Source organism: Paraflavisolibacter caeni (genome assembly GCF_025628885.1).
Classification (GTDB): Bacteria; Bacteroidota; Bacteroidia; order Chitinophagales; family Chitinophagaceae; genus Flavisolibacter; species Flavisolibacter caeni.
Genome location: NZ_JAOTIF010000028.1, coordinates 1 through 82,104 on the forward strand (window position 1 = coordinate 1; position 82,104 = coordinate 82,104).

Annotated in this window: 43 protein-coding genes and 1 pseudogene; all 44 read right to left on the minus strand. The window is 41.9% G+C overall.

Translation table 11 applies throughout. The features are described from left to right. Window positions 1–148 precede the first annotated feature (148 nt). The gene (locus OCK74_RS23395; RefSeq protein ID WP_279299526.1) at window positions 149–2,230 is read right to left on the minus strand and encodes a discoidin domain-containing protein; all 2,082 of its coding nucleotides are present in this window, start codon (window positions 2,228–2,230) and stop codon (window positions 149–151) included. Window positions 2,231–2,295: 65 nt separating this feature from the next. Continuing rightward, window positions 2,296–4,938, minus strand: a complete 2,643-nt coding sequence (locus OCK74_RS23400; RefSeq protein ID WP_279299527.1) for a DUF5916 domain-containing protein — start codon at window positions 4,936–4,938, stop codon at window positions 2,296–2,298. Window positions 4,939–5,090: 152 nt separating this feature from the next. Continuing rightward, the gene (locus OCK74_RS23405; RefSeq protein ID WP_279299567.1) at window positions 5,091–6,662 is read right to left on the minus strand and encodes a glycoside hydrolase family 2 TIM barrel-domain containing protein; all 1,572 of its coding nucleotides are present in this window, start codon (window positions 6,660–6,662) and stop codon (window positions 5,091–5,093) included. 18 nt (window positions 6,663–6,680) lie between these two features. After that, window positions 6,681–7,556, minus strand: a complete 876-nt coding sequence (locus OCK74_RS23410) for a sugar-binding domain-containing protein (RefSeq protein WP_279299528.1) — start codon at window positions 7,554–7,556, stop codon at window positions 6,681–6,683. Window positions 7,557–7,636: 80 nt separating this feature from the next. Beyond that, a complete protein-coding gene (locus tag OCK74_RS23415; protein ID WP_279299529.1) occupies window positions 7,637–9,667 on the minus strand; it encodes a beta-galactosidase in 2,031 nt (676 codons plus the stop codon). A gap of 321 nt (window positions 9,668–9,988) precedes the next feature. Beyond that, the gene (locus tag OCK74_RS23420) at window positions 9,989–12,406 is read right to left on the minus strand and encodes an alpha-L-arabinofuranosidase C-terminal domain-containing protein (protein WP_279299530.1); all 2,418 of its coding nucleotides are present in this window, start codon (window positions 12,404–12,406) and stop codon (window positions 9,989–9,991) included. 36 nt (window positions 12,407–12,442) lie between these two features. Further along, the gene (locus OCK74_RS23425) at window positions 12,443–12,889 is read right to left on the minus strand and encodes a hypothetical protein (RefSeq protein ID WP_279299531.1); all 447 of its coding nucleotides are present in this window, start codon (window positions 12,887–12,889) and stop codon (window positions 12,443–12,445) included. Between the two features lie 579 nt (window positions 12,890–13,468). After that, window positions 13,469–14,278: a hypothetical protein gene (locus tag OCK74_RS23430; RefSeq protein WP_279299532.1), complete on the minus strand. Its 810-nt coding sequence runs from the start codon at window positions 14,276–14,278 to the stop codon at window positions 13,469–13,471. Window positions 14,279–14,307: 29 nt separating this feature from the next. Next, the gene (locus OCK74_RS23435) at window positions 14,308–15,897 is read right to left on the minus strand and encodes a RagB/SusD family nutrient uptake outer membrane protein (protein WP_279299533.1); all 1,590 of its coding nucleotides are present in this window, start codon (window positions 15,895–15,897) and stop codon (window positions 14,308–14,310) included. A gap of 126 nt (window positions 15,898–16,023) precedes the next feature. After that, window positions 16,024–19,158 carry a SusC/RagA family TonB-linked outer membrane protein gene (locus OCK74_RS23440; RefSeq protein WP_279299534.1) on the minus strand — a complete coding sequence of 1,045 codons (3,135 nt, stop codon included), beginning with the start codon at window positions 19,156–19,158 and terminating at the stop codon, window positions 16,024–16,026. A 56-nt stretch (window positions 19,159–19,214) separates the two neighbouring features. After that, on the minus strand, window positions 19,215–22,070 hold the full coding sequence (locus tag OCK74_RS23445) for a glycoside hydrolase family 31 protein (protein ID WP_279299535.1): 2,856 nt from the start codon (window positions 22,068–22,070) through the stop codon (window positions 19,215–19,217). Window positions 22,071–22,496: 426 nt separating this feature from the next. Next, window positions 22,497–24,257, minus strand: a pseudogene (locus tag OCK74_RS23450) (DUF5916 domain-containing protein). A gap of 15 nt (window positions 24,258–24,272) precedes the next feature. Then, a complete protein-coding gene (locus tag OCK74_RS23455; RefSeq protein WP_279299536.1) occupies window positions 24,273–24,962 on the minus strand; it encodes a carbohydrate binding family 9 domain-containing protein in 690 nt (229 codons plus the stop codon). Window positions 24,963–25,317: 355 nt separating this feature from the next. Beyond that, window positions 25,318–27,117: a glycoside hydrolase family 2 protein gene (locus OCK74_RS23460; RefSeq protein ID WP_279299537.1), complete on the minus strand. Its 1,800-nt coding sequence runs from the start codon at window positions 27,115–27,117 to the stop codon at window positions 25,318–25,320. Window positions 27,118–27,260: 143 nt separating this feature from the next. Continuing rightward, complete coding sequence (gene lacZ / locus OCK74_RS23465; RefSeq protein WP_279299538.1) at window positions 27,261–30,476, minus strand: beta-galactosidase, LacZ type; 3,216 nt, start codon at window positions 30,474–30,476, stop codon at window positions 27,261–27,263. A 145-nt stretch (window positions 30,477–30,621) separates the two neighbouring features. Continuing rightward, window positions 30,622–32,100, minus strand: a complete 1,479-nt coding sequence (locus OCK74_RS23470) for a family 43 glycosylhydrolase (protein ID WP_279299539.1) — start codon at window positions 32,098–32,100, stop codon at window positions 30,622–30,624. A 41-nt stretch (window positions 32,101–32,141) separates the two neighbouring features. Then, window positions 32,142–34,526, minus strand: a complete 2,385-nt coding sequence (locus OCK74_RS23475) for a glycoside hydrolase family 2 TIM barrel-domain containing protein (protein ID WP_279299540.1) — start codon at window positions 34,524–34,526, stop codon at window positions 32,142–32,144. A 74-nt stretch (window positions 34,527–34,600) separates the two neighbouring features. Continuing rightward, window positions 34,601–37,414, minus strand: coding sequence for a glycoside hydrolase family 97 N-terminal domain-containing protein (locus OCK74_RS23480; RefSeq protein ID WP_279299541.1), 2,814 nt, complete (start codon window positions 37,412–37,414; stop codon window positions 34,601–34,603). Between the two features lie 128 nt (window positions 37,415–37,542). Then, on the minus strand, window positions 37,543–39,135 hold the full coding sequence (locus OCK74_RS23485; RefSeq protein WP_279299542.1) for a GH39 family glycosyl hydrolase: 1,593 nt from the start codon (window positions 39,133–39,135) through the stop codon (window positions 37,543–37,545). A 44-nt stretch (window positions 39,136–39,179) separates the two neighbouring features. After that, window positions 39,180–40,316: an acyltransferase family protein gene (locus tag OCK74_RS23490; RefSeq protein ID WP_279299543.1), complete on the minus strand. Its 1,137-nt coding sequence runs from the start codon at window positions 40,314–40,316 to the stop codon at window positions 39,180–39,182. 30 nt (window positions 40,317–40,346) lie between these two features. Then, on the minus strand, window positions 40,347–41,984 hold the full coding sequence (locus tag OCK74_RS23495) for an alpha-L-fucosidase (protein WP_279299544.1): 1,638 nt from the start codon (window positions 41,982–41,984) through the stop codon (window positions 40,347–40,349). Window positions 41,985–42,028: 44 nt separating this feature from the next. Further along, window positions 42,029–43,984 (minus strand): sialate O-acetylesterase, encoded by a 1,956-nt coding sequence (locus OCK74_RS23500; RefSeq protein ID WP_279299545.1) that lies wholly within the window; start codon window positions 43,982–43,984, stop codon window positions 42,029–42,031. Between the two features lie 36 nt (window positions 43,985–44,020). Next, entirely contained in the window at window positions 44,021–46,207 is a 2,187-nt protein-coding gene (locus OCK74_RS23505; RefSeq protein WP_279299546.1) for a glycoside hydrolase family 3 C-terminal domain-containing protein, read from the minus strand. 255 nt (window positions 46,208–46,462) lie between these two features. After that, entirely contained in the window at window positions 46,463–48,790 is a 2,328-nt protein-coding gene (locus OCK74_RS23510; RefSeq protein WP_279299547.1) for an RICIN domain-containing protein, read from the minus strand. Between the two features lie 499 nt (window positions 48,791–49,289). After that, the gene (locus OCK74_RS23515) at window positions 49,290–51,374 is read right to left on the minus strand and encodes a beta-galactosidase (RefSeq protein ID WP_279299548.1); all 2,085 of its coding nucleotides are present in this window, start codon (window positions 51,372–51,374) and stop codon (window positions 49,290–49,292) included. Window positions 51,375–51,376: 2 nt separating this feature from the next. Then, entirely contained in the window at window positions 51,377–53,839 is a 2,463-nt protein-coding gene (locus OCK74_RS23520; RefSeq protein WP_279299549.1) for a glycoside hydrolase family 2 TIM barrel-domain containing protein, read from the minus strand. Continuing rightward, entirely contained in the window at window positions 53,840–55,450 is a 1,611-nt protein-coding gene (locus OCK74_RS23525; protein WP_279299550.1) for a GH39 family glycosyl hydrolase, read from the minus strand. 90 nt (window positions 55,451–55,540) lie between these two features. Next, complete coding sequence (locus OCK74_RS23530) at window positions 55,541–56,797, minus strand: sialate O-acetylesterase (protein WP_279299551.1); 1,257 nt, start codon at window positions 56,795–56,797, stop codon at window positions 55,541–55,543. A gap of 12 nt (window positions 56,798–56,809) precedes the next feature. Continuing rightward, complete coding sequence (locus OCK74_RS23535) at window positions 56,810–58,339, minus strand: glycoside hydrolase family 43 protein (protein ID WP_279299552.1); 1,530 nt, start codon at window positions 58,337–58,339, stop codon at window positions 56,810–56,812. Between the two features lie 395 nt (window positions 58,340–58,734). After that, window positions 58,735–60,207 (minus strand): cellulase family glycosylhydrolase, encoded by a 1,473-nt coding sequence (locus tag OCK74_RS23540; protein WP_279299553.1) that lies wholly within the window; start codon window positions 60,205–60,207, stop codon window positions 58,735–58,737. A 105-nt stretch (window positions 60,208–60,312) separates the two neighbouring features. Next, the gene (locus OCK74_RS23545) at window positions 60,313–61,833 is read right to left on the minus strand and encodes a glycan-binding surface protein (RefSeq protein WP_279299554.1); all 1,521 of its coding nucleotides are present in this window, start codon (window positions 61,831–61,833) and stop codon (window positions 60,313–60,315) included. A 24-nt stretch (window positions 61,834–61,857) separates the two neighbouring features. After that, window positions 61,858–63,432, minus strand: coding sequence for a RagB/SusD family nutrient uptake outer membrane protein (locus OCK74_RS23550; protein ID WP_279299555.1), 1,575 nt, complete (start codon window positions 63,430–63,432; stop codon window positions 61,858–61,860). 14 nt (window positions 63,433–63,446) lie between these two features. Further along, window positions 63,447–66,617, minus strand: a complete 3,171-nt coding sequence (locus OCK74_RS23555) for a SusC/RagA family TonB-linked outer membrane protein (RefSeq protein WP_279299556.1) — start codon at window positions 66,615–66,617, stop codon at window positions 63,447–63,449. Window positions 66,618–66,995: 378 nt separating this feature from the next. Beyond that, the gene (locus tag OCK74_RS23560; RefSeq protein WP_279299557.1) at window positions 66,996–71,105 is read right to left on the minus strand and encodes a hybrid sensor histidine kinase/response regulator transcription factor; all 4,110 of its coding nucleotides are present in this window, start codon (window positions 71,103–71,105) and stop codon (window positions 66,996–66,998) included. 219 nt (window positions 71,106–71,324) lie between these two features. Beyond that, window positions 71,325–71,732, minus strand: a complete 408-nt coding sequence (locus tag OCK74_RS23565) for a response regulator (protein ID WP_279299558.1) — start codon at window positions 71,730–71,732, stop codon at window positions 71,325–71,327. A 91-nt stretch (window positions 71,733–71,823) separates the two neighbouring features. Further along, entirely contained in the window at window positions 71,824–72,822 is a 999-nt protein-coding gene (locus OCK74_RS23570) for an ROK family protein (protein ID WP_279299559.1), read from the minus strand. 31 nt (window positions 72,823–72,853) lie between these two features. After that, the gene (locus OCK74_RS23575) at window positions 72,854–74,341 is read right to left on the minus strand and encodes an MFS transporter (protein WP_279299560.1); all 1,488 of its coding nucleotides are present in this window, start codon (window positions 74,339–74,341) and stop codon (window positions 72,854–72,856) included. A gap of 16 nt (window positions 74,342–74,357) precedes the next feature. Further along, window positions 74,358–74,588 carry a hypothetical protein gene (locus OCK74_RS23580; RefSeq protein WP_279299561.1) on the minus strand — a complete coding sequence of 77 codons (231 nt, stop codon included), beginning with the start codon at window positions 74,586–74,588 and terminating at the stop codon, window positions 74,358–74,360. A 364-nt stretch (window positions 74,589–74,952) separates the two neighbouring features. Then, window positions 74,953–79,050, minus strand: a complete 4,098-nt coding sequence (locus tag OCK74_RS23585) for a hybrid sensor histidine kinase/response regulator (protein ID WP_279299562.1) — start codon at window positions 79,048–79,050, stop codon at window positions 74,953–74,955. A gap of 95 nt (window positions 79,051–79,145) precedes the next feature. Further along, the gene (locus OCK74_RS23590) at window positions 79,146–79,487 is read right to left on the minus strand and encodes an IS66 family transposase (RefSeq protein ID WP_279299568.1); all 342 of its coding nucleotides are present in this window, start codon (window positions 79,485–79,487) and stop codon (window positions 79,146–79,148) included. A gap of 149 nt (window positions 79,488–79,636) precedes the next feature. Continuing rightward, entirely contained in the window at window positions 79,637–80,410 is a 774-nt protein-coding gene (locus OCK74_RS23595; protein ID WP_341483223.1) for a sialate O-acetylesterase, read from the minus strand. Further along, entirely contained in the window at window positions 80,385–81,059 is a 675-nt protein-coding gene (locus tag OCK74_RS23600) for a hypothetical protein (protein WP_279299564.1), read from the minus strand. The genes OCK74_RS23595 and OCK74_RS23600 overlap by 26 nt, the downstream gene beginning before the upstream one ends. Window positions 81,060–81,235: 176 nt before the next feature. Further along, window positions 81,236–81,601 carry a hypothetical protein gene (locus OCK74_RS23605; protein WP_279299565.1) on the minus strand — a complete coding sequence of 122 codons (366 nt, stop codon included), beginning with the start codon at window positions 81,599–81,601 and terminating at the stop codon, window positions 81,236–81,238. A gap of 19 nt (window positions 81,602–81,620) precedes the next feature. Then, window positions 81,621–82,016: a M15 family metallopeptidase gene (locus OCK74_RS23610; protein ID WP_279299566.1), complete on the minus strand. Its 396-nt coding sequence runs from the start codon at window positions 82,014–82,016 to the stop codon at window positions 81,621–81,623. Between the last annotated feature and the right edge of the window lie 88 nt (window positions 82,017–82,104).

The window sequence follows — 82,104 nt, forward strand, 5'->3', positions numbered from 1 at the left end:
AAATACAGTTACTACTTCCTATTTACACAACTTTTTAGGGTCTCCAAAAAACATTTGGTGGAATCTTAGAATACAGAACCGATCTTTCATTCTATACCAATATAGTTTGTAGTTTTAACTCTGTCATTTAATTATACTTCTTTCAATACTATTTGGTAATCACATCCACTTCAGCATATCCAATCTCATCGTTACCATCAATATTTCGCAAAGCACGAAGTTTGATATAGCGGGCTTTTACCGGTGAAAAACTCTTTACTTGCCATAATGGATTGTTTTTGATGTTGGAGAATTCACCCGAATCGGCAAGTTTCCATTCTGCATTATCATTCGATATATAAAACTCGTAGTTGCTGATGATGCCAGGGTTCCAAATGTTCTGGTCTGGCAGGTATCTGAAGCCGCTCAGTGTTTCTTCTTTGCCCAAATCAATCACTAAATCAACCGGCATTTTTTTGTCTTTGCTTTGGTGCCAGGCAGTAGATGGGTCGCCATCTAAAATAGCATTTGCTTTTTCATCATTTATGCCTATCAACTTCCAACTCTTTCTGGGAATATCAAATTTTTCGTGTGTTACCGGACTGCTTTTGCGCGATGCAGGTTCATAAGCCATTGCACTTATTTGTACTTTGCCTTTGGTAGCAATGGAGCCTGTGTATTTTTTCGACTTCAAAGTGGGTACACTTCCATCCATTGTATAATACAGTTCTGATTCTTTATCGGCTGGTATGATGTTTATTTCGCCATTCTGATTCCTGATAATGGAAGGAGGAGTGAGTATTTGCGGTGCATTATAAATGCCGATATTAGAAATTACCGGGCAGCTTTTTGCATCGGTAATATTGAAGCGAACCTTGGTGGCCGTTACAGCTGGAAAACGAAGGATGCGCTTATACCCGACGGTGGTTGCTTTCGCCAGTTCTTTCCAATTTCCATCAACCCATGCTTCTACAGTAAATGATTTTACCCGTTGGCCCAAACGAATATATTCCTGTACCAAAAAACGGTTAAATTTTGTTGGCTTGCCAAAATCTATTGTTAACGAAGCCTGCTTTAGATTATCATCTGTAGCCCAATATGTGTTTTTATTGCCATCAATTGCCATTACTGCTGCAAACTGTTTTGCATTGCCCCGAACATTTGAAGCGGTTGCCTTCCTTTTTAAAGCAAGGTTTACTGCAAATGCGTTTTTCACTGCATCGCCAAAAGCAAGAGCAGCTTTTTCATCATTTCCGTGGATCAATCCTCTGGTATCAATCGGAAAGTTGAGAAGTAATGAACCATTGCGGCCAATGGAGTTGTAGTAAGTCTCCATTAAGTGAGGCACTGTTTTTACTCTTTCGTTTTCACTGGGATGGTAAAACCATTCGGGTCTTATTGAAGTATTGACTTCGGCAGGCACCCAGGCATTCCCATCTTCCAAACCATAGTGCAACATATTCCAGCTTACTTCGCCTGTTGCATTTAACAAGCTCCAGTTGGTTTCGCCAACGAAACCTGCTTCTGTTCCCACCCAGCGCAGGTCGCCCCTATCACCACCGTCGTTCCATATCACAATATTGGGTTGCAGCTTGCGAATCATCTTATAGGTATTACTCCAGTCATAATAAGTGGTGCGGTCTATCTTGCGGTTTTCATTGGCACCACCATAATATCCTGAACCTCCGTTAGCACCATCAAACCACACTTCGAATATTGGACCATAGTTGGTGAGCAGTTCGGTAAGTTGATTCCTAAAGTAAGTAATGTATTCAGGCTTTCCGTAATCGGGGTGGTTTCTATCCCAAGGCGATAAATAGATGCCTAATTTCAAACCATATTCTTTACAGGCATCGGCCATTTCTCGAACAATATCGCCTTTGCCATTTTTCCAGGGAGCATTTTTAACGGAATACTCTGTATATTTTGATGGCCAAAGGCAAAAACCGCAGTGGTGTTTTGCGGTTATTATAATTCCCTTCATACCTGCTTGTTTACAGATACGAGCCCACTGGCGGCAATCCAAATTTTCAGGATTAAATAGTTTGACATCTTCATTACCATAACCCCACGATTGGTCGGTATAAGTGTTTAAGGAGAAATGAACAAAAGCATAATACTCCATTTCCTGCCAGCGCATCTGATTTTTTGACGGAACAGGGCCATAAGGGGCTGGAGCTTTTACCTGTGCATTGTTAATACCGACTAAAAAAATGGAAAAGAAGAGCCCACATAAAATACTCCTACTCATGATTATTTGAATTGTTTTGTTGCTTGAGTTATTTAAATGTATAAATTCCTTTCTTTGAATCTATTTTATATCGAAAACCATCTATTAAATTTTATAAGAAAAATATTTTTGGGGGAAATATTCCTTATTACACTCATTCCGTCAAGTAAACCCTTGGTTCCGGGCTGGACAAAATCAGTCCTCTCCTGCGACCATACAAGATAGAATTGCGAACCTGGCCGGTATTCCCACCTGAAAACCAAGTTGGAACGAAATTGGCTAAAATCGAAATCAGGATTCCAGAAGTTATAGTTTACTATCCCATTGTTGTTCTCGGAGACTTCATAAGTGTTACCATTCAGCTTGGGAATTAGCCCTGAAAATCGGTCAGGGTAATTGTTTGCTTTTGAATTTGTAATTCTCTTAAATTCCGAGTAGTTACCTATAGTTGCAAACGGGCTTCCATAATACTGTATAGACAGTTCGGGTGTTATGTTATAATCTACTCTAAAAGTAGTTCCTAATGTTTGCTGGTTTATTTTCCCAAGAATATATCGCTGCTCGCTACTATTATTGGCCGTGGTAATGAATTGAAGATCGTTTCTATTACCCGAATAATTAAAACTTGTAGAAAGTTTCAAGGTATTTATAGGGGTATATTTTATCCCCGGCTGGAAAGAATAATACTGTGCACTGCCACAACCGGAGGTTGAGAGTTCAGCATTTAGTTCGCAAGAGAGTTTTTTTGAGGGATCGGTTCTGACATAGAGGCTTTGGTACCAAACGGAAGGAATCAACATTGCACTACCTCCACGTAAAATTCTGGTATCAAGCGATTGCGAGGTATAACTCACAGAGGTATTTATCGCCCATTTATTTACCAATTCAAAGTATGCACTAAGGTTTGTATTTGACGATAAGTATCTTAATCCAAAGTCCCAGTTGTTGGTTTCCGACAATGAAATATTAAAGGTTCGGAATATAGAAACCGGTTTATTTATAAAGTAATAAACAGAGTTTCTTTGTTTAATTATATCAGCCATTTGCATAAACCCAATGTCATTGAAATCAAGACCCGGTGAACGCCAAATCAGTTCGGTAGAATAACGCCATAATCCTTTACTTCCTTTTCCAATTCGGATATCTCCGCCATAGCCGGAAAGCCGACTAATGGCAGTATCAAATTGTGCGTAATGTATGTCCGGTCTCTGATAATATCGTGCTGAAGATTGCTGAAGGTTGGTCATGGCTTCATGACTTCCGACGATGTTGCTTGCAACTAATTTTGCATCTAAATAATACTCTTTATCATGCCACTGATGGAGCAAATCAATACCTCCCGTATAGGCATTACGGTTCATGAATTTCAGTTGCGGCGCATTTATGAACCGGTTTGTGGAAGTAATAATACCGCCAAGCACCGTATTTCCTTGCTTAAAGTCCTGCTGAACCCTGGCAATGGAATAATTTGTCAGAGGTTCAACGCTGATACTTTTCCTTTTACCCATCGAATCTACTTTGGCATATTCGGTCGAAGTAAGACTTTCCAATATTCCTAATGATAATCCTTTGGCAGTCTTGCCACTTAATTTTGCAGAGCCAAGAATAGTGGTATTGTCGGGATAATTCATAAACTCGTGTTCGTTTATGCTCGGATAAAATGAAGGAGTATGGCCTATTCTGCGGCTGTAAAATAGGTTTGAATTATCAAAATCAAAATTGAAAATATTCTTTCCTTCGAGGAAGAAGGGACGTTTCTCGTCATAAAAAGTTTCGAATGCTGTGAGATTCATCACTGATGGGTCAGCCTCGACCTGTCCGAAATCTGGATTCGTCGTCAAATCAACTGTTAAATTACTTGTCAGCCCAATTTTTGCATCTAAGCCAATATTTCCAGACCACCTCCTGCCTTTATTTTCAAATGGATTGTTTGGATCCCCTTTAAATGTTTTGAGTTTTCCCAGCATATATGGCATAATTTCGATTCTTCTGGATTTTGGCAAACCATTAATACCGTGAAGCTCTCCGAATAAGTACAGCATGCCCGGCCCAGTCGAAGACTGAAGTTCCCAGTCGCTCTCCTGCTGAAAACGATCAATCCATCGCCATGCATGAAGTCCCCATACCTGCACGGAGTCTTTACTGTAACGAAGTTGGCTCAGTGGAATTTCAAACTCGGCAGTCCATGCAGAATCCTCAAAAGCGGTTTTCGCATACCAGACAGCATTCCAGTTTAAATCTGCATTCATAGGATTAGTTATGAGTAAATCAGTCTTCTGTCCGGCAGCCGAAACATCAAACTCAAACCCTGTACGATGATCGTGATAACTATCAAAACAAATGCCTGCCATGTCACCTAAAAACTCATCACGCCGGCCTGCTTTGCGTATAATTTTTTGCGGTATACTGTCGAAAGCTCGAATGGCAACATAGATATTCTTGTCATCGTAAAGAATCTTGAGTTGTGTTGGCTGTGATGGCCTGGCTCCTTCGTTCGGTAGCCATTGGGTGTAATCGCCAGACCATTCACCTGTTTTCCAGCAAGCATCGCTTAACTTACCGTCAATGACCGGTTTTTCGGTAAAAAGACGATTAGTATGATATACCCTTGGTGGCCTTTGGGTTAACTTTTTTATGGTGTCGTTTACATTTACTTGAGAATAAGTTTCCTGTAAAAAGAAAGCTAACAACAATGGAATTAGGCAAATTATTTTAGTGTCGTTTTTCATCTGTATTTTTTTATAAACATTTTATGCGTATATACTTAGGAGATTTCCATTCAATCAATATTTGACAACTTATTACTACTATTGCATTCCTTTTACCACCACTTCCATTATTACCGGAACTCATGCCTGCCATCTGCTCCTGATTAAAAAAATTATTCCGATTTAATTATTATTTCAGCTTCTTTTAGGGTTTCAGATATTGCTTTCAACCTGATTGTACCGGCTTGATTATCGGCTTGAACAAGCACTAAACAATATCCATTGAAAGCCATGCGCTGGCTGGCCCTATCAGGCTCGTGACTGCTGGGATTGCCATTGCCCGTGCTAATGATCTTGCCGGGGCCTTCGATTGAAAATTTCACAAGGTTGCTCGCAGTTGGCACAACCCTGCCTTTGGCATCTTTGATAGCTACCCTGATAACAGCCACATCGCAACCATCCGATTTAAGAATATTGCAATCGCTATTCAATGCTATCTGTGCCGGAGGTGCGGTTGTTTCTGCAATATCTTTTGTAACTAATTTTCCTTTATTATAGCCTCGGGCTTCTAATTTTCCGGGTTGATAACTAAGTTCCCATTCAAGCTTCGTGTAAGGAATTGTCTTTTTCTTTCCTATACTTTTTCCATTCAGGAATAACTCAACCTCTTCGCAATTGGTATAGCATTGAACCTTTTGAAGCTTGCCTTCTTTTCCGGGCCAATTCCAATGCGGGAATATGTGAACTACAGATTCATTTGACCAGGCGGCTTTGTAAGCATAATATCCATCTTTGGGGAAGCCGCATATATCCATAATGCCAAAATGCGAAGAAACGCATGGCCAACGGTAAGGTGTCGGTTCACCTCTGTAATCGAATCCGCTCCATATGAATGTGCCGCCAAGGAAAGGATATTTTACTACATCAGCCCAATCTTCTCCCGGCAATGGGCCCCAGTTGGGCTCCCATTTCTGTAAGTTAGATACATAGCCCTTCTCCCAATTGTTCTCATACTCTCCGCGTGTTGAGATGAAACTTGTTGATTCGGTCGAAAACAATATTCGATTGGGGTAGTTTTCGTGGTCCTTCACATAGGCCATTCCTTTGTCTCCATAATTATATCCTACAACATCCTGCACATCGGCATAGCCGCCATCATTTCGTGCATGGTTCATAGCGGCCGTTACCAGACGTGTAGGATCTATTTTATGAGTTGTCGCCACCATTGTTTCAAGTATTCGGGCGCCCATGACCGTGCCCTGGATCCATTCTTCATTTTCCATACTCCACATAAATATGGAAGGATGATTCCGGTCGCGGTACAGCATAGTTGTTAAGTCTTTTAACCCTTCTTCGCTGCTGCTGAGATAACGGTTTTCATCCAGCACAAGTAATCCCATGCTGTCGCACATATCGAGGAGTTCCGGGGTAGGTGGATGATGGGCACTGCGGTAAGCATTACTGCCCATTTCTTTAAGCAGCCTTAATTTGTATTCATTTATTTTATCGGGAAGAGCAACGCCGATGCCGGCAAAATCCTGGTGATTGGCTGTTCCCTTTACAGGATACAGTTTACCATTCAAAAAAACTCCATTGCGATTGATTTCTATAGTTCTCACTCCAAAAGTAGTTACATAACTATCAATAATATTTCCCTTCTCAATAACCTCAGTTTGTACTTTGTATAAGGTTGGCGTTTCGGGCGTCCAGAGCAATGGCTTTTGTATTGTTGCTGTTTGTGCAATTTCGGTTGTACTAAATGGTTAGATCTTTTGAGAAGAAGCCACTGAGTCCAGTACAATACCCCTGTTGTTTACAATTTTTGAAACGAGGGTAAAGTTCTTAACTCCCTTGTATTCATTCTTCAATGTAGTTTTAATACCAACAACAGCTTCATTTGAAGAAACGGAAGGAGTAGTAACATAAGTGCCAAACCTGTCAACGTGTAACTTGTCGGTTTTAATTAGCCGGACATGCCTGTAAATGCCGCCACCTTCATACCACCAGCCTTCGTATTCGCTAGCATCTACCTTCACCAGTATTGCATTTTTACCTTCGTTGCCATAACGTAAAACATCAGTCAAATCGTAGTTTGACGGCGTGTAACCGCTTTGGTGATTACCGATAAGATGACCATACACCCAAACGGTGCTGTTCCTGAAAATTCCGTCAAATTCGATGGATATTTTTTTCCCTTTGTCTGCTTCCGGTATTTCAAATTCTTTCCTGTAAAAACCGATGCCCGCAGGTAAATATCCATTGCCTGCCGGCTGGCTGCCGAGTGAATTGTCATTTATAAAACTATTCTCAACCACCCAATCGTGAGGTAAATTGACCAATTGCCAGTTTTTGGGATAAAAGACCGTTGCACTTTTAACATCGGTGTAATCCATTGTTGTGTCTTTGGCAGTTAAGACTTGAACGTTGACATCTGTCAGTCCACCTTGGCTGCCAGCCTTTATTACACGCTTCATAGCGATATTGCCTTTGTGGAACTGCCAGTTACAGTCAAAGTTCTCTTTAACTCTTTTACCTGATGCTGTTTTAGTGATCTCCTGTGTTTTTATATCCTCACTAAATGCCAGCAAGAAAAAAGGGATACTAAACAACGTTATCAATCTTCCATGCAGCAGCTTCATAAGTTTTGTTCTTTAAGTATTTATCCAGTAATTAATAATGTCAATGAAAAATTGTCTTCCAAACTTATGTCCCCAATTAATTAATTCACTTCAATAAACTCCGGTTCATAAGCTGCAATTGTAAAATTGCCAGAATATTCTCTGTCAAGAAGCATACTCTTTGACTTTCCCTTCATCGGAATTTCTTTTGGTTCGCCCGTTATATTCAGATACAAGAAATGGTTTTTATCAATCTGCCTTGCCATTACACCCTCTGGTACATCCGGACCTTTTTTTATGGAAAGTTCGCTAATCAGTTCATCAAGCAAAGGATTCAGTACATCAGCATTAGCAGGAAGACCAACATAAATGGCCCGTCCTTTACCATATTTATTACTCGTCATTATCGGATAGTCTTTATCCAAGCTGGTGAGATTGCCTATAATTTCCGCTCCTTTCGGTTCAATAATATCAAACCGTTCCGATTCTGTATTCATCAGTTTCCCTTTATAAGTAAACTCAATCTTTTTGCCTTTACATGATTTTCTTGATATTTCATTGAGTGTTTCAGTTTCTTCGTAACTGCCCACACGTATGCCAAATACATCACTTAACAAGCCCGGACGTGTACTTGCAAATACCTGTCCTGTTTCGTCAACAATCGCCGAATTATTTGTCATTACAACTGTGCCGCCATTTTTTACAAAGTCGCGGATTTTTGCAGCGGTTGTTCCATCCATCACAGCAACACCGGGCACAAAAAGTAGTTTATAGTTTAGCGAACTTTTGCTAATCTCTACAATGCGGGCATCCATGTTGCGGTAATAAAACAGATTGAAGCAGGCTTGTAGTTGGCCATCATGTTTTTCAGGAAAATAGCTGCTTGCAATTTGACTGGGAAATGAAAATGCCAAACCAACTTCTGCCTGAGGTTTGTAGGGGAAGAATTTTCCAATCCTTTTAAATTCAGTTGCAATTTTCTTGTATTCATCGTATTTGCGGTTTGGTACTCCATCCCAGTCAATCATTCCTTCCAAATACTGTTCTTCACCGGCGTGCATGCTTTGCCACGTCCAGCCGCAAACCATCTGATTGCCATACATAAGTGTAGCATAAGCCGACTTTCTGATAGAGTTGGGAACAGCAGTCATGGTTGTAAACTCGCTGCACCAAAATGGGTTTGTGCTTTCAAATTGAATACGTGAAATTCCAAACAGGGAATTCATAACGCCCCAATTAGTTGTTAAAGAGTTTCCGGGATAGAAACCCGCGCCATGGCGGGTCATCTTACCGGAATAAGCTACTGGAGAATAATCAAAATACTTTAATGGACTATAATACCATGCATTGGTATTGGTCAACGCGTGGGGTGCATTCTCATTCGTCTTATCTAAAATCTTAAGCAGCAGCTGATTGATTTCATCGGAAACAAAACGTCTGAAATCGAGCATCCTTTCGGGAGCGCCGTTAATTGAACCGGATACAGGAAAGCCAATTTCTTCAAACTGATTAAGCCTTCTTGACCATCTTTGCGTTGCCCATGCTTTGTTTAAATTGTCGGGAGTTTTATATTTCTGCTTTAACCATGCCATGAATCGCTGTCTTGCAGATTCCGAATACGAAACAGGGCCATCACCCGATTCATTATCGATGCCAAAAGCAAGCAAAGCCGGGTGCTTTCCATATCTTTTTGTTAACGTATCAGTATAACGCAGGGCATATTTTTGATACATCGAGTCGCCAGCATCTTCCATGTAACGATGATTGGGGTACAGCACATTTCCGCTTGCGTCCGTAATACTGATGGACGGATATTTATGATGCAACCAGATTGGTGCCGGACGGATAGCAACATCAAGGATAACTTTAATACCGGACTGATTCATCATGTTCATCACTGTATCGAACCAGCTAAAGTCAAATTTCCCCTCCGATGGTTCGTAACTATCCCAGGCCAGATGCCCCAAACGTACCACGTTCAATCCTGCTGCTTTCATTACCTGAATATCTCTTTTTATTTTTTCCAGATTCTTATCATCATGCGGATGATAATTGGCTCCAACATACAGCCCTTGAGCTTTCAAAGAGAAATTAAAAAAGAATGGAAGCATAAATAAGAAAAAACTTTTCATGTTATTTATTTTATATTTCGCTGCAGTCGATTAGGATCATACATCGCATACATGCAGCTGTTTTTTATTGATCTGACATCTAGTTTATTACTTTTTCCAACAGATACTAATTAAAGATTGAACCGATTTATAAAAAAGAGGAAGGTTCAAAACCCTCCTCTTTTTTACTAACATTGGAAATCAGGTTCTCATCTTATTTACTATAGTCTGGGCTGTTGGTAATTGCGCCCAAACACTAATGGACATAAACAGTCCGATAAGAAAGTTTCAAAAAAGAGGCATCTTTTTGATACAAATGACAAGCTGTGTTTTTTCATTTTGTTATGTTTTAGGTTTATAAAATGTTTGCAAACGCAGTATTGTCAAAGAATTACCCGGAAATGAAAGGATAATTTTGGTTCCTGAAAATTTCACATTTTCTGTTTTTGGGGAAACTTTAGTGGGTTGTTCCATTGTATTTTCATCCAGCGGACTGGCGGAAGTGAGAATAAAAGACTTTCCTCTTCCTGTAAGATTTTCAGCACCCGACAGGTTAATTTCTGTTTTTACAGCGCCGGCTGCCGCGTTAACAACCTTAAGAATAATATCGCCCGAACGTTCATCATTAGTTGCACTTACGCAAATACTACTGGTTTTTATACCTGGATTGGATATTTCCTGAATGAGCTTACCATCAAGGTAGCCTTTAGCAGCGCCCCCTTTAACTTCAACTTTAATATCATACCACCGACCAGCTTCTATACTTCCGGGAACGCTTTGCCTGCTGAACCCATTGTCTAACACAAATTCGGTGTTTTTATTACCGCCGATTTCCCAGCGCATCTGATCATCTTTATTCTGGTTCCGGAAATAAACCAGGATACCATTATCGCCGGAAATTTTACGTCCTTTGAAGGTAATTGTATAATCGGTCCATGATTTGTCGCCGAAAAAAACTGAAGTATTAGTACCTGTTGCTGACTGACGAAGTACGCCGTCTTTTACCAACCACTCGCCGCCTGCTTTTTGCCAATCATCAATATTCTTTGTAAAATCAGATTGAAACAAAACACGGCCATCAGATGCAAGTACTTTTAAATCTTTAAACTCCGCAGAGTTGTTCGCGGTGCCCAATCCAAGGCCTCCTTTGTTATAAAATGTCAACAGAGGCGCTCCTTCTACGTTTACAGGCAGGGAAACAGTACCCTGATTCTGCGCAAACAGTTGCTGCACATAGTAGCCCGGCAAGCCGTACCAGCGATAGCTATCAAAATTGATCAGGTTTATTGGCCAAACTTTATGGTTCACATTACAGAACAAGGGTGCATAGGCACTCATCGTAACCACATCTGAGTTTCGTTCCAGGCCTGTCATCCAGGCAGCCTCGCCAATAGCCCCTCTCAGGTTACCGTTTCCAGTTTTACTTGTTACTGCATATTCGCCAACAAATATTTTCGGGCCTTTTCTATCGTAATTGTCATACTTGTTTGTGTTCATGATAAACCACTCAGGATTATCATAATAATGTTCATCAATAAGGTCGGGCAGAGGGTCTTTGGGATATCCTCCCCAATTGTTGACAATAAGTGTAATTTCAGGATACTTTGAGCGGATTGCCTCAGCAATAAGCCTCCATCGTTCGGCGTACTGGTCGCCGCCGTTTTCGTTTCCTATCTCAATATATTTCATGCTGAACGGTTTTGGATGACCATTCTTAGCACGAATGCTTCCCCAAACAGAGTTCTCTGGTCCATTGGCATATTCCATAGCATCTAATGCATCCTGTACCCATTGGCCCATTTGATCCATAGGCACAAAGTCCTTATGCGAAATACCTGCATTTATACAGAACAATGGCTCGGCACCAAGGTCTTCGGCCAGTTGCAGATACTCGTGAAAACCTAATCCCCGGCTAGCATTGTAGCCCCAAAAATTCCATGAAGAGGTACGTGTATCGATATTCCCAACTGTTTTTTTCCAGTTGTTCATTTGCCTGAAATGGTCTCCCTCTACCCAACAACCGCCCGGGAACCTGAAAACTTTAGGCTGCATGGCATTGAGGGCCCCCGCCAAGTCCCTCCGGAGCCCATGGCCTTTCCATGTTTGATCAGGTATGAGCGAAACCATATCCATATATAGGCGGCCATTACCATTAGCTCCTATCTCAATACGGGCTTTGGGGTCGCTGCCTTCCGCAGTTAAATTAACTGTATAATATTTCCATCCCGCATCAAAGCCTTTTACCTCAGCACTGGCCAGTTCAGTACCGGCAGCACTTACTATACTAACCTTTAGCGGCGCACTGAAGCCTTCCCCGCTACGTGCTGCTAATTTGAACGTATATGAGTTGCCTTTAACGATACTCATACCCCAGAAACCCCTATTTTCGAGCTTAAATTCTCCCCGAACCTGAATGGAAAGATATTTCCGATTGAAGACGTTTAGCCCTCCCGTTGGCGGGTACAACGCATCAACATTAATAACCGAAGCGCTGCTGGCTCCGTTCAGATTTATAAACTTCCAGTTTTGAAGCGTATCAGAATCTTCGAACGAACGATTCCTGATAAGCTCCGGATAGAGGCCTCCATCGCTTGAATGGTTAATATCTTCGAAAAAAGCCCCGAATAATGTTGATGGGATACGATGTCCCGGCCTGTTCACTTCAACAGTTATTTTAGCCTTATCTGCTTTGTTTGGTTGAGCGTTTAGAACTGAGCTTAATGTCAATAAAAACAAGCCTGCAATAAGTGGTTTATTCATTTTCCTTTTTATTAATCTTAATGGTTGTTACCTCTTTTATATCACAAATTCATGAAAGGACTTATCGCTATGAATAGGGTAGGCAAAATCTTTGTTTGCCTGCACTTGTTGCACCTGCCATTTCATATTGGATTGGCCCGAAGCCTGCCAGACATCACCGATCAAAATTCCTCTTAGCTTGATTCCGGAATCCGGTTTTCCTGATTCAAAAACTTCAAGATCATATGGGCCACCTTCTCTTCTTTTGGGAAAGTATAGCATCCAATTTCCCTGCTTGTCGGCTTTTGTAGAAACACGTATCGTTCCAAGGTTTGCTATAACCACTGATCCAGGAGTTGCCTTTCCCCAAACCGGTATTGTTATGCCTCTTTGCAAAACCATACTATCTCTAAATACTTTAGGTAAAGTGATTTTAGCATAACACAAGGACTGGAAAAAGAATATTGCAGAAAATACGACCAATATCTTTTTATTTATTTTCATCTTTATTCCCATTGCAAAAAAGTATTTATTAGAAGCACAAAAGCTTCAATAGAGAAACTAAAAGCCAATTCTTGGACAGTAATTTTCAGTGTCTGAGACATATTATCTGAAGAGTTTTCCAATTGCAGGATACAATCTCCCGCCTCAACATTCCATTCCTTTTTTGATTCGTCCTAGAAAGCGAGATCAGCAACTTTCACATTGAACGTTGCCACACTTTTAGTTCTCTCGAAGTATTTCCTGAGCTTACAGAAATTACAACCGAATGTTCGTTTGCAAAGGGCTTGGCTCGAACATTCAAAGAGATCTTTCCACTTCCCTTTATTGTGGAAGCAGTCTTCTTGCAGGATGCCATGACCAAAACTACCAGCAGGATAATTATATATTGTCTTTGAGCCTTTACGTATCTATTTATGAGCGTTTATTCATTGTTAAAAACCTGCAGGTGCATCAACTTTCGTTGAACACCCGCAGGTTGACCCATTGCTTCTATGAGAGCCTTTTATTCATTAAATTAAACCGATTCTGGTCTCATGTAATGGAATACCTCCAATCTTCTTTTCCCCATTCTTTGCTTCACTATTCAGAGTAGTAGTTATAAATCAACCATGTTCCATCATTTCTTACCACTGTTAATTGCAGTTTGTTATCTGTAAGTGTTTTGATACGAATATCCTTTTTCCAATTGGCTACCTGAGGGCCTTGCCCCTTACTATTGTCGTGAAGTACTTCAGCGCCAATAGTGGTCAGGGTTTTAGCTTTGAGGTCAATCGCAACTTTACCTGTTCCTGATAATGCCGGAAACATTAAATTATTCGATTTAAAATTGGGGTTTCCAATCAGGTCAAACGTCATGGTTCCATAATCACCTTTCTCAACTACCCAATCGGCCCAACCTGCATCCCATTGCCAACTGTAATTGGCGCCGGCAAAAGATACCGGGCCATTAAAATATTTACTTTTTCCATCAGCGTCCACATCAAGATGCCATGTTTTTGATTTTCCTAATCCCCCGGTTAGGTTCACCCACAAAGGATCGCTCACCGTCTTTTCATCAATCGTAGTGATTTTTACTATTACTGAATCGGCATATACAAGGCCACCACGGCTTTCCACAGCATATTTAATGGTATAATCACCTGGAAAAGGAATGTTTATAGTGTCCGTTAACTTGATGGAATTACCGGAAGGCGATACCCAATAGGGCGTAGCATTTGGAGTAAGGCTTTTGAGAACGATGTCATTGGGGTTCTTAGCGCTTGGGGTGACGGTAAATTTCAATGCACCTTTATCTAATGCGGGGCCGAGTTCCATCTTTTCGGGGCTGCAACCGGAAAACATGGTGATTAACCCGCAAACTGCTATTATAGAATGAATTAACTTTTTCATGTATACTAATTTTTGATGAAATAAAACAACTACCATCCTGCATTTTGTTTCAACACACCATTCGATAAAGTGATTTGCGAATAAGGTATCTGAGACAAACCTTTGGTTTCGGTGATCTTTGCCGCAGTAATAGTTTTGGTTGCATTCACGCCACCATTTTGAAGCGTAACGGATTCAGCAATGGTGGATGCAGCAGTGCTCACGCCCTGGCGCAGCAAATCCCAGTAACGAATGCCTTCTCCAAAAAACTCGAGTTTTCTTTCATTCATAATATTTGCCTGGTTTACCGGTATTTGAACGAAGTTGGAACCGAATGCTCTCTGGCGTACTGCATCAAAATATTGCTGTGCATTTGGAGAACCTAATTCAGCAGCCATCAACAACACATCTGCATAGCGGATAGAAACATAATCCTCATACTGGCTGATCATGAAACTTACACCACCCATTTTTTCGGCAAGGCTTGTACCTGAGGCATCAGCCATTGGAGTGTATTTCTTCATGTAATAACCGGTGTATTCTCTCTGGTCATCTTTCTTTTTAAAATCAAGATTTTCATCTACAATAGAAATGATAGAAGCACTCCTTCTTGTATCGTTTGCATCATAAGCGTTCCAAAGTTTGGGATTCACGGTTCCGCCTCCCCATCCTAAGCCGTAAGGAGCGATCGCCTGGCTCCGGATGCCAAACATCACGAGCCATTGATTGCCATCAACATTGCCGTTCCAGTCGCTAGTGTACGTGTATTTGATAGCAAAAACAGTTTCTTTGTTATCTTCTCCTACATAATTAGCAGGTGATGCCGCAGGCCACAGATTTGCAAAATTGCTAACCAGGCCAAAACCTCCATTTGATATGACATCTTCCAAATATGTGAGGGCTTGCTCCTTAGTAACAGCTCCTACTAAATCAGGTTTATTATAGTATCCGGTGTAATAAAGGAACACACGGCCAATCATTGATTCAGCAGCCCATTTGGTTATCCTTCCACGAGTGGCAGAAGCTTGTGCGCCATAACTTGTGGATGGAAGATTAGACGCAGCAAATTTTAAATCCTGCGCAATGAGGCTGTAAACGCTGTCAGGACTTGCCTGCGGAACATTCTCCGTTGAAGGTTTGGTGAGCAATGGAATATTGCCCCACAATCTTACCATATCAAAATAGCAATAAGCACGAATGAACTTTGCTTCTGATTCATAAATTTTACGCATTGCTTCCTGTCCCTTCCAGTCTACCTGGTCAAGACGGCTCAACAACAAATTAGTACGGTAGATGGTATTGTAATAAGACGCCCAGTTATCCTTATATAGGTCTTGATCGACTGGCGAACGAAGCTTGTCAAATTCATCTATCATGGAATAGCCAAATCCATCGGCATTGCCTGTGGCACCAAATGCATTATCTGACATTACTTCTGAAGTGACAGGGAAGGCAATTCCGCCATAAAGACGTTGCAATCCATCATAACAACCTACCAATGCTTTGTAGGCTTCGTTAGGCGTTTGATAAAAATTCTGTTCCGAAACAGTTGACACGTCCTCCGTCTCGAGGAAGCTTTTTTTACAGGCAGCCAGCGACAACAGGGCGATGACAGGGATATATAATTTTAATTTTTTCATCTGAATAACTTTTTATTTTATTATTTGCCAGATGGAACTCCGCATGATAAATTTTCATGACACGCTGTGTTTAATAATGAAAATTTTATCGTGCTTCGTTTCATGATTCTCATTTTCAAGTTTTGATTAAAAACGAATGTTTGCACCTACCATCAGGGTTCTTGGTCTTGGATAGTAACCTAAGTCTACGCCTGATGAATATTCCTCATTGTGTCCAATTTCGGGATCCATTCCATTGTATTTGGTAAATGTGAAAGCATTCAATACAGAAGCGTACAGTCTTACCTTGCTGAGGTAATTTTTCTTTGCCATCCCCGCAAAATCATAACCAAGCGTAATGGTGCTGATGCGCAGGTAGCTGCCATCATAAATGTACAGGTCAGAGAACTGTGCCCAGTTGGTACCTTCTGCTGTTACTCTTGGAATTTTGTTTGAAGTTCCCTCACCTGTCCAACGATTTAGGATTTCTGAGGAGTAATTACCAAGACCACCAGGCCCCCTCCATGATTGAACCAATTGATTACCGGCAACACCTGAAGCCTGTACCCCGAAATCAAAGCCTTTGTAGTCAAGTGATACATTGAAACCGAAAATAAAATTAGGATTGGGGTCACCGATCATTGTTCTGTCATCATTATTAATAGCTCCGTCTCCATTCAAATCAACATAACGAAGATCACCGGCTTTTGCATCAGGCTGAATGAGCCTGCCCGTTTTGTCAACATAAGAATTGACTTCGGCTTGTGTTTGGAAAACACCCGCTGTTTTTAAACCCCAGAAATAACCAACAGGGAAGCCGCTTTCCGCCCGGTAAAATTCAAGAGAATTGGCGTACAAAACGTTGCTATTGCCGTGAATGATGTGGTCCTTCGTAGGAATATTTCCAATCTTGTTCTTGTTATAGGAGCCATTGGCACCAATAGAATAATTGAAAAACTTGCCGATCGTGTTGTGATAATTCAGAGCCAGCTCTACGCCGGTATTCTTCACATCACCGCCATTGATGTACATTTCCTTAGCACCGGTGGTGGCAAGAACGGGAATCTTAACCAGCCAGTTCTTTGTTGTTTTAATGTAATAATCGAAACTCACATTCAGTCTCTTCATCACGGTTGCATCAAAGCCAATGTTGGCTTGCTCTGATGTTTCCCATTTGATTGCAGGGTTTCCGATGGTTTCATCCGGCCTGGCACCCTGCACATTTGTAGTTGGTCCCTCACCAGATCCAAAACCATAGGAAGCCAGGTCAAATTTGATAAGCGACAAATATCTATTTCCAGGAATATTTTGATTACCTACCTGGCCCCAGCTTGCACGCAGTTTAAAGAAATCCAGGCCTTTGATATTTTGCATGAAGTTCTCTCTTGAAGCAATCCATCCTGCAGATACCGAAGGGAAGTAACCCCAGCGATGACCTTGTGCAAAATTTGATGAACCATCGGCGCGGAACGTAGCATTCAACAAATATTTTTCCTGGAAGTTGTACTGCAATCTTCCGAAATAAGAATTCAAAGCGAATTCGAAAGGGCCGCCACTGTTACCAATGTGCGCAGATCCTGTGGCCCTGTTGTTGGCAACATTCAGATAGGCATGGTCCAGGTCAAGAAGACGCAAATCCCAATTTTCACCCCTCATACCTGAACCTTTTGTTTTCAACGATGAACTACCCGCCATTACACTGAAGCCGTGGTTCATTGCCACTTTAAAATCATAACTCAGTGTATTTTCAAATTGAAGGGTTGTACTGGTACCCATTGATTGATAAACTGTAGAGGTATCAACTTTTGCAAATTTTGAAAGATGGTATGGAGGAGTAAATCCGCGGCTTTGGTTGCTACTATAATTCAGGCCGAGGCTTGAACGAAGTTTCAGACCTTTGATTGGTTCAACTTGTAAATAAGCATCTCCAAACAAACCCTGGTTACTGTTCCTTCCATTAGAACCATAGTACATAGCTGCATAAGGATTGGACGTACCGTCATCCCACTGGGCAGGACCTACCTGTCCGGGGTTCCATCGAAGACTGTCTGACCTGAAGAAATTGCCGTATGCATCATACATAGGCAGGAATGGAGATGTAGAAAAAGCAGAACGTAACGTGTTATTGTACTGACCTCCGGTTTGAATGCCATGACTGTTTACATTATTAAACGTAAGATGCTCTCCAATCTTGATAACGTTCTGGTATAAACTGTGCTCAGAGTTCATTTTGAACGTATAGCGCTCATAATAGGAATTATCGGAACCACCAACAATTCCACCCTGGCTGGTATAGCCTAAAGATGTTGAATAAGTGGAACCGGCACTTCCGCCTGTTGCACCCACTACATAATTTTGGGTGGGAACGTTCTTCACGAACATTTGGTCAAGCCAGTTGGTATTTACAGGCAGGTTGTTGATTTCATCATTAGTGAAGTAAGGAGCGTTACCCGAATTAACGGCCTGCTCATTCATGATGATGGCATACTCCTTTGCATTTAATAACTGCGCTTTTCTGGCAACATTTTGAATACCGTAGTAAGCATCTAAAGTGATCTGTGCTTTTTGGTTCTGTCTTCCTGATCTTGTTGTAACCAGAATAACACCATTAGCTGCCCGTGAACCATAAATAGCTGCGGATGCAGCATCTTTTAAAACATCGATGGATTCAATGTCAGCAGGATTGATCGATTTGATATCAATCCCCTGCACTCCATCAACAATAAATAAGGGTCCAAAATCACCAATGGTACCTTTACCACGGATGATCACATTAAATCCATCTCCGGGTTGGCCTGAAGAAGAAGTGATCTGCACACCAGGAGCCTGTCCCTGCAAAGCCTGCAAAGCATTGGTTGTGCTTTGCTTTTGAAGGGCTTCACCTTTTACCTGCAGGTTGGCGCCGGTCACTAATTTTTTCTTTTGAACGCCATAGCCGATCACCACCACTTCGTCCATCCGGTTTTCGGCTTCCTGTAATTGAATGCTCACGGCACCAGCATTGCCTACTATTACCTCCCGGCTCTGGTAGCCTACCGAAGTGATCACCAACACATCACCCGGGGCGGCATCAATGGTAAAGCGGCCGGTTTCATCTGCAATGGTGGTTTTATTGGTCCCCTTAACCGTTACAGTAGCACCAGCCATGGATGTAGCTGTTTTTTGGGAAGTGATCCTACCCGTTACCTTGGGGGTTTGTGCTAAGGCAGAATAGCCTAGCAAAAAGACGGAAATCATCGAACAAAGCAGTAATTGCAGTGTTTTCTTTTTTGATCTTTTCATATAGAAGCGTTTGGGTTTAAACAATGAAAAAATAGAGGCTTAGATAAAATAGAGATTTACATTTTTATGGATAGCTTTTTGCCTTCATAAAGGATTTCCTGATCGGGCTTTCTCTCCAGGTCCAAAGCTTTAGCAGAAGCTGGAGTGACCCATACGATGCGGAAGGTTCTTTTGGCAAGCATGCTTGTATATGAACCTTTTCGGTCACCAATTGTTAGCGATTTTGTGCTTTCATTATATTGGAAGGGAATGGTTGAATACTGTCCTTTCTCATAATCGTAGGTAGTACCTTGGTCCTCATACAATTGGAAAGAGGCATCTTTTCCTGTGTATACATACAGAGTGATCGTGTCAGCAGGTTTTTCAGATGTGTATTGAAGTTCTGGACCAAAAGGAACAATGGAACCTTCTTTTACGTATACAGGCATACGTTCATACGGTGCTTCAGCCTTTATTTTCTGGCCACCTTGGTTCCATTTTCCGGTATACAGGTCGTACCATCCTTGGCCTTTGGGCAGGTACAATTCCCTCGTGCGTTGTTGATAATTATAAACCGGATTGATCAATAAGGACGGTCCAAACATGTATTGGTCCCCAATGTTCAAAACGGCTGTGTCTTTGGCAAAATCCATCACCAGCCCCCGCATGATGGTATAGTTGTTATGATAGGTGCTGCCTGCCAAAGAATAGATATAAGGCATCAGACGGTAGCGGAGCTTATCGTAATACAGCATGCTCTGGTAGGCAGTATGCCCTTCGGGAGCGATGTTGTAGATCTCCCTGTAGGGGAATTGTCCATGCACGCGGAAGAGCGGCACAAAAGCCCCGAATTGGTACCAACGGGTATTGAGCTCCCGCCATTCTTCAAGCGCTTCTTCATTCGGTTTTTCAAAGCGGCTCTCCACCACAAAGCCCCCCACATCCATGGTCCAGTAAGGAATGCCTGACAGGGAGAAGTTGATCCCTGCGGGTATTTGGGCCTTCATGTCCTGCCAACGGGCACCAATGTCCCCACTCCAGATGGCAGCGGCATAACGCTGAGAGCCAGCAAATCCTGAACGCGTCAAGAGAAAAACTCTTTTGTTGGAATCTACAGAACGCTGACCTTCATAAATGCCTTTGGCATTTTGCAGCGGGTAGGCATTCAGGTACTCGGCTGCCGCCCCCAGGGCCACTCCGGTCATTTGTTCTTTTCTTTTCTGGGGTGATACATTGGAGAGGATGTCTGGCTCACTGGCATCCATCCACCACGCATCAATGCCTTTCTTATAAATTTTATTATAGATCAGGTTCCAAAATCCTTTCCGGGCCTCTTCATTGAAGGCATCATAGAAAGTAGATACATACCCTTTACCGATCCAGTCCCTTTGCCGGTCAGCTACATTCCTTTTATACAGCCAGCCTTTTTGGTTCATTTCCTTATAAGCTGGTATGCCTTCATAAAACTTTGGCCATACCGAGATCATCAACTTGGTATTATATTGATCATGCACTACTTTGATCATACTGTCAGGACTAGAGAAGCGTGTTGGATCAAATTCCTGGCTGCCCCAGTCATTTTCCTTCCAATAGCTCCAGTCCAGCACGATATTATCAAGTGGGATCTTCCTCTTCCTGAACTCAGCTACTGTTTCTAATATTTCCTGTTGTGTTTTATAGCGCTCCCTGCTTTGCCAGAAGCCTAATGCCCATTTTGGAACAATAGGTGCTTTACCGGTTAGGAACCGGTAACCACTGATCACCTCATCCATATTATTACCATAAATGAAATAATAATCCAGTTGTTTTCCAGCTTCTGAAGAAAAAGAGAAAGTATTTTGTTCTGGAGTTGGTAAGGGTTCAAGCCACTTTAAGGAAAGGTAAGATTCACCCCCTTCTGGGATCCATTCAATTTTAATGTGAAGTTTTTGACCCTTCTGCATGGTCACATCAGCCAAAGCGGGTGCAGGGTTCCATGCCTTCCTCCAGCGGTCGATCAGTAGTTTCCCGCCAACCCAAACTTTAATATACCCGCCATAAGTAAACCTGAATTTATGGTTGCCGGTGAACTCGCTGGCAATACTGCCTTCCCAGGTTACTACTCCATTTGCAGGATTGAATTCAGCAGGCAGGTATTGCTTCGACTCATTGAGGTACTCCATGCTAATGGAAGCCTCAGCTCTTTGCAGTACAGCATCAGCAGGTTTGTTCCTGTCATTACTGTATGTAGCTGTCAGCCAGCCTTCCAGTCCCTCTTTTGAAAACAACCTCAGGGAAGAAAGCGGATGATACTCACGGGTATCCCCTGCTTTGGTAAGGGAATAATTATCCCAAAGAATGCCATAATTTTTATTGGAAATAAGGAAAGGAACGCCAACTTCCGTATTATTCTGAAATAAAAAAACCTGTTGGCCTTTATAATTATATACATCATCCTGGTGCTGACCAAGCCCGTAATGAGCATCATCAGCAGTTGTTTGAAAAGTCTGCTTTATATGATAAGACTGTTGGCCTTCAAATACCGCAGGCTGAAAATTTCGTCCGGACGGCTGCTTTTCACTCAGTATTTTATTGCCGCCCGGGTCACGGAATGAAACGGCGCCTGTTTTCAGGTCGACAATAGCGGTAAGGTTTATTGTTTTTAGTATGAGGTTTTCTTTGGAAGGAATTACATTCCAGGAAAGATCAGGTCTTTTGCTGTAAACAGTAACCAGACTTTGGGTGGCAGCAATCTCTTTTCCCGGAGCCGCAATTACTCTTATTATATTATCAGACACTACTTCAAGTTTAACGGCCTGGGAAGTGCCTGTAAAAACCGGATCGGTAAAAACAATAATCCCGTCTTTGGTCTGAATATATGATGGAGGCTCTGCCAATAAGACATTAAAAACAAGGGTACACAGAATGCTAAGCAATCGCAATCGCATTTTCATTTAAAGCAATTTTTTCAGTTGAAATAATACAGTAAAACTAGTTCGGTGCTGTTTAAAGCAGGGTATCCAGATGTTGCAGACTAGGGCATAAAATGTTGCAAACAACTGGTTTTCAATACCTTTTATGCAAACAGGAGGCTTTAAGTGTCTGCATCCTTCCTATTGGCTATGCCAAGCCATCCAGAAAAGCGAAGAGCAATTGCGGGCATACACTATGTGTTAGAGCGCATGAAAGTAAAAAAGAAAATTGGTCGTCCCCAGTACTAAGACAAGGATACAAAAGGCGAGCAGCACTTAAAAAAATAGTCTTCCCACTCTTAAAGACGCTCTATGGCAAGCGTTCCTATTTGCACAATGAGATGCGCAGTGGTACCCGTAGGCAAAGCAAAAGAAGACCAAATGAGTTGAAGAAATTGAAAAAATTCGTTATATAGAAAACCAATAATTAAATTTGATAAGAAAAATATTGTTGGGAAAGATATCCTTCAAACTGCTCATCCCATTACTCAAAACCTGACTGCCGGGTTGAACAAATGCCGTTCTATCCTGAGACCAAACAAAATTAAATTGAGAGCCCGGGCGGTATTCCCAGCGGAAAACAAGATTGGAACGAAACTGGCTAAAATCGAAATTTGGATTCCAGAAATTATAGTCACTCGAAGCATTGTTATTTTCCGCCACCTCATAGGTATTGCCATTCAATGAGGGTTTTAATTCAGTAAAACGGTTATGATAATTGTTCGCCCTGTATTCAGTGATTCTTTTAAATTGCGAATATTTTCCAACTGTTGCAAATGGGCTTCCGTAGTATTGAATCGAAACTTCAGGTGTTATATTGTAGTCCATCCTTAAAGTAATGGCCATAGTATGCTGGTCTATTATTCCAAGAATGTATCTGGTTTCCCTATCATTGGCAGTTGTAGTGATGTACTGCAGATCATTTCTATTGCCTGAATAATTAAGGCTTGCAGATAATTTTATGGTATTGATTGGAGTGTATCTTATTCCCGGTTGAACTGAATAATACCTGGCACTGTTATTACCTGATGAAGACAGTTCCGAACTAAGCTAAAAGAAAAGCTTTTTGGATGGATCTGTTCTCATATAAACATTTCGATACAAAACTGAAGGAATCAGCATGGCACTTCCACCACGTAAAATTCTTGTATCAAGAGATTGCGGCGTATAACTGGACGAAGCATTGAAAGCCCATTTGTTTAAAAATTCCAGATAGATACCAAAATTTACACTTGACGATAAATATCTCAGGCCAAAATCCCAGTTATTTGTTTCAGACAATGAAACATTATAAGTGCGAAAGATGGAAACAGGCTTGTTTACAAAATAGTAAACTGAATTTTTTTGCTTGATGATATCAGCCATTTGCATATAACCCATGTCATTGAGGTCAAAGCCAGGCGAACGCCATGTTAGTTCTGTGGAATAACGCCAGAAACCTTTGCTGCCTTTTCCAATTTTGATGCTGCCACCATAACCGGATATTTGCGTCGCGGCACTATCGATGTGTAGGTAATCAATATCAGGACGCTGGTAATAACGAGCCGAAGACTGCTGAAGAATGATCATTGCTTGACGACTACCTGTGATATTACTGCCAACAATTTTTGCATCCACGTAGTATTTTTTATCATACCATTGATGAAACAAATCAATTCCTCCTGTGTAGGCATGATGATTCATGAATTCGAGGTGTGAAGCATTCAGGAAACTGTTTGTGGAAGTAAGAATACCGCCAAGCGTTGTATTCCCTTGTTTATAATCCTGTTGAACCCTGACCAGTGCATAATTTGTGAGCGGTTCTACATTCTGGCGTTTTCTCTTTCCTAATGAATCAATGTCTGCATATTCATTAGCGGTAAGACTTTGCAATACACCAATCGATAACCCTTTGGCTGTTTTGCCGCTCATTTTTGCTGCACCAAGAATGGTGGTATTATTGGGATAATTAATAAACTCATTATTATTCAATGTCAGATAAAATGAAGGAGTATGGCCTATCCGACGGCTATAAAAAAAAGAAGAATTGTCAAAGTCGAAGTTGAAAATATTTTTCCCTTCGAGAAAGAAAGGACGTTTCTCTTCATAAAAAGTTTCAAATGCAGAAAGGTTCATTACAGATGGATCTGATTCCACCTGGCCAAAATCAGGATTTACTGTGAGATCAATTGTGAGATTACTTGCCTAACCAATTTTTGCATCCAATCCAGCTTTCCCTAACCATCGCCGTCCCTTGTTTGCAAATGGATTGTTTTGCTCTTTTTGAAAAGTGTTGACTTTACCAAGGGTATATGGCATGATTTCAAATCTTTTTGATTTTGGTAATCCGTTTATTCCGTGAAGTTCCCCAAATAAATACAACATACCTGGCCCCGTTGATGATTGCGGCTCCCAATCGCTTTCCTGTTGCAAACGTTCAATCCACCGCCAACTATGAAGTCCCCAAACCTGCACTGAATCCTTACTGTAACGAAGCTGGCTCAATGGAATTCTGAATTCTGCTGTCCATGCAGAATCCTCTTTGGCTGTTTTTACATGCCATACGGCATTCCAATTATTATCAGCATTCATGGGATTGGTTATAAGCAAATCTATTTTCTGTCCTGCAGCCGAAACATCAAACTCAAATCCTGTGCGATGATCGTGATAGCTATCAAAACAAACACCAACCATGTCGCCTGCAAATTCATCACGTCTTCCTGCTCTCCTGATAATTTCTTGGGGCAAGCTATCGAAGGCACGGATAGCTACATAAATATTTTTATCGTCGTAAAGAATTTTTAGTTCTGTTGGCTGCGACGGCAGCCCACCTTCGTTCGGTATCCACTGAGCATAATTGCCTGCCCACTCTCCAGTTTTTCCAGCAGACATCATTTAACTTACCATCAACGACCGGTCTTTCTGTTGAAGAAATACGATTGGTATGATAAACTCTTAGCGTTTTTTTTTGTTGAATCGGTTAATTTATTTTGAGAAAAAGCTTTGTGAAAATTGAAAAGAAATAAAACGAGAAGAGCAGTTGTTTTGAATACGTTTTTCATGCCTGTCATTTTTATTCAATAAATTCGACCTGTAAGTGTTATCACCGTTCAAAGAATACATAAATTTTTAGTATTTGATCAAATTCAAAAAGAAAACATCTTCCTTACGTATGGCAAATTATTTTAATAACAGCTTCATTCCTCAGGAATTTTGTATAAGGCTTAAACACATGGCGAACTCTTAGTTGCTACTTTTTGTTATAATACACTTTCATGATGTACCATGCTTTCTTTTTATCTCCTTTCTCCGACAATAAACCTTTTCTGTTGTACCCCTTTTGATAAACCGGGTGTAGCCTGCTCAAAGACCTGTAGTCAAACAATAACCAGGGGCATACACCAGATAAATTAGGAACCGTGTTAAACATTTTCACCTGGTCAATATAAATTTTTTCCTGGTACTCTTCCGTCCAATAAGCGGCTTCATCTGCCGGCCCGTAGTCACTGCCAAATAAGGCTTCGCCTCCAAACTCAGAAATAAACACAGGCTTTTCCGGACACACTACTTTCCATTTTACATCAGATGGTTTTCCTTGCCATGGTACATACCATCCGGCATATTCATTAATTGAAACCAGGTCTGAATGCCGGTACAATGTATCCCACAATTCAAAGCTATTGCTCAGATATTTTTGTGAGTTAATGACATGCGTAATCAAACGTACAGAATCTAAAGCCTTGCATTTTTTTGTTAACTCAACCAGTGCTTTGTCACGGTTTGGGGTAGAGGGATATGTTTCGTTTGAAAGGCTCCAGACAACAACTCCGCAACGATTTTTATCTCTGCGTATCATCTCGCCCAGCATTCTGTCCATTTTAACAGGAACAGTACTGTCTGCAAAATCAATATGCTGATAAACCGGAAGTTCACTCCATATCATTAAACCCATTCTTTCGGCTTCTCTTATCATGTTTTCATTGTGGGGATAGTGTGCTAAACGAACAAGATTACATCCTAACTCTTTAGCCGCTTTTAGTAATAAATTGGCATCATCCCTTGAATATGCCCTGGCCCCCTTGTATGGGTTTTCTTCGTGAATATTTACAGCTTTGAGAAAAATTGGATGATTGTTTAGTAAAACTTTCCCTTCCTTTACTTCAATGTTTCTGAAACCAATATTCTCCGAAACAGAATCTGTTTCACTTTTAATAATTACTTTGTAAAGTTTGGGGTTTTCAGGCGACCATAGTTCAAACCCCGAAGAAAAATCAACTGGTGCCAACCCTTTTTTGTCGCTCTTTGTTTTGTATTGAATGTTTAGTTCAGGTATTTTTATTTCAATCTTCTGTTCTAACTGCAAACCATCGAGCTGAATCCACCCCGAAACAGTATTGAGGCTTCCTTTCTTTAATTGAATGGAATAGTCCTGAATATAGGTTTTACCGGTTTCGATAATATTAACATCACGGGTAATGCCTCCATAGTTAAACCAGTCGTAACCTAAACCGGGTAAACCATTTTTTTGACGAACATTATTTGTTTTAACCACGATGCTATTAATACCACTTTTTACTTTGTTCGTGATTTCAAACTGAAAGGGTGTAAATCCTCCTTCATGAATTCCTAACTTTTCACCATTTAAATACACATCAGCTATATAATTTACAGCGCCGAAATGAAGAAACAATCTTTTTTCATTCTGAATTGTATAATTGAATTTTTTCCTATACCAGACGGTTCCTTCAAAAAAAGTCAATTCACTCTTTTGAGAATTAAAATCTCCCGGCACTTTCAATACGGGACCTCCATCGAAAGAATACTCAAAAAAATCTGTTTTCTTTTGGGGCCTTTTTTCCAACCAAACCTGCAGCCATTCGCCAACACCTGTTGGATCAATAATAACATTCCATTGGCCATTTAAACTTATTGCGTTCCTTGATTGAATATTTATCATGGCATCCTGGCCGATTACCATATCTACCAAAAGAAAAGAGAATAAAAAAATCAATATCCGCTTATTTGAAAATATTTTTATGCTTTTGAACATATTTTTGCTTTTGAACAAATTAATACCTGAATAATGTATTTTTTAGCATCAACATAGGTGTTGCTGTTTTTCTGTTATAGTTTAAATTACCAATACACCTCTCGTATTGTCCATTCCGGTGGCAGAGCGTTCATCCTGCGATATCAATTTCCACCTGTATATTCAAGAATAAATCCATACTGATAAGGCCTGTTGCCAGGATTAGTATATTTGTCCAATGTTTTAGCCCCCCAGGAATCATCGCCCCCAACACCATGAATGTTCAAATCAATATTCAGGTTTATGAAATCGCGAATGGGAAGCTGATAATGATGCCTCGAGTTTTCCAGATCTTCTTCGGTATAAGGCCATGCACGGAAACAAAGCGGTTGCAAGCCTGTTAGTTTTATGACCCTGTTACTTTGTGTACATAAAGTAAACCAGCGCACATCGCAACGGTTTGCATTGTCTTGTGGCGCCGGATAAGGAGTAATGAAATTGGCTAATTGGGAACTATATAAACCAATTAGAGAACCTGTTTTCCTATCTGGGTAATTTTCATATGGACCGCGGCCATACCAGTCAATGGTACGATAGTTTTCCGGGACACGCATCCTCATGCCAAATTTAGGAATTAGCGGAATGGTATCAGACAGAGGTGTATATGTTGCTTCGACTTGTAATTTTCCTTCGCCGTTCAATAGATAAGTAAGCGTATAGTTTGCGCCGATGGTTGGCAAATTCATCTCGAATTTTACTGTTGCCAGATTATCTTGTTTTGACCATTCTACTTTTTTAACCACCAGGTTTTCTGCTGCTTTCTTCCATTTACCCAACTCATTCACATAACCACTATGTTTTTGATTATCATTTGGCGTTTTCCAAAAATAGGGTTCAAGTTTTCCTTTCAACAGCTCTTGCTGATCAACTTTCCAGCTAACCAAAGAACCATTTTTCCTGTCCAAGGTAAAAGACATCGTTCCTGTTTTTAGTTCAATCTGCGTTTCCGATTCAGTTACATGTACCATCTTTCCGGCAGGAATTATTTTTTCCCATGTAAAAGGTTTCACTACAAACTGCTCGCGGGCAATACAAAAACCTTCTTCTGCCCAATACGTTGCCGTCTTGAGTTTTGCATAAACATTGAAATATATTTCGGAAGAAATTGTATCAGCAAATTGTACTGAGGGGATTACTATATTGGATGATGTCCCTGGTAAAATCTTGTCACAACTGAATTTCCCTTTTTGTAGCGGTTTGCCGTTCAAAGTATATTCATATTCAAAATCGAAGTTGCGAAGCGAAAGGAAATCGAAATGGTTGGTAACCTGAATGTTTACGTTCTTATCATTTAATAGCTTGAATACAACCGGCTGATAAACTTTCTGAACTTCAAAATAATGTGGATATGGTTTTCTGTCAGACGAAACCAAACCTCTAATACAGAAATTCCCATCGTTTGGTTGATCACCAAAATCGCCACCATAGGCCCAGAACTCATCGTCTTTCAGTTGATAATCATCAGGGTGTTCCGTGAGTTCAAGGGGCGAACCATCCTTTTTCTTAACCAGCCCCTGGTCCATCCATTCCCAGATGGCAGCGCCGGTAAGGCTGGAATCAGCATAAATGACATCCCAGTATTCTTGGAGGTTGCCGCCCGAATTGCCCATGACATGCAGGTATTCACGCATGAGTACCGGTTTATCTTTTATCTTTTCCCCTAAGCTCTTCAGATCAGCCGGATGCAAATATCCTTCGTCGTACAGATCTGCCACATCCCGTTGTGAATCAGAATAAATTGGCCGGCTTGCATCGAGTTTCCTTATGGTATCAGCCATGGCTACCAGGTTTTGTCCACGACCACCTTCATTTCCCAAAGACCAGAAAATAACACAGGGGTGGTTTTTATCCCGCTGTACCAGCGAAACAGCCCTTTCAATATGTGACTTCTTCCACACCGGGTTATCTCCAATCACCTTGTTTCCGATACCAAAGCCATGCGATTCCTGGTTCGCTTCGTCCATTACATAGAAGCCGTATTGATCGCAAAGCTCATAGAACAGAGGATCGTCCGGGTAATGACAGGTGCGTATCATGTTGATATTGGCCTGCTTCATCAGCTCCAAGTCGCGGATCATGGAAGCACGGCTCACATGTTTTCCTGTTCGCGGGTGTTGCTCATGACGATTTACTCCCTTGAGCTTGACAGCTTTTCCGTTGATATAAAATACATCTCCCCGCACTTCAATTTTACGGACACCGAAATAACATTCGGCTTTGTCCACAATCTCATTCTTATTGTTTTTGAGTTTTATGGTAAGATGATATAAGTCCGGTGTTTCGGCAGACCAAAGCCTGGGATGGTTTATCCATGATTTCAATTCGAGTGATGCCTGTTTTGACTTTTGAACTAATGGAACTTTCCCGGTAAAAGACAGATCAACTATGTCGCCTTGTGCTGAAAAGCCAGTAACTTCGGCATCTACGTGCAATCCCGAAACATTTTGTGCAGAGCGGTTATCGATAGTAAGGGCTATAGAAATGTTCGAATTTTCAAACGTTTTATCTGGCACAGCTTTTACAAAAAAGTCGCTGATAAAAGTCTTGGGGCGGGCAATTAAATCAACGTCCCTGAAAATACCGCTGAGACGCCACATGTCCTGGTCTTCCAGGTAGCTGCCATCGCACCAGCGATATACTTCAACTGCCAGTTTATTTTCTCCTTTTTGGATATATTTTGTAATGTCAAATTCAGCAGGCGACATGGAGTTTTCGCTGTACCCAACTCTTTGGCCGTTCACCCACACATACATGGCCGAGAGTACGCCCCCAAAGTTTAAAAATACCTGTTTATGGCTCCAGCTATCCGGAATAGTAAAGGTTGTGCAATAGCTACCCACAGGATTACGTTGCTGAAAGCTTGTAAAGTATTTTTCCGGTTCGCTTGTAACTTTTGGAGGATCTTGCTTGAACGGATAGGTAACATTGGTATAGATCGGAGTTCCAAAACCCTGGAGCTCCCAGTTTCCCGGGACCAGGATATGATCCCATTTTTCTGTTGAATAATTCAACCTGTAAAAATCGACCGGTCGGGATTGCGGATCGGGGGACCATTTGAATTTCCAGACACCATTAAGTGACTGGATCATTGAATTACCAGCTTTTTTTTCGAACAGAAAATTGTATGCATGAGGCTTTTCCTTGTTTATGCCATTGATATCAGGATTTTCCCAGTAGTTTATACCTTGAGCATTAGTGTCATCGCTTTTAGTTGATTTGGTCGTTTGCAGTACGTTCTGGGTTTTACCATTGACGGGGATCTGCAGGAGAGAAATCATCAAGCCAAGGAAAATGATTATTCTTTCAATTTTCTTGTTCATAAAATATTTGTCCCATTTGGAAGTTTTTTGGAGATCAGTCATAAGCAATAAGCTTGTGATTATCGAGTAGCTGATTAAGTTCTTCCGGATTGTTATTTAACCCGTAATGAAATCATTTTACATTACCTGTTTATACACGAAATTTTTAAATTACACCTTCCCCCATTGAGCAAAGTCCAATGCGTACACCCAAAAATCCGCCAAAAGCATTATGATGAAATCCAGAGATGTCTAATGAATTTTCAATCTTATTCCATTTGGTTCCGTCTGTGCTGTAGAACAGATCAACGGTGTTGTTCATGTTCTTCAGGCGAAGGAACAGATGATTCGTGACAACATTTTTTTCTGTAGGGAATTGCCAGCCATTGATGTTTGCCAGTATGTTTCCATTGTTCGTAAGAATACCTGAAGAGGCTCTTTCATTATAGAAAAGAACCAATCCACCGGTAGCCTTGCCTTCAATAACCAATTCTACTTCGGCTGTGTAGGAATGGTCAGACGGCACACAAAGAAGAGGTGAAGAATTTGCAATTGAATTTCCCTTTGCTTTAATCGCTAAACTATTATCGACAAAGTGAAACCTGCTGGTATCATATGCACCAAAAAACTTCCATTGTGGTTTTAAATTATTGCCATCAAATCTATCGCTCAATGTAAAGTTCGAATGAGAAGTAATCAGATTTGGTTTTTTAATAGGCTGATCAGCTACTATGCCACCAGGTATTTTATACCAGCCGTCTTTTGTCCATTCAACAGGTTGAAGTAAGGTCTGGCGACCCATGTTGTAAAATCCTTTTTCATAAGCATGAAACACCATCCACCATTTACCTTTTGCATCTTCAAATAAAGTTCCATGCCCCTTCGACCACCATCTTTCTGAATTTTTTGTGGTTCTGATAATTGGATTGTAAGGAGAATTTTCCCAGGGACCAAACAACGATTTGGAACGTGCGGAGATGACCATGTGCCCTGTTGCAGGACCTGCTGTTCCACCTTCTGCAACTGTTAGATAATAATAGTCGCCTCGTTTTACCAGCTTAGGACCTTCCATACAAAAACACTCAATGGACCATTCACGTGGTATCTGCCATCCACCGTAAGAGCTCTTAAATGCACCAGCAACAGAAAGTCCATCATCGGATAAGGGAACAAACCCGCCACTGCTAAAAAACAAATATCTTTTTCCGTTTTCATCTACAACATGTCCGGGGTCTATATTAGCAATTTTCAAATCAACGGGGTCACTCCATTTACCATTTATTGAATCTGCTGTAACAACATAGTTGGTTCCATTGGCGGGGAAATAGATGTAGTACTTGTTTTTATGTTTCACTAAATCAGGAGCCCACACAGAACCGACATATTTATACAAAGCGTTTGTTACAGGATTCCAGTTCATCAAATCTTTTGAATGCCAGATCAACAAACCGGGATAATATTCAAAAGATGAATGCACCATGTAATAATCTTCGCCATCGCGCAGAATACTCGGATCGGGATAATCACCTGCAAAAACGGGGTTCATATAAAAACCAGTACCCTTAGCATTGGTCCTGGTTTGGTACTGTGCATTGGCAAAAATTGTTAATTGGAGCAACAAAATGGTTATGATAGTCTTATTCATTTTCTATAGTAGTGTTTTGATTTTATCAACCGGGCCTGAATTTATTCCGCTTTCAATGTAGCTGTTGCTACAGGAAGCGACCCGCTCCTGGCTGTAATAGTTATTTCGCCTTTCCTGTCTGTTGATTGTACAATGGCAAGACATTTCCCCTGCCAGGCTTCTATCTGGCTTCCCTTTAACGGGGTATGACTTTGCTGGTCGCCATTGCCTACTGCAGTTAATTTGCCTGCACCACTCACTTCAAAATTAATCATGTTGTCACCAAAAGGCACAAGTATGTTATTGGCGTCTACAATCTGTACAGAAACATAACTTAAATCCTGCCTGTTTGCTTCTAAAACTTTCTTGTCTGGTGATAAAATTATTTTAGCCGGTTCGCCTGCAGTTTGAACAGCAAATGAAACCGTTTTTCCATCCGCTGTTTTTCCTATCGCTTCCAGTTTGCCTGGTTCATAAGGCACTTCCCAAAAAAGAAAAGCTTCATTTTTCAAATCCCATTTGCGAACTCCTAATGACTTTCCATTCAATCTCAATTCCACTTCAGGTACGTTGGTGTACACATGCACTGCCAGGGTGTCGCCTTTCTTATCATGGTTCCAGTGCGTTTCCACCTTTGGCCAGCTCCAGAAAGAACACAGTTCCCTGTTCCGTGCGGATTTATTGGTTTGCACAGCAATATGCACCATGGGTTCATCATTCCAAAGAGCTTTCCGGAACCAATACGCCGGTTTGGGAAAACCGCTCATGTCAATTACACCACAAGAGGCGCCACGAATGGGCCAGGTAGGCCAAGTTTTCCAGAATTCACAGCCGGTGCCTACTTCACCAATACCTGCTTCGCCAATATAATCAAACCCTGTCCAAAGAAATTCGCCTGCCACATAATCTTTCAACTGGCCCTCCAGCCATTGATTATAGGACCTCAGTTGCCAGCAAGTGCCGGGGTGATAAGGATAAATTACCGTTTCCGTTCCGAAGATCACCCGGTTGGGATATTTGTCATGGTCTGCTTTATAATATGCTTCTTGATAATTGTATCCAACTATATCAAGCAGATCACCCATTCCAAAAGAATTGACATTGAGAATTTCGTTACAAGCTGCGGTGATAGGACGGGTAGTATCATGTTTGCGGGAAGCTTCCATCAGCATTTTGGTTACCTTCAATGCGTTCTCTTTATTATACTGCTCTCTTACTTCGTTGCCAATGCTCCATGCAATAACAGAAGGATGGTTGCGATCACGACGGATCCAGTTCTCAACATCTTTTTCGTACCATTTTTCAAAATAAGGAGCATATCCACCCGGTGTTTTTCCATCCATCCATTCATCAAATATTTCGTCAATCACCACAAAGCCCATTCTATCCGCATAGTCAAGCAATTCGGGTGAAGGAGGATTGTGGCTCATCCGGATGGCATTGCAGCCCATGCTTTTCAAAATCTCCAGTCTGCGTTTATGCACACCATCAAAAACAGTAGCGCCTAATGGTCCATTGTCGTGATGGTTGTTTACACCTTTCAGCTTCACATGTTTTCCATTTAAAGAAAATCCTTTGTTGGGATCAAAATGAAATGTTCTGATGCCGAAAGGCGAAATATAACGATCAACCACCGTTCCGCCCGATCTCACTTCTACCTGTAACTGGTATAAATTAGGTTGTTCAATGGACCATAACGCAGGTTTGCTGATCTTGATATTTTGTTCGATTTTCAGTGCCAGGCCGGGCTTGGTATCCACTTTCGATTCGGCCCTTCCGGCTTCTTTGCCTGCTGCATCTATCAATTTTGTAACTACGGTGCAGGACTGATCAACCTTGTTTTCATTGCTCAGCCCTACAGAAACATCAATGCTTGCCTTATCATTGTTTGCCTCAACTGTGCGGGCAAAAACACCCCATTGATCAAGATGCAGTTTGTTTTTTGCAACCAACCATACATGCCGGTAAATTCCCGAACCGGTGTACCATCTCGAATTGGGTTGTTCGGTGGTGTTTACTTTTACTGCAATGACATTATTCCTGCCAACAGGATTCAAATACTGTGTGAGATCATAATAAAAAGAAGAATAGCCATAGGGCCGAATGCCAAGGTAATGTCCGTTGATCCATACTTCGCTGTTCCGATAAACACCATCGAACAAAATCCAAAGCTTTTTGTCAGCAAAATCCTTTTCGGTTTTAAAATGTTTCCGGTACCAGCCAATGCCGCTGTAAGTATAACCTCCGCCTGCCCCGGTTTTATAGGAAGAATCGAAAGGATGTTCGATGCTGAAGTCGTGAGGAACATCCAGTAAGCGCCATTTCGAATCATTAAATCCAGGTTGTTCAGCGCCTGGATGATCGTTCAGCGCAAACTTCCAGTCAAAATCGAAGGGAATCCTGGTGTTATTAATTTTCTGCGCTGTTGTACATGTTACTATTAACATGAAAATTACCAATAACGCAACCGATGAAGTTTTCATTATTTTTCGATGTATTTTCAAGTTGAAGAGAACACTAATCACTCAAGCACCATTACAAATCCACTATTTCCATTCAAGGTAAGATCACATTTCTTTTGTCTTGTGGTATTCAGGAGTGTTTTTGAAAACAGTTCACTTTTTGTACCGTCCGTGAAAATAGTCGCCTTGCTTTTCTTAAATGGAGTAAAGTCAAGACTTATTTTCTTTACAGTTGTATCTCCATTAATACCGGCAATGTACCAGCGATTACCACTTCTCCTGGCGATGACAACATATTTTCCGGGATAGCCGTCCAGAAACTTTACATCATCCCAGTTGTCAGGAAGCGCTCTCAGAAAATCTTTCACATCATTGGGCACGATCGCCATGCCTTCCGGTGCCTGGGCATAATGTTGTATGCCGGATAAGAATAATACCGAAAGAGCCAATTCGAAAGCGGGAGTGGTTTTTCTGATACAATTGGATGACGTAAGTCCCGTAAGATTCATGGGTGTAAAATCCATCGGGTCAAATGCGTTTCTTGTAAACGGCAACATTGCGCAATGGTTGGCTTGTTTATCGGCTGCATTCTGGTCAAATGTTACCATCTCCATTCCATAAATGGCTTCAGCTGTCATAAGATGAGGATATGTTTTTTGCCAGCATCTTGGCAGTGTGGCGCCGTGAAAGTTTACAAGCAGCTTATATTTTGCAGCATCGTTCAAAATGTCAATGTAGTATTGAATCATGCTCTGACCATCGCCACCGAAGAAATCAATCTTTACGCCTTTAATGCCCAATGCCTGCAGACGGCTGAATTCTTTTTTCCTCCCTTCTTTCGTCAGCAATATATCTTTAGGATGATATGTAATCGTGTTCCAATCACCGGCTGAATTATACCACAAAATCAATCCGACATTTTTTTGTTTTGCATACGTTGCCAGTTCAGCTATCTTATCATATCCGATCTTAGTATCCCAGTCTGCATCAATAAGGCAATATTGCCAGTTCATTGATGAAGCAAAGTCAACATACTTTTTTTGTTCTTCATAAACGATCATATCATCCTTGCTATTGATCCAACTCCACGATGCTTTGCCGGGTTTGATAAATGCCTGGTCTATAGTAATAGCTTTCGGTGCCAAATCGGTACCCAACGTGGATTCTGCAATTGTTTTCAAACTGCCAATTGTTATAATGCGCCACGGTGTAAGCCAGGGTTTATTGTTTTCCGGTAAATAGCCACCACCTGTAAACACTTCTCTCGGATCGGCAAACCCGATTGAATAAACAGACGAGGCAGAGTCATTGATCAATCTTGTGCCGCAATAAGTACCATCAAGTGCTGCTTCAGTGATCAGTACCCATGTATCATTTGTTTTAAACAAAGCAGGGTACACCCAACCTGACTTTAACGGCGATTCTGTACCAACAGAAATATCCTGCAAATAATGTTCTTCATAAGACGGATGACAATGCCCGAAACCTGTTTTTGCTTCACTCATGGGTTGCAACCAGGCTCTTGTTTTTTTGTCAAATGTAAATGAGGAATGTTCTTTAACTATCGTTTCATTATTTTTTATCCAGGGAAATGAATACCGGAAAGCCACACCGTCATTGGATATCCGGAAAATGATATCCATTTTTTTCTCTTCTTCATTGACAAAAGAAACCACCAATTGATTCGCCTGATATTGAATGTTGCTTTTTTTTGCATTCTTCATTTGGTAGCTATCCTGTATCCTTTCAGGTCTTGTTACCGTCGCCAGTTTCATGCGTTGTGTGAAATTGTGCTCCTTCATCATCACTCCTAAAGCCGAAGGTTCAATGACGCTTATGCCAGATTTTTTTACACCATATTGAATTTCACCTGAAGCAGATAAGAATACATTTAATGCAATGGATTTGTCAGGACTTTGCAATTGAGCAACCGGCTTTTCCTGTGATGTTTCGTTTTCCTTGCGTGATTTGAAAATATGCTGTACAAAAAGATACAGGTTATTGGCCCACTCGGTATCGTCGTGAGCATTGTCATCTACATGCCATACATGGGGCACCCCTTGTTCTTTGAGGTGCTGGTGCACACGCTGGCTGACACCGATCAGTCCATCCTTGTTGCCACAGCCAAGCCACAATAGTTCGAGCTGCTCCCTGGCTGCTACCAAATCCGGCAACAGTTTGGTGGCAGAAAGCCCCCCGAATTCATTGGTATTGGGGGCTGAAGAAAATCCACCGACATAAGCAAACGTATTGATATGCGAAAGGCCGATATTTAACGATTGTCCGCCGCCCATGGACAACCCTGCGAGTGCACGATGTTTGCGGTCGGTGTATACCGAATAGTGCGATTCGATGTAAGGAATAATATCGTTGAGCAAATCGTCTTCGAAAGACTTACCATAACCTTTAAATCCACCTTTTCGCTCTTCCTGTTCATCAGGCTTAGGATTGGACACAGTTACGTTGGTATTACAATTAGGAAAAATCATAATCACGGGTCCAATTTTACCATCGACCACCAGGTTGTCGATGACATTATCAGCACGAACCCAGTAAGGCCATTGACCGGCACTGGAATTGAGACCATGCAGTAAATAAATTACCGGGTACTTTCGGTCGGGTGAATAACCGGGAGGGGTATAAACGAGCATCTCCCGACGTGTGGAGAGTGTTTTGGAGTCATACTGAACAGTAGCGATAGAACCATGAGCAATATTGTCGCGTTTGTCCCTGAAACCGGCAGGTGGATTGTCAAAGGCGGGCTTGTCATCGGGTCCTAATTTAATTGGTGGCCTTTCTTGTGCCCAGGCGCCGAAGCCAATCAGAAAGGCAAAACTTAAAATAACAATTTGCGCATACATTCGTTTAAACATTCTATACCTCCTTTAATTACTTATTCTTTAATTTTTAAGAGTAGTACCTCGCCTATTATTTGTCCGATAAAGCCTTCTGATTTCGTCTGCTTTTAATTGGACCGGTGTATTTTAACAGGCGATAGCATTTACAGTTTGATAATATTTAAAAAGAAAACATCGTTCTCACGAATCTCCAGTTCTTTCAAAAACGGAACTCCATTTTTTATAGTAATGATCTCTTTGAATACCGGAGAACCATCATTTTGCTTTTTTATCTGCTCAACCTGTTGCTTTGAAAGTTGCTGAGGCTTTCCCATATCGAGATAAGTGGAGTAAGCATCGTTGCTGCGATAACCAACACGATAAACTTCAAGCGCATAATTTCCATTGGGAACGTTTGCAATATTGATCTTTAATTTTCCTTTCGACTTTGATGGAAGATCACGTATAAAATACTGCTGGTTATTGGTGGAATCAGAAAGAGTATATGTATAATCCCAAACCAGGGCCTGGATGTTGCCTGATGAATCTTTACACACCCATGAGGCGGCATCTTTATTTACCAATTCAATATTTCCTAACTGATTCAAAAACTGGTATGAATAAAATACCGGCTTGTTAATGTCTTGTATGCTCAACATTCCAAAGCCTCCGTGAAAAGGTTCAAAGCGAGGACCAGGTTCTTCAAAAATATCAGTGAACACCCAATATGACATGGAGTTGGCAGCTCTACCTACCTGTTTCAATTTTTGAAGAACATACGCCGCTTCATGATAGCTATCATGGATCGGGTCTGCAGGTGTATAAGATGCACTCCACTCGGTGTAATGCAATTCCAGATTTGGAATGGGTGAAGTTGCAATTTCTTTTCTTGATTGAAGTACATCGCCGCTAACTGCAAATTCTTCCTTGGCAAGCACAGTTCCTGAATTTCCATATTCATCGAGGAACCCTTGATTCACTCCGTAAGAATGAGTGCTAACAAAATCAATAGGCACATTGTTCTTTGAACAATAATCAATCATTTCAGTTTCCCATGCTGCACCTGCGGTACCCGGCCCACCCACACGATATTCCTTGTTCACACTTTTAACGGCTTGTGCTGCGTATTTATAAAGCTTAAAATAATCTTGTTGTGTTCCTGTCCAAAAACCAGGAGAAAGGTTAGGTTCGTTCCACACTTCAAAATACCAGGTCTTTACTTCGTCTGCTCCGTAACGTTCGGTAAAATGCTCTGTTAGATTTTTTATCAGGTCTGCCCACTTTTCATGGCTCTTTGGTGGTGTTACATTTCCTTTCCACCAAAAAATTGTTTGAGGCCCGCCGGCAAGTGCATTAGGCATGAATCCCAGTTCAACAAAAGGTTTCATTCCTATACTTTGCAAAAAATCAAAGAGGACATCAACATACATGTAATTGTACACAGGGTTTCCTTTGCTGTCTTCTTTATAAACAGCCATGTCATCTGTCAGCAAACCATGCATGCGGATGTATTTAAAACCACATTCTTTTTTTACATAAGCCAGTTGTTGTTGCCAGTCGGCTCTTAATCCTTCATTCGCCCTTCCCGCACCAACACACTCTTTAAAAAAAGTATTCAGTGTGCTTGCTGATTTAGTGAAGTCAACATTTATCACACGTTGCTGAACGGAAGGCTTATTTTGTTTTGAGTTTTGGGCAATCAGGTTTTCCGATATGGAAGAAAGCAAGATTGCCAACAGAAATACAGTTTTTTTCATTTGCTAAACATTTTTATTTGCCTTGCAAAGAACTGAGGCGCTCCTTAGTCCCTTGAAGGAATAAACGTAAATCTCCTTTTCAGTTGTAGAAATGGTTTTTCAAAAAATCTATATGACAATAATGATATAATTACAGTAGCAAGGAAAGCGATAATAAAGCCAACATTGTTTCTCCATTCATACAAACCAATCATTGCACTGAAAGACGCCAGTTCTTCTTTAAATATTTGATAAACCAACCAAAACATTGTGATATGAAATATGTACATGCCATAAGATATGCGACCGAGATATACCAACGCAGGTGGCATATATTTTAACGAAGCGCCGTACAATGACAGAAAAAACATTACTACTCCTACCAGTATCAATAACCAGCCACAAATGGCCTGTGAAATAGTTGAAAGGTGTGGAGCATCTGCATGAATTCCACAGACAATTGAGGCCAACAACCAACATACCAGTCCTGCCATAAATATTACAATCCGGGGGACTGTGGGCCATTTTGGTTGCCAGCTCTTTAAATAAATGGAGAGAAGAATTCCTGCTGCAAAAAATTGGAAATGTACAAAGCTATTTGTCCACTGGCCACTAAACCCTTCTGTAGGTTTTAAGGCATAATAAATAATAGTTGCGTAAGCAAGCAGCAATGAGAGTAATGAAAAAATCTTCAGTCCTTTTTTGCCTGCATAAAAAACTATTAATGGAAGTGAAATGTAAAGTTGTTCTTCAACAGAAATGCTCCAAAGCGGATTAATAGGATAAGACGACAGCCATTCATTAAAACTAATATACCAGTTGCCGGAAAACAAACTGAATGCAAATTGAGTTCCGGGTGAAATTTGTCCGAATTTGTCCGAAAACTGTGTGACTAATACCATTCCAAAGAAGAAGGTAAAATACAATGGCCAAATACGAAGAATGCGTCTAATGTAGAAAGATTTGACACTAATTTTTCCGAATTGGTCTTGTTCCTTGGTAAGTAATTCCGTAATTAAAAATGCACTAAGAAAAAAGAAGAGTGGCACTCCAAAAACTCCAACCAAACTAATATGGTGCCCCCAATAATATTGCACAGGGTCAATAGGCGCAAGATCCATTCGGTGTGTGAAAAACACAAATAAAAATGCACAAAGGCGAAGCAAGTCTAACTCGGGTTTATAATATCTTATTGGGGTCATAAGGCAGTTTGCTACAGGGTTCAAGGCGATCTACTTCCATTCTATTTTAAACACAATCGCAATATCATTTGGAATCATTTTTGGCTTTTCAATTATCAAAGCGCCTGCCTCTTGTTTCCAGGAAAGCTTTTCCTTGCTTCCAAGCACCGAGATTTTTTTAATTTTTAATGCATTATTATTTTTTCCTAAGGATCTTATACGCACATCTTCCGCCGGAACACCAAGCACGGTTGCGTAAATGATATTTCCTTTTTGGTTAAAGCGGATATCTTTTTCTGATAACTGCACTTTACCTTCATTAAAACCCGATCCACTTAGGGGATTAGAAGAATCTGCTGAAAGCCCCTCGCCATAAATCTTCCACGGACGTGTATCAAAAATGCTTTCTTTGTTAACGTCCATCCATGCTGTTATATCCTCTAATATTTTTATCTCTTTCTCATCTATCGAACCATCGCCGCGAACCGGGATGTTCAGCAACAGGTTGCCGTTTTTGCTGACAATGTCTACGAGCATGCGGATAACGGTTGCTGCCGATTTGTAACGGTTTTGGTCGTACACAGCCCTGTCGTAATGCCACTCCCCGATGCAAGTGCATGTTTGCCAGGGTAAAGCCTGGAGTTTGTCAGGCGCCCCGCGTTCCACATCCCAAACCATGCATTTTTTTTGTTCATCGGTAAGCACTTTGCCAAAAAGCACCGCTTCCAATTTTCCGTTATGCGTTGCCATGTTATGATTGTAATAATGCGCAGCAATCTTTAAACCGGCGTCGCTTACAGGGTAAAGAGGAAGACCTGAATCATCAAAATAAAGCAGGTCAGGGTTATATTGATTGATCAGATCCATTGTACGGTTGTAGAACTTTTCGCAATATTGCTGTGAAGGAATTGAAGCGCCGTTCTGCCAATACCACTGATTCCACAAAGATTTAATATTTTCGCTGCCTTCACTTAGGTTGTGGTTTTGTGCATACAATTCTTGCGGGTCAAGCCCGTCCCACCATTTTCCTTTGCCATCGGCCACTGTGAGTTTTCCATCGTAGGGAATGCCGGCTAACGGTCCGTTTTTATCTGATCGCTGAGCCGTTTCAAACCACGTCCATGCATGCGCAGCATGCACACTTAATCCAAAGGGAAGCTGGTATTTTTTAGCTGCTTTTGCCCAGGCGGCAACAATATCTTTTTTGGGACCGACACGAACTGAATTCCATTCATGGTATTTACTGTCCCACAAATCAAGATTGTCATGGTGATTGGCCATGGCAAAGAAATACTGTGCACCTGTACGTTTATAGAGTGCTACCAGTTTTTCCGGATCCCAGTTTTGAGCTTTCCAGTCATTGATCACTTCTTTAAACCCGGCCTTTGAGGGATGTCCGTAATGAGCCACATGCCATTTATAGGGCTCACTGCCCTCATCATACATAAACCTGCCATACCAATCGCCTTGTTCGGGTTGACACTGCGGCCCCCAGTGTGCCCATATACCGAACTTTGCATTCCGAAACCATTCGGGCGCTTTATACTCCTTCAAAGACTGCCATTCAGGTTTAAATTTCCCTTGCTCAACAGGTTCCTTATTGTCCTTTACAGGAGAAGGATAATTTTCCTGGGCCAGGAGTGAATGACAAAACAGGATACAAACAGCTACAATTATTTTCGCTTTCATATTTTTCTCTTAAGAATTATTATATTAATGGTTGAACTCTGGTTTTATTTTTGCGTGATGCCTTTCCAATCATCCGTTCTGAAAGGGATAGCAGGCAAGCCTTCAGCATTTACGAGGTTACATGCCGGGTTATCGGCCCAGGCATAGCGCACTGCTACAGGATCGGCGACTATATCAGAATAAACAACAACTTCATTTCCTTCAATAATTGCTTTTGCCCAATAAAATTGTTTGTCTTTGCCTGCAATGGCAAAGCCGGTCACTTCTTTTCCATCTTTTGTTGAAAGACCTGAAGCTGTTTTGGAAAAACCGATCCGGATACGGTTCCCATCTTTCCGGAAATTTTTATATACAGGACCCGTTGCGATACAATCTTTTTTGTACACCATTTTATTGGCAATCAATGCCAGCCGGCGGCCGACCTCCTGCTTATTTTTCGGATGAATATCATTCGCTTCACCAATATCTATGATGCAAGCCATCCCTGTGTTAGGCTGTGATAATGTCAGCGTTTGCGCTTCCCTCAATTCGGCCCAGTCACTTTCGGCAGGAAGTGGTTGTACTTTTTTGAAATTAGCCAACTGGGCATATAAAAACGGAAGCTTACCCTGCTTCCAGCGTTGCCGCCAGTCTGTGATCAACATGGGAAATAATTTTCTGTAATTGTAGGCTGCCTGAGCATTCGCTTCCCCCTGGTACCAAAGAAATCCTTTGATGCCATAAGGAATCAGCGGGCTGATCATGGCATTGAAGAGCACAGTCGGGTAATACTGGTAGTTGAGTATTTTCGGAAAAGCGGTTTCAAGGCCTTTTTGATACAACCATTTCCCGGCTAAAGAAATTTTAGAAGCACCATCGGTAATATAAATGTCATCAGCCGGAGGATTCAAACCACCACCGCCCCACAGCATGGCTACCCTGACAGCAATAGTAATTTCTCCACGTTGCACCAAACGAGCCGGAATAGTAAAAGAATGAGTGGCATTGGAATTCCAGATATTCTTACAGATCTCCTGTCCATTGAAATACAATGAATAGTTCATCTCCGGATGGCCCAGGTTCAATGTCAAATCTTTTCCCGCAAAAGATTCAGGTAACGTGATTTTTTTCCGTAACCAAACCATCCCTTCATAATTTCCAATTCCAAAATCCTTTAACACATTGGGCATTTCAATACCAGTCCAGTCAGCATCGTTATATTCCGGAGCCGGAAATATTTTATCAGCATTATTCTGCGGATTTAAAACAATATGCCAAATGCGTATCCAGTTCAAACTATCGGCTACAAGATCTTCCGGATCAAGATGAAGCGTATCATTACTGAGTGTACTTGCTCTGCTAATGGGTGATGTAAGCAACATGTCGCGGCTCGTCCAGGCTTCCACTGGCGTTCCGCCCCAGGCGCTTTGAATAATGCCAACGGGAACATGTTGATCACCGTGCAGTTTACGCGCAAAATAATAAGCAACTGCCGAGAACTCCTTTACATTTGCGGTATCACAAACTTTCCATTTACCGGCCTGGATATCGGATTGAGGCGATAATTTTTTGTCATGCTCAACAACCAAAAAACGTATTTGTGGAGCATTGGCATTTTCTATTTCCTTCCGTGCATCCTGGGCCTGCTGCACCTGCCATTCCATATTGGATTGGCCCGAAGCCAGCCAGACATCCCCGATGAGAATGCCTTTTAGCCTGATTGAAGCATCCGGTTTACCTGATTCAATAATTTCAAGCTCATAGGGGCCACCGGCTTTGAACTTTGGAAAACGGACCGTCCATTTTCCTTCCTGATTCGCTTTTGCAGTGGTACGCACCGGTCCCAGTTTTGCAGTGATAAGCGCTCCCGGAGCCGCCTTTCCCCAAACAGGGATCTGGATATCTCTTTGCAAAACCATGTTGTCGCCAAATACTTTAGGTAAAGTGATTTGAGCAGAACACATCGACTGGAGAAAGAATATTGCCGAAACAACGGCCAATATCTTTTTATTTGTTTTCATATTTATTCCCGCTTTATACATTCGTTGCTATATCAATTATTGGACAGTAATTTTCAGTGTCTGAGCAATATTGCCTGAAGAGTTGCCCAATTGCAGGATATAGTCTCCTGCCTCAACATTCCAGTCCTTTTTTGATTCGTCGTAGAAAGCGAGATCAGCAACCTTCACATTTAACGTTACCGTCTTTGTCACTCCAGGTTGGAGAAATACTTTTTCAAAGGCTTTGAGTTCTTTGGCAGGACGCAATACCGTAGCCACGGGATCACTCACATACAACTGGGCGACTTCTGCACCATATCGTGTACCTGTGTTCTTCACGGTAAATTGCACATGGATGACTTCATCTTTTCCATAAGTTGCCTTGTCTGTTGCAAGAGCACCCAACTCAAAACTGGTATAAGAAAGCCCATGTCCGAAGGGGAACTGTGGCGCAATTTTCTTTGTATCAAACCAGCGGTAACCCACTAGGATACCTTCTTCATAGTTTACTTTCAGGTCTCTGCCAGGGAAGTTGCCCAAAGCATGGGCGGGTGATTGTTCCAGGGAAACAGGCAGCGTGAAGGGCATTTTTCCGGAAGGATTCACTTTGCCGCTCAACACATCAGCCACCGCGTTTCCTGCTTCCATGCCCCCATACCATGCCCACACAATGGAAGGCACCCGGTTAACAATACCGCCCAGTTCCACAGGAGAACCGGCAATGATCACAACTACTGTATTTGGATTGACCTTGGCCACCTCGCGGATCAAAGTCTCTTGTCCATAAGGCAACCGCATATGTTGTCTGTCGAATGATTCGGTATCAAAATCGTGGTTCAATCCTGCGAAAATGATGGCGACTTCTGATTTTTTAGCAGCTTCAACCGCTTCATTAATTAACTTCCAATCCACTTTATCGGTGTTGGACTGCCCTGAATTGCTTCCCTCTTTAAAAATGGATTGTTTTTCGTATCCCTGGGCGAAGTTGATCTGAACACTGTTTCCGAATTTCTTCTGGAGCGCTTCCAGCGGCGTTACCTCGTATAAAGCTTTGATTTCTGAGCTCAGACCGCCGTTGCAATGTTTACGGGTAGCATTATCACCAATCACAGCCACCGATTTTAAGGTGTTGAAATTCAGCGGAAGCAGGTTATCGTTATTTTGTAGTAATACGGCCGCTTCAGCAGCAGAATTGTATGCAGCTTGCTGGTGCGCCGGCGTATTCATAACTCCTTTCTCGCGAGACTTGTCGCCCAGAACTTTGGTCTGCATCATCACACGAAGCACATTAGCTACTTTCTCATCTACTACCGACATGGGCACTTTCCCTTCCTCAACTGCCTGAACCAACGGATTGGCAAAATACCATTGATCATAATCCTTAATATCGGTTCCCATTTCCAGGTCCAGGCCCGCCAAAGCGGCCTTGACTGTGCTGTGGGCCGCATCCCAGTCTGTCATCAGTACGCCTTTGAAGCCAAACTCCTTGCGGAGAATCTGGCGGTTGAGGTATTCGTTCTCAGAACACCAGTCACCACGGAACTTATTGTAAGCAGCCATCACCGTCAAGACTCCCCCTTCCACAATGGCTGATTTGAAACCGGGCAAATAAATCTCCCGTAAGGCACGTTCACTCATTAAGACATTTACAGTTCCCCGGTTTTCTTCCTGGTTATTGGCCAGCCAATGCTTCACACTTCCAGCAACGTCTTTTGATTGCAGCGCCTTGATGTATGGAACAGCCATTCTTGAAATCAGAACAGGATCCTCGCTGAGGTATTCGAAGTTTCGACCACACAACGGAGAGCGGATGATGTTAACGCCCGGACCTAATAAAATATCTTTTCTGCGAAAGCGGGCTTCTTCACCTAACACAAGCCCACGCTCATAAGCGAGGGCGGGGTTCCAGCTGGCAGCAAGTGCCGTGCCCGGGGGAAAACAGGTGGCGGAATCATTCGTCCATCCGGAATAACCCCAATCATGCCTGTTTATTTCTGCCCGAACCCCATGCGGTCCATCAGACAACGCCCATTCGGGAATGCCAAGTCTTTTAACCCCCGATACATAAAACTTAGAGTTTGCATGCAGCAGCCCAACCTTTTCCCTGAGCGTCATCTTTTTTATTAAGGAGTGAATTTTTTGCTCCTGGATCGTCTCTTGTGTAATAGCTTTCTGAGCATGAACCGCACCAGTGTTCAGAAATACCAGTGCAAGTAGTTTAATAAGGTTCCTCCTGATCTTCATTATTTGTTTATTTTTTGTAGTTGTATTGAAGCTGTAAAACTATCCTGACGCAGATTGATTGAGGTGCATCATTTGTAAATGATTGAGGTATGAAATGTTTCAACCGGCTTGATTTTAAATAATTTTAACACAAGCAGAAGGCCTATATAACTTTAATGACCACCTCATTATGATCATTGGCTCCAACAAAAAAGCCTTGAGCTTTCAAAGAAAAATTTGAAAGCTCAAGGCTTAAAAGGAATGTAACTTTCTATTCTAGTTCACTTTAATCACCTTAAATGATTTCAACCAGTTCACCCCATGTACCTGAACTACATACATACCTGGTTTCAGGGAAGTTCCCATAGTCATGAAGTTTGAAACTGCTGAATGCTCTATAGTTTCCACCTGCTTGCCCATCATGTCAGAAATTGTAATGCGTAATACATCATCAGGGTTGCCAACTTTAAGACTAAAACTGGATGAGAATGGATTTGGATATAACTCTATCTGAGATTTTGGTTCGCTGGATGATGTAATGTCAGTTGTCTTTTGAATATTTGCCAAAGTGCTTTGGGTATTTGCCAAAGTGTTTATCGTCCAAACCTGATTATTATTACTGCTTTTTTTCCATTGACCTAAATCTGAACCATCGGCTGTTCTACCCAGACCATCTATATATTGCCCGGTAGCACGGTTTTTAAACTTCATGTCAGTGCCTGTAGGTACCTGCAACCATTCCTGGTTCGGACTAGTGCTGGCAACTTTTTGAACTACAACTGCACCATTGTTTGTACTGCCATTGCCATCAAGGTATAAGCTTGAAGCACGGTTTTTAATTTTCACATAACTTCCTACAGACTCTATAACCCATTGCTGTGCCTCACTGCCGCTGTTACTCCACTGACCTGCGTTAGATCCGTCAGTGTTTCTGGACATACCGTCAATCAGCAAACCGGTAGCCTTGTTAGTAATTGTAACATAGGTAACCGGGGCCGGGGTTGTTGTGGCTTTAACCAGCAGAATGGCCGTAGTAGAGAGTGCCGGTACAGTTAGGGTGAGTGAATTTGAATTTACCGCTACTGTGCTTTCTTTCAGTGCATTTTGCGTATGCGATACAAAGGTCTCTGTTGACGGCAATGATGACAACTGCAATGTTTTGTAATTGCCATTGGCAACATTGAAGTTGCTTAAATTGATGGTAGCCGTGCGGGAAGCGCTCATGTCACGATTCACCAGTATCACCGTTAAAGAGTCGGCATTCTCATTTATGGAGGAGTATGCAGATACCGTATTCTCCAAAGAAGAAGTACTTAAAACACTATATTTTTTTGCATTCCTGCTAAAGAGGTGCAATGTTTCCCACATGCCGGTAGCCCAGTTCCATGGTGAAAATAATTCAACGCCATTGTTTGCAAATGTACCCAGATGCGAAGCATAGATAACCGATTCAAGATTTGGATTGCTACTTGACATGGTACCCCATTCACTTACGCCCGCTGTTATGCCATGGTTTGCACCAAAATGTTCGTTCAACCAGCCGTCGATGCGCTTGAAAATATATTGTTTGGTAAGGGAGGGATCCCATCCGCCGGTACTTGTTCTAATACCGTTTGAACCAGGATAATCATAGGTCGTATCATAGTAAATCCGGTGTCCTTGCAGTGCCGCAGCATCATCATTATTATACCAGGGGTAATTGTGAATATCTAATACATCTACCAGTTTGATACCGGTTGCCTTATACTCATCGCCAAGGCGTTTGATGAAATACTCAATCCAGGAATAATACCGGCCATTGATGTATATACTTTCATTTGACCATTTGTACCACTGCCATTCAGAGGTGGCAACAGGTCCACAAAGTTTGATGCCAGGATATAGAGCTATCGCTTTTTTCGCTAATTCTATGTAGCGATCCATGAATGCAGAGGCAGAGATCAACGTTGGCATAGCATAATCATGCGTACCATTCCATATATCTACCTCGTTATCCATATTCCAGTATACGAACTGGTTTTTGTTGAGCCCTAAGCCGCCGGCTCCAAACCAATGGTTCAGGATTCCTACGGAAGAATCGGCTGGCCATGGCTGTGTAAACAAAGTCATGTCTCCATCCACCAAAGCCTTAGTGCCGCCGTTTGGATCAGGTGTACCGCCGCCGGCTAAATTCTGACCGACACCGGACCAATACTGCGATTGGTTGTATGCCCAGTCGTTGAAGTTGTTGTTGGTGTTGGATGCTACTCTGCCTAATAACTGAAAAGCAAACATGCCCTGCATGTCTGGAAAATTGGAAGCAACATTTTGTGCCATGGCATCCCAGTCAACACTGTAAACATTGTTGTACCAATCGGGATGTACCGTAATTTTTTTACGCCAGTTGTAACCTGTTGCATTATTGCCACCGTTCATCCTGGTAAAACGCAAACCTGCGTCTTTATAAAATTGTAACGGCTTGTCAAACCAATCGTTCTTGCCATATATGTATGGTGAAATCAAACGCTTGTTCTGCGTTGCATTTACTGAAATATTTACGTTCTGTGCAAAGGCTGTATAAAGCGTCATATGGCACAACAACAGCAAGATGATTTTTTTAATCATTTCTTTTGTTTTTTTTAAATGTTTGCAATCGGATTATAGTTATTAAATCTCCTGGAAATGAGTGGCCAATTACATTTCCCGGAAATTTCAAAACTCCTGTTTTAGGTAGGATCGTAAGGCAGGTGTGCGCAAAGAACACATCATGTAAAAACCGGATCGCTAAAAAAAACAATCCTGTCTTTTGTCTGGAGGCAGTATGGAGGAGGTGCTGCCCGTAAGGCATTAAAAACGGAGGTACACAAGAAGTGAAGCAGGTACAGTTGGGTTTTCATATGTAGCAATCTTTCGGTTAAAATAATGCAGTAAAGCTATTCCTGTATTGTTTGGAATAAGGGAGTCAAATGTTGCAGACTATGGCATAAAATGTTGCAAAGAGGTGGTTGTCAATAGGGCATAACACTTATATACAGCTGTAAAATGTTATATGATAACCTATTTTAAGGGTATTGTTGTTACTGTTTCAGTGGCCGTTGGCAACTGAAACAGTATGTATTACGGATCACTCACTCCAAACCAATACGCCGGCAGGTTTCAATTCTTTTTCACCAACATGGATCTTAGCTTTAGCTGGTAAATTCATTGTATAATTTTCGGAAGAATAGTTTACAGCAATATTGAAGCCGTCACGCCAGTAGACGTACACTCCTTTCGGATAATCTTCTGTGGTTGCACCTGTTCCTTGATACGTATTTCGCAATACATCTTTTTCAAGTTTCGAATCATCGGTATCCACGCCAATATAGGTTACAGTGCCTTTGCCCACCTTGTGTCTTACCACGGCAGCTTTGCCTTTATAGAACTGGTTATCATAAGTGGCCAATACTTCCGTGTTGTTACCAGGTTCCAGCAAATCAGCCCAATTGTTCCACTTGTAATGTGCTGAATTCATTTGCACATCCCCGTTAGCATAAGCCGAAAGCATATCCGTTGCCCTAATATGAGCCCCGATCAGCCCTGATATTGGAACGGCGGGTTCTGCTTCCCAGAAATGCCCCAGACGATTCTTTGTGGCCGTACGGCAGGTAATAATCAAATGCCCTCCTTTGGTCACATAATGCTCCCATTTCTTCACTAAAGCAGAATCGGCCATTTCGTAAGCAGGCACAATCAAAAATTTGTATTTGGAAAAATCCGCTGATTCAGAGATAATGTCTGTCGGAGCGCCCAGGGATTTTGTCAATTCCATGAACTTAACAGGATAGTTCCAGGCATCCCATTGCCAGGTTTGTTTTTGCCTGTCAATCGTCCAGTAATTTTCGAGGTCCCAAAGGATGGCCGTAGATCTGGCTGCGATTTTTTCCGGCATTTTGACACCTGGCTTATATTGTTTACGCAGTTCTTTTATTTCCTTCATAAACTGCATGTAATCCTCACCTCCCGGCGATGGGGTTACCCCGTCCGTCAGCATAATGCCGGCATGATACTGCTCGGAGCCGTACAAAATCTGGCGGAAACGGTAAGAACATGCCAGTTTGCCACCTGCCGCAAAGGTGTGGTACAGCCACATACGTACAGTACCCGGCATAAGAAGAGGATTGTAACCACCCCAGTTAACCGGGCCTGGTTGTATTTCCATCACCCCCGATACACCACCGACTGATTTGTAATACTCAGAAGCAAACAGGATTGGTTTGCTGTCTCCCAGTCTGAACCCCTGTTCGCCTATGTTGTCGCTGCCACCATTGGGATAGGCTGTATAGGCAGCAAAGTCAAGCTTTTTGGTTCGTCTTGCGTCAGCACCAGGTGAGATGGCTGTGTAGTTGGTGGTAATGTATTGGTCTTCGAAAATATATTTTCGTAATATGCCGGCCTGAATGTCCAGAAAATCGGCCTGGCTATCTGCCAGATACCTTTTAAAATCGAGTAATGCATGGGGGTTATTTCCCCACCATCCTACCAAACTGGTATTAGGGATGATCACCTCCTCGAAGCTATTGAACCACTGGCTCCAAAAAGCTGCTCCCCAAGCCAGATTCAAAGCATCAACAGTTTTATACTTGTTCTTTAACCACGCTCTGAAAGCTTCCTGTGATGAAGGACTATAATCAGGGATTGCCGGCGGCTCATTATCGATTTGCCAGCCTGTCACATGTTCATTTTGCCCGTATCGTTTTGCTATTTCCGTTACGATCCTTTCAACAAACATGCGGTATTTGGGGTTTGTGATAGAACCTAAGCCTCGTGTACCATTTTCACCACGGATATAATTGCCGTCCATTCTATAGGTTTCGGGATAGTTCACACGCATCCATGCCGGAGGAGTGGCCGAAGGCGTACACATCACAACCTTCAGGTTATATTTAATACAGAGGTTCACAACTTTGTCCAACCAGGCAAAATCATACTTTCCTTCTATGGGTTCCATTTTAAACCAGGCAAATTCGGCCAGGTGTACAAACTCAAAACCCATGTTGCTTATCTTCTTAATATCCCGTTCCCACTGATTTTCATTCCAATGTTCGGGATAATAATAAATACCTGTTGTGATCAATTCCTTTTCAGGAAAAAACCGGTTGAATGCCTGAGATCTTGCTGTGAACCCTGTAAACATCAGAATTGCACAGAGTACTGATATCCTGATCATCGCTATCTATTTGTAATTTTTCCGGGAATTGTTTTGATGTTTAATGTGGCCTCAGATAACGCTGGTGATGTAACTGTCAGTTTAATATCACCTGTACTGTGGGTACTTTTAATTACGACCAATGCACGTCCGCGCCATGCTTTTCTTGTATTGCCAACATATTGGTCATGATCTTTCAAATCAGCATTATCTACGCCTGCAATCACACCAGGTCCATCAATTTTAAAATGAAGGCGGTTTGCTGCATTCGGTTGAAAGATGCCGTCCTTGTCAGTTATTTCAACTATAACATAAGAAAGATCTGATCCATTGGCTGATATTTCTTTCCGGTCGGCAGTCAGTTCTATTTTTGCAGCGTCGCCGGAAGTTTGCAGTATGGTTGATTCAATTTCCTTGTCATTTTGAACACCAACCGCTTTGAGTTGCCCGGGCGAATAGGGTACTGTAAATGTAGCTTTATATTCCTGCTCTTCGGTGGTTGCCTTTTCACCAATAAGTTTATTATCCAGGTAAAGTCTGGTTTTGGGATATTTTGAATACACTTCTACCTGGATCGTCTTCCCTTCAAATCCGGGCCAGGTCCAACTATCCCAGGTGGGCCAAACCGACCACCATGTTTCTTTGATTTCAAGAGGGTCTGGTTCGGGTTCGCGAACAGCCATATAAAGCTTCTCTGTATTGTTATACAGCAGGCTTCTGTAATGTGATATAGGCTTTCTCCAGCCAATCAAATCAATATCGCCACAGTATGCCCCATGCCAGGGAAAAAAATCATGCTCCCAATGCTGTCCTGGTACATCACCCGAATAATACCAACGGCCGATCCCTGATTCACCCAAATAATCCATAGCTGTCCACACAAAATCTCCAATTACATAACTATTGTTTTGTACCAGCTTCCAGTTAGCAAAAGCATCCCTCGGGTAGGATTCTGTGTGAACAATGATCCGCGAAGGCACCCGCTTATGGTCATCTGGTGCGCTATGCAAATGATAATTATAACCAGCGACATCATGGGCAGCGAAGAGCGGATCAAAAACGGACCAATCCTTATCGTTCACTACAACAGCCGATGTGATGGGACGTGTTGTATCTAATTCCTGTATAGCTTTTGCAAGCATTGTAGCGGTCTGCACAGCCTCCGGACTTCCGCGCTCTACTATTTCATTGCCGATGCTCCACATTACAATAGATGGATGATTGCGGTCGCGCAAAACCATAGTTTCTAAATCTCGCTTCCAATAGCTGTCAAAATACTTAGCATAGTCGTTATTGTTTTTACCGATTTTCCAGCAATCAAACGATTCATCCATGACCAGCAGGCCTAATCTGTCACATGCATTTAAAAAAGTTTCAGAAGGAGGATTGTGTGAAGTCCTTACCGCATTGAACCCGGCAGTTTTAAGCAACTCCACCTTGCGTTCCTCGGCACGATCAAAAGCAGCTGCACCCAAACAACCATTATCGTGATGCACACAGCCTCCGTTTATTTTTACTGCTTTTCCGTTTAGTTGAAAACCATTTTCCACAGTAAATTTTATAGAACGTATACCAAAATTGGTTTTAGTTTCGTCAATTACCTGATTATCTCTTAGTATCTGTGTCCGGGCCAGGTATAAATTAGGCGTTTCCGGTGTCCATAATACAGGATTCGACACGTTGATTACCTGCGTAACTTCTTTTACGCTGTTGGCAGGTAATGCTACCCTGGTTTGGTTGTCTACGACCTTTTTAGAATTTCCATTTGGTATCAGGGTTTTAAGTATAATGTTTTGAGGAAACCCTGTTTCGTTCTTTACTAATGTCTTTATTTGAACCGTAGCCCTTTTTGAAGACACATCAGGGGTTGTAATGGATACGCCCCAATTAGCTACATGTACAGGGTCAGTAACCGTCATCCATACGTGGCGATAGATGCCGGAACCACTATACCACCGGCTGTTCATCTGTTGGGAATTATCCACCCTTAGAGCTATGACATTTTCATTGTTAAAATCCAAAAAAGGCGAGATATTATAACTAAATGATGAATAGCCATATGGATAAACACCCAGGGATTTTCCATTGATAAATACTTCAGCGTTCATGTAAACGCCTTCGAAATATATGGAAACATTCTTGTCCTTCCATTTATTGGGGGCTCTGAAAGTTTTCCGGTACCAGCCAGTACCTGCAGGAAAGTAACCGCCGCCATTCCCTGTTGGATTTTTAGGATGTATTTTGCCTTCAATACTCCAGTCGTGCGGCAAATCAAGGTTACGCCAACTCTTATCATTAAAATCCTTTGATCTGGCAGCAGCGGTATCTCCCAAAAAGAATTTCCAATTAGAATCAAATAACTGCTTTCGTTCAGTGTTTGCATGATCTTGAGCACTGCTAAAAATACTACAAGCCAAAAGCAGGAAGGCAGTTATAGATATTGTTCTAATAAATAAATGATGGTTGTTTGAACTAGTATGTATCATTTACAATTTGATAATATTCAAAAAGAAAACATCATTTTCACGAAGCTCCAGTTCTTTAATAACAGGTACTCTATTTTTTATAGTAATGATCTCTTTTGCAACGGGTGAACCATCGTTTTGCTTTTTAATCTGTTCCACCTGCTGTTTTGTGAGCTGTTGGGGCCGGCCCAAATCAATATAGCTTGTGTACGCATCATTGTTGCGGTAACCTACTTTATAAACTTCAAGAGCATAAATGCCATCAGGCACTCCGGTTATGTTGATCTTTAATTTTCCTTTCGATTTTGAAGGCAGATCCTGTATATAATATTTCTGATTGTGAACAGAATCACCGGGATGTGTGTTGGTGAAATCCCAAACCAATGCCTGGATGTTTCCGGATGAATCTTTGCAAATCCAGGAAGCGGAATCTTTATTTGCTAATTCGATATTTCCCAACCGGTTCATAAACTGGTAGGAGTAGAATACCGGCTTGTTGATACCCTGGGTGTTCAGCATGCCGAAGCCTCCGTGAAAAGGTTCAAAACGAGGACCCGGTTCTTCAAATATATCTGTGAATACCCAATACGACATGGAGTTGGCCGCATTACCCACCTGTTTCAATTTTTGCAGCACATAGGAAGCTTCGTGATAACTGTCATGAATCGGATCTGCGGGTGTATAGGATGCACTCCATTCAGTGTAATGCAATTCTAAATTTGGCATTGGTGAAGCCGCAATTTCTTTTCGTGATTGGAGCACATCACCGCTAACAGCAAATTCTTCTTTTGCGAGCACCGTTCCTCCTTGTCCGTATTCATCCAAAAATCCTTGCTTTACCCCATAGGCATGTGTGCTGATAAAATCAATAGGCACATTATTCTTTTGGCAATAATCAATCATCTCAGTTTCCCATGCTGCACCTGCGGTACCCGGCCCACCCACACGATATTCCTTGTTCACACTTTTAACGGCTTGTGCTGCGTATTTATAAAGCTTAAAATAATCTTGTTGTGTTCCTGTCCAAAAACCAGGTGAAAGGTTAGGCTCGTTCCACACTTCAAAATACCAGGTCTTTACTTCGTCTGCACCATAACGTTCGGTAAAATGTTCGGTAAGATTTTTGATCAGGGCGCCCCATTTTTCGTAATCCTTAGGAGGGGTTACATTACCTTTCCACCAAAAAATAGTTTGATTACCGCTTGCCAATGACCAGGGCATGAATCCCAGTTCAACAAAGGGTTTCATCCCGATGCTTTGCAAAAAATCAAACAGGGCATCCACGTACATGTAATTGTATACAGGATTTCCTTTGCTGTCTTCTTTGTAAACAGCCATGTCATCTGTCAGCAAACCATGCATGCGGATGTATTTGAAGCCGCATTCTTTTTTTACATAAGCCAATTGCTGTTGCCAGTCTGCTCTTAATCCTTCATTGGCCCTGCCGGCACCTACACACTCCTTAAACATGGTATTCAATGGGCCTGCAGTTTTACTGAAGTCAGCATTGATCACTCGCTCGTGAACAGCCTTGTTTTGTTTTGAAGTTCGACTTTGCTTAGAAGTCTGAGCAAATAATGTTGTTGAAATGGAAAAAGGCAGGATCGCAACTAACGTAAAGATTTTTTTCATCCTATTTATTCTTTAAAACAAATATTATTGTTAAATTTTTTTTTCTTAATCTAAAAATGAAGTAGGTAATAGCCGACACGGAAATACTAATCACACAAACTCCAATTGCTGCAATTCATAAATTCTTACGACCGCATCTTTAGAAATTTCCGGAAGAAGAATCATAAACCTTCCCATACTGGCCGGATTAGGATACAGGCTAATAGCATCCTCGATGGATCCTGTAGCGGCTAATGTCACGGTGACGGTAAAGGTCTGCGTGCTTTGACATCCTCCGCTATTGGTGTAGGTGGCCACATAGTTCCCTGCATGGCTGGCCTGGATATTTGTAATGAGTACTTCCATTGTAGTTGCAGAGAAATTATTCGGACCGGACCAGGACCACGATCCTCCTGTTGCAGGTTGGGGGCCAAACTTCACTGAATCACCTTGTGCTACTGAAGCATTGGCTGTCTGCTGCCAGGCTCCGCCATTAAGCTGTACGTTCGGCGTGATGGCAGTTGGCGTACAGGCAATAGTGTCCGGCCTCAACAGTTCAATCATTTTTTGTGCATAACGCTTTCCAAACTCTCTGTACGAGGCAGAACTAAAATGTGCTCCATCAGCTCCCAGGAGACCAGCAGATGAAATAACATGTGCATTGGTGATCAGCGACGGAAGCTTATTTACTTCCACATTGTGAGAACCACAACACGCATCCTTTGAAGCCAGCAGCTCACCTGCCAGGAAAGGTACATCGCCCAATTGAAGATCTGTCTTGAGGTTCTTTACCACATTTGCAACTTTGTTTTTCCACTCAGGATTGTTGGTGTTGGTTTCGCCCTGGTGGAACAGAATTCCTTTAATCACCCCTTCTTTTTGGGCAAGTTTCGCCACTTCTACCAGTCGGCCATAAGGATTACCACCATACGAGTTGATGATATCTTTCATCCATTGGGGCGCTGAGGCTACGTAGGAAGCGTAGTTGACTTTATCAAACAGACCTATGTCACACCCAGGAACTGCCACGGGCACTATGCCAATTTTAATTCCCGAGGGCAGTTCCTGGACCATGGTTCTGCCAAAGTAGTCCGAAATGCCGAGTCCAGTCCTGCAACGCACCAGGGGCGGGATGGCTGTTGTCCATTTTCCCAGCTGATGGGTGCGATCGTCAGTACAATTGACGGCACTCATTACTTTAAAACGTGCATCTACCCCAACTTTATCCTGGCTTTCAATTGCACCGGCGCCATCCATGTTCGATTGCCCAAATGCCAGGTAAATGTGAAAGTTAGGATCTTGTGCATGTGTAATCGCGGGATTGACCATCCAAAAAAGGACAAACAAAAATGAGAAGTAAGTTTTCATAACCTAAAAGAATTAATAAATGAATTTCCATTCATCAAACAGAAAATCCTTTCCATTAAATACAAAATAGATATTCGCCACTCCTTTATCTATTGTCCGTTCTATTTTCTTTGACAGAGTAGCCCATTCGTTCCCATCACATATAAGCGAAACAAGAGCTGGCCCTTTAAGACTATTTACATAAACATCTATTCTACCTTTTCCTTTCACCCTGGCTTCAAATTTTGCAGGAATCTGTTGGCTAAAATCGGCTCCACGCACCATGAGACATTGTTTATCTACTTTTCCTTTGGCCACCATATTGCCTGGATTACCAACCGCTTCGAACTGGACTTGCCCGGAAGTCCCCGCGGTGGTTTCTGCTTGCTGGAGAACGAATGGATTTAATGGGTTAAGTTGTGAAGTACCTTTAAAAGTTGCTTTGCCCATGTAAATATTCACATCCTTTTCATCCACCTGCACTTCATCGATACCTACATTACGAAAACCACCCTTAGTGCCAAAATAATCCTGTAAATACATGGCATGGTAAGCAATATAATATTTCCCTTTAAACTTGAAGAGGTGAGTGTGATTATTTGTATAAGGCCCAATATTATAATCACCAGGATTCTTAAGGTAATTATCGCGATACTTCCAACTATTCTGATCTAAGGGTGTTTTGCTGGTCATATAACACATACTGCATTGGGTTGGTTTGTCAACACCATAAGGCCATTCCGTACGAGGGTCCCAACTTGTATTATAGGTATAAACCCAGGTCCCATCGATAAAATTAAGGTCGCTTGCCTCAAAAAAATAGGGAGCAGGTATCTTGGCAACATTGCTCGCCAGGCTCTTCATATCTGTTCCTAACTTCACGATCCGGGAGTTATCCGGCAAATATTTTGTTTTAGGCGTTCCACCTCCAAAAGCCAGCCAGGCTGTACCTTGACCGTCGATAACAACTCCAGGATCGAATGGAGATTCGCAATCTACCCCGGGAACAGAACGGTCGACTAAGTTTTTTCCTAATGGATCACTCCACGGGCCAACTGGTGATGTGGAAGTAAGCATGGCTGTACCTACGCCACTATTGGAGTAATACAAATAGAAGTGCGTCTTACCATCTGCTTCCAGCCGGGATGCAATAGAAGGCGCCCATGAATTAAGAGTCCATGGTGAGAGTTTTGCGGTATTGATAATCCCATGATACGTCCAGTTCACCATATCATCGGTAGACATCATGACTAGTGAACGGATAAACCCGTAATGATTTTTCCCATCTTTTCCTACATTTTCATACTGTTGATAATCATTGGTAGCATACACATAGATCCTTCCATTGTGTTCTATAGCCGTTGGGTCGGCTGTAAACATAAAATCTAATAAAGGATTCGCATTATTGGAGGTGAGCTTCGGCGAAACGTTCGCGAATTTTGCTTCCAGGTCTTCATTAATCTCTTTCGGTTCATCCGCATTAACCTGAGCTGTTGTGTTTTTCGTGCATCCCAGAAGAGACATAGCAACCATTGCACTTACCAGCACTTTTTGTCTAAACATACTTTTATTTACTTTAATTCTCCCAGTCAATTTTAGAATTCGTGATCAAACGAAAATCATCGCATGTGAATAATCCGTTTTCTCTGGTTCCGTAAAATAATATGTTACTGTTTTAGGGATCTACGGCCAGGCATTTTGCGGATCCTGCGCCAAAGCTTCCACGCCAATAAATCCATTTTCCGACTCGTTAATCCACACCAGCAGCTGAACCCATTTATTGTTCGCGGCATCCCAGCGGTAAGCCCCGCCTACATCCGTGCAGCAATACCGATCGCCGGATGTTCGCCCCGGCCAATTTTCACGCAGTGAAAAGAGAACGCAGAGAAAATTCTCTCTGCGTCTCTGCGTAAACTCATTCCATAAAAAGTTTTATCTCTCGAATTTGTTGATTATTCTTAATTACCACCGGCTATAAGAGCATCAATCGTGCGTTGATCTTTTACGGTATTGTTTTGTCTGTCCAAAGCGCCGCCTGTATCCCACCAGAAAGGTTTTATGCCACGGGCCAAAGCTTCTTTAGTAGTAAAGGTTATCCAATAATCCACAGAGGCGTTATGCAAGGCCAGATCTTTGGGAACATTAGCGGAACCATTACGCCTGTAAGCGCCGTACTCACCCATAATAACCGGAATTCCTTTATCAACAAATTTTGTTTTCATCTTGTTGTAGTCAGCAATATGAGCGTCTTCTTCTCCGTACGTAGCATTACGTTCAGGTTCAATGGTTGAATGATACCCATTGCCCCAGTAGTAAGCCATTTTACCCCAGCTCACGTCTTCGTTCAGGAAACAAAACTGTGATGGCAAATAGTTATGCACTTCAACCATCAGGCGGTTGGCCGTCGGGTCTTTAGGAAGTGTGTTCATCAGGTCATATGTCAATGAAGAATTTGTATTTGGTCCTTGAACAATAAGAACGCGGTGGCTGTTTCTTCCACCTGTAGAACGAACAGCATTAACGCACGTCTGGTGGTATGATGCTAAGACTGCCATCTTCTCGGCATTATCAGCATTCGGTTCATTGGCGCTGGCAAACATGAGATGTTCGTCAAAATCACGCATAGCAGTTGCTATTTGCTCCCATAATGCTTTTTGTTTAGCATTGACAGAATCTTGCTTTGCTTTAGTGATGTTATTTTCCAGCCAGCCACCATCCCAGTGAATATTCAGCATCACATACAGGCCGTTATTCACACAATAACCAACAACTTCTTTTACCCTGTTCATCCAATCCGGATTTATGTGTGCAGTGGCTTTGTTATCAAGGTGAATATCCCATGCACAGGGTATGCGAATAGCAGTAAAACCTAATTGCTTTACAGCTTTTACATACGATTCGGTTATTTGAGGATTGCCCCAGCTTGTTTCTCCGCCGGTAGCTTCCAAGGTATTACCAATGTTCCATCCCAATTTGAATTTGGCAGCCAATTGAACAGCCGTGCTCATTCCTGTTGAATCAGGTGCTTTGGGGGATGTGTTGTAAGATGGATAGATCGTAGCTGGTTGCTTAACCGTAACTCTTCTTGCCTGCCCGTTCGAAGAGTTTACTGACAATATTGTAGAACGCGTAGTACCGGTTCCATTAGACGTTGCAGTTAACTGGATGGTACTGCTACCGCTATTGCCTGATGTTTTGCTTACTTGTAACCATGCTGAAGCAGCGTTGCTGATCGTCCATTGTGCATTTCCGTTAATTGTCAGGTCTGCTTTTCCACCTTCTGCAGGAAGAATAATTTCCGATGCAGAAGTAGAGAGTTCGGGAGTAACGGCATCATTCTTTTTTTTACAGCCGGTAAATACCAGTACTGCAAAAAGAAATCTGATCATTGTAGAAATCCTGGCATTTTTCATCCTTTTTTTTGTTTTCATAGTTTAAAAATCCTTTTGTTGATTAAGAGACCTGAAGGGATGGCCATTTTCATTGACCATCCCCAGGTCATCCTTTGCTCGCGTGAGAAACATCAATTTTGACTGCTATTTTATTTTTACTACTCGCACATTATCGAATGCACCATAAAAACCGGTTTTAGTTGCTGCCGTACCGTAATTATGCAGGTAAATCATGAGACTTGTTTTACCTGTACTTCCTATTAAATTAGCTAAGCTAGAAACCGAAGCACCTTTGCCCTCGCCCAGCGTTGGGTCTGCGGCACGGAAAGAAGACAAAGGAATAGTTACTGTTTGCCAACCTTTGGTCGAATAAGCTGCCGTTCCTGAAGCAGAAATTTGCCAGGGTTCATAGCGAGCTATATAGTTACTGGCAAAGCCGCTGACCAAGTTAAGCGTAGCGCCATTCCATGGACGGGCCACACTTATTTCAAATTTAATTGCCCAATTACCAACAGGGTCAGAAAGATTGGCTGCCGGCATCCATTGATTTTCGCCCATGTAAAACTGATAAGGGTTACCCCAACCTCCTGAGTTCCCATCACCAGCTTTCATGCTAGCTTTATCCATAAAAACAAACATACTGCTGTTTGAGCCCAATACTCCATCAAAGTCTGTTTTTACGGGAATCCAACCTCCATTATTTGCTGCATTATTTACAGCCAATGATGGACCAGCACCATCCCAGTTCCAACCAAAATAATTACCCCACTCTATATTCGCTAAAACACCGGTATTGCTTGATCGTGTATTTACATTATAAACAGTAGTTGCAGTACCGAATTGGGTGGTAATTGATACAGGCGCACTTGTTGAAAGGGAAGGCATTTTAAAACCAACAGAACTACCATCGGCGGATGATTGAAAAGAAGTGATGTCTGCTCCGCTAAAACTGAACGATTGAATACCTTTCAGGTAGGTACCGTAAACATACACCGAATCGCCAGCGGCTGCATTTTCGTTGGAAACACCGGTAATTGTGGGTGTCGCTACTATTTTGAAATCCACTGACCCCCCTTTTGTGGTTAGCAATACATGGTCAGTAGGTTGTTGTGCCGGCATAAGAAAACCTAGAGAAGTTCCATCAAAGTTTGATTTGAACGATGTTATGGAAGTGCCCGCATAAGAAAGACTCTCAACCAACACCAGGTCTGTACCATATAAAAAAACAGAATCTCCCGGATTGGCAAATACATCGGAAATGGCGGTAATAATTGGCGCACCAGGTCCTAATTTAAAAGCAAAGGTAGTGGAGCCGCCCGTTGTTGTATACTCTATCGTATACAGTTTGGTGGTATCAATTGATGAAAACATTATGGTCGGTATTTGCACTACTGCACTGTTCTGAGAAAACAAAGTGCCGTTAAAAGAAGCAGTTACACCATTAAATTTTATTTGAACTGCATTTTGCAAATTCTGGCCTGAAATAACCACCCATTGACCATCTGCTTCAAGGCTATTAAGAACGGTGTCATTCGGGCTAGCTTCATAACTCCTGATCTCAGAAATAACAGGAGGCATTTCAACAGTTTTTTTACAAGCCGATAATAATGCCACTATCATTATGAAAAGCGACAAATACAAGCGGTGATTTAATATTTTCTTCATAAATGTATATTATAACGTTATGGATTAATAATAGGGAACAGGCGGCTCAGCCAGGTTAGGATCGGCAGCCAGTTCGGCTGCAGGTATTTGCAATGTAAAGGATTCAATAGTAGCTGGTAGTACAGCTGTTCCAATAGGATCATCCGGAGTAGCTACTCCATTCTCATATTTGAATGTTACCCGCTGTTGGTCGTTGACCATCTTCACTGCTTTGGTGGGATTCCAGTAAGAAAGACGCACCAGGTCCAACCAGTATTGTCCTTCGAAAGCAAATTCAATTCTTCTTTCTTTAAGAATATCGTCCATGTTTATTGTTGTAAGCTCATCAACCCCCGCCCTTTTTCTCACTTCATTAAAATATTTCAGAGCCTCGGCATCGGAGGTACTTCCATTGTTTCCCAGAATAGCTTCAGCATAAATCAGATAAACATCTGCAAGACGAAGCAGTGCATCATGTTCAATAGATGCGGTAAATGTCATAGAGGGTGAATTGTTATCCTTTTCATTGCCGATAATATGCTTCTTCATACTTTGGCCAGTAGCCTTGTATCCACCTCCTGCTGCATTCAATTCAGGATAAAAGTCTCCATTTAGTGTAAATGAAGCTTTTCTTCTTACGCTATCCTTTGCATCATAATTCAGATACAAATCATAAGTAGGCGACAAAGAAAGCCACGCACCATTTTTTTGCGGGTTAATATCACTTGAGGGCGAATACGTGAGCAACAAATTGCCTTCTTGCCAACCAATGCTTGGGCCAGTAGCCCACTGAAGTGCAAATAATGCTTCCTCGTTATCATTGTATTGAGACTGGAACAGGTTATAATAATTATCCAACAACTTCAAACCACTCTGATTACAAACATTTCCTGCAAAATGTTTGGCGCTGTCTAAATACTTCTGATCACGTGTTCCATTGCCTCCCAGACCGGCCATAGTCAGGTAAACTTTTGCCAGCATGCCTTGAGCCGACCAGGTTGTAACTCTTCCTCTTTCGTCTGTGCGTGGTAAGCTTTTAACAGCAAAACTTAAATCATTCGCAATAAACTTATAAACATCAGCAACAACGTGACGTTTTACCAACGGGTCTTGAATAAGCTTGCTGTTATCTTCAATAATGGGCACTGCACCCCACAAACTAGCCAGATAATAATAAGCCATTCCGCGAATAAATTTTGCCTCTCCTATAGCCGCATTTTTATCCGCCTCACTAATGGATTTATCCGCCTTTTGTTCTATGGAGTTAATAACACCATTGCATTGGCCAATCAAAATGTATAGCCCTTTCCATCCACCATTTAATACACTATTCCCGGCAGTAACGGTGCGTGTATAAAGCTGCACCCAATCACCGTTCCATTGACGGTTGCAGTTTCCGCTTAATATATCTCCCAATGGCAAAAAGGCTTCGTGATGCCATATACCCCAGGGAGAACCACCATAAAGATTAGCGGTGGCTAACCTTAAATCTGATGTGGTTTTATAAAAGTTATCCGCACTTATTTGCGATTGCGAAGGCCGGTCAAGAAAGCTTTTCTTGCACGCTAAACAGGAGACAGCAACAAGCGCAATCAGTATAATCTTATTAATATGTTTCATGATCTCAAACTTTTTTATTTAGTTAAATTCAGGTTCGCTCCGAATGTAAATGTTCGTGGCTGAGGATAATATCCTCCGTCCCAGCCTGCCTGTAATGGATTCCAGGAGCCGACTTCAGGGTCCATACCTGAATAATTTGTTATGGTGAAAGCGTTTGTAACAGTTGCATAAACCCGGAGTGCATGTATATGTGCTTTGGATAATAACCGTTCAGGAAGCCTGTACCCCAGTGTAATGTTTTTGCACCTGATAAACGAACCATCTTCAATAAACAAGTCGGATGGGCGAAGATTTTCGGCCGTATTATCATTTCGCAAGCCGGTTATTTTTGTGTTGGGATTGGTCACGTAGGCATTTTTTACATCATCACGGGCTCCATTGGGATCGAGATACTCAATCCTGGCATAGTCTAAAACAGACTTGAAATAATTGGTATTATTCCGGGGATAGGTTTGCGAAATCGTCAACTGGTTGAACACTTTGTTTCCATAGCTTCCGCTAAGAAAAATGTTCAGGTCAAAATCTTTATAAGTAAAGGAGTTGTTGAAACCAAACTGAAACTTGGGTAAAGGAGATCCCAAAAACGTTTGGTCTCTTGCGTCAATGACACTATCTCCATTCAGGTCCTTGTATCTTCTATCACCATACCATATTCCACCACCATTAGGCGAAACAGTATAAGGCTTGCCGCTTTGGTCAACAGGCAGAAATGTAAAATCCTCAGGCTTTGCATAAACGCCATCGAATTGATAACCATAGAACGAACCGATGGACTGGCCTACCACTGTTTTTGCAAAAACATAGTTATTATAGGATTGGGATAAATTGGCTCCTGCATCACCTTTGCCTAAACTGATTACTTTATTTACGTTGTGTGAAACAGTAAAGTCGGTTCTCCAGGTCATATTTTTATTCCTGATATTGGTAGAGCTGATCCTGAAATCATATCCTTTATTGCTCATAGCACCAATATTGGCAATTGGCGCTTGCATAGCTCCGGGCGCCCAGCCTGTTGTGGTTCCGGATAACAAAGGCAAAGGCAGGCTCAACAACAGCCCGTCTGTTTGACGATCATAAATGTCAAAAGAAAAACTGAGTCTCCAGTTTAAAAATGTTCCATCAATCCCGGCATTGGAATATTTTGTTTTTTCCCATCTTATATCACGATTTGCCAGGTTTGATTGAAACTGCGCCGTGCCTGATAAACCATTATTTACAGTAGTAAGCATTGTTACAAACCTATTACCGGGTATGCCCTGGTTATTGGTAACACCGTAACCCAAACGCAGTTTTAAGTCGTTAACAAACTTTACATCTTTCAGAAACACTTCATTATTTAATCTCCATGCTAATGCGGCAGAGGAAGTAGTCACCCATTTGTTTCCGGGTGCAAAATTGGACGAACCATCACTGCGAACATTACCCGTTAACAAATACCTCTCGTTCCAGCCAAGATTCACACGGCCGAAATAGGATTCCTGGGCTGGTCCTGAACTTATTGAACCAGTGTTCGCAGCCGTATTGGCATCGCCACTGCTAACAGACGTCACATTATCAGAAGGGAAATTTTTTCTTGATGCCGACACACTTTCAGAAGTGTTTAGTTGTGATTCGTGCCCGGCTAATGCATTTACATTATACTTTCCAAACAAGCGGTTATAGGTAAAATAACTGCGAACCACAGTGTATGCACTCTCCGAGGAAGAAGCAGATGAAGAATTGACAGTATTTTTAGCCCTGCCAAAATCATATGTAGGGTTGAAAGTTTTTTGGTTGCTAAAATCAAAATTCCCCGACGCCTCATTCCTCCATGATAAATCCTTGGAAAACTGGATCTCGGCATACACATTTCCAAATAACTGGTTTCTTTTCCTGATATTCGTATTCAAAAGCGCAAGTCCAACAGGATTGGGAATAGGCACAACCCAACCGGCATCATTGGTGACACCACCCCAACTGCCATCCAAATTTCTTACAGCAACATCAGGTGTTAAACTCAGAGCATTAGAAATAACGCTTGAAGTAGTTGAATTAACATTCTCGTTAACATGTGCCAATTGAAGGCTGGTTCCGATCTTCAGCCAATCAGTTGTTTTATTATCTAAATTCAAACGAACCGAATACCTTTTGAAATCAGAACCAAGCGCAATGCCTTCCTGGTTGAAATAAGAAGTAGACAATAAATATTTGGTGCGGGCATCACCACCATTAACTGTAATGGAATGATTTTGCATTGGGGCGTTACGGAATAGTTCTGACTGCCAATCCGTACCCATTCCCAAATATTTGGGGTTTGCAAATTCCGGCCTGGCATCGAACCCCCACACAACGGCACGGTCGTTCAACAGCGTAGCGAGTTCCTGCAAATTAACGGTAGGAAGCTTTTTGGGTATTTGCTGGTAACCATAACTGCCATCGTACGAAATTGACGGAGCTGCAACCAAACCCCTTTTCGTAGTAATTACAATTACGCCATTGGTTGCCTGTGAACCATAAATAGCAGTTGCCGAAGCATCTTTTAATACGTCAATACTTTCAATTTCAGAAGGGTTGATGGTATTCAATGGATTGGAACCACTACCAGGATCACCTGGAGGTGGGATAATCACACCATCTATCACATACAATGGCGAATTATTTCCGGTGATTGAGGATACGCCACGAACCTGGATAGCTACACCGCCTCCGGGTTGACCGGAAACCTGCTGTACCATAACACCGGCAACCTTGCCCTGCAAGGCCTGGTCAATAGTAGTAGGAACAGCTCTGCGAAGCTCCTCACCTGTAATGGAGGAAATGGACCCCGTAACGTCTTTCCTTTTTGTTTTACCATAACCAATTACCACCACATCATCCAACTGCGAACTGCTTTCAGTCAGTTTCACCTGAATGATGTTACTTTTACCAACAACCACTTCCTGTTTCACATAACCTACCATGGTAATTACCAGTACATCGCCGGTCGACGCGTTGATAGTAAACCTCCCGGCTTCATCAGCCACTGTGGAGTGATTGGATTTTTTAACAGTAATGGTAGCTCCCGGAGCCGGAGCGGAGGTACGCTCATTAATAATTGTACCATTAAGTTTTGCTGTTTGAGCAAAAGCATTGGTGCTTACGAGGGATACTAAGAAAATACCCCATAGCAGCAATAATCGCAAGCGAGTCGTTTTGTTTGATTTCATAACTATTTGTATTTAACTTGAATACATTTTGAATAATGAGTGCCGCGCAGGCAATCATTCTTAAGTGTGTTGGAGTTTCGGACAGAATGAAAAGCTTGAACCTGCTTTTATAAGCAAAGTCGTTTTTTTATAAAAGAAACGAGCAATAACAATAAAGTAGGTAAGAACATTCCTGGTGGGTGAATAAATGTGGGCGTCGCCAATTAGGCGTTAATAACGTGGGGAATCGAATTTTCATTTACAGCAATCTTTTGGTTGAAATAATGCTGTAAAACTACTCCTGTGCTGTTGGAAACAGGGTATTCAATTGTTGCAGACTACGGCACAAAATGTTTCAAACAACTGGTTTTCAATAGTTTTTACACAACCAGAAGGCTGTTACGTGTTGCTGTCCTTTTTATTGGCCACATATTGGGAAGGCAGCATCCGGAATTCTTCTTTAAACAATTTGGTGAAGGTCTTGGGGTTATTGAAGCCCACCTCGTAGGCAATTTCGGCAATAGACAGCCCGCTTTTTTCCAACAACTGGGCAGCCCTCTTCAAGCGGATCGAACGGATAAACTCAATGGGCGTCTTGCCGGTAAGAGAAAGAATTTTTCTATACAGGGTCACCCGGTTCATGTACATTTCACGGCTGAAGTCCTCTACCGAAAACTCAGGGTCATCCATGTGTTTTTCAACAATTTCCAAAGCTTGCTTTAGGAACTTTTCGTCTACAGGCGTGATGGTGACCTCTTCAGGGTTGACCTCAATTTGCTTCTGAAACCTTTTCTGCAATAATGTCTGCTGTGCCAGCAGGTTCCGGATCCGGGACGCCAGGATCTCAAAAGTAAAGGGTTTGGTAATGTAATCATTCACGCCCGCCTTCAACCCCTCCAGTTGTTTTTCCTCACTGCCCATAGCGGTAAGCAGAATGACAGGAATATGGGCAGTAAGGGTTTCGTTTTTGATTTTCCTGGCCAATTCCACCCCGTCCATTAAAGGCATCATGATGTCGCTGACGACCAGATCAGGATTCAGAAGTTTTATTTTTTCCCAGCCTTCTTTTCCGTTCGGGGCTTCTTCCACATGGTATTGTGCTTTCAGGTTGTCTTTGAGGTAAAAGCGCAGGTCTTCATTGTCCTCTACCACCAGGATGGTTTTCTTCTTGCCACTCTTTTGACTTTCTTCCACCATTACCTGTTCCGCCTCTTCTGCCGGTAGTGGGCTGGTGGCAGCCCGGGTTGAAGATTCATAGATCTTTTTTGCAGGAAGTAAAACCGTAAAACAAGTACCCCGCTCCGGTTCGCTTTTTACTGTTATGATGCCGCCATGAAGGGTCACAAACTCTTTGGTGATGGCCAGCCCAATACCGGTTCCCTGGTTGACCATGCTTTCCGGCACATCGGTTTGAAAGAACCGTTCGAAGATCTTCTCATGCTTATCGGCCGGAATGCCGATGCCCGTATCTTTTACTTCTATGGCTAGTGTTCCCTCGCTTTCCTGATTAGCCGGCTCGCTATACCTCAGGGTAATGCTTACCGCTCCACCATCATAGGTATATTTAAATGCGTTGGATAGCAAGTTGAATAAAATCTTTTCAACTTTATCCTTGTCAAAATAAATTTCAAGACGATCAACATTTGAAGAGAAGGAAAAGTGGATCTTCTTCTTTTCTGCTATGTCCTCAAAAGAGTGACTGATATCCCTGCTAAACTCGATAATATCGCCTATTGCGGGATGCAATTTCACTTCCTGTACTTCCATCTTCCGGAAATCGAGCAGTTGGTTCACCAGGTTCAAAAGGCGCTTGGCATTGCGCTGAACCAGATTGAGTTGCTGTTTCTGTTCTTCATCAGGGATTTGTCTAATGATCTTTTCGAGTGGTGAAAGGATGAGCGTTAAAGGTGTCCGGAATTCATGACTTACATTGGTGAAGAATTTTGTTTTCAGTGCATCCAGTGCCTGCACCCGTTCCGCTTCTTTTCTTTGGTGCTCCACTTCAAAGCGCATCTGTATCCGCTCAAGCGTAATACGCCGTATAAGGTAGACCAGAGCTGCAATCAAAAGCGCATAAATAATATAGGCAAGAGGTGTTCGCCAGAACGGAGGGGCAATATGGATGCGTAGTGTTTTTTCTTCACTCCATACACCGTTATTACCTAATACTTTTACTTTCAAAATATATTGGCCAGGGTCAAGATTTGTATACGTGGCTCTTCTCAGGCTTCCATCAGTATACAACCAGTCTGAATTAAACCCTTTCAGCATGTAGGCATATTTTTCACGGTTGCTGTGATCAAAATCAAGCGAAGCAAACTCAATGGAGAAAACGTTTTCTTTATACTTCAGGTCAATACTTTGAAGCTGTGATAAAGATTGTTCCAGTATAACACGATTATTGATCAACGCACCGGGTTGAACATCATTATTTAAGATTTGCAAACCGGTGAAAACAACCCTGGGATGAAAAACAGGCTTCTGAATTGTAAAAGGATTAATGATATTAAAACCGGAAGGCCCACCGAATATCAGTTCACCTGCCCGTGTTTTGAGTGCTGCGTTTTCATTGAATTCCCGGTTCTGAAGGTTGTTCATCTCATCATACCTAATGATGGAAAGACCAAGACTGTTTTCCTTTTGTTTGGGAATGGCATTACACAATCCATTAGGTGTGGAAAGCCAAAGTGTTTGATGATTGTCTTCAAGTATTTCCAATATCTGATTATCGGGCAGACCATCTGCTGTAGTGAATAATTGAAAATCTTTTGTTTGCTCATTAAATAGATGCAAACCTTCCCGGGTTCCCACCCAAATTCTACCCTTGCTATCTTCTAAAAGACAGCTTATATTATTGTTGCTTAAACTGTTTTTGTCATTGGTATGGTAATAAAAACTTGGAGTGGCTTTATTCTTGTCCAAAACGGCGATTCCAAAGACTGTACCAATCCACAAATTCCCTTTCTTGTCCTGCAGGATTGCAGAAATATAATTAAGAGGTACAGGGCTTTGATTGCCTTCTTTATACTGTAAATGTTCAAACCGGTTTGTCTTTCTGTCCAGCCGATCCAATCCACCGCCCAAAGTGCCTATCCATAAATTCTGTTCCCGGTCTTCAAATATTTCCCACACATTGTCATCAGCTAAACTTGATGGCTCTTTGTCATCATGCCTGTAATGTGTGAACTTCTTCCCATCGAAGCTGTTCAGGCCACCGAGGTAAGTTCCAATCCAAAGTATGTCTTTATGATCGATACACAGGCTTACAATTACGTTATTACTCAGGCTGTTTTTATTGTTGGGGTCGTGCAGGTATTGTTTGAATGTATTGTTTTGCCTATCGAAATAGATCAATCCGCCACCGTTTGTTCCAATCCAGATGTTCCCCCACTTGTCTTCCACAAAGCGGTTGACATCATCGTATTGTAGACTCTTTGCATTCGATTCCTGTTGATGAAAATGCGGAAACTTTACAATGTTACCATTAAAAAAATTTACACCCTGCTTATAAGTTCCCAGCCAGATAATTCCGTTATCGTCTTTATAAAGTGCAGTTATAACGTTTTGACTGAGGCTTTTGGGATCTTTTGGATCGTTCAACAGATAACTGGTTCTGTAGTTGTTTTTTTTGTCAATAAGCGTCACACCGCCATGGTCTGTTGCCACCCAAATCAAACCATTGTTATCCTGAGCGATTTGACTGACCAGGTTTGCATTCAGCTTCGATGGAAATGAGTTTTCATTAAATTGTTTGATCGAATGATCCTGGGGATGGAAAAGAAAAACTCCATAAGTATAACACCACAGCCAGATATCACCTTCGTTATCTATGAAAAGATCAAAAGAACAGGTCCCTTTTTTCAATTTTTGCAAAGCAATGCTGGAGAAAGTGATTTTATTTAAATTAATATCAAACTGCTGCAATAATCCGTTTTGATACACCAGCCATAACTTTCCATCTTTTGATTCTTTAATGGAAGTAATTTTTTCAGAAGGATTGGATTTGAAATGCTGCCTGAATGGTTTCGCTCTTTTATTTGTGCTTGAATACAAGTATAGTTCAGAGTTGTCATACAAAAACCAATATCTTCCGTTATTACCTTTTACGATTTTAGTAATCGTGCCAGAAGGCAAACCAAGTGTGTGTAAATAGTTATCATGACCAGCATCAAATTTTTCCGTGTGGGGATTATAAATGCAGGGGCCTCCTCTTGTCTCCACCCACATTTTGCTATCGGGAAGTTCATAAAGGGAGAGTATACAATTATCGTACAACGAAGAGCTATCGTTAGCTTTCTTACGATATATTTTGAAAGCATATCCATCATAGCGATTAAGGCCCGACAAAGTACCAAACCATATAAAACCAGTAGTATCCTTTAGTATGGCATTGATTTGGTTGTGTGAAAGACCGGTATAAGTATCAAGTTTGGAAAAATTATAGTATTCACTTTGTGCAAAAACAGAAAGCGACTGTAACAGCAAAACAACCCAAATAAGCAAGCGCATCAAATTAAGTTAACTTAGGAAAAAATTTTGCACCCCTCGCCACAAAAATCAGGTCCATATTCTGATAAAGTAGAGATAAAGTTAACAAAAAGAGTGGGATCAGGAATTTTCATGAAGAAAGGAGCCCATCGTAGACACAGCAGGCGTATTGCCCTATGTGCAAGAAAATCATTGACTCATAAATAGATACAAAAAGTATGTACTGCAATTTTCTTGTTTTTACAAAGTGTTATGAGCTGGCTGAAAACTGATTCCATATTGTGCTAAAATTGCACCGATTTCAATAATAAATTGTCGGTAAGTACATGGTTTTTGAATGAAAGCTTGTGCTCCTTCCCTGTATGCTTCTTCAACATTATTGAGCAATAAGGATGTACTCCACATGATCACAGGTATATGGTTATATCCTGGATGTTTCTTGATCTGTTTCAATAGGTCGATACCGCATATTTTAGGCATATAATAATCTATAAAGATTAAGGAGGGCTTATATGAGCCCTGGGTCTTTAAGATATGATCAGCGTCCTGTTCACAGTATAATACAATATAATCAGATATAATTTCTAATGCCTTGCTAAAAAACAGGCAATCATCTGCATCATCATCAATTAAAAGAATACTTTTCATGAAAGTAAATTGGGATGTTAGAGAGTTAAATAATAGCCCTCTGTAGACACAGCGGGCGTTCACGATTGCTTGCCAAATACTATCTAAACTTTTATTTCAAAACCGGCAAAGCTTCTATTTTTAGTTTTTCTTCTTTCCTTTCCCACACCAGGGCACTGGCACCCAGGATAGCGGCATCGGCTTCCTTCAACTCACTGAAAAGCAACTTTACCTTACCTTGAAAGATGGGCAGCAGGTTCTTTTCCATGTGTTTCCTGGTGGGCTGCATGAGCAGGTCTCCGGCCTTGATGACGCCTCCGAACAGGATGATGGCTTCAGGTGAGGAAAACATCACAAAATTGGCTAAAGCTTCACCCAGCACCTCGCCGGTAAATTGAAACACTTTCTGCGCCAGTTCATCACCCTGCAACGCACACTCACATACCAGTTTGGAGGTGATCTCTTCGCCCCTGTACCCCCGGAGCTGAGAGGGCCCCACCCAGGTGTCTAGGAGCACCCTAGCCGTAAGGGCTATGCCTGTTGCAGACGTATAAGCCTCCAGGGAACCATCCAGTCCGGTAGACCAGTGCTTTCTGCCCCTGCGCACTATGGTGTGGCCCAATTCGCCTGCAAAGCCATCATAGCCATACACCAGCCCTCCACCAGCTACAATGCCACTGCCTACCCCGGTGCCTAAGGTGAGCACGATAAAGTCCTTCATGCCTCTTGCCGCCCCATACATCCCCTCTCCAACGGCTGCCGCATTGGCATCATTGGTGAGCGAACAAGGTAATTCAAATCGTTCTGTGATCATTTGGGCCAGCGGCACCACACCCCTCCAGGGCAGGTTGGGGGCATGTTCTACAGTGCCTCTGTAGTAATTGCCATTGGGCGCTCCCACCCCAATGCCTCTGATGTTGTCCACACCTACCTTCTCCATAGCAGGCATAAGGGCTTGAGACAAAGCCTCTACAAAGCTTTCAGCTGTGGTGTATTTTGCAGTTGGCAGTATGCCTCCTTCGAGAATGATTTCACCCCGGTGGTTCACAACACCACTTTTGGTAGTAGTACCTCCAATGTCTACGCCAATGGCAAATGTTTGCTGGTTCATACCTCAGTATTGATAAAGTTGATAAATTCCATTAGTGCCCTCCCGCAGCCGGGGTATCATAGTCAATGCCCTCCCGCTTTAAGATGGCCTGGGCTCTCAGGGCATAGAAGGCCAGGTACACAAAACACACCACCCCCACTACATAGGAAAGTTGAATGCCTAGGTAAGCATCTGAGGCCAGGTAGCCCTGCACCAGGCTCACAATGCCGCCCCCCATGATCATCATCACCAATAGGGAGGCGCCTTCATTGGTGTGCCTGCCCAGCCCTGTAATGGCCAAAGTAAAGATGCAGGGCCAGAGCGTAGAACAAAACAGCCCCACAGAGATAAAGGCATACACGCTCACCATGCCATCCGAGAGCATACCGATCCCAAGAGCTGTAATGCCCATCAAAGAAAAGATCAGGAGCTGTCGGGCCGGATGGCCCTTGCTGAGCAGATCTCCCACAATCAGGGCTACAATCACCCCTGCATACAGGTAAAAAGGGGTAAGGTCATGCGAGGCCAGCTTGTTGATGAGCAAAAACACCCCAAAGGCCAGGTAAGGCATTACAAAGCGGAGCACAGATTTCAGCGACTTGCCTACCCCAAAGGCACCTACTGAGGAAGTCCACCTACCCATCATCAGCGAAGCCCAGAACAGCGATACAAAAGGAGCGACCTGTTCTGTGGGAAATGCACTGCCGTCAGCTCCCTTCACATGCTGCTCCATAAACAGGGGCAGGTTCGAAGCGGTAGCCACCTCCACGCCTACATAGAGGAAAATGGCGATCATGCCCAGCCAGAGTTGCCCATAGGCCAAGGCACTTTGTTTGGTGGGGGGCACCAGGTGATTGGGAACATCCGCAGGAGTGGCTACTTTACTTTCCACCACTTCTTCCTCCAGTGCTATTTGGTTGGGTACGGAGGAAAACTTAAAGATCAGGGCTGCCAACAGGAATAAGGCCCCCAGGATCAGGTACGGGGTCTTCACCGACGAAATGTCGGCCACCTGGGCGGCCCCACCAATGGAGCCAAAGATGGCCAGAGAGACCAGCACCGGACCGATGGTGGTGCCAAAGTTGTTGATGCCGCCTGCCAGGCTGAGGCGCTGAGCACCCTGCTGCCTAGGTCCCATGACAATGGCGAGGGGATTGGCCGCGGTTTGCTGCAGGGAAAAACCAAGACCAACGATGAACAGTCCGGAGATCATGAGGGTAAAGGAAGCCGTTTGGGCGGCTGGATAAAACAGCAAGGTCCCAAGAGCTGAAATGAGCAGGCCCAGGCAGATGCCGTTCTTGTAGCCCAGTTTACCAAGAATATCACCCCCACTCCATTTGCTCACCCCAAAGTAAATCATGGAGCCCACCGTGTAGGCCACGTAAAAAGCAAAGGAGATCATCTGCGATTGCCAGGGTTCCAGGTTGAGTTTTTCTTTGAATACCGGGATCAGGATATCATTGCTGGCAGCCACAAAGCCCCAGAAAAAGAATACGGAAATAAGAACGCCGAATTGCGACCAGCGCGTTTGTTGTGACATATAGATATTGATATTATTAAAGATTATTTGATAACTTACCTATACCATCGGCAGGATAGCTGCGGTTGTTGCAGTAAGTAGCTGTAAGCCAGCCGATATTACCATCTTTAGAATAAAGTTTCAGGGCTGATAGCGGATGGTAGTTCCGTGTATCACCAGCTTTGGCTTTCAAGGAGACCTTTTCTTTATCTGAAGTCGTGGACCAGGCGGTATACACAATAATACCATTACATAATAAAGCAATCATTTTTCATACTAGGTATTGATGTTCAGGCTCAAAACTAAAAATGAGGCTATTAAGACAGGGGGGTCAGATGTTGCATATTAGGGTATTAAATGTTTCCTCTGTCAATATATAATTGATTATCAATAATAAATGTGTGACCGAATTACCCTCTCTGTCAAAAGCTTTCTTCCTTTTTCTGAAGGTTAATTTTATGATATTACATTAACACTTCGGCAGAGTACATAGAAAAACAAAGGGTGACGGTTCTTGACGCCAATTAGCACATTCGGATTTATTACGCTGATTAATTCGTAGCTATTTCAGTTTTAAGAGCCGCCACATTGGCTGAGCAGGCTCATAACTAACTCAAGGGGCTGACGTACCCTTATTTTGCCAGACTGGTCTTTTTAAGAACGTTAACCAGTTCATCCATATTTAAAGGTTTGGATAGGTAATCGTTCATTCCTGCTGATCTGCATTCTTCCCTGTCTTCAAGCATGGCATTAGCGGTCATGGCTATAATTACAGGTTGCCGGTCAAAGTCACTCCTGATTTTTCTTGTTACACTTATTCCATCTAAAACGGGCATTTGGACATCCATCAGAACTACTTCATAGGATTTCTTCGCTAGCATTTCCAAAACTTCCTGTCCATTATTGGCCAGATCAGGTTTATAACCCAGTTTATTTAATACTTTAATAATCAGCTTTTGGTTGATAAGATTGTCCTCAGCTATCAAAATATTTAGAGGATAATTAACCGCAAACTCTTCTGACAATAAATTCGCTTGTTTGTTTTCAGGGATGGGCTCTGACTGACTAAATTGCTTTAACGCCAATTGGATCACCCTTAATAAGTGTTGCTGTTTTACCGGCTTGGTAAGAATTGCTGTAAATAAGGACCCCATTTTTTTGGAGTCCTCGTCTCCTATAGGGCTCAACAAAATCACTTTCTGCAGAGGATTTGCTTCTTTTATTTTTTTGGAAAGCTGTACACCATTTAATCCCGGCATGTTCATATCAGTGATTACCAGGTCAAAGTTTTTTTCCCTGTTTAAAATTTCCAATGCTCTTTCACCGGATGAAGTAGTGACCGTGTTAAGCCTCCATAGTTCCAGCTGTGTTCTTAAAATTTGTAGGTTTGTTTCATTGTCCTCTACAATTAATACCTTTTTTCCTTCTCCGGAAAATTCAAGATTTACCCCATGATGTATCTGCTGTTCCCCGGCTTTGCAATGAATATTAAAGCTAAAGGTACTTCCTCGTCCTTCTACGCTTTCAACCTTAATTTCGCCGCCCATTAACTTGATTAATCGTTCACAGATGACAAGACCTAAACCGGTCCCTCCATATTGCCGGGTTGTAGAGGTGTCTACTTGCGAAAAAGCTTTAAAAAGACGATGGAGCTTATCTTGCGGAATTCCGATTCCAGTGTCTTTTACTTCAAAGCCAATTTCCAGATCATCTTGTTGTCGATTAATAAGATTGATTCCAAGAAATACTTCACCTTTTTTGGTAAACTTGATAGCATTTCCAATTAAATTTATCAGCACCTGTCTCAAACGTAAGCTATCTGCAAAAAGAAATGGTGAAACTTTATAATCAATTTGATAAACCAGATCAATGCCAGTTTGTGCAGCTTTGCTTGCAAACAAATCCATCACCTCTTCAATACATTTACGCAGGTCGAAGTGATGCGGATCCAATTCCATCTTTCCCGACTCAATTTTAGAGAAATCCAGGATATCGTTAATCACACTTAATAAAGCCTCGCCGCTGTTGCGAATGGTTTCAGCGTATTCTCTTTGCTCATGATCTAACTTGGTGGCGCATAATAGGGAAGACACGCCCAAAACTCCGTTCATGGGGGTGCGTATTTCGTGACTCATGGTGGCTAAAAAAGCGCTTTTAGACTGATTAGCTTTCACTGCTTCCTCCCGGGCCTGCTGTTCCAGATCTGATTTCAGCTTTAATTCCTCTGCCTGGACTCGTAGCTCCTCATTTAACTGCTGAAGATGCTCCGATTGTCTCACAACTTGCTCAGTCCGCTCGGCTACCACTTTTTCAAGTTCCTCTTTTTGAGCTCTGATTTGGCTGGTGCGGTATTTGAAAAAAAAGTAGGTGCCGCTTACAATAGCCAGGAAGCTCAAAAACCTGAACCACCACGTTAGCCAGAAGGGGGGAGTGACTATTATTTTTATAGAATTTCCGGCCATATTCCAGACACCATCATTATTAGATGCTCTTACTCTAAAAGTATATTCTCCGGGATCTAAGTTGGTATAAGTGGCTTTTCGGTTTTTACTGGCTTTGTTCCAATTTTCCTCAAACCTTTCAAGAATATAAGCGTACTGGTTCTTTTGCTGCGAAATGTAATTTAATGCTGAAAATTCTATGGTAAATACCGATTGATCATATTTTAAAGTAATATCCTTAGTCAAGCTGATATCTGTTTTTAACGGGGATTGAGGATCTGAGGAATTAACCGATAAATTAAAAATTTGAAAGTCTGTAAATACTACCGGAGGAGGGTTCTTATTTTCTGTGATTTTATCTGGATTAAAAATGGTAAATCCATTAATTCCTCCAAATACAAGGTCACCGTTTTTTAACATTAAATGTGCATTTACTTTGAATTCATTTCCCTGAATACCGTCGCTTATGTCATATGTTTTTAATTTCTTGGTTTCTGGGTTATAGCTGCAAATTCCATTATTGGTACTCAGCCATAAATTTCCTTTTCTATCTTCATAAATTCCATAAATAATATCACTGGGTAAACCGTCTTTGAAATAAATATTAGAAAACTTCTTGCTTTTTTTATCGAATAAGCTAAATCCATCACTCGTGCCTATCCATATTCTGCCTTTATGATCTTCAGTTATCGTATAAAGCTTATCATTACAAATAGACCCTGGGTCTTTGTCACTATGTTTAAAACTTATCCTTTTTTTACTTTTTCTATCCAGTATTTGTAATCCTTCCCAGGAAGCTAAATACAGATTTCCATCGCTGGCATCGAGCATATCTGTAATATAATTAGGCCGGCCGGGCATCCCGGTAGAGTAATCGATTAAGCGGTTTGCTTTCTGGTCAAAAAGCATCAGCCCGGCCAATGTTTGTATCCAGATATTCCCCTGTTTATCTTCAAAAAGATACATCACACTGGGGTCTATTAAATCCTTACCGGGGCCGCTTTTGTCGCTTTTTTTGTAATGGGTGAATTTATTAGTAACAGGATTATAATGATCAAACCCTCCATCCCAATATCCAAGCCACATAGTTCCCTTGTTATCTATTAAAATTGAGGTAACTACATTGGTACCTATAGTATTAACAATAGCAGGTGAAGCCTGATATCTGGTAAAATTTTTAGTTTTTGGATTGAACTTGTTCAATCCTCCACCGTCTGTTCCAATCCAGATATTTCCTTGATGGTCTTCGCCTAAAGAGGCGATATTGTCATTGCTTAAACTATTTTGCGATGCCAGATTGCTTCTATAGGTGTCAAAATTGCGTTCGGTTAACAAATTTACACCACCCGCAAAAGTACCTAGCCAAACATTTTTGTTCCTGTCTATATAAATGTTAGTTACAGAATTCGAGCTTAAGCTTTCCGGATCTCCTGCATGATGCGTATAATGGTAAACGTTAGTCCTGGTTTTATCTATAATATAAAGGCCTTTGTTCACTGTTCCAGCCCATATTCTTCCGTATTCATCTTCACTGAAATCGGTAATGAGGACATTCAAATCAGACTTCTTGAGAAAAGGCACCAATTTATTATCTTTTATGGAATAGCAATAAATGCCGTTAACCGTTGCGAATAAGATATTATGATCACGATCTTCAATAATACATGTGATATCTTTTACTGGAATATCTTTCCGCTCAGTTAGTCTTTTTAGTTTCGTGTTATAATTGTAAATAAAGTTCTCTCTGGTAACCATCCAGCAAATTCCTCGGGTATCAATATACATCGCTGTTATTTCATCATCTTTTGAAAATTCGAAGAGGTACCGGAATTTCTTATCATTCTTGCGTTTTGCATAAACTATTGTGCTGGCGGATGTATAAAGCGTTTTATCTTTATCCTCAACCAAATTAATTACTCTTGACGTCCTTTTAATTTCTGTATGGTTGATGAAGGAGTTGGTATTTCTGTGATACATACTTAGGCCAGAAGCGGTGCCAAACCAAAGATTTTTACCTGAATCTTCGAAAATGCGATAAATTTCATTATGTGGTAAACTGCTGGAATCATTTAAACGATGCTTAAATACTTTGCAGGAATAACCATCGTACCTGTTTAAACCGTTCTCTGTGCCGATCCATATAAATCCCAGATAGTCTTGTATGGTGGTATTAACATGGCTGTTTGATAAGCCGTCGATGACTGAAATCTGGTTAAATCTATAATTGTAGCTTTGGCAGACCCCCCAAAAAGGCAAACCCAGCAATAGTATGAAAAACTTCTTTAGCAAAAGAAAATGGTTGTTTTTCAGAACTGATGATTATGTAATTAAATTTATGATTATTTTTTATATCATTGTTGGAGTTCTCTGAGCCTGCAAATAATTTAAATTTGAATTGAATATTTTACTGAATACGCCAGCGCATTGCCTATCGGACTTTTGGGCAATACTTCCAGGAGTTGCCCCTTCATCCATTTTCCCAATGCATGAATTATTGGAATAGCTTCCTTTTGCCGGATTTCTTTTCTTCCTTCAACAAACGAATCTTCATCCATGCACCTGCGCTCTATAGCATAAAGCAGTTGCATCTGCTCTAAAGCATATTCCGCACGCCCCTTATCTGAGTTCAAGCTGTCAACAAAGTACCTTCGGGCGTGCACCATGCAAAGTAGATGCTCAAAGTCTACACTGTCATCAAAGTCGTCATAGACCTCGTATTCAACCAGAAAGAAGAAAAAAAATCAATAACAAAAATTAACTTCTAATAAAAAGTAAAAAGCGCAGTTTCTTGGACTGCGCTTTTGCGTTGCTTTTTTTGGAAAAACCATTCATACGGCAAACCTCCAATTGACACGTTGTCAAATCGGCTCATTGCCTATTTCTTAACTACAGGGGTATCCACCGGCCAGTCATCTGTACGGAATAGATTGACAGGGAGCCCCTCTTTAGTAAACAGGTTAGGCATGGCCTCATTGCTAAAACCAAATCGGACCACAACCGGCTTTTTTACTGCTTTGTTCCACACAACCACCGAACTGCCTTCAATTTTAGCCTGGGCCGGAACAAATTGCTGATCCTCCCCTGCAATATAAAACTCAGTAGGTGTGCCCCCTTTGCTGATCAGCCCGATGCCCACCTGATCAAAGGAAATGCGCATCTTGTCCTTTTCCACATGCATGCTTTGATAAACCGGGCTTTTATAGTACAAGCCGCTTTTTCCATACGTCTGAGCTAATGCATAATTAGCTAATCGCAGACCTACTTCCCTTTTCAGCTTTGGATGGATGTCATTGACATCATCCACCAGGTCACTGACCACCACCATGCCCGTGTTGGGACAGGTCCTGCTTTGGGTTTGCGCTTCCCGCAACAAGGGTGCTATATTCATGTGACCGTAACCTGCAAAAGGAGCGATCTGAACATAGTAAAAAGGAAAGTCCTTTTGCCAGGCTTTACGCCAGGCACCAATCATTGTTGTCAAAAGCGACTGGTAAGAATTCGCTGCACCTGTATTGCCTTCTCCCTGATACCAAATAGAACCAGCAATATTATAGCTGGTCAGCGGATGAATCATGGCGTTGTAACTAAAACCGGATTGTACGGGCCACCATTGTTGAGCGGCATTAAGTTGCTTGGCGGCTTGTTTCAAGATCGGATTCTTTTCTACCTGGTCTTCTGGCGTCCATACTTCTGCGGGTGTCCCCCCAACTGCCATTGATCAAACCTACCGGAGCATTTAATTCCTGTTGTATTTTCTTGCCAAAAAAATAACCAACTGCACTAAAGCGCTTCATATCCTCTGGATTACAAACCGCCCACTTTGCTGCCACATCATCCTGGGGATATTCAGCCGTTGTTTTTGGAATATGAAAGAAGCGGATGCTTTTGTTGTTAGCATGGGCAACCTCGTCTTGGTAGGGTAGCCCCCAGTTCACGTTCATTTCCATGTTGCTTTGCCCACTGCAGACCCAAACTTCGCCAACCATTACATCATCTAACTCTATAGAACTGTTCCCCTGAATAGATATCTTATAGGGCCCTCCTGCAGCAGGTGTTTTTACCGTCACACTCCACTTTGCGTTGCCCGAACCAACCGCAGAATAAGTGGTTGTGTCCCAAGTGGTATTGATCTTGATCTTTTCACTGGGAGCACACCAGCCCCACAATTTTACTTCACTGTTTTGTTGCAACACCATATGACTGCCAATAATAGCTGGCAAACGCAATTGCGCAAATAATGTTGGTAAACCAGCCAGCAATGAAAACATTACAGTAAATATGGAATATCTTTTTTTCATGAGATTTGGGAATGAAATTTAAAGTTTGATCAATTAAGTGTGTCGAAATTATGTCATGGTAATAGCTTCCTGAAAAATGGCTTTCTCTCTATAATATCACCTTAAAAGGCCAATACCACATTTAATTCTTTATCAAAATGTGTAGTATTAGTTTTACTCCAAAAAAAATTGTACAATCATTTGATAACAGAAAGACTTACCATCAATATGTCATGGGCGGGAACAGTTTTTTGGATGTCCTTTTTTGTTGTACCAAGATCTTTCTTTGTCCACAGGTCACGGATCCTGTAAACAGTATTTTTTGCATCCAGCTTCCTACTGAAGAGGGTATCGACAATCTCTTGCTCTTTCCATTTGAAGGCAACTGTTTGAGGCTTGGTACTCCTGTTGAGAAAACACATTGCCCACTCACCATTTTGCAAAGGTTTGAACCAGTTCTCCACACTATCTTTCACCGCATATTGAAAGCCCTGAATGCCTAAGGAATCCTGATTCACGGCAATGACGTCCCTAATACCAATCGAATACTTTATATTGAACAACTGTATAAAGTAAGCGCTATTACTTTATCATATCCTTCCACCCTTTTATTACATAATGAGGATAGTCAACATATTTCCATTGGCCACCCCATTCTATTTTTGGGTTAACCATTCTTGTTGAGAACAGCTTGAACCACTTTTCAGACCAGTCGACTTTCGTGTCGATAACGAAAGCCACGTCAATTGCGAATGAAGGTTTGAAGTTGTGGGGACTCTGGCCGCCTTTTGCGTTTGTCACTTTCTTGCCAGGTTTGGTCTTACCCTGGGCATATAGATCATTCTGTTCTTCAGGAGAACGGTAAGTGGCGGTAAGAATCACAGTCACATTTGGATAGGTCTTTTCAAATGTTTCTTTGGCTTTGGCGAATTGTTCCTGTAAAATCGGATGTGCGTCTTTTATATCTCTGGATGGCATTCATAAAGGGTTCTGTATTCTAAGATTCCACCAAATGTTTTTTGGAGACCCTAAAAAGTTGTGTAAATAGGAAGTAGTAACTGTATTT

What these genes read in the sequence shown, in the direction of transcription:
- OCK74_RS23395 (WP_279299526.1), bottom strand. Translation starts at nt 2,230, where the DNA reads ATGAGTAGGAGTATTTTATGTGGGCTCTTCTTTTCCATTTTTTTAGTC.
- OCK74_RS23400 (WP_279299527.1), bottom strand. Translation starts at nt 4,938, where the DNA reads ATGAAAAACGACACTAAAATAATTTGCCTAATTCCATTGTTGTTAGCT.
- OCK74_RS23410 (WP_279299528.1), bottom strand. Translation starts at nt 7,556, where the DNA reads ATGAAGCTGCTGCATGGAAGATTGATAACGTTGTTTAGTATCCCTTTT.
- OCK74_RS23415 (WP_279299529.1), bottom strand. Translation starts at nt 9,667, where the DNA reads ATGAAAAGTTTTTTCTTATTTATGCTTCCATTCTTTTTTAATTTCTCT.
- OCK74_RS23420 (WP_279299530.1), bottom strand. Translation starts at nt 12,406, where the DNA reads ATGAATAAACCACTTATTGCAGGCTTGTTTTTATTGACATTAAGCTCA.
- OCK74_RS23425 (WP_279299531.1), bottom strand. Translation starts at nt 12,889, where the DNA reads ATGAAAATAAATAAAAAGATATTGGTCGTATTTTCTGCAATATTCTTT.
- OCK74_RS23430 (WP_279299532.1), bottom strand. Translation starts at nt 14,278, where the DNA reads ATGAAAAAGTTAATTCATTCTATAATAGCAGTTTGCGGGTTAATCACC.
- OCK74_RS23435 (WP_279299533.1), bottom strand. Translation starts at nt 15,897, where the DNA reads ATGAAAAAATTAAAATTATATATCCCTGTCATCGCCCTGTTGTCGCTG.
- OCK74_RS23440 (WP_279299534.1), bottom strand. Translation starts at nt 19,158, where the DNA reads ATGAAAAGATCAAAAAAGAAAACACTGCAATTACTGCTTTGTTCGATG.
- OCK74_RS23445 (WP_279299535.1), bottom strand. Translation starts at nt 22,070, where the DNA reads ATGAAAATGCGATTGCGATTGCTTAGCATTCTGTGTACCCTTGTTTTT.
- OCK74_RS23455 (WP_279299536.1), bottom strand. Translation starts at nt 24,962, where the DNA reads ATGATGTCTGCTGGAAAAACTGGAGAGTGGGCAGGCAATTATGCTCAG.
- OCK74_RS23460 (WP_279299537.1), bottom strand. Translation starts at nt 27,117, where the DNA reads ATGTTCAAAAGCATAAAAATATTTTCAAATAAGCGGATATTGATTTTT.
- lacZ (WP_279299538.1), bottom strand. Translation starts at nt 30,476, where the DNA reads ATGAACAAGAAAATTGAAAGAATAATCATTTTCCTTGGCTTGATGATT.
- OCK74_RS23470 (WP_279299539.1), bottom strand. Translation starts at nt 32,100, where the DNA reads ATGAATAAGACTATCATAACCATTTTGTTGCTCCAATTAACAATTTTT.
- OCK74_RS23475 (WP_279299540.1), bottom strand. Translation starts at nt 34,526, where the DNA reads ATGTTAATAGTAACATGTACAACAGCGCAGAAAATTAATAACACCAGG.
- OCK74_RS23480 (WP_279299541.1), bottom strand. Translation starts at nt 37,414, where the DNA reads ATGTTTAAACGAATGTATGCGCAAATTGTTATTTTAAGTTTTGCCTTT.
- OCK74_RS23485 (WP_279299542.1), bottom strand. Translation starts at nt 39,135, where the DNA reads ATGAAAAAAACTGTATTTCTGTTGGCAATCTTGCTTTCTTCCATATCG.
- OCK74_RS23490 (WP_279299543.1), bottom strand. Translation starts at nt 40,316, where the DNA reads ATGACCCCAATAAGATATTATAAACCCGAGTTAGACTTGCTTCGCCTT.
- OCK74_RS23495 (WP_279299544.1), bottom strand. Translation starts at nt 41,984, where the DNA reads ATGAAAGCGAAAATAATTGTAGCTGTTTGTATCCTGTTTTGTCATTCA.
- OCK74_RS23500 (WP_279299545.1), bottom strand. Translation starts at nt 43,984, where the DNA reads ATGAAAACAAATAAAAAGATATTGGCCGTTGTTTCGGCAATATTCTTT.
- OCK74_RS23505 (WP_279299546.1), bottom strand. Translation starts at nt 46,207, where the DNA reads ATGAAGATCAGGAGGAACCTTATTAAACTACTTGCACTGGTATTTCTG.
- OCK74_RS23510 (WP_279299547.1), bottom strand. Translation starts at nt 48,790, where the DNA reads ATGATTAAAAAAATCATCTTGCTGTTGTTGTGCCATATGACGCTTTAT.
- OCK74_RS23515 (WP_279299548.1), bottom strand. Translation starts at nt 51,374, where the DNA reads ATGATCAGGATATCAGTACTCTGTGCAATTCTGATGTTTACAGGGTTC.
- OCK74_RS23520 (WP_279299549.1), bottom strand. Translation starts at nt 53,839, where the DNA reads ATGATACATACTAGTTCAAACAACCATCATTTATTTATTAGAACAATA.
- OCK74_RS23525 (WP_279299550.1), bottom strand. Translation starts at nt 55,450, where the DNA reads ATGAAAAAAATCTTTACGTTAGTTGCGATCCTGCCTTTTTCCATTTCA.
- OCK74_RS23530 (WP_279299551.1), bottom strand. Translation starts at nt 56,797, where the DNA reads ATGAAAACTTACTTCTCATTTTTGTTTGTCCTTTTTTGGATGGTCAAT.
- OCK74_RS23535 (WP_279299552.1), bottom strand. Translation starts at nt 58,339, where the DNA reads ATGTTTAGACAAAAAGTGCTGGTAAGTGCAATGGTTGCTATGTCTCTT.
- OCK74_RS23540 (WP_279299553.1), bottom strand. Translation starts at nt 60,207, where the DNA reads ATGAAAACAAAAAAAAGGATGAAAAATGCCAGGATTTCTACAATGATC.
- OCK74_RS23545 (WP_279299554.1), bottom strand. Translation starts at nt 61,833, where the DNA reads ATGAAGAAAATATTAAATCACCGCTTGTATTTGTCGCTTTTCATAATG.
- OCK74_RS23550 (WP_279299555.1), bottom strand. Translation starts at nt 63,432, where the DNA reads ATGAAACATATTAATAAGATTATACTGATTGCGCTTGTTGCTGTCTCC.
- OCK74_RS23555 (WP_279299556.1), bottom strand. Translation starts at nt 66,617, where the DNA reads ATGAAATCAAACAAAACGACTCGCTTGCGATTATTGCTGCTATGGGGT.
- OCK74_RS23560 (WP_279299557.1), bottom strand. Translation starts at nt 71,105, where the DNA reads ATGCGCTTGCTTATTTGGGTTGTTTTGCTGTTACAGTCGCTTTCTGTT.
- OCK74_RS23565 (WP_279299558.1), bottom strand. Translation starts at nt 71,732, where the DNA reads ATGAAAAGTATTCTTTTAATTGATGATGATGCAGATGATTGCCTGTTT.
- OCK74_RS23570 (WP_279299559.1), bottom strand. Translation starts at nt 72,822, where the DNA reads ATGAACCAGCAAACATTTGCCATTGGCGTAGACATTGGAGGTACTACT.
- OCK74_RS23575 (WP_279299560.1), bottom strand. Translation starts at nt 74,341, where the DNA reads ATGTCACAACAAACGCGCTGGTCGCAATTCGGCGTTCTTATTTCCGTA.
- OCK74_RS23580 (WP_279299561.1), bottom strand. Translation starts at nt 74,588, where the DNA reads ATGATTGCTTTATTATGTAATGGTATTATTGTGTATACCGCCTGGTCC.
- OCK74_RS23600 (WP_279299564.1), bottom strand. Translation starts at nt 81,059, where the DNA reads ATGAAAAAAAGATATTCCATATTTACTGTAATGTTTTCATTGCTGGCT.
- OCK74_RS23610 (WP_279299566.1), bottom strand. Translation starts at nt 82,016, where the DNA reads ATGCCATCCAGAGATATAAAAGACGCACATCCGATTTTACAGGAACAA.